Source organism: Candidatus Mycobacterium methanotrophicum (assembly GCF_023515995.1).
Classification (GTDB): Bacteria; Actinomycetota; Actinomycetes; order Mycobacteriales; family Mycobacteriaceae; genus Mycobacterium; species Mycobacterium methanotrophicum.
The window spans coordinates 1,812,394-1,927,736 of sequence record NZ_CP097320.1 but is presented as its reverse complement, the minus strand read 5'-3'; the positions used below and the strand labels follow the sequence as shown (position 1 = coordinate 1,927,736).

Below are 115,343 nucleotides of genomic sequence, written 5' to 3'. Positions count from 1 at the left end.
GGAGTAGACCGCAAAATTGGTCCCCTGGGTATCGGGCGTCGATCCCATCGGTGTCGGCCGGCCCGGCCACACATCCATCAGTCGCGGCCGCCGAACGTCACCAGTGCCAGTCGCCCATCCCCGGGGTTCATCAGACTCCGGTGGTTGCCGCCCTTGGGCTGGGCAACTGACCGTTCCGGGCGGTACGGATCTCCACCCAGCGCTTCGAGGGCGTGACATCCCGCTCCGCGGGATGTCACGCGCGCGACTCAATTCGCGGTAAGCAGCGCTCAGGAGGGCCGGCAGAGGCGGGCCCGACCGCCTGGCCGGTAATCAGAGCCGGCTCCGGAACGACTCCAGCTCCCGGTGACGCTCGGGGGTGGTTGTGGGGTGGGCCATCTTGAGGTCGGCGAGGGTGCCGAGGACGATCAGCTGCCTTTTGTAATCGTCGTGCGACTTATAGAAGGCTTTCACCGCCGTCGGCAGTGTGGCCAGGTCAACGTGCCGTCCGGCCGCTACCCGGAAATCTGACGAGTCGATTGCCACAATCGGTCCTTTCTCAGCGACTCGGCTGGCGCGACGTTCTCGCTGGAGGCAGTCCGGTTGCCAATGCCGTCGAGCAGCGCAGCGTCCACGTTCCACCGCCCGATACAGCGTTCGCCGTGGTAGTCCTCGATCACCGAGATCGAGGCGGTGAGGCTGGCGAACAGGCGCCCGTTCTCCGCGGCAAGGCCCAGCGCCCGCGCGGCCAGGATTCGGGAGAAGTGCCCGTGGGTGACGACGACGACCGGCTCGGCGCACCTCACGACGTGCGCGTCGAGAAAGGCATCGGCCCGCATACCGACGTCGTCGGTGGATTCACCGTGGGGGCATCCGTCGCGCCAAATGTCCCAGCCGGGCGCCAGCAGGCGGATCTGGTCGTCGGTCAGGCCTTCGTAGTCGCCGTACTGATACTCCGCGACAAGCGGATCCACTGTTATCGGCCGGCCGGGGAGGGCGAGGGCAGCGGTTGCGGTGGCCCGTCGGCGGGGGCTGGAAAACACGAGCGCGCTGTCGCCGGCCAGCACGCGCTCGACCAGCGGCGCCAGCAAGGCGGCCTGCCCGCGTCCGTGCGGCGTCAGCGGCAGATCGGTGATGCCGGTGTATCGGCGAGAAAGCGTCCATTCGGTGCGGCCATGGCGGACGATGACCGGCTTCATCGTGGGTCACCGTCGTCCCGGGCCGGCGGCCCGGTAGTGATCGTCATGACGAGGTTGGCCGGTCGTGTTCGGTGCACCAGTTGCATCGGCGGGGGTATGCGGCGCCGGGAAGGTCGTCGTAGCGGGTGATGCCCCGCGTGTAGGGACAATCACTGCTGTCGTGGAAGGGGTGATCCGCAGGGGCGCTGGGGGTGTGCAGAAGACGGCACGGTGTCGAGGAGTCGATCTCCTTCGGTGTCGGCCCGCGGCTGGTGCTCATGTGTGATCCAGGATGCCGGTGTGGGCATACTCGCCGCGGCGGGCGTCCCGATTGGCTTTGGCCCGTTGCGCAATGGCGTGTTGGGCACGGCCCGCATTCGTGTGCCGGCCGTCCCAGATGCTCAGGGCGGGTTGCTGGATCGCTCTGCCGTAGGAGAACGCCACCGGCCACGGCAACGGTGGCCGGCCCGCGGCGTTGATGGCATTGAGCCGGGCCGTGGCCAGGTCACCGGATTGGCCACCGGACAGGAACACGATCCCGGCGACAGCAGCGGGCACGGCGCGGCGCGGGCAGCAGATCGTGGCCTCGGCGACCGCCTCGAGGGCCGGCTGGATCGGGCAGGTCAACCCGGGTAGAACCATGTTGGTTTTGAGCAGTATGCCCTCCAACAGGACACCTTGCGCGTGCAGCTGGGAGAAGACTTCCCGCAGAACGTCTTCGGTGACCTCACCGCATCGGGTAAGCGTGTGCTCGCCGGCCATGAGGACTTCGGGTTCCACGATCGGAACCAGGTCGGCTTCCTGACACAGCGCCGCGTAGCGGGCCAGGGCGTGGGCGTTGGCCTGCACGCAGCCACGGCTGGGTAGGGTCTCGCCGATGGTGAACACGGCCCGCCATTTGGCGAACCGGGCACCCAGGCCGGCGTACTCGGCCAGCCGTTCACGCAGCCCGTCGAGGCCCTCGGTCACTTTCTCTCCGGGGTGAGCGGCCATCGGTTTGGCACCGAGGTCCGCCTTGATGCCGGCCAGGATTCCCGCGTCGGCGAGCACCGTGCGGAACGGGACGCCGGCGGCGGTGTCCTGGCGGAACGTTTCGTCGTAGAGGATGACGCCGCTGATGCTCTCCGCAAGACCGGGGGTGGCCACGATCAGTTCCCGGTAGGCGCGACGGTTGTGCTCGGTCGGGGCGATCCCGAGCCGGGCGAATCGCTTGTTGCAGGTGGGGATGGACTCATCGATGGCGAGCAGGCCCTTGTCACCGGCGACCAACGCGTTCGCCGCGGCCACCACGCCTGGCATGCCCGGCGCACCGACGGCCGTCACATGCGTCGGCGCCGCAGACGTCGTCATTGTGAGGGGTTCCAGGTCCAGTTGCGGATTTCGGAGTGGTCTTGGCCGTGGATGTTGATGTAGCGGGTGTGTTCGACGAGTTTGTCGGCCATGGTCTGCTTCAGGTAGTCGCCGGTGGCGCCGAGTTGCGGGAGGCGGTCGATGACGTCGGTGACGAGGTGGTAGCGGTCGAGTTTGTTCTGTACCCGCATGTCGAAGGTGGTGGTGATGGTGCCTTCTTCGTTGTAGCCGCGCACGTGCAGGTTGCGGTTGGTTCTGCGGTAGGTGAGTCGGTGGATCAGGGTGGGGTAGCCGTGGAAGGCGAAGATGATGTGTTTGTCGGTGGTGAACAGGGCATCGTAATCGCGGTCGCTCAGACCGTGCGGGTGCTCACTGGCCGGCTGCAACTTCATCAGGTCGACCACGTTGACCACGCGGATCTTCAGCTCAGGCAGGTGTTCCCGCAAGATCTGCGCCGTGGCGAGCACCTCCAGCGTGGGGGTGTCCCCGCAACACGCGAGCACCACGTCGGGGTCGGCGCCGGAGTCGTTGCCGGCCCATTCCCAGATCCCGATGCCTTCGGTGCAGTGCACTTCTGCTTGCTCGATGTTCAGCCATTGCGGCATCGCGTGTTTGCCGGCGACGATCACGTTGACGTAGTGGCGGCTGCGCAGGCAGTGGTCGGCGACCGAGAGCAGGCAGTTGGCGTCCGGCGGCAGGTATACCCGCACGATGTCGGCTTTCTTGTTGACGACGTGGTCGAGGAAGCCGGGGTCTTGGTGGGTGTAGCCATTGTGGTCTTGCTGCCACACGTGGGACGCGAGGAGGTAGTTCAGTGATGCGATGTTGCGGCGCCACGGCAGTTGCGCGGTGACCTTGAGCCATTTGGCGTGCTGGTTGAACATCGAGTCGATGATGTGGATGAACGCCTCGTAGCAGTTGAACAGTCCGTGCCGGCCGGTCAGCAGATAGCCCGCGAGCCACCCTTGGCACTGGTGCTCACTGAGCATCGAATCCAGCACTCGCCCCTGTGGCGCGAGGAACTCGTCGCCTGTGACGGTGCGGGCCTCCCATTGGCGATCGGTGACCTCGAAGACCGCGTCGAGCATGTTCGACACGGTTTCGTCGGGACCGAAGATCCGGAAGTTGCGCTGGTCCTGATTGAGGCTGGCCACGTCGCGCAGGAAGCTACCCAGCACGCGGGTGTCCTCTGCCTCCACCGCGCCCGGTGAGGCCACCGCCACCGCACGGGCACGAAAGTCAGGCATATGCAGGTCACGCACCACCCCGGCGTTGGTGTGCGGGTTGGCGCCCATCCGCCGCTGACCCTGGGGGGCCAGTGCGGCCAGCTCGGGCAGCAGCCGCCCGGCCTGATCGAACAGCTCGTCGGGTTTGTAACTGCGCATCCAGGCGTCGAGTAGTTCGACGTGGCCGGGATGGTGCTCGTCGACGAGCAGCGGCACCTGATGCGCCCGAAACGTGCCCTCGATCTGCAGGCCGTCCACGACCTTGGGCCCGGTCCAGCCCTTCGGGGAGCGCAGCACGATCATCGGCCACCGCGGGCGGGTGGTCTCAGCGCCGGTGCGCGCCGCACGTTGGATCCCGTGGATGTCGGCGATGACGGCGTCGAGGACGCTGGCCATCAGTTCGTGCATGGTCGCGGGGTCATCGCCCTCGACGTAGCGCGGGTCCCAGCCGCAGCCACGCAGGAACTGGTCAAGCTCCTCGTGTTCGATGCGTGCCAGCACGGTGGGGTTGCTAATCTTGTAGCCGTTCAGATGCAGGATCGGCAGCACCGCCCCGTCGCCAACCGGATTCAGGAACTTGGTGGAATGCCAGGCAGTGGCCAGCGGGCCCGTCTCGGCCTCGCCGTCACCGATCACGCAGGCCACGATCAGGTCCGGATTGTCGAACACCGCGCCGAACGCGTGACTCAGCGAGTAACCCAGTTCCCCGCCTTCGTGGATCGATCCCGGAGTCGTCGGTGCCACATGGCTGGAAATACCGCCGGGGAAAGAGAATTGGGTGAACAGCTTCTTCAGTCCGGGCTCGTCGCGGCTGACGTCGGGATAGATCTCCGAATACGAACCCTCGAGGTAGGTGTTGGCGACCAGCGCCGGACCCCCATGGCCGGGGCCGGCGACATAGAACATGTCCAGGTCGTACTTCGTGATGACCCGGTTGAGGTGCACGTAAATGAAGTTCTGCCCCGGCGTGGTGCCCCAATGCCCCACCACCAGCGGTTTCACATCCGAAAGCGCCAGCGGCCGCTTCAACAACGGATTGCCGTACAGATAAATCTGGCCCACCGACAGGTAATTCGCCGCCCGCCAATACGCGTCCATCTTGTGCAGCAGTTCCGGTTCCAACGTTGGGGTGCTCGTCATCGTTTGGGTGCTCGTGATGGGTGTCCTTTGCTCGACACGTCGGGGGTGCTCTGGCGGTTGAGTTCGTGGCTTGTCGGTGTCATGGCGCGGAGTCGGTGAGCAGCCGGACGAGCTGGCGCTCGTCCAGTGCGGTCCAGGAGCCGCGGGCGGCGGGCCACTGATCGGGTTCGTCCTCAAGGCCACGCACCGCAGCCGCGCGGGGTCCGCGCTGATCCGGCGCGGCAACCGGCGTCCTCACCCGGGGGGATCGCATGTCGCGGCAGATCAGCCAGTAACTCCACCCGATCCACGACATGACGATCAGCGCGGCGATCACGGCCGGCTTTCCGCGGCGGGGGTTCCGTTGGGCACCGCTGCCGGGACGGGAATCGGTGGCTGTGGCTCTGGTCGGACTGCTGCGCGGCTTTCCTGGGCCAGGAAGTTTCCGAGTTCGGCGATGGTCGACATCAACGGTGCCGGGAACACGACGGTGCTGTTTTTGTCGACGCCGAGCTCGACCAGGGTCTGCAGATTGCGTAACTGCAGCGCCAGCGGGTGGCCCATCATGGTGTCCGAGGCGTCGCCCAAGGCGGCAGCGGCCAGCGATTCACCTTCGGCGGCAATGATTTTCGCGCGCTTCTCCCGCTCCGCTTCGGCTTGGCGGGCCATCGCCCGCTTCATGCTGTCGGGCAGTTGGATGTCTTTGAGCTCCACCAGGGTGACCTGCACACCCCATTCGATGGTGATGCCGTCGAGGATCGCGCGGATGTCGAGGTTGATCTTGTCGGTCTCCGAGAGCGTCTCGTCCAGACTGTGCTGGCCGACCACCTTGCGCAACGTGGTTTGGGCGATCTGATCGATCGCGGCGTAGATGTTCTCGATCGCCACCACCGACTTCACCGCGTCGACGACCTTGAAGTAGGCCACCGCCGAGACGTCGACGCTGACGTTGTCGCGGGTGATGATCCCCTGGGACTGGATCGGCATCGTCACGATCCGCAGCGAAATCCGGTGCAGCACATCGATGAACGGAATGATCAGCCGCAACCCGGGTTGGCGTTCTCCGACCACCCGGCCCAGCCGGAACAGCACGCCGTTCTCGTATTGCTTGACGATCCGCACCGCCAGCACCAGCACCAGCAGTGACAGGACGATCACAACAACGACGACGACGCCCAGCGCGTTCATCGCCGTGCACCCGTCGGCGAGCCGTGCTGGGGGGTGCCCGCGGCCACGCCATAGCCAACCGTCGTTGTTCGCAGGCGCGGTAAGGGGGCGAATCGAGTGGAAAAACTCTGTGGGACAGTCATGGTGATCCTGATCTGCAGACGATCACCGGCGCGTACGGGCCTCGGAGCCAACGCTCCTCAAAGTTCTGCGGCGGACAGCCGAACCCATCCCAAACCAGCTGAGATTCCCAGCACCTCCCAGGCTACACCCTGGGACCAACCCGCCGAATCCCGTTTGGGGCGAGACCGGACGCCATGACCACTGACACGCCGCGCCACTCGGCGGGCCCACCCGAACCGGGCCGCGACGTGAAATCGGCGCCCATGCCCGAGCTGGAAGAGGAGCTGGACTACTCACCGGCCGGGTTGAGTCAGGCTGAGGCTGCGAAGCGGTTGACGCAGTACGGGCCCAACGAGATCGCGGAACACAAGACCAGCCCGCTGTTCAAGTTCCTCGGCTGTTTTTGGGGCCCGATCCCGTGGATGATCGAGGTCACCGTCATCTTGTCCGGCGGGCTCAGGCACTGGCCGGATTTCTTCATCATCCTGCTGTTGCTGGTGGCCAACGGTGTGGTCGGCTGCACCTCCGAACGACAGGCCGGCAACGCCGTTGATGCCCTCAAAGCCAAGCTGGCAATGAACGCCCGCGCCATCCGGGCCGGCGCTTCGGTCACTGCGCCGGCCCGGGAGCGGGTGCCCGGTGATGTGATCCGGCCGCGCCTGGGTGACATCGTCCCGGCCGACATCCGGCTGCTCGACGGCGACGAGATCGAGGTCGATCAGTCCGCGCTGACCGGGGAGTCGCTGCCCGCCACGTCGCGGCCGGTCCTCTCCATGATCGAGGACCTCGGGTCCGTAAACCACGGACGCAACCGGCAAGTTCACTGCGACCCTGGGACCCGGAAAAGAAGTAGTCGACGCTCCGCCAGGCAAAGACATCGATCAGCAGTTGACACTGCTAGGACAACCAGCCGGAACCGCCGCGTGTGTGACCAGTTCCCGTTTGACGGCGCCGAAGTCACCGACAAGCTCTTCGAGTCGCCCGCCTCAATTGCTGTTCGACCAGGCCGAGGATCGCCTGCACACCATCAAAGCCGTGATGACCCGGGCGTTCGGTGCGTGACCCGTGGTGTCGATGCGGATCGTGATCGCCCTGGGGGGTAACGCACTGCTGGCGCGCGGGGACAAGCCCGATGCCGCCATCCAGTTGGCGCACCTGCGGACGGCCGCCGGGGCGATTGCGCCGTTGGCGGCGCAACACGATGCGGTGATCTGTCACGGCAACGGACCGCAGGTCGGCATGCTCTCGCTGGAGAGCGAAACCGACCACGCCCTGACCCGCCCCTACCCGCTCGATGACCTCGTCGCGCAGACCCAGGGCATGATCGGCTACTGGCTGGCCCAGGCACTGCGCAACGCCGGGGTCAAAAAGCCGGTCCTCGGACTGATTACGCAGACGCTGGTCGATGCCGCTGACCCGGCGTTTGCCGCCCCGACCAAGTTCGTCGGACCCGGCTACGCACGGGACCGAGCCGAAGAGCGTGCTGGCCAACATGGCTGGACCGTCGCCGTCGACAATGGCCGGTGGCGGCGTGTGGTGGCCTCACCCGAACCGCTCCGAATCGTCGAGCAGGATTCCATCACCAGGCTGCTGGACGCCGGTTCGGTGGTGATCTGCGGCGGCGGTGGGGGCGCGGCGGTGACCGAGAACATCGCCGGCCAGCTGAGCGGTGTCGACGCGGTCGTGGACAAGGATTATGTCGCGTCGTTGCTGGGCATTGCGGTGGGAGCTCAGCGCTTGCTGGTGCTCACCGACGTGTCCGCGGTCATGGAGCACCACGGCACACCGGAGGCCACACCACTGACGACTCTGGATCCAGATGATCTGGGCGACATGGCATTTCCGGCCGGATCGATGGGACCCAAGATCGAGGCCTGCCGTCGATTCGTCACCGCGACCGGGCACCCGGCCACCATCGGCGCTCTGGCCGACGCGCAGGCACTGCTCGCGGGCACCGCGACCCATGCCCGCCACAGGACGTCTCTGCGATAGACCTTGTCCTGCAACGCATGAAACCGTCGTCCCGGATCGGCCTTGGCCGACCGGTAAAGCGTGTGCTGCAAAGCTCGAACCGGGTCCAACACGGACCCCGACGCGGCGGGACTAGCCAGATCGGCACTCACCGGGCACCTCCTTCCAGACACAACGCGTGAACGAAGCAGCGGCCCTTCCCTTACCGCAGGTTATGTTGTCCTGCGGCTCGATCGGTACTACGACCGCCTCCGACTCCCACCCGGCGCCCGATCCACTTCCCGGCTCCACACCGGTTATAGGACAAGCTATTCCACGCAATTCGCAGTGCGTTTCGGCCGGGGAGGGCCTCCCCAGTTCCCGCCGTCACCGCCTGAACATTCCGCGCCCTCTTACGCCGGGGAGTCCCTCGCGGCTGCACTTCCAGGGTCTTCACCGCTTCCATGGCCTTCACCGTGAACCGCCCGGCTCGGCTCTCCCTCAATGTCTAACGACGCGGCAGGCTTCACTCGCGTTACGGACCGCTCAGTTGCTTCCCCCAACGGGGCTTTCGACGCTGGGCTTCGACCCGACCCGTTTCCAGACCGAGCCGCCAGCCTGCTACCGGGCCTCCTAATGAGTATTAGCGGGTGCGGCCTTCGGGCAGACTTGCTATCGGTAGCGGCCGGTGGGTGAGCACTGATGCCTCCTGGATTTCGAGTCCTGATGTCAGATCGTCGCCCCCACCGGTTCGCCCGGGAGAAGGGATCGCTGATGGGATGTCGTGCCCGCCCGCGTGGCGTGAGCACTGCTTCATTAGGTCGCCGAGAGCTCTCCCGCACGCTGCCGGCTGTAACCCGGACAACTGCAGACAGGAGCGAGGAGTGGCGAAATTGCTGTACGTGGGCGACGATTGGGCGGAAGATCATCACGACGTCGAACTGATGGACTCGGCGGGACGCAGGCTGGCCAGGGCGCGGCTGCCCGAGGGCGCGGCCGGGATCGCGCGGTTGCACGCGATGATCGGCGCCGAGCTGGGCGCCGACGCCGACATGGCCGAGGTGGCGATCGGAATCGAGACCGACCGGGGCCCGTGGGTGGCCGCGCTGATCGCGGCCGGATACACCGTGTACGCGGTGAACCCGCTGTCGGTGGCCCGGTACCGGGAGCGGCACAGCGTCTCCGGCGCCAAGAGCGACCCGGCGGACGCACACACGCTGGCCGACATGGTCCGCACCGACTCGCACCAGCTGCGCCCGGTGGCCGGCGACAGCGCGGCAGCCGAGGCGGTGAAAGTTGTTGCCCGCTCGCACAAGACGATGATCTGGGACCGCACCCGCCACACCCAGCGGCTGCGGCACGCGCTGCGCGAGTACTTCCCCGCCGCGCTGGAAGCCTTCGACGATCTCGACGCGGCCGATGCGCTGGAACTGCTCGGCAGAGCCCCCGACCCCGCGTCGGCGGCGAAGCTGAACCGCAGCCAGATCCGGGCCGCGCTCAAACGCGCCGGTCGCCGCGACATCGACACCAAGACCAGCCGGATCCAGGACGCGCTGCGCGGCGAGCAGCTCGGCCGCGACCCGGTGATCACCACCGCGTACGCGGCTGCCACCCGCTCGATCGTGGCCGTGCTCACCACCCTCAACGAGCAGATCGCGATCCTGCAAGAGCAGGTGGAGGAGCATTTTCACCGGCACCCGGACGCTGAGATCATCCTGTCGCAGCCCGGCCTGGGACCGATCCTCGGCGCCCGGGTGCTCGCCGAATTCGGCGACGACCCAGCACGGTACGCCGACGCGAAGGCCCGCAAGAACTACGCCGGAACCAGCCCGATCACCCGCGCCTCCGGCAAGAAGAAGGTCGTGCTCGCGCGGTTCGTGCATCAGGACAGGCTCATCGACGCGCTGATGACGCAGGCGTTCTCCGCGCTGCGCGCCTCGCCCGGCGCACGCGCCTACTACGACAAGCAACGCGCCCGCGGCCTCGGCCACAACCCCGCGCTGCGCCAGCTCGCCAACCGGCTCGTCGGAATCCTGCACGGCTGCCTCAAGACCCGCACGCTCTACGACGAAGCCACCGCCTGGCCGTCCCACAATCAAGATCAACAAACCGCCGCTTGACATTTAAGCTCCTGGGATGTCTGACAGCTACCCGGACCGGACTCACACCGGCAGGCGGCGACGAGCTTTTTTTGATCAGCTCATGACCTAAACAATCACCTCCTGACCACTGGGTGCACCGGCTGCAGTACTAACCTCGAAGTCCACTCTGTATATGAGCGCTGGGACCGCGGCAGCAAAGCTTACGTATCACTTTATGGCGATGCTGCCAGCGTTGTCTGTGACTCTTGGTTTTGGTGGCACCAGGCCCGGCCGGGATCGGCCCACCGTCGGGGGCGGACGAGGAATCCGTGGCCGGGTTTCGGGCCGGACACCACGTCCACGGTGACACCCGCCTTGGCAGCTGCGATGGTCACGGCCTGACCGGTGTAGCCCTTATCCACCCCCACGTGGCTGATGGTCGGGGCGATCCGTTTGGCCCTCGGCGCGATCACGGCCGCCGCCGCTGCCGCCGTCTCTCCGAATCTGGACCGCTCGCGACTCGCTACGGCAGCTCTCGAGATCGCAACGGACAGACGTGACTTCGGGACACCGGCTCGGGAGCCGGTCCACACCGGACACGAACTCTGTAATACTCACTCGCCAACGCTACGATGCACTATTCTCGCCGGACGGCCCGATGCTGGCAGCAATTCGTGAAGTCGCTGCCGACCGTGGCTGGCCGACAACCTGGCTGAACAATCAGGCCGCGAGCTACGTGTCCCGGACCCCCGGGGAGGGCAGCCTCGTGTTCGATCATCCGCACCTTCAGGTCGCGGCCGCTCCCCCGCAGCATCTGCTGGCGATGAAAATTCTTGCCGCGCGCGCCGTCCGCGACGGCAAGGACGTGCAGGTCCTGCTGAGGCACCTTGGGATCACGTCGCGCGCGGAGGTGCGGGCGATCGTCGGGCGACTCTTTCCAGGCGTCGAGATAGCCTCGCGGGCACTAGAACTCGTCAGCGACCTGCTGTCACAGTAGGCGCGCTGTTAGGTCACCGTAAGAAGTAGAAGGCCCGGTGAACGTGGCAGAGATAGTCGCTTGGCAGGCTGCTCATCGGTATGCACTCGGAGCGCCGCCGCGGCGCGGTCGAGGTCGAGCGCCGAGGGTGCTCACCAACCTCTCGTTGCGGCGAATAGGCTCGCTCCCATGTCCGGAAACGCCGGCCGATGAGCACTGCGGGTGCCATGAGTTACGACGTGGCCATGCAACTGGCAGCCGAGAAGACGACCTGGTCAAGAGCGGCACCTACCCCGATCCTCCGGTTGGGGCCATCATCTTGGACCGCGGGGGCCAGGTCGCTGGTGTGGGCGTGACACAGCCGAATGGCGGGGGTGACGCGGAGCTGGTGGCGCTGCGGGGGGCGGGGCGTCTTGCGGCCGGCGGCACCGCCGTGGAGACCGGGCTGCTGCGTGAATGGCTGCACAAACAGCGCACCGGCTTGCCGCACGTGACGTGGAAGTATGCGGCCAGCGTTGGGCTCTTCTGCTGTTTCCGTGGGTGCCCGACGGAGCGCTGGTCACGGGTTCGGTTGGGTGAACGCGGATCTGGGCCGCGCCTGCTACGGACGCACCCCTCACGCGTCAAGGGCGCTGCGCGTCGCTTCGCGATGGCCTTTGGCCACCCTTGACCCGCGAGCCTCTATGCGCCCTCCCGGCAGGCGAAAGGGCAGGTCACAGACCTGCCCTGGCCACTGGCGCGGCCCAGAGAACAAGCCTGTCCGGGCCTCGAAAGCCACCCACGGAAACGTCAGTAGATCCCAGCGTTGACGGGCGCAGTGCAGCCGCAGACGGCTCGAGTCAGTGGATCAGCAGTGCTGGCGCGCGTGCCGACGTACATCGACGGCGGGCCGCGGCCGACGCACATCTGACGAGATGACGGTGTTGTGCCAGCGGTTGGCGCCGTAAACGGGAAGGGCTGGGGCGCGTGAGTTTTGGGAAGATCTCGTTTCCCGCTAGCCCGTATGCGCCCGAGATTCTGGCGCTGTCGTGGCCGTCGCAGTCGTCGACGTTGTGGGACGGCTGGACGACGGAGCTCGGGGCCGAGGTGATGCGTCTGCGCGGCCAGCTCAACACCCAGATGGACATCATCGAGGTATTGATGACGATGAGCGGGGAGTTCGTCAAATCCGGTGTGCGTTTGGGCCGTCTGCGTGAAATCGCGCTGCGTGACCGTATCGAGTTGTATGAGGCCGCGGCTCGTCAAACGCACGCCGCGAGACATCACATCTGGCAGCCCTCGCCGGGCGGCGTGGTCTCGCGCTGATCCCGCCCGGCGCGGCGGATAGAGCCCTCGTCGAGCGCCTGGCCTAGTTTTCCCGGTTTTCCCGGTTTTCCCGGTTTTCCCGCGACCCTCACACGCCGGCTCGGGGAGGAGTGAGAAAGGCGTGACCGGGCGGCAACCGTGTGCGACGCCGACGCAATACCGGGGCGGGCCCCGTACCATCGATCGAAAGACCTCGGCGAGAGGAGCGAAAGGATGCGCGTACGCACGGTCGTGGTCATCGGGCACGGCATGGTCGGACACCGATTCGTCGATGCGCTGCGGACGCGGGACACCGACGGCGCCTGGCGGATCGTGGTCCTCGCCGAGGAGGCCGACGCCGCCTACGACCGCGTCGGCTTGTCGTCGTACGTGGGTGCCTGGGACCGGTCGCTGCTCGCGCTCACCGGCAACGACTACGCTGGCGATGCTCTGGTCGACCTGCGCCTGAGTACTACGGTCACGGGTATCGACCGGGATGCCAAGCGGGTGACCGTTGCCGACGGCTCGGCCGTCGACTACGACGCCCTGGTGTTGGCCACCGGCTCGTACCCGTTCGTTCCGCCGGTGCCGGGCAGTGACTCCGACGGCTGCTATGTGTATAGGACGCTGGACGATCTGGATGCGATCCGTGCGGATGCCGAAGCCGCGGTGGCCCGCGACCCCGAGGCCGTCGGCATCGTGGTCGGCGGCGGACTGCTCGGCCTGGAGGCCGCTAACGCGCTGCGACTCTTGGGGATGCGACCGCACATCGTCGAGTTCGCGCCGCGGCTGATGCCGCTACAGGTCGACGAGGCCGGCGGCGAGCACCTCATGCGCTTGGTGCGTGGACTCGGTATCGACGTCACCATCGGCGCTGGTACGTCCGCCATCGAACAGCTTGCCGATGCCGAGGGCGATGGCCTTCGGGTAACACTCAGCAACGACGAGGTGATCGAGGCGGCGCTGCTGGTGTTCTCGGCCGGGGTCCGCCCGCGCGACGAGCTCGCTCGCGAGGCCGGCCTCGACATCGGTGAGCGGGGCGGCGTGATGTGCGACCTGACCTGCGCTACCAGCGATCCCGCCGTCTATGCCATCGGGGAGGTCGCCGCGATCCAAGGCCGCTGCTACGGCCTGGTCGGTCCCGGCTACACCAGCGCCGAAGTGGTGGCCAGCCACCTCCTCGGCGGTGATGCCGAGTTCCCGGGCGCCGACCTGTCGACCAAACTGAAGCTGCTCGGCGTCGACGTCGCCAGCTTCGGCGACGCGATGGCCACCACGCCGGGTGCGCTGGCGGTCGTAGTGTCCGATCCGATCGGTGGGACCTATTCCAAGCTGGTGCTCTCCGACGACGCCCAGACCCTGCTCGGCGGCATCATGGTCGGGGATGCATCCAGCTACGGCACACTGCGGCCGCTGGTCGGCTCGCGGCTGCCCGGCGACCCCGTCGCCCTGATCGCGCCTGCCGGTTCGGGCGACAGACCCGGGATCGGCGTGGCCGCGCTGCCCGACGACGCCCAGATCTGCTCCTGCAACGACGTTTCCAAGGGCGCGCTGCGCGCGGCCGTCGCCGACGGTTCGCGCACTGTCGCAGACCTCAAAAGCTGCACCAAAGCCGGGACGTCGTGCGGCTCCTGCCTGCCCCTGCTGTCGCAGCTCCTGGCAGCCGAAGGCGTCGAAGTCTCGAAGGCATTGTGCGAGCACTTCTGCCAGTCGCGGGCCGAGTTGTTCGAAATCGTCCACGCGAGCGGTATCCGCACCTTCTCCGGCCTGATCGAGCGGTACGGCGCCGGCGCCGGCTGCGATATCTGCAAACCGGCGGTGGCCTCCATCCTCGCGTCCACCAGCTCCGACCACATCCTCGACGGAGAACAGGCCTCGCTGCAGGACACCAACGACCACTTCCTGGCCAACCTTCAGCGCAACGGCACCTACTCGGTGGTGCCGCGCGTGCCCGGCGGCGACATCACCGCCGAGCAATTGATCCTGATCGGCGAGATCGCCCGGGATTTCGGCCTCTACACCAAAATCACCGGCGGGCAGCGCATCGATATGTTCGGCGCCACCGTCGACCAGCTGCCGCAGATCTGGGCGAGGCTCGTCGAGGGCGGCATGGAGTCCGGTCATGCCTACGGCAAGGCGCTACGAACCGTCAAGAGCTGCGTCGGCACCGACTGGTGCCGCTACGGCCAGCAGGATTCCGTGCAGATGGCCATCGACCTGGAGCTGCGCTACCGTGGCCTGCGGGCGCCGCACAAGATCAAGATGGGCGTCTCGGGCTGCGCCCGCGAGTGCGCGGAAGCCCGCGGAAAAGACGTCGGCGTGATCGCCACCGAATCCGGCTGGAATCTGTACCTGGGCGGCAACGGCGGCATGACCCCCAAGCATGCCCAGCTGCTCGCCTCCGACCTAGATGACGAAACTCTCGTGCACTACATCGACCGCTTCCTCATCTACTACATCCGCACCGCGGACCGGTTGCAACGGACCGCGCCGTGGATCGAGGGCCTGGACGGCGGCCTGGACCACTTGCGTGAGGTCATCATCGATGACTCACTGGGCCTGGCCGCGGATTTCGAGGCCGCGATGGAGCGACACGTCGCCGGCTACTCCTGCGAATGGAAGGCCGTCCTCGACGACCCCGACAAACTGGCCCGGTTCGTGTCGTTCGTCAACGCGCCCGGCGCACCCGACCCCACCGTCGAGTTCACCGAGAAGAACGGCCGCAAAGTCCCCGTCCTGATCGGAACCCCCGCCGTTCCATCCAGCAGATACGCCAATCCGGCAGGAGTTTCTCGATGACCGATGCATTCGACACACGCCGTTGGCGAGGCGACTGGACCGCCGCCTGCGCGCTGTCTAGCCTGCAGCCGTTGCGTGGCGTGGCGGTGCTGCTGCCGAACGGTGCCCAGGTCGCACTGTTTCTGTTGACGGACAACAGCGTCCGGGCCATCGGCAACATCGACCCGATCGGCCGTGCCGCGGTGCTCTCGCGCGGCATCGTCGGCGACCGCGACGGCTGCCCCGTGGTGCAGTCGCCGCTGAAGAAGCAAGCGTTCAGCCTGCTCGACGGCCGATGCCTCGACGCCCAAGGCGTGTTCGTCCCGGTATACGACACCCGCATCACGGCGGACGGCGCCGTTTACGTCGCCAACTCCCCCGGCATCCGGTTCGGTCACCGCCGCGCGCCGCTGCCCGCCTGACCGACGGGCATCGCCAGCGGCGGCTCGAATGGCCTGAAGGTCAAGCGCACAACGTGCCGATCTCAGGCGTAGGCCGGAACGGCGGCACGCCCGCATCCGACCTTCCTGCCGCCGCGCGGTCGCCAGGCCGACGCAAAAACATTGTCAACGCCGTTGTCAGGGGCCCGCGTCGCGGAGTCGGCGAGCTGCGCACGATGCTGTCGGACTTCATGTCGATGGTGCGCGCCGACAGTGTGGGGCTGCCTCGGCCGCGCGTGCGCAACCACACCCACTTGTCCGAGCCGACCGCGGGGCAGCGTGCATTCATGGCAGAGCGCGCGGTGCGCGAGCTTACGGTGCGACCGGTCAGTCTCACCCCACTGCTCGAACAGCTGCACGGTCGCGCCGGCCTCCCCGCTCGAGCAGGCCGTGCAGGGCGCCGTTTCGGCGCCGCATTCACCGCTTGGCTTTCCGCTTCTCGCGTACCCGCACGTTGATCCGGATCGGGCTGCCCTCAAAGCCGAACGTCTCACGCAGCCGTCGTTCCAGGTAGCGCCGGTAACCCGCCTCCAAAAAGCCGCTGGTGAAAAGCACGAACGTCGGTGGGCGGGCGGTGGCCTGGGTGGCGAACAGGATCCGCGGCTGCTTGCCGCCGCGTACCGGGGGCGGTGTCGCGGCGACCACCTCCTTGATCCAGTTGTTGAGCCGGCCTGTGCCGATCCGGGTATCCCACGACTCCAACGCACTTTCCAAGGCCGGTACCAGCTTCTGCACGGCCCGACCGGTTTTCGCGGAGATGTTGACCCGCTGCGCCCAACGCACCTGCACCAGTTGGCGGTCGATCTCGTTGTCCAGCTGGTAGCGCCGGTCTTCGTCGACCAGGTCCCACTTGTTGAACGCCAGCACCAGCGCCCGTCCGGCTTCGATCACCATCGACAGCACCCGCAGGTCCTGTTCGGTCAGCGGTACCGAGCCGTCGATCAGCACGACGACGACTTCGGCAGCATCGATTGCGCCGTGGGTTCGCACTGAAGCGTAGTACTCGTGCCCGCTGGCCTGTCCGACCTTGCGGCGGAGTCCAGCGGTGTCGACGAAACGCCAGACCTTGCCATCCATTTCGATCAGCGAGTCCACCGGATCGACTGTGGTTCCGGCGACTTCGTGGACCACCGAGCGCTGATCGCCGGCCAGCCGGTTCAGCAGTGAGCTCTTTCCAACGTTCGGCTTGCCGACCAACGCGACCCGCCTCGGCCCGCCCTCGGTCGACGGCGCCTCGGCCACCTCCGGCAGGGCACCGACTAGCGCGTCCAACAGATCGGCCACACCGCGACCGTGCATCGCGCTGACCGCATATGGCTCACCGAGTCCCAAAGACCACAGCGCAGCCGCGTCTGATTCGTTCTTCTCGCTGTCAACCTTGTTGGCGGCCAGAAACACTGGCTTGCCCGACCGACGCAGGATACGAGCGGCGGCCTCGTCGCCGGCGGTCGCGCCGACCACCGCGTCGACCACCAGGATCACCGCGTCGGCGGTGCGCATCGCCACGGCCGCCTGCTCGGCCACCAGCTGCTGCAGCCCCTTGGCGTCGGGTTCCCATCCCCCGGTGTCCTGCACGGTGAACCGGCGCCCGGTCCACAGGGCGTCGTAGGAGACCCGGTCGCGGGTCACACCGGGGACGTCCTGCACCACCGCCTCGCGCCGGCCGAGGATCCGGTTGACCAGCGTCGACTTGCCGACATTCGGTCGGCCCACCACCGCCACCACCGGCGGCGGCCCCGCGGGCTCGTCTTCTAAGTGCGCAGTGAACTCAACTGATTCCCAGTCACTTTCGTCGGCCCAGGTTCCGTCGTCGGTCATTTGCGCCACTCCTCGATCCAGGCCTCGCCGGCATCATCGCCGTCGGCGCGGCTCATCGGGTGGCCGCGCTTCGCAGACGGACCAACCCCAACAGATGAGCGATTACCTCGGATTCGGTCATGGCGCCGGTATCGACGACCACGGCATCCGAAGCGGCCCGCAGCGGCGACACCGGTCGCGTCGAGTCCAGGTGATCGCGGCGGCGGACATCGGCCAGCACTCCCTCGTAGTCGTCGGGCAACCCGGCGGCGACATTTTGATCGTTGCGCCGCCGCGCCCGGGTCTCGGACGAGGCCGTGAGGAAGACCTTGACGTCGGCTGCGGGCAACACCACCGTTCCGATGTCGCGGCCTTCTACCACGACGCTGCCCGGGCCCTCAGCCAGGGTGCGTTGCATTTCGACGAGTCGGGTACGTACGGCGGGAACCGACGACACCGCGGACACCGCCCGGGTGACCTCGGCGCCGCGGATCTCCGTTGAGACGTCCTCTCCGTCAAGGCAACTGCGATCTTCATTCGGGTCGAAACCCACCGACAACTTGACGGTCGCGGCAGTCGAACCGACTGCCGCGTGATCGGCCGGGTCAATCCCGGCGCGCAGCACCGCCAGCGTGACGATGCGATACATGGCACCGGTGTCCAGGTAACAGGCACGCAGTGCGCGCGCCAGTCCCCTTGATACCGATGACTTCCCGGTGCCAGCCGGTCCATCGACGGCGACTATGATGTTGGAGACTTCGCTCACAGGCCAACCGCTTTGTAGAGACCGCCGATCTCGTTGCCGCGCAAAGCCCGGATACTACCCGGACGCTGCTCACCCAGGGACACGGTGCCGATGTCGGTACGCACCAACGCGTGCACCTGGAACCCGGCGGCCGCCAGCAGCCGGCGCACAATGCGTTTACGTCCCTCGTGCAGCGTGACTCGCACCAGCGTCTTACCGGGGATGGAGTCGACCACGGCGAAATCATCGACCATCGCGGGCCCGTCGTCCAACTCGATTCCGGCCCGCAGCTTTTTACCAAGGCCTCGCGGCACCGACCCGTCGACCGTCGCCACATACGTCTTGGGCACTTCGTAGGAGGGATGCATGAGGCGATGCGCGAGCTCACCGTCGTTGGTCAGCAGGATCAGTCCCTCGGTGTCGGCGTCCAACCGTCCGACGTGAAAGAGCTTGCGATTACCGCGAACTCGGTGCTCGACCAGATCGCCGATGCACGGTCGACCGCGGTCGTCCGACATCGTCGAGTGCATGCCGCGCGGTTTGTTCAGCGCCAGATACACCAGCGAGTCGTCCAGAATGACCCGCGCCCCGTCGACGCGGATCACCGACGCATCGGGATTAACGCGCGTGCCCAGCTCGGTCACCAGTTGTCCGTCGACCTCGACGCGACCGTCGATGATCATCTTCTCGGCGACCCGTCGCGACGCAATTCCGGCCTGCGACAGAACTTTCTGCAGGCGCACCCCTTCCGAGTCGTCCGCCTCGACCATCATTCCCGGTCCACGTCGAACGACGACGGCTGATCGTCAGACACCGCGCCGCCGGAGAGCTTGACGAAACGTGGCTCAGAATCCAGGGATTGGCTCAGGTCCTCGATCATATCGACATCGGGAAGCAGCGGCGCGATGTCGGGAAGGTCGGTCAGCGACGACAACCCGAGCCGTTCCAAGAACAGCTCGGTGGTGGCGAACGTCATTGCGCCGGTGTCGGAGTCGGTGCCTGCTTCGGTGATCAGCCCGCGCGCCAGCAGTGTGCGCATGACCGCGTCGACGTTGACGCCGCGCACCGCGCTTACCCGCGCTCGGGTCACCGGCTGGCGGTAGGCCACTACGGCCAGCGTCTCCAGCGCGGCTCGGGTGAGCTTTGAGCGTGACCCGTCCAGCAGCAGCCGCTCGACGTAGGGCGCGAACCGGGCGCGGGTGTACATCCGCCATCCGCCGCCTGCCTCCCGTAGGTCGATGCCGCTGTCGCGTTCGGTCAGGGTATCCGCCATCACCCGCAGCTTGGCGGCGACCCGATAGGCCGGCTGCTCGGTAGCCGCGGCCAGCGCCTCGACCGTCACCGGGGCCTCCACCACCAGCAGCAGTGCCTCGAGCACCGCGCCCAGTTCGTCGTCGTCGTCGTCGAGCTCGCGCGCTGTCGCGACGTCGAAAAGGCGCCGCTCCTCCGCATCGCTGCGCTCTGCATCGTCGCCGGCGCGGATGCCCAAGTCCGGATCGGGCGACGGGTCGGTCATGAGTATTGGTCTCGCAATTCTTGAGCTTCGAGCGCCTCTGCCCTAACCAACGCTTCGTTGGTCGGCCGTTCTCCGGTCCACGAAACCTGGAGCACACCAAGCGGTTCTGACTGGTCGAATGCTACCGCCCGCGACCGATACAGTTCGAGCAGCGCCAGGAAGCGACCGACGATCTCGATCGGCGCCCCGCAGCCGGCGACCAAATCCGAGAACGACGCCCATTGGCCGGCCCCGCGTTTTTCCAGCAGCGACAGCAGCTGTTCGGCCTGTTCGGGGACCGACACCATCAGCTCGTGCAGATGATCGGTGGCCACGGTCGGCGCTGGCCGCGGCGTGAATGCGATCGCGGCGATCTGGGCGAACCGCTCGGCGTCGACTCCGAGCATCACCTCGGGCAACAGGTCGGAGTAACGGTCTTCCAGCGACACCGCGCGCGGATAGCTGCGCAGCGCGGCGGCCTCCAGCTCGGCAAACATCTGCGCGACGTGCTTGAACGCGCGGTATTGCAGCAGCCGCGCGAACAGCAGGTCGCGGACCTCCAGCAGCGCCACGTCCTCCTCGTCGGTGACCTGCCCGGACGGCAGCAGCCGGGCGGTCTTGAGATCGAGCAGCGTCGCCGCGACGACCAGAAACGCGGTGGTCTCCTCGAGCTCTAGCTCACGACCGATCGCGCGAGTGTAGGCGATGAATTCATCGGTGACCTGATGCAACGCCACCTCGGTGACGTCGAGCCGGTGGGCGAAAATCAGCTGCAGCAGCAGGTCGAACGGGCCCTCGAAATTGGTCAGCCGGACCTGGAAGCCGTTCTGGGGAGATGCCTCGGCGCTGACGCCGCCTCTCACGCGCCGAACCGGTCGATCACCTCGCGAGCCAACGAGCGGTAGGCGGCTGCGCCGCCCGACCTCGGCGCCCACGTGGTGATCGGTTCGCCCGCGACGCTGGTCTCCGGGAAGCGGACAGTGCGGGTGATGACCGTGTCGAACACCAAGTCGCCGAAGCGCTCCAGGACACGGGCCATGACCTCGCGGGAGTTCACGGTTCGCGGATCGTAGCGAGTGACCACGATGCCGCTGATCTCCAGCTTCGGGTTGAGCCGGTCGCGCACCTTTTCTACAGTGTCGGTGAGCAGGGCCAGACCGCGCAGCGAGAAATATTCGCACTCGGTCGGGATGATGACCCCGTCGGAGCAGGCCAGACCGTTGACGGTGAGCAGACCCAGCGACGGCTGGCAGTCGATCAGCACGTAGTCGTAGCGGTCCAGCACCGGGTGCAAGGCGCGGGCCAGCGTCTGCTCCCGGCCGACTTCGTTGACCAGCTGGATCTCGGCGGCCGACAGATCGATATTGCTGGGGACTAAGTCCATGTGTTTGACGCGGGTGTTCATCAGCACGTCGTCGATCGACAGCCGCGGCTCAATCAGCAAGTCGTGGATGGTGTGCTCCAGCTCGTAGTGCGGCACACCCAGGCCCGCGGACAGCGCGCCCTGCGGATCCAGGTCGACGAGCAGCACGCGGCGGCCACACTCTGCGAGTGCGGCGCCAAGATTGATCGTCGACGTGGTTTTGCCGACGCCGCCTTTCTGATTGCACATCGCGACGACCTTGGCCGGGCCGTGTGACGTGCGCGGCTTAGGTTCGGGGATCGCCCGTGGTGGACGTCCGGTCAGGCCGACTTCGGTGCCGCTGTCGGCGACGTCAGACACGAGCGCCACGGCCCGGCGCAGACCGACCCGGTCTGCGCGGCGTTAAGGAAATGACGGACATCGCAGGAGAGTCTAACTGGTATACGCGCCCGCGCCGGCAGACCCGCAACAACGTAACCAGCCAATTTGGACGGCGCAGGCTCCCTTGGCGCATCCTTGGCCCGCTAGCCTGGCGACTATGAGACTGAAGCAGCGCATTCCGTTTTTGCGGTGGTCGGTGTGGCGCATGGCGACCGGATCCCGCAACATCACCGTGACGGGCCAAATTGGCGATGGACGGGAAGCCGCCGCCGTCGAATACGTGCTCAAGCACGCTCGCGCGGGCGACATCGACGACGTCCTGGCGACCATCGACCGATTCGCCTACGAGAAGTCGATGCTGATCAACGTCGGCGACGAGAAGGGCGCGCTGCTCGACGCCGCGGTTCGGCGCGCCGACCCGAAACTCGCGCTCGAGCTGGGCACCTATTGCGGTTACGGCGCACTGCGCATCGCTCGGGCCGCCCCGGTCGCCAAGGTGTACTCCGTCGAGCTTGCCGAAGCCAACGCCGTCAACGCCCGCGAGATTTGGGCGCATGCCGGCGTCGCCGATCGTGTGACGTGTGTGGTCGGCACGATCGGCGACAGCGGGCACACGCTGGACGTGCTGGCCCGCGAGCATGGCTTCACCGCTGGGGCACTCGACTTCCTATTTCTCGACCACGACAAGGACGCCTATCTCGTCGACCTGCAGAGCATTCTCGACCGGGGCTGGCTGCATCCCGGGTCGATCGTGGTCGCCGACAACGTCAAGGTGCCGGGCGCGCCGAAGTACCGCGAGTACATGCGTCAGCAGCAGGGCAAGAAATGGAGCACCACCGAGCACAAGGCGCACGTGGAGTACCAGAGCTTGATCTCGGATCTGGTGCTGGAGTCGGAGTATTTAGGATAGCGGCCGCGGCGCTTGAGGCGCGAGGGTGCGCAGAATGACGGCGTTTGCGGCGTGTCGACGTACAGACGCGCACGCCCGCGCTCATGCGCTTAGTGCGCGCGCGGATGCGCTTCGGCCCAGACCTCGCGCAGTGCATGCACGGTGACCATCGTGTAGATCTGCGTCGTGGTCACCGACGCGTGTCCCAGCAGCTCCTGGACGACACGCACGTCAGCGCCGCCATCCAGCAGGTGGGTGGCAAACGAATGCCGCAGCGTGTGCGGGGACACCCCGGCGGTGATCCCGGCCCGCTCGGCGGCATCCTGGAGCACCTGCCACGCGCTTTGCCGGGACAACCGGCCGCCGCGCGCATTGAGGAAGATGGCTGGCGTCCCGCGCCCACGACGCGCCAACTCTGAACGTCCGCGCACCACATAGGCGTCGAGTGCGTGCACCGCAGGTCGTCCGATCGGGACCAGCCGCTGCTTGCCGCCTTTGCCGCGCAGCAGCACCGACCTGGCGTGCGTGTCGACGTCGTCGACGTCGAGCCCGACCGCTTCCGAAATTCGGGCGCCGGTGGAATAGAGCAGTTCGAGCAGCGCGCGGTTGCGCAACGTCAACGGACCGTCGGACGGGCTGTCGCCGCCGGCGCCGGCCAGCAGCGCGAGCACCTGGTCGAGGCTCAGGCTTTTCGGCAGCCGCCGCCCCGGTGTGGGTGGCTTGACGGCCTGCGCCACATCGAGTTCGGCCAAACCCTCGGCGACGGCGAACCGGTGCAGGCCGCGTACCGCGATCAGCGTCCGGGCCGCCGACACCGCCGATAGCGGAACAACCCCGGAATCCGGATCGCCGCGCCGCAGTGCCACCAGGAATTCGCTGACATCATCCTCGCTGACATTGGCCAGGTTGTCGATGCCCCGCAGCGTGAGGTGCTCGAAGTAGCGGCGCAGGTCGCGGCGATAGGAGATCAAGGTATTGGCCGCCACGCCTCGTTCGATCGTCAGATGATCGAGGTAGCCCTGTAGCTGGGTCTCCAGCGGCGCCGCCAGCGTGGTCACTTAGCTCGATCCTGTCGCCTGCCGCGCGGCGAACGCCGTCGACTTGTCCGCCCACGGCGTGTCCACCGGCCGCGGTTGCGCGACACCTTCCCTTACTGCGTTTGCGGCCAAAATCCCCGCTACAGCAAGGGAATTGACGATATCGCCGCTGAACACCCGGCGGACCGCCTCGGTGACGGGATACCACTGCACGGTCATGTCGGCTTCTTCGTCGTGCGCCTCGGGCCGATCTACCCGCGTCAAACCAGTTGCCAGATAAACCCGCACGGATTCGTCGCTGAAACCGGGTGTGGAGTCCAAATCGACCAGTAGCTGCCACGTCTGTGCCTGCAGGCCGGCCTCCTCGCGCAGTTCCCGGGCGGCGGTCAGATGCGGGGCTTCGCCGTAGACGTCGAGCAGTCCGGCGGGCAACTCCCATAGTCGTCGGCCGAAGGGATGGCGGTACTGGTAGACCATCGGCATGCGGCCTTCATCGTCCAGCGCGACGACAGCCACCGCTCCGTAATGCTCGACGACCTCCCGGCTGACGAGCTTCCCGCCGGGCATCCGGACAAGGTCGCGACGCAGCGCGAAAATCTTTCCAGTGTGCAGGGTTTCGGACGACGTCGTCTCGAAGATATGTTCAGCCACGGGCAACTGGTTCGGGCTCGGACAGCGCCTGGTCTGCCCCGTCGTGTTGTTCGCTTCCATTCGACGGCTGCTCGGGTATCTCCACCGGAAGGCGCTCGGCCGCCTTGTAGTCCATGGCGGCCCCAACGAAGCCGACGAACAACGGGTGCGGACGAGTCGGCCGACTCTTCAACTCGGGATGGGCTTGGGTACCAACGATGAACGAATGCATCGCTGGCGGGTATTCCACGAACTCCACCAGGTGGCCGTCGGGAGACGTCCCGGAAAACCTTAGGCCGCTTTCGGCGATCCGATCCCGGTAGGCATTGTTGACCTCGTAGCGATGCCGATGCCGCTCGGACACATGCGTTGATTGATATGCCTGGGCCACAATGGAACCCGCATCGAGCACCGCGGGATAGGATCCCAGCCGCATAGTGCCGCCAAGATCGGCCTCGCCGGCCACGATGTCCTTCTGATCGGCCATGGTGGCGATCACCGGGTCCGGGGTCGCCGGATCGAACTCCGCGGAATTGGCCTGCGTCAGGCCGACGCAACGGGCCGCCTCGATCACAATGCACTGCAGGCCAAGGCAGAGGCCCAACACGGGCAGACCCCGCGACCGTGCGTATCGAATAGCACCGATCTTGCCCTCGATGCCGCGGATGCCGAACCCGCCAGGAATCAGCACACCGTGGACGTCGTCGAGCAACGCAGCGGCACCGCTTGTCGTTTCGCAGTCGTCGGAACCGACCCAGCGGATATCCACCTTCGCCCGGTGTTTGAATCCTGCCGCCCGCAGCGCCTCGACGACCGATAGATAGGCATCTGACAGGTCAACGTACTTGCCGACTAACGCGATTCGGACGGTTTCTTGTGGATCGTGCACGCGGCGCAGCAGATCATCCCACTCCGTCCAGTCGACATCGCGGAACGGCAGGTTGAGCCGGCGCACCACATAGGCGTCAAGCGCCTCGCGGTGCAGCACCTTTGGGATGTCGTAGATCGAGGGCGCGTCCGGGGTGGAGATCACCCCGTCGATGTCGACGTCGCACATCAGCGCGATCTTGTTCTTCAGCGGTTCGGGAACATCACGGTCGCACCGCAGGATCAGCGCATCTGGAGTGATACCGATGCTGCGCAGCGCTGCCACCGAGTGCTGGGTCGGCTTGGTTTTCAGTTCGCCCGACGGCGCCAGGTACGGGATCAGCGACACGTGCAGGAAGAAGACGTTCTCCCGGCCGAGGTCATGGCGAACTTGCCGGGCCGCCTCGAGAAATGGCTGCGACTCGATATCGCCTACCGTGCCGCCGATTTCGGTGATGACGACATCGGGGCGGTTGCCGTCGGCGTCCGGCTCGGCCATCGCCAGAATGCGGCTCTTGATCTCGTCGGTGATGTGCGGGATCACCTGGACGGTGTCACCGAGGTACTCGCCGCGGCGTTCCTTGGCGATTACCGTCGAATACACTTGTCCGGTAGTCACATTCGCCGAACCGGAGAGGTCTCGGTCCAGGAAGCGCTCGTAGTGGCCGACGTCCAGGTCGGTCTCGGCGCCGTCCTCGGTGACGAACACCTCCCCGTGCTGAAAGGGGTTCATGGTGCCGGGGTCGACGTTGAGGTAAGGGTCGAGCTTTTGCATCGTCACCTGAAGCCCGCGTGCGGTCAGCAATTGCCCCAGGCTGCTGGCGGTCAGTCCCTTGCCCAGCGACGAAACGACGCCACCGCTGACAAAGAGGTGCTTGGTGGCGGTCTGCGGATGCTTGCGCAATGTAACGATAGCGACCTCCGTGAATACCGCGCAGAGCTGGGGGCCTGCCGACCCACGGGAACCTACCCTAACATCAGCGCCGCCGCCCCGTTGCTGACACGCCCGGCGCACGGCTGGCTGCATCGCCCGCTACTGCGCGACGGTGAGGCCGGTGGCGCCATGACCGGTGCCGTACTGACCGGTGCGGCCACCGTTGACCAGGTCCGCGATCCCCAGGACCGAAGTGATCCGCCCCGACTCGGCGTTCACGTCGTCGACCGTGCTGATTGTCGACGCCACCGAGGCGTCGGCGCGTGCCACGGCGACGGTCGCTGTTCCACCCGCTGAGCCGTCGCGCCCGGCCAGCAGCACGCCCGAGCCGTGCGGCGCGAGCGCAGCGGCGAACCGGGCCACGCTGACGCCCTGATTTCCGGCATCGTCACCCAGGCCACCGCCGGTGATGACCGCCGCCGCATTCGCCGCACCGATGTGCTGGTTCCCGTAGCCGATAAAGCCGGTGTCCCGCAGCGCCGCCAGCACCGTCTCGCGCTGCGCGTCGTCGACGGTCGGAACGGCCGGGTCCCGGTTGATCAGCAGCGCGATGCCCAGCAGGTCGCCCGCCTGCGACCCTTGGTCGACGAGTTTGGTGCTCAGCTGGGCACCGGCGGGCAGAATCGACGAGTTCACGACCGACCGCAGCTTCTCCGCCGAGTTGGCGTCGACAAACTCCTGGGTCAGCAACACGGTGCCGGTCACCGCGCCGCCGGCTTGTCCGATGATCCGCGACACCGCATCGACGTCATCATTGTTGGCATCCGGGGCGCGAAAAATAACCACCGACTTGCCGTTCAGCGCATCATGCACCATCCGGCCTGCCATCTGGGTATCGAAAGCGTCGGCGGCGCCGATCTTTTCATTCAACGCCTTCTTCTGGTCGTTGAGCGTGGTGATCTGGCCGCGCAGATTTTTGGATTCGTCACGCAACCCCGACACCAGGGCGTTCGACAGTAAACCCGAGCCCAGCACGACGCCGACCGCCAATGCCACGAATACGGCGGCCAGTGAAATCGCGTGCTGGCGTAGTGATATCACATCGATACCTGCCCTAGTGGACCCAGTGTTGCACCCACACGGAGAACCGGTCCCAGTACTCGACGGCCCAGTGCAGCACCAGGGTGTCGGTGCGCGACACCCACAGCGCAACGATGACCGCGATCAACATCGTCAAGATCAGCAGTGCGATCGCGCCGGCGGAAATTCGATTGTGGTACAAGGTGGCAACCGCCTTGGCGTCCACCACCTTCTCCCCCACGCGCAGCCTGGTGAGGAAGGTCGATGGGTTGCTTTGTTGACGCGACCGGTCGAAGAACGTCTCGATGTTCGCGCTGTGGCCGGCGGTTACCAGCAGGGCAGCGCCGTGGTGGTCGGCCAGTAGCAGTGCCAGGTCGGCGGGCGAACCCGCGGCGGGGAACGTCATCGCGCCGACACCGAGATCCTGGATGCGCTCAAGGCCGGGCGCATGACCGTCGGCGTCGGCGGGCAACACCACCTGAGCGCCGCACTTGAGCACTTCGGTGCTCAGCTGATTGGGATCGCCGACGATGAGCTGCGGGCGATAACCCGCCTTGCGCAACACCTCCGCACCAGTGCCGACTCCGATAAGGACAGGCTGGTACTCCTTGATGAACGGTTTGAGGCGCTTGAGGTCGTCGGCGGCGTGGTCCTCGTCGGCGACGACCACGACATGACGGTGACGTAGGTCAACGTCGACGTCGGGGATGCCGATTCCGTCGATCAGCAGCGGGCTTTCACTTCTGATGAACTCGATCGTGTTGCCCGCGAACGCCTCCAAGTGGGCGACCAGTCCGGTCTTGGCCTCTTGCATCAGTTCGGCGATTTCGGAGTCGGTGCGCTCGGTGCCCCGGATCAACCGGCGGTCGCCGGAGTACACCCCGCCGTTGAACAACCGGACTTTGGCGCCGTCCCTGATCTTCTTGAAGACCTCGGGTCCCGCCTCGTCGATGAGCGTTACGCCGTTGGCCACCAGCACTTCTGGGCCCAGGTTGGGATAACGGCCCGACACCGACGGGGATGCGTTGACCACGGCGGCGATGTGGGCGTCGACGAGCGCGTCGGCGGTGATCCGGTCGAGGTCGAGCACATCGAGCACCACAATGTCGCCGGGGCATACCCGGCGCAGCAGTCGGTCGATGTCGCGGTCGACTCGGGCAGTCCCGACGACACCTGGCCGCGAGCCACCGGTACGAGACAGAAGCGCAGTCATCCGCGTGGTCACACTCATGAACGACGATTCTGTCGGTGAAGGTGAGCCCGAGCGGGGAGGCGCGCCGTAACAACAGCCTCAGAAGTTATATCTTGTCACATCTGCCACACAACTGAATGTCCTCACTGGGCCGCAATCCGGTCACGGTCTGCAGCCTCGAGCAGCTCCCGCGCATGGGCGCGCGCCGCCTCAGACTCACCGAGTCCGGCCAGCATCCTGGCCAACTCGGCAACCCGGTCGTCGCCGTCGAGGCGCCGGACTCCGCTGGCGCCATTTCTCCCCGTGCTCTCGACCATGAGGTGAACGTCGGCGTAGGCAGCAACCTGCGGCAGATGTGTGACCACGATGACTTGGCGGTTGCGGGCCAACCGCGCCAGTCGCCGCCCGATCTGCACCGCCGCCCGGCCGCCCACGCCGGCGTCGACCTCGTCGAAAACCATCGTGGTCCCGGCCATTGACGCCGCGAGCACCACTTCCAGTGCCAACATCACCCGCGACAGTTCGCCGCCGGACGCGCTTTTCGACAGCGGCAGCACCGTGGTGTTGCGATGCGCAGTGAAGCCGAACTCGACCTGGTCCACACCGTCTCCGCCGGCGTGGGCCCGCTCACCTGAGGGCAGTATCAGCGTGGCGGGATCGTCGAGAGCGGCCGGCATGGTCGTCACGGTGATGGTGAATTCGGCATCGGACATCGCCAGCCCCGACAACTCGGCCGTGACTTGCTTGGCCAGTCGCTTCGCGGCTTGGCTGCGAGCCTTGCTGAGTTCGGTTGACGCGGAGGCCAATTGGTGTGCCAGCTCGTCGACACGACGGTGCAGGCCGGCCAGCGCCTCTTCGGAGACGTCCAAGTGGGCCAGCCGCTCGCGCGATTCGCGGGCCCACGCCAGCACGCCGTCGATATCGGCGGCGTATTTGCGGGTGAGCGTGCGCAGTTCGGCTTGCCGGGCCAACTTAGTGTCCAAAGTGCTCGCGTCGGCAGGTAATTCGTTCAGGTAGTTGCCGAGTTCGCGGGCGGCCTCGCCGACCACTGCGAGCGCGTCGCCGAGTTGGCCCGCCAGCCCACGCAGCGTGACGTCCTCGGTCGACTCCAGCGCCGCCTTCGCTCGGGCCAAGCTGTCGGCCGCCGACGCCGGCTGGCCGATCAGATCGGCAGCGGTGTCCTCCGCGGCCCCGGACAGCGCGACGCGTGCGCCGGCGGCAGCCTCGCGCAGCGCGTCGAGTTCGGAGAGCCGACGGATGTCGTCGATCAGCGCGTCGTCTTCACCGGGTGCGGCGTCGACGGCGTCGATCTCATGCAGGGCGAATTTCAGCCGGTCGGCCTCCTGAGCCAGTTCGCGGGCCCGGTTGTTTCGGTCGACGAGGTCGCGCCGCGCGGACCGCCACGCGTCGCGCAGTTTGCGATAACGCTCCAGCCGGGTGCCGACGGCCGCGAACCGGTCGAGCGCGCCGCGTTGCTCGTCGGGTCGCATCAGCCGCAGCTGGTCGTTTTGTCCGTGCAATGTGAGCAGCTCAGTGGTGAAGCCGCTCAGCGTCTTGGCGGGCACACTGCGCCCGCCAAGATAGGCGCGCGAAGGACCGTCGCGGCTGACCGAGCGCAGTGCGATGATGCTGCCGTCCTCATCACGTTCGGCTCCCGAGGCGTCCAGCATCTCCTCGATCTGCGCAGCGGCGTTCTGGTCGAGATCGGCAGTGCTGAAGCGGCCTTCGACCACGGCCCGGTCGGCTCCCGAGCGGACGCGGTTGGCGTCGGCGCGGCCCCCGCCCAGCAGGTGCAGACCGGTGACCACCATCGTCTTACCGGTGCCGGTCTCCCCCGTGAGGACCGTTAGCCCTCGGTCGAATTCGGCCGTGGCGACGGTGATGGCGCCCAGCGCCTCGATGCGAATCTCACTGAGCACCAGCCCGCACCGTTACCGTCCGCGCCAGCCGGTGACCGGCAAGCGGAACTTGCGGACCAGGCGGTCGGTGAACGGCGCACTATCCAGCCGCGCCCATTTCACCGACACCTCGCAGCGCTGCACTTCCAACCGTCCACCGGCCGGTACCAGCATCTGGCGGCGGCCATCGCAGAACACGATTGCGTCGTGCCCCTCGGGCTCGATTTCGATGGCGATCGCGGCGTCCGGAGTGGTCACCATCGGCCGGGCGAACAGTGCGTGAGCGTTGTTGGGCACTACCAGGAGCGCTTCGAGATCCGGCCACAGCACGGGGCCGCCCGCGGAGAATGCGTAAGCCGTGGATCCGGTGGGGGTTGACACCAGCACCCCGTCGCAGCCGAAGGTCGACACCGGCCGACCGTCGACCTCGAGGACCACTCCGAGCACTCCCAACCGCGGTCCCTTTTCCAAGCTGGCGTCGTTGAGCGCCCATCCGCGGCTGATCACCTCACCCTTGACCTGCACCGCGATGTCGAGCGTCAAGCGGTCGTCGACTCGGTAGCTCCGGGCCACGACATGCTCGAGCACCGTATCGATCGCGCCGGCTTCTGCTTCGGCCAGGAAACCGATCCGGCCCAGGTTGACGCCCAGCACCGGAATGCAGGCATTCCGTGCCAGCTCCGCGGCCCGCAGAAAGGTGCCGTCGCCGCCGAGCCCCACCACCAGCTCGCAGCCGTCAGCGGCGTTCGGGTCGGCATCGACGACCTCAATGTCGACGCCCAACGCGCGCATATCGTCCGGGGAAAGATGCAGCGGACCTTTGTCGACCGCCTCAGCCGACAACACTCGCAAGCCAATTCCGTTGTCGCCGAGCACCTTTTCGACGCGACGGGCGGTGTCGGTAGCTTCCTCACGTCCGGTGTGGACCACCAGCAGCACGGTGCGCTCACGCTTCATCGTGGACCGCCTTCTGATTGTCCGCCTCCTCCGCGGGCCGTACCGGCCCGCATCGTCACCGGACCGCTATCGACGGCGGCTTGGACCACGCGTGCCAATTCATCATCCGACAAGCCCCGGTCGGTCTCCGCGCGCAGCCACAGGAAGTATTCGACGTTGCCCGACGGGCCCGGTAGCGGGCTGGCGGTGACCCCGACGGTGTGCCATCCCAGCTGTTCGGCGTGGCGCCCGACGGCAAGCACCGCGCCCGCCCGCAGCCCCGGGTCGTGCACGACTCCCCCCGCGCCTACCTGACCTTTGCCCACCTCGAACTGCGGCTTCACCATGGGAAAGATATCTGCGTCGTGCGATGCGCATCCAGTCAGCGCAGGCAACACCGTGTTCAGCGAGATGAACGACAGGTCGGCGACGACGATTTCAACCGGGCCGCCGATCATCGCAGCTGTCAGCTCCCGCGCGTTGGTCCGCTCGACGACGGCCACCCGCGGATCCGACCGCAGCGACCAGGCCAGCTGGCCATATCCGACGTCGACGGCGACCACTTCGCGTGCGCCACGATCCAGTAATACTTCGGTGAACCCGCCGGTGGACGCGCCGGCATCCAGGCAGCGCCGACCCGTGACGCTGATCCCGAAGGTGTCGAGCGCACCGATGAGTTTGTGGGCGCCACGCGACACCCAGCCACGCTCGGCGTCGTCGGCGACACGAAGGGCGGCAGTCGCTGCGACGGCGGTGCCGGGCTTGACCGCCGGCATGCCGTCAATGCTGACCTTTCCGGCGTCGATCAACTCTGCGGCCTGCTGGCGAGATCGGGCCAGCCCGCGCCGAACCAGCTCGACGTCAACACGGCTACGCCGCGGCACGGCACACTCAGCCCTTCTCCGTCGACTCCAGCGCCTGTACCAGCATGTCGTGTGCAACAGACAGCCGGCGCGCTACCTCTTCGAGATCGGCTTCGGCGGGCACGTTCTCGACATCGGCAAGATCAGGCAGCTCAGCGAGCACGGCGTCGATCTGGGCGCGAATCTGATCAGGATTGGTAGTCATTGCGCCGCTCCTTCTCATCGCTACGCTCTGCATCGTCGCCGGCGCGAGTCATTTCGGTCATAACGCTATCGGATTCAGACCAGAGACCACCGTTGCAGGGCGTCGTGTGCGGAATCGTCGCCGGCTTTGATGGTGACCGCGCGCGGGTCGCCATCGAGCGCCCAGACGGCGTTGGCGACGGCACGAACGATCGACAGGTCATCGCGCGCCTCATCGCCGCGGCCGGTGCTGACCCTTACCGACATCTCCCCAGTCTGGACGCGCCATGCCGCTTGCGGCGCAACCGCGAGCTCATCGGCGGTCTGGTGCAGCGCGCGCAGGTCGTAGCCGATGTAGGTGGCGCGTTGTTCAGGCACAGCGTGGACCGCATCCCGCGCGGAATTGACGCCGCACAGAACCATCAAGCTGGGCAGCCCGGCCGCGTTGGCGGCCGCGATATCGGTGTTCAGTCGATCGCCGACCACCAGCGGCGCGCGAAAGTCGCCGCGCGCCAACGCATCTGTCATCAAAGTCGGCGACGGCTTGCCCGCCACCTGAGGCTCGGCCCCGGTCGCTGCTTTCAGCGCGGCCACCATGGCGCCGTTGCCCGGCAGCAGACCGCATTCGGTGGGCAGGGTCGCGTCGACATTGGCCGCTACCCACAGCGCCCCGGCGCGGATGGCCAGCGCCGCCTCGGCGAGGTTGATCCAGCTGGTTTCGGTCGAGTGACCTTGGACAACGGCGTGCGGTTCGTCTTGGAATACGCGTACCGGCCGCAGCCCGACAGCCGTGATCTCCTCGGCCAGCGAATCGGTGCCGACCACCAGCACCCGCGACTCGGGAGCCAGTTGCGCGGCCAGCACACGGGCGGCGCTTTGCGCGCTGGTGACCACATCCTCGGCGGTCGCCTTCAGGCCGATGTCGCGCAGATGGTCGACAACTTCGTCGGCGCTGCGCGAGGCGTTGTTGGTCACGAAGAGCTTGCGGCCCGGAGCCCTATCCAACGAGTCCGCCGCTCCCTCGGTCAGCTGATGGCCGCAGAACACCGTCCCGTCCAGGTCTAGAAGTAGGCAATCATATTGTTGCGCAAGCGTTCCCACGTCAGCCGAGCTCGCTCACTCGGTCTTCGGCATCGGTGACACCCTCGATGTCGGCGGCCGCGGCGCGCAGGAACCATTCCAGCGCCTCGTCGCGCCGGTCCAGCGCCAGCAGTGTCTCCGCGTATGCATAGAACAGCCGGGCCGCGGTCGTCCCTCTTCGTACCGGGTCCAGCTGCGGTGTGGACAAGACGGTGAGGGCTTGTTCGAGCTGCCCGAGGTCCGCGCGGGCGCCGGCCGCGACGATGCGCACCTCATCGGCTTCCTCGCCGCTGAGCAGGGCCGCCTCCGGTCCACGGGCCAGCTCAAGCGCCCGTTCTGGTCGGCCCACGCCGCGTTCGCAGTCGATGATCAGCGGAAGTAACGGGGACTTACTACCCATCCTGCGTGCCGTGCGCAGTTCGGCCAGCGCCTGCGCCCAGTCGCCACAGTGGTAGGCGGCGATCCCGACGGCTTCCCGCACGGCGGCGATCCGGCCAGAGCGGGCCCGGGCGGCCCGCGCGTGCCTCAGCGCGGCTTCGGGGTCGTCGTCGATCAGCTCGCCGGCGGCGACCAGGTGGCGGGCCACGGCATCGGCGGTGGCCCGATCCAAGGTGCTGAGTTCTCGCCGGATCTCGGGCGCCAGCTGTTTCGCTTCGATATCGGGCGGGATCGGCGGGGCCGCGGTCTCATCGCCGGCCGACGGATGCCGCGGTTGCGCTCTGCGCGCGCGTGCAGGGCCGGAAGTTGGTCCTTGGGACCGCAGCACTCGCCTCGGTCGCGGTTTACCGTTGCCACCGCGCGTATCATCAATCACTCCTAGACCACTCGTACCCTTCGTCCCGAACCACTTTTTTGATGTCGTCGTGTCAAAGGATACGGGCAATGGTGTACCGGTTGGGGTCGTGGCTAAAGGGCTTCGGCGGCGGGCTTCGTCTGGCCCGCCGGTAACGTCTGCGCCGTGCTCGACTGGGATCACAATGCCTACTACCGCCGTCTACTGCTCGCGTCTACTGCTCGGCCAATTGCCGGAGCACAGTCGTCGTGTCCTCGACGCGGCATGCGGCGCCGGAGCTTTCGCGGCGCGATTAGCCCGCCGAGTCGAACACGTCGACGCGGTCGACCGCTCAGCGGCGATGATCGAGCTGGCCAGGCAGCGCACCCTCGACAACGTGAACGGCATCTGGAGTACTCGCCGCCATCGCGTTACCCCGAGCCGGTCTGCTCCATACACTCCCCGCAGAAGTTGTTGCGGCAGCGGGACACCACCTGCTCGGTGCAGTGTTCGTGATCCGGCCAGGTCTACGGGGAGCAACGACTGGTTTGCGAAGGACCGCGCCCACGCTGCCATGCCAGTCGTCTTGGCCCAGCTGACCACCCGAGAAGTCACCCGTCAGGCCGGGAAAGTTATCCGACATTCCAGACCGTCGGGCATGGCAACGAACTTCGACGGGTTCGGCTGAAAGCCAACCTTGGCAGAACCCAAGGTTTACCTTAGAGCTGCTTAAGTACGCCCATCTCTGCCGCCTGGGAAGGGTTTGAGCCATGGCGGATCGACACTCCAGGAAGCGCAGTCCAACTTCGCGTAAGGCGATGGTGCAGCGGCGTCGACGCACCATTGGGATGACCGGGGCGGTCAGCGCGTTCGTGACGTTCGGGCTTGGGCCGTTGGCGCATGCGCCCAAGGCCCGCGCCGATGAGTTTGACGTGGTCATCGATCAGGTGCTCAATGCGATCACCGCTTCGTTGGGCGATCTGGCTGGCGTTTCCGGGGCGGTTCCGGAGCTGGGCAGTCTGGGCGCGGGTGCCGCCGATGTGGGCTCGGTGGCTGCGGCCAGCCCGGCTGATGCCTGGTTGCGTGTGCTGGGAGCGTGTCATTCCATCTGTGTAAGTCTGGGGTGGTCCATCATCGGACCGCCGTTGGGGCGGACAGAAGGAGTGTTTTGTGACCAAGGCCACGCAAGCGCCGGCTGAGGATGTGAGCGCGGCGCGGCGGCTGGCAGAGGGGTTCACTGAAGAGACGCTGGACTCGCTGGTCAAGGACGCGGTGAAGACCGGGACCCCGATCGACGGCGCAGACGGTTTGCTGAATCAGGTGACCAGAACGAAAGCTCTGTTCATCCGAACTCGCCCAGCACTTTGATCATGTGGAAGTTGTCAGCGACAAGACGCCGCACAAATACAGCGAGCTACTGCGACTGCTGGAATGCCCACCACCGCGCTTCCTCATGGTCGGAAACAGCCCCCTGCGAGCATCGTCATGCTGATGAGCGTTCACCTCGCAGCGATGTGCTCCCGGTTATTGCCATCGGCGCCCGAGCCGTTTACGTGCCCTACCACACGACCTGGCACCACGAAAACGAGGACACCCACGACTGGCAGAACAACCCAGCAGTACGCACGGTCACCGGCCTCACCGAGCTCGCAATCGCCCTCAATGACGCCGACCAGCGAGACAGGATTTGATCGACCTCGAATCTCTAGATGTCAGACAAGGGTGTCAGTCCGGCCAAGCTGACCGTCCTCCCACCGAGCCCCGGGGTCGATCCGCTTTACGGACGCTCGGCTAGTTCGCCGTAGCGTTCCTGAGCAGCCTGGCGGCTGGTGCCGAGCATGGCTGCGATCTGAGTCCACGTGTGTCCGTGCGCCCGGGCCTCGGCCACGGCATCGGCCAATTCCACCTGGCTCTTGGCAACAGCGCGTACGGCATCACCGATGCGGCGCAACCGACTGGCATCGGCATCCGGCGAAGCAATAGCCGCCGGGTCGAGCGAGTCGAGCCACCGCTCGGCGGCGTCGGCGGCTTGCTGGAGCTGTTCGCGGGTTCGGGGCATGTCCATCACCTCTACAAGTGCTCGTAAAACTTCGGACGGAGCGCCATGGCGTGGATCGCCACGGGCTGGCCGTCGTCGTCGAGAACGACGACCTCAAGGAGCCGGCCAGCGCGGTCGGCACCGATGTAGAGGTCACGGTCGGCCCCGCTGACTACGCGGATGGCATTGTGGACTGCGTGCTCGATGTCCTCGTCGGCAACACCGTGCTTACGGGCGTTGTCCGCGATCTCCACCTGCGCAAGTTACCTTGCCTGTCCCGGCTGCGCAAGTTACCTTGCCTGTCCCGGCTGCGCAAGTTACCTTGCGAGCGTCGGCTTGTGCTGCCAGCGCTCATGGGTCTTGCCTCCGCGGGCGATGGTGCCGAGTTCGCCTCGCACGGGTAGTTGGTCGGGGTCACGGTCAAAGGGCTTCGCGTCAGAAAGTCCCAGGCTTCAGCGAGGGAATTCCGGATCGTTGCAGCGAGATCCTGCCAACCCTTGGCCGCATTGGCAGTGGCATAGCGAATCTCGTACTCAATCTTCCTCGGAGGACGAGGGACAAGCTCGCCGCGCTTGGCGGCCACCGCTACGGCCGCTTTACCCGATCGCCGCACACGCCCGGTTTTCCCGACACCTGAACAACCCGTTGCGTACCCTGGCCCTTGTGCCCGACACCGGGAACGACGAAGGCCGCGACCCACCCGACCTTGGCGCCTTGCTTGAGCTGCTGCAGCGCGGCGGCGATTCATTCACGACCGTCCGAGCGACCTATCGGACCTGGCGCCACCACGAGCGTTTAGCCGCTGCGTTTCGCGCCGACATCGAAGAACAAAAGAGGAACAGCCCAGGCGCAGCCTTCTCGACGGTCTCGGCGCGGAGCAGCGTGCCGGCGCCCGCCGAGCAAGAGGAGATTATCCGGATCTGGCGCGACGGAAATCGCGTCCGCGAAGAACGCGAAGGCGGCGGCTGGCTCGACGGCGCCTACGGAGTCCGATGCGGCGAGCGATGGTGGTCCTGGAATTCCCAGATGGGAGCGTTTAGCAACCAGGATGACCCCAAGTTTGGTAGCAGCAGCGTCGGTGAGGAGCTGGCTGTCATGCTCGATCCCACTCCACTGCTGGGCGCCCTGAGGTTCGCGGCCGTTGGCCGGTCCACAATAGCCGGGCGAGCCACACTCACAGCCCGTGCCGCAGCCCGCCCGTCAGAGCGCCGCGAATTGCGATCATTGGCGCTTCACCGACTCGGCACCGGCGCGGACCACTACGTGCTTGAAATCGACCTCGAGAGAGGGATCCTGCTTGAAGCCGTCGCTTACCGTGACGGCAAGCCCTTCCGCCGGATCACGACCGTCGATGTCGTGTTCGATCACCCGATCGCCGACGAGCGTGCTGAGCAGGTGGGCCGCTGGCTCCAAAACACCCAAAATCGTTGCTACAGGCACCCCGTGGACGACGACGAATCCGGTGACCGGGAGCCGGGCGACGGCGGCGACGAGTTCGATGCGCCGCTGGTCGCTGCTGCCGTGCCAGTGGAGTTTCGCCTCGCCGATTCGCAGACCTTCTAGCGTTTTGCGGATTTCATCGACGTCGGCGTCTCACCCGCTCCTTCACTGACGTGGACACCGCCCCGCACGACGGGCACGCCGCCGCGGTCTCGCTCGCGGTCACCGCGTGCACCACCCGCGTCCCGTCGGCCCAGCGCTCGACACGCTCAACCTGTACACCTGGCAGCCCAAACAACAATGTCGTACCGTCGATCATGGCCCTTGGCTTCCTTTCTTCGCCTGAATAATTCGTAACTTCAGACTTCGGAAGGCCAATGGCCTCCTCACGCAGCGACACGCGCTATGAGAGCGACATCACAACTGCCCGTTTAAAATTGAAGAGCCAGCAGATCAGCAGAATTGCGAACACGACGCGTGTTTTGAGAACCTGATATGTAGGCGATTTTGTCAACAAGAGCCAGGTGAAAGCTGCCCCGACCAATAGCCGGGGCAGCGTTCGTTTTGGCTGGCCTGATGATGGCGTCGGCGGTCGTTGCTCACGACGGTGGTGTCAGACTGGCGCGATGCTGCCGGAGGTGCGGGCGCGCCGACTCGTTTTCTGGCGTTACCTGCTGGGCCGGCAGAAGCCCGCAGCTTGAATGGCATCATGCCGGGCAACTCCAGATATTGAATTGATTTTTGGAATGCAAAAAAGGGCGCCGTTGTGGGGCGCCCTTTTTTGTTGTGTGTGTTCGGCGGTGTCCTACTTTTCCACCCGGGTTGGGTAGTATCATCGGCGCTGGCAGGCTTAGCTTCCGGGTTCGGGATGGGTCCGGGCGTTTCCCTGTCGCTGTGGCCGCCGTAACTTTATTGAGTTTATTTTGTTGGAGGGTGTTTTGGTGGCGGGGGTGGTGTGTGTGGATGTGGTTGCGGGTTTTTGTGGGTAAGTTTTCGGCCGGTTAGTGCCAGTTCCCTGCGCCCCTTGCGGGGTGTGTAGGTCTGGTCTATTGATCCCGTGGTCTGCGGGGGGCCTTATCCCACTTGGATGGGTGAGAAGCCTGGTCTTGGAGAAGGTTTCCCGCTTAGATGCTTTCAGCGGTTATCCTGTCCGAACGTGGCTATCCAGCGGTGCCCCTGGTGGGACAACTGGTGGACTAGAGGTTCGTCCGTCCCGGTCCTCTCGTACTAGGGACAGGTTTCCTCAAGCTTCTGACGCGCGCGGCGGATAGAGACCGAACTGTCTCACGACGTTCTAAACCCAGCTCGCGTGCCGCTTTAATGGGCGAACAGCCCAACCCTTGGGACCTGCTCCAGCCCCAGGATGCGACGAGCCGACATCGAGGTGCCAAACCATCCCGTCGATATGGACTCTTGGGGAAGATCAGCCTGTTATCCCCGGGGTACCTTTTATCCGTTGAGCGACACCCCTTCCACTCGGGGGTGCCGGATCACTAGTCCCGACTTTCGTCCCTGCTTGACGTGTGGGTCTTGCAGTCAAGCTCCCTTGTGCACTTGCACTCGACACCTGATTGCCGTCCAGGTTGAGGGAACCTTTGGGCGCCTCCGTTACATTTTGGGAGGCAACCGCCCCAGTTAAACTACCCGCCAGGCACTGTTCCTGAACCGGATATACGGTTCGAGGTTAGAGGTCCAATACGATCAGAGTGGTATTTCAACAACGACTCCGCAATTACTGGCGTAATTGTTTCACAGTCTCCCACCTATCCTACACAAACCGCATCGAACATCAATACCAAGTTGTAGTGAAGGTCCCGGGGTCTTTTCGTCCTGCCGCGCGTAACGAGCATCTTTACTCGTAGTGCAATTTCGCCGAGTCTATGGTTGAGACAGTTGAGAAGTCGTTACGCCATTCGTGCAGGTCGGAACTTACCCGACAAGGAATTTCGCTACCTTAGGATGGTTATAGTTACCACCGCCGTTTACTGGGGCTTAAATTCTCCGCTTCACCCCTTGCGGGGTTGACGGGTCCTCTTAACCTTCCAGCACCGGGCAGGCGTCAGTCCGTATACCTCGTCTTGCGACTTCGCACGGACCTGTGTTTTTAGTAAACAGTCGCTTCTCACTGGTTTCTGCGACCGGATCCCGCTGCCCCCAGCATGTGGGTTGACGGCGTTCCGGCCCCCCTTCTCCCGAAGTTACGGGGGCATTTTGCCGAGTTCCTTAACCATAGTTCTCTCGTACGCCTGGGTATTCTCTACCTGACCACCTGTGTCGGTTTGGGGTACGGGCCGTGTGTGTGCTCGCTAGAGGCTTTTCTCGGCAGCTGAGGATCACCGAATTCACCTCATCCGGCTATGCGTCACCTCTTAGACATATGACACCCGGATTTGCCTAGATGTCGTCCTACGGGCTTGCCCCAGTATTACCACTGACTGGTACGGCTACCTTCCTGCGTCACCCCATCGCTTGACTACTACCAACCCGGGTCCCGCGCAGCCCCCCGCCGTCTTTTCCTAAAAGGATCCGATCAGCGGGGTTTTGGGCGGTTAGCAGGGCTGATTCATCACGGGCGCGCACACACGGGTACGGGAATATCAACCCGTTGTCCATCGACTACGCCTGTCGGCCTCGCCTTAGGTCCCGACTCACCCTGGGCGGACTGGCCTGGCCCAGGAACCCTTGGTCTTTCGGCGGGCAAGGTTCTCACTTGCCTTATCGCTACTCATGCCTGCATTCTCACTCCCACACCCTCCACCGCTAGATCACTCTGCGGCTTCACCGGATGCAGGACGCTCCCCTACCCAACGACCAAAGGCCGTTGCCGCGGCTTCGGCGGTGTGCTTGAGCCCCGCTACATTATCGGCGCACAATCACTTGACCAGTGAGCTATTACGCACTCTTTCAAGGGTGGCTGCTTCTAAGCCAACCTCCTGGTTGTCTTCGCGACTGCACATCCTTTCCCACTTAGCACACGCTTAGGGGCCTTAGCCGGCGATCTGGGCTGTTTCCCTTTCGACGCACGGAGCTTATCCCCCGCCGTCTCACTGCCGCACTGTCGGCTTGCCGGCATTCGGAGTTTGGCTGACGTCAGTAACCTAGTAGGGCCCATCGGCCATCCAGTAGCTCTACCTCCGGCAAGAACCATGCAACGCTGCACCTAAATGCATTTCGGGGAGAACCAGCTATCACGGAGTTTGATTGGCCTTTCACCCCTACCCACAACTCATCCCCTCAGTCTTCAACCTAAGTGGGTTCGGGCCTCCACACGGTCTTACCCGCGCTTCACCCTGGCCATGGGTAGATCACTCCGCTTCGGGTCCAGAACACGCCACTACACCCCCACACGGGGGATACGCCCTATTCAGACTCGCTTTCGCTGCGGCTACCCCACCCGGGTTAACCTCGCGACATGTCCCTGACTCGCAGGCTCATTCTTCAAAAGGCACGCCATCACCCCACCCCGAGGGGAAGGCTCTGACGGCTTGTAGGCACACGGTTTCAGGTACTCTTTCACTCCCCTCCCGGGGTACTTTTCACCATTCCCTCACGGTACTGATCCGCTATCGGTCATCGAGAAGTATTCAGGCTTACCGGGTGGTCCCGGCAGATTCACAGCAGATTCCACGGGCCCGCTGCTACTCGGGTATCTATGACAACAGACGACATGTTTTCACCTACCGGGCTCTCACCGTCTACGGCAGACCATCCCAGGCCACTTCGGCTAACACGCCGCTTTCTCACTGCTGCCCCTCACGGCGGTAAGGAGAACACAGACCCCACAACACCGCACACACAACCCCCGCCGGGTATCGCATGCGCGCGGTTTAGCCATCCTCCGCGTTCGCTCGCCACTACTAACGGAATCACACTTGTTTTCTTCTCCTACGGGTACTGAGATGTTTCACTTCCCCGCGTTCCCCCCCGCCGCCTATACATTCAACGGCGGGTGACACGACATCACTCGTGCCGGGTTACCCCATTCGGACATCCTCGGATCCACGCTCGGTTGACAGCTCCCCGAGGCATATCGCAGCCTCCCACGTCCTTCATCGGCTCTCGATGCCAAGGCATCCACCATGCGCCCTAACACACTTACAAACACAAAAACCACAAGATATTTTGGAAAAATCGCACAAAAGAACACGCCGCCCGCCAAACAGGCGACGCATCCCCCTGATGCTCGCAACCACTATCCAATTACCAAACACCACGCCCCGCCACCAAGACGGGGCGGCAACACCACCCGAAACAGGCCGGCGAACCGGCCCCGGGTGTTGCCTCAGGACCCAATAGCGTGTCCGGCTTCTCGCTTTGCTGTCGCGCACCCAGCCCGCGCCCACTACAGACGACCGGGCTCCTCACGGCCCACACCCCGCCTTGCTGCGGGATGTTTTTCGTGGCGCTCCTTAGAAAGGAGGTGATCCAGCCGCACCTTCCGGTACGGCTACCTTGTTACGACTTCGTCCCAATCGCCGATCCCACCTTCGACAGCTCCCCCCCGCAAGGGTTAGGCCACTGGCTTCGGGTGTTACCGACTTTCATGACGTGACGGGCGGTGTGTACAAGGCCCGGGAACGTATTCACCGCAGCGTTGCTGATCTGCGATTACTAGCGACTCCGACTTCACGGGGTCGAGTTGCAGACCCCGATCCGAACTGAGACCGGCTTTAAAGGATTCGCTTAACCTCACGGCATCGCAGCCCTTTGTACCGGCCATTGTAGCATGTGTGAAGCCCTGGACATAAGGGGCATGATGACTTGACGTCATCCCCACCTTCCTCCGAGTTGACCCCGGCAGTCTCTCACGAGTCCCCGCCATCACGCGCTGGCAACATGAGACAAGGGTTGCGCTCGTTGCGGGACTTAACCCAACATCTCACGACACGAGCTGACGACAGCCATGCACCACCTGCACACAGGCCACAAGGGAACACCCATCTCTGGATGCGTCCTGTGCATGTCAAACCCAGGTAAGGTTCTTCGCGTTGCATCGAATTAATCCACATGCTCCGCCGCTTGTGCGGGCCCCCGTCAATTCCTTTGAGTTTTAGCCTTGCGGCCGTACTCCCCAGGCGGGGTACTTAATGCGTTAGCTACGGCACGGATCCCAAGGAAGGAAACCCACACCTAGTACCCACCGTTTACGGCGTGGACTACCAGGGTATCTAATCCTGTTCGCTCCCCACGCTTTCGCTCCTCAGCGTCAGTTACTGCCCAGAGACCCGCCTTCGCCACCGGTGTTCCTCCTGATATCTGCGCATTCCACCGCTACACCAGGAATTCCAGTCTCCCCTGCAGTACTCCAGTCTGCCCGTATCGCCCGCACGCTCACAGTTAAGCCGTGAGATTTCACGAACAACGCGACAAACCACCTACGAGCTCTTTACGCCCAGTAATTCCGGACAACGCTCGCACCCTACGTATTACCGCGGCTGCTGGCACGTAGTTGGCCGGTGCTTCTTCTCCACCTACCGTCAACCCGGCAAACACCGGGCCTTCGTCGATGGTGAAAGAGGTTTACAACCCGAAGGCCGTCATCCCCCACGCGGCGTCGCTGCATCAGGCTTGCGCCCATTGTGCAATATTCCCCACTGCTGCCTCCCGTAGGAGTCTGGGCCGTATCTCAGTCCCAGTGTGGCCGGACACCCTCTCAGGCCGGCTACCCGTCGTCGCCTTGGTAGGCCATCACCCCACCAACAAGCTGATAGGCCGCGGGCCCATCCCACACCGCACAGTGCTATTACACACCGCACTTTCCACCACAGCACATGCATGCCATGGTCCTATCCGGTATTAGACCCAGTTTCCCAAGCTTATCCCGAAGTGCAGGGCAGATCACCCACGTGTTACTCACCCGTTCGCCACTCGAGCACCCCCGAAAGGGCCTTTCCGTTCGACTTGCATGTGTTAAGCACGCCGCCAGCGTTCGTCCTGAGCCAGGATCAAACTCTCCAAACAAAAACCCCCGGACCAAACCGGGCAGAATTCGAATCAGAACAATCTGACCTAACAAAAAGACACCAAAAACTGGCATCCAAAAAACCACACCCCAACACGGGAATATCAAGGCATGGCAAAAAACAACAACAAAAACAAAACCACCAAACACACTATTGAGTTCTCAAACAACACCCTCCGACCGCGCAACAAGCCCCGCGGCCATTGGCCGCTTACTCGCTATGCGGACGACGAGAGACCCACCGAAGTGGAGCTTCCCTCTAGGACATCGTCGCGCTCAACGGACCGGCCGTGTCGCGACGACTTGATCAAGTTACGCGAGAGCAAACGCCGAGTCAAACAGCCTGCTCTAGAGGGCGTGTTTCGGCCGTCGCAAGATCAACGGACGCGCTCGACGCCGGCGACATTCCGCTTGCCCCGGCGCAAGACCAACCAGCGTCCATGCAGGAAGTCGGTTGGCCCCGGCACCCAGTCCTCGTCGTCGATCTTGGTGTTGTTGACGGCGACACCGCCCTCGGCGATTGTGCGTCGGGCGGCGCCCTTGCTTTGCGACAGCCCGCTGGCGAGCAGCAGGTCGACGATCCCGTCTGGCGTACCCGGTTTCAATTGAGCCACCGAAGTCTCGCGTAGCGCGGCGGTCAGCGTCGACTCATCCAGTCGGCCGAGTTCCCCGCGGCCGAACAACGCCTGGCTTGCATGTTCAACGGCGTCGGTGGCGTGTTCGCCGTGCACGAGGGTGGTCAGTTCGCGTGCAAGTCGCCGCTGTGCTGCACGTTGCTGCGGCCGTGAGGCTGTGGCCTCCTCGAGTTCGGCCAGCTCGTCTGCCGACAGGAAGGTGAACCAGCGCAGGTATCGGATGACGTCGGCATCGGCGGTGTTGACGAAGTACTGGTACCAGGCGTATGGGGTCGTCAGCTCGGGATCCAGCCATACGTTGCCGCCGCCGGTCGATTTGCCGAACTTCGTCCCGTCGACCGTGGTCACCAGCGGAACCGTGAGGGCATGCACGGCGGCTGACAGCTTCTGGCGCACCAGCCGCACCCCGGCGATGATGTTGCCCCACTGGTCGGATCCGCCGATCTGCAACACGCAGTGGTGGCGTTGGTAGAGCTCGACGTAGTCGTTGGCCTGCAACAGCATGTAGCTGAACTCGGTGTAGGAGATTCCCGCGCCCTCCAGGCGACGCCGCACGGTGTCGCGGTCCAGCATCACGTTGACCGAGAAGTGCCTGCCCACGTCGCGGAGCAGCTCAATTGCTGACATCGCGCCGGTCCATTCCAGGTTGTTCTCGACAATGGCACCCGCAGACGATCCAGCCGAACCGTCGAAATCGACGAAGCGTTCCAGCTGTCCGCGGATCCGGTCGGTCCATCCTTCGACGGTTTCGGCGGAGTTGAGCACTCGTTCGCCGGTATCGCGGGGGTCGCCAATCAGGCCGGTTGCGCCGCCGGCGAGAACGATCGGGCGATGTCCGGCGGCCTGAAAGCGCCGCAGCGCCAGCAGCGGGACCAGGTGTCCGGCGTGCAGGCTGGGCGCGGTGGGGTCGAACCCGGCGTACAGCGTGATCGGGCCCCGGGCAGCCTCGCTGGCCAGCGAGTCGAGGTCGGTCGACTGCGCGATCAGCCCGCGCCAGTTCAGCTCGTCGAGGATGCTCATGCCCACAGTCGTAGATCTTCGCGCATCGCCGCGGCGCCGCGGCGGGCGACCGGACGGCGCGTCGGCATACGGACTTAGTCGCTGGCGCCCGGCGCCGGCGCTCGGGGGCTGCGCCGGTAGGCCGAGACTTCGGCCCGGCCCGGTAACCACAACCGCCACGGCCGGTCTGCCGCGTGGCTGATCCCAACGCGCGGGCCGCAAGCACCCTCGAGGGTGTCGTTGAGCCGCAGCCGCACCGGGCTGTCGCCGTCGAACAAGTCGACTCCGTTGTCGGCCATGGTGATTCCCAACGCCGAGCAGAGGTTTCCCGGCCCGCGGGCCAGTGCGGCGGTTCGGATAGCGGCACCGCGTCGAGACACGGCGGCGTCAAGCCCGGTCTCGATGGCAGCCGCCCGCAGCAGCACCGCGGCCGCTGTTCCGTCGGCGCCGCACACCACGTTGGCGCAGACGTGGATGCCGTGGCTGCGGTAGGTGTAGAGCCGGCCCGGGGGGCCGAACATCACCGCGTTGCGACCGGTGGGCCCGCAGTACGAATGCGCCGCAGCGTCCGGCCACGGGCCGTCGGGCACCCCGCCGTAAGCCTCTACCTCGACGATCGTGGCGGTGGCGGCGCGACCCGTGAGCGTGGCGCCGAGTAGTCGATGCGCCCCTTCCACCGGGTCGCCCGCGAGTTGGTCAGCGCCCATCGGACAGATTGTGCCTGCGGCCATTGACAGCCGGGCGGCAGGGGCGAATATTCACCATATGATGACTTCATCGCGTGATGAATTTATTTCGGGTGGCCAGGACATTGCCGTCGACATCGAGCACTTGCGGGTGATTCGCGGCAAACGCCCGGCGCTGCACGATTTCTCGGTTTGTATTTCCCGCGGCAGCATCACCGGCCTGCTCGGTCCGTCGGGCTGCGGGAAGACCACGCTGATTCGCTGCATTGTCGGTACCCAGCTCATCGCTTCGGGCACGGTGCAGGTACTTGGTCTACCGGCCGGGTCAGCGGCGCTGCGCCGCCGAGTCGGATACCTGCCGCAGGACCCGACGATCTACAACGACCTGCGGATCGTCGACAACGTCCGCTATTTTGCGTCGCTTTACGGCTTTAATGGTCGCGCCGCTGACTCCGCGATCGATCGCGTAGGGCTGACCGATCACAGCACGGCCTATTGCGGCAATCTCTCCGGTGGTCAGCGCACCCGCGCGTCGCTGGCATGCGCGCTGGTCTGCCAGCCCGAGTTGCTGGTCCTCGACGAACCGACGGCGGGGCTCGACCCGGTGCTACGGGCGGATCTATGGGAGCAGTTCAGCGACCTCGCCCGCGCCGGGACCACGCTGCTGGTTTCCAGCCACGTAATGGACGAAGCGGACCACTGCGTCGACCTGTTGCTGATGCGCGACGGCCACCTCGTCGCGCAGACCACCCCGACCCAACTACGAGAGGACACCGGATGCACGTCACTGGAGGACGCGTTTCTGTCCATCGTCAAGCGCAGCACGAAGCGCCAGGCCGGTTAGCGCTGCGGGGCTACACTGCCACGACGACGCGGATCCTGCGCCAGCTGGCTGCCGATCACCGCAGCGTCGCGATGATCTTGGGCGTGCCGGTCTTGGTTATCACGTTGATGTACTTCATGTTCGAGAATGCCCCGCACCGGCCGGGCACGCCATCGCCGTTCAACAATGCATGCCTGATTCTGCTGGGCTTGTTTCCGCTTTTCGTGATGTTCATCATCACGGCGATAACCATGCAGCGCGAGCGGGCTTCGGGAACGTTGGAGCGTATCCTGACCACTCCGCTGCGCCGATTCGACCTGCTGATCGCTTATGGCACAGCCTTTTCGGTCGCGGCGGCGATGCAGGCCATGTTGGCTTGCGTCGTGTCGTTCTGGTTCCTCGGCTTCGATACCGCCGGCAGCCCGGCCTGGGTGTTCGTGATCGCGATCGTCAACGCGGTCCTTGGCGTCGGCCTCGGTTTGTTGTGTAGCGCGTTCGCGCGAACGGAGTTTCAGGCCGTGCAGTTCATTCCGCTGGTGATGGTGCCGCAACTGTTGCTGGCCGGGATCATCGTTCCACGCGCACTGATGCCGACTTGGCTGGAGTGGATCAGCAACGTGCTGCCGGCCAGCTATGCCTTGGAGGCCCTGCAACAGATGGGCGCGCACACCGACCTGACCGGCGTCGCGGTACGTGACATTCTGGCCGTGACGGGATTTGCGCTTGCGGCGCTATGCCTGGCCGCTGCTACCCTTCGGCGACGGACACCGTAGCGTGGCGACCACCAACACGGGGCGCAAGCGACCCGGCCGCCCGGCAGGGAATTCCGGTACGCGCCAACGGATTCTGGATAATGCTCGAGTATTGTTTGCCCGCAATGGAATCAGCAATACCTCGATACGTGCGGTAGCCGCGGCGGCGGGCGTCGATTCGGCGCTGGTGCACCACTACTTCGGCACCAAGGAAAAGCTGTTCGCCGCGGCGGTCCAGATCCCGATCGACCCGATGGACATCATCGGCCCTTTGCGCGAAGTGCCAGTCGAGGAGCTCGGCCATACAATTCCGTCAATGTTGTTGCCGCTGTGGGACTCTGAACTCGGTGCCAGCGTCATCGCCACGCTGCGATCGATCCTGGCCGGATCGGAGGTCAACCTGTTTCGTTCGTTCATCCAGGACATGATCGCGGTGGAGCTAGGTTCACGTGTCGACAACCCGCCAGGCAGCGGCATCATCCGGATCCAGTTCGTGGCATCGCAATTGGTGGGCGTGCTGATGGCACGCTACATCCTGGATTTGGAGCCGTTCAAATCGCTGCCGGCCCAGCGGATCGCGGACACCATCGCTCCGAACCTGCAGCGTTACCTCACTGGGGATTTGCCCGCGCCATGAACTGCGTGTGCTCGTCCTCGCTGATCTCGATCGCCTCGTCGACCAGCAGCACAGGGATGCCGCCCTCAATGCGGTAAGCACGCCGCATCCGCGGGTTGTACAGGAACTCCTCGTCGCCTTCACCGACCAGCACCAGCGGGCCGCGATCGGCCGGACAAACCAGGATGCTCAACAGGGTTTCGTCAATCACGTCGGCCTCGCATGTCCGTGCGCATCGAAGATCTCCGCTCGGGCCGCGCCGGTCAACCGCCGGAATCGGTTGGCGTCGCCATCGAAATACCAGGCGTGCCGTCCCGGCTTGGGGATGCCGGCCGCGCGCAAGGCACTGACCGTGGGCCGATACGTGGCACTCAGGGTCAGCTCCCCCACCACATGCACGACGTCGGGGCCGAGCCCGAATGGCATGGCTGCGACCGCTTCGGAGAGATCGGCTGCCGTGATGGTTGCCCCCGGCAGCAAGGTAACAGCCGTCACTGCGACGTGATGACCGTCTATCGGCACGCCATAGGTCACCGCAAGGTCGAGCGCCGGAATCATGCCGAGCGCATCGGTGATCGGCTCGCAGAACACCATGCCGCGACCGGTGCGCACGGCCGAGCCGCGCCTGCCGACCAACCAGAAGTCGCCGTCGGCGTCGCGGCGGAACAGGTACTCGGTGGAGATCCAGGTGTCGGCGGGAGCGAAGACGCCACGTTTGACCGACGCGGTCGGATCGATCGGTCCACGCGGCTCGGCGAGCAGTATGCCGACTTCGCCTGTATCCGGAACCCGGACCAGCCCGCGGTCGGTTTCCAGGATCAGGTCATGCTCGGCGTCGTAGGCGCCCAGTTCGACGTGTCCGGCCCCGGGCAGCGGCCGGCCCTTGCTGCCGATCTTGGCGCCGGACACGTTGGCCAGCACCGCATGTCCGTCGGTGGTGGCGAAGAACTCGACGACGTGTGCGGGCGCGAACACGTCGACCACGCGCTGCCACATCCCGGTCGGCATACCGGAGCCGATGAACAACCGCACCGGGTGATTGCCATGCAGCGTGAAACCGGGGTCGTCGATGACATCGCGGAGCATGGCCCACGTGTAGGAGACCACGGTGACGCCGTACTGGCGCACTTCGGCGATGAACCGGTCCGCGCGCAAGCCGCGCGACAACGCGATACGGGTGCCGCCGACCACCGCGCCGCCGAGGCTGACCAGCAGCCCGGACTCGTGATGCAGCGGCGTCAGGCAGTACACCGTGTCGTTACGGCCCAAGGCCGCGGTCGAGGCGGTGCCGAACGCCGACAGCGCCCAGCGGTAGTTGGTGATCTGTTTAGCGACCAGCTGTCCGCCGCCGGTGGTGAACCCGATGAACGCAAGATCCCTCGCCAGCCCGGGGTTGGCTCGATACCAGGCCGGCAGCTCGACGGCGTCGGGGTCGATCTGTTCCATGTCGATGACGCCGGCGTCATCGGGCAGATGCAGATCCCGGGACTCACCGCCACCGAGAATCAAGACCTGTCCGGGCAATTGCCGCGCGGTCGGAAGGTTGGGCGGGTCGGTGATGATCTCGGTGGCTCCCCCGAGCCGGACCGCTGCAGCCAAGTCGACGTCCGGGGTCAACAGCACCGCGACGGCGCCCAGCCGTGACAGCGCCGCGATGGCCACCAGCGCGCTTGGCCGGGTTTCCATCAGGACGCCGACGTGTTCGCCTTGACGCACCCCGACCCCAATGAGGCCGCGCACGACGTTGTCGATGCGCCGATTGACCGCCTCGTAGCTGTGAACACGTCCGTCGAAGAGCAGAAATTCGCCGTTCGGCGCGTCGTGGGCCTGCTCGCCGATGATGCGGCCCAGGGAAATCCGGGTGTGGTCGTTGATCTGGCCCAGTCGGGCCAAGCGGGGCAAGGTTCGGACAGTCTCGACGGCCAACGTGCACACGGACTTGTTGGCGGCGACGAACGCATCGGCCGCACCTCGGACGATTGTCAGCGCCACCCCCGATGCCTCACCCAGGCCGTGCGCCAGCCGGGAACTGAGTGCGACGCCGCGATCTGTGTGCTCGGCCGGCTGGTCGGCCATCGGGAAGATGTCCGTCGGCTTGTCGCCGTGCCCGGAGATCCACAACACCCAATCGGCGACCGTTGGCCACGTCTGCTGTGCTGCTCTGGATCCGACCACCAGCCCGAAATGACCGGCCCGCAGCGTGTACTCGTAGACCTCGGCATTGGGCGCTGCACGCCGGATACCGCGAACGGCCGGCGGCTGCCCGATGTCGTCGACCTCACCAACGAAAGCCAATACCGGGCAGGTGATGTCGGTCAGCGTCACCAGCTGACCGTTGATGGCGAAACCGCCCGTCATCATCCGGTTGTGCGCGATGAACTGCTTGAGCAGCTCGGAGACCGCCGGCCCGGACCAGGCGATCCACCCTTCCGATTCCAGGAATTTGCGCTGAGCTTCCCGCGGCAGCAGCGCCTCACGGTCGTGCAGCTGGCGGACGAAATCGATCCGGGCCTTGGTCGTCTTGAGCGGGTCGAGCATCTGGAAACCGGTGCGCGCCAACCAGCTTGGTACATCCAACCGGTTAAAGACATGGTCGGCCATGAAGTTTGCGGTGGCAGCCGCAAGGTTGGGCGGAATACCCATCGGCAGCGCAGCCAGCGTGTCGACCGGGGAGCCGAACGTCACGATGCTGGCGATGCCTTTCGAGCGTCGGTACGCCGCCGCCTGGTAACAGAACATCCCGCCCTGCGAATAGCCCGCCAGGTGCACGTGCTGCCCGGCGACCTCTGTCATCACGTCGAGCGCCTCACTCAGCGCGACGATGTGGTCGGCCAGGTTGCGGCGCATGCCGCCCTCGACCTTGTCGGGGGAACCGAAGTCGATGACCCAGGGATCCAACCCGGCAGCGTGCAGGATGCCGACTGCGCCCTCGTCACGGGTGACGTCCCACATGTTCGCCGACATCATCATCGGGTGCACCAGAAGTACCGGCGGCCCCGCCTGCGGGTGCCCCGGCCGGCTGTCCGGTGGGAAGTACCGCCGAAGCTTGTACATCGGCACGCTCTCCACGACCTGAGACGGCGACGGGGAGTTGCCGGTTTCCAGGCCGCCGAGCCGCAGAACTTCCAGGCCGTTCTGTGCTGTCGCCACCAGACGCTCAACCGGTCGCGTAACCGCTGAAAGGTTCAGATCCATGCCGACCCTCCCTACCAACTGAGACGATCCTTCGCTGCGTGTGGGCCTGAACGCCTGCACATCATGGCACATCGCGGGGGGTGGGCCCGCGGCTTTGGTCACGGTGCCAGTGCGTTCGCCAGCGTAATCGCCCGCGCGACGGGCTAAGGTCGGGGCGGTGGCACACCTGTTGGGGGCCGAGGCCGTGCACCTGGAGTATCCGACTCAGGTTGTTTTTGAGTCGCTGACCGTCGGGGTCAGCGACGGTGACCGCATCGGCATCGTGGGACGAAACGGAGACGGCAAATCCAGTTTGCTGGGTTTGCTCACCGGTCAGGTGTCCCCGGACGCGGGACGGGTGACCCGGCGCAGTGGCCTCCGGGTTGGCGCGCTGAGCCAGGCGGACAACCTGGACTCGGGCAGCACGGTGGGATGGACACTGGTCGGTGACCAGCCCGAGCACGAGTGGGCCGGTAATCCGCGCATCCGCGATGTGGTCGGCGGGCTGGTCGGCGACCTCGGCTGGGACGCGAAAATCGGCACGCTCAGCGGTGGGCAGCGGCGACGGGTCCAGCTGGCTGCGTTGCTGGTCGGTGATTGGTGTGTCGTCGCGATGGATGAGCCGACCAACCACCTCGACATCGACGGCATCACCTGGCTGGCCGGTCACTTGCGTCAGCGCTGGGCCCGCAACGCCGGCGGACTGCTGCTGGTGACCCATGACCGGTGGTTCCTCGACGAGGTCGCGACCACGACGTGGGAAGTGCACGACAGAATCGTCGAACCGTTCGACGGCGGCTATGCCGCCTATGTGTTGCAGCGGGTCGAGCGGGACCGGCTGGTCGCCGTCGCCGAGGCCAAGCGGCAGAACCTGATGCGCAAGGAGCTGGCCTGGCTTCGCCGCGGGCCGCCAGCGCGCACGTCGAAACCGAAGTTCCGAATCGATGCGGCCAACCAGCTGATCGCCGACGTGCCACCGCTGCGCAACACCGTCGAGTTGGCGAAGCTTGCCACCGCGCGGCTCGGCAAGGACGTCGTAGACCTGCTGGACGTTTCGGTCTCGTTCGACGGCCGTCCGGTGCTGCGCGATGTCGAGTGGCGAATCGGCCCGGGTGAACGCAGCGGCATCGTCGGCGCCAACGGCGCCGGCAAGTCCACCCTGCTCGGGCTGATCACCGGCACGGTGCAGCCCGACAGCGGAAAAGTCAAGCGCGGCAAGACTGTCCAGTCGGCAATCCTCGACCAACGCGGCGATGCACTGGCGCCGCTGGCCGGCGAGCGGGTCGCCGACGTGCTGGGCCGGCTGCGCAGCGGCTATCACGTCGACGGCCGTGACGTGACGCCGGCGCAGTTGTTGGAGCGGCTCGGATTCGCCGGCGAGCAGCTTTCCGCGCGCGTTGGTGAGCTCTCCGGCGGGCAACGCCGCCGGCTGCAGCTGATGCTCACACTGCTCGCGGAGCCCAATGTGCTGCTGCTCGACGAACCCACCAACGACGTGGACACCGAGATGCTGGCCACCACCGAAGATCTGCTCGACTCGTGGCCGGGCACGTTGATCGTCGTCTCGCACGACCGCTACCTGCTGGAGCGCGTCACCGACCAGCAGTATGCAATCTTGGATGGTCGGCTGCGGCATCTGCCCGGCGGTGTCGACGAATACTTGCGGCTGGTCACGCAAGTCCGCCCGGCGCCGGCGCCCAGCACTTCTGAGCCGCAGGCGATGTCGGGGGCGATGTCGGGGGCGCAATTGCGCGCCGCACACAAGGAGATCGCTGCAATCGATCGCAGGCTGGCGCGGCTGGCCGACCAGATCGCGGCCAAGCACCAGGAACTCGCCGAACATGACCAATCCGACCATGTCGGCGTCACCCGGCTCACCCGGGAGTTGCGCGACCTTGAAGACGACGTCGCCGGGCTGGAGAGCCGTTGGCTGGAACTGTCCGAAGTCGTCGAGTGAGTTTGGGGCTTATCGAGCGTGAAACTGCTGCGGAATTTTGGCGAAATTCTCGCCGCAGACACACGTTCGGCGACGTTGGCAGCCGGATTCAGCGACGCAGCTGCAGCCCAAGTCGTTCGGCGACAACACGAACCGCGTCGAGTTGCTCGGCGACCCGGTTCGGCGCGGTGCCGCCACGCGCGTCGCGTGACGAAACCGAGCCCTCGATGCTCAGCACTTCACGGACCTCGGGAGTCAGCTTGCTGCTGATCGCGGCCAGTTCGTCGTCGGTCAGCTCCTCCAGCCCGACCCCGCGCTGCTCGGCTGCCCGCACGGCCGCTCCCGCCGATTCGTGCGCGTCGCGGAACGGCACGCCTTGGCGCACCAGCCATTCGGCGATGTCGGTGGCCAGGGTGTAGCCGGCCGGGGCCAGCGCCGCCATCCTCTCGGTGTCGAAGGTCAGGCTGCTCACCAGTCCTGCCATCGCGGGCAACAGCAGCTCCAACTGCGCCACCGAGTCGAACACCGGCTCTTTGTCCTCTTGAAGGTCCCGGTTGTAGGCCAGCGGCTGGGCCTTCAGCGTCGCCAGCAACCCGGCGACGTTTCCGATCAGCCGACCGGATTTGCCGCGAGCCAGCTCGGCGATGTCGGGATTCTTCTTCTGCGGCATGATCGAGCTGCCGGTCGACCAGGAATCATGCAGGGCGACGTAGCCGAATTCGGTTGAACTCCAGAGGATGATGTCCTCGGCGAGCCGTGACAGGTCGACGCCGATGATCGCGAAAACAAACGCCGCTTCTGCCGCGAAGTCCCTTGCTGCCGTGGCATCGACAGAGTTGTCGGCGGCAGTGGCGAAGCCGAGCTGTGCGGCGATCGCGTCGGGGTCGAGCCCCAACGACGTCCCGGCTAACGCCCCAGAGCCATAGGGCGACACCGCGGTCCGTTTGTCCAGGTCGACGATGCGATCGACGTCACGCAACAGCGGATGGGCATGGGCAAGTAGATGGTGTGCCAGCAGGATCGGCTGCGCGGACTGCAGATGCGTCTTGCCGGGCATGATGGCGCGTGGGTGAGCGGCGGCCTGGGTGGCCAGTGCGCCGACGAGGTCGAGCGCACCGGCGGCCACTCGGCGTACCGCGTCACGCAGCCACATCCGAAACAGAGTGGCCACCTGATCGTTTCGTGAACGGCCGGCCCGCAGCCGACCGCCCAGGTCGGACCCGACCCGGTCGATCAGCCCGCGTTCCAGCGCCGCATGCACGTCCTCGTCACTGGGCAGCGGAATAAACCTGCCGTCGGCAACATCCTGGGCGAGGCTATCCAGTCCGGCCAGTAGCCCATCGCGCTGCTCTTCGGTGAGCAACCCGGCGTGGAACAGCACCGCGGTATGCGCGCTTGACGCAGTGATGTCGTAAGGCGCCAGCACCCAGTCGAAGTGGGTGGATCGGCTCAACGCCCTCAAAGCATCGGACGGGCCGTCGGCGAACCGCCCACCCCACAACGATCCTTCGTTGGTGGTCACCTTTTCTCCCCGAGCAGACGCAGAATCGTACTGGGACGGGCGTTTCGATACGATTCTGCGTCTGCTCGACGCGAATAAGCCCTCACCGCGAGTCCCGGCGCGCGGCGATTTTCGACGACAGCCCGTGCACATACACGAAGCCCTTGGCGGCGGACTGGTCGAAGCCGTCGCCCTCGTCGTAGGTCGCCAGGTTGAAGTCGTAGAGGGATTCGGCGCTGCGCCGGCCGTTGACCGCAATGTGGCCGCCGTGCAACACCATACGGATTTCGCCGGATACATGCTCTTGGGTATTGGCGACGAAAGCTTCCAGCGCGGTCTTCAACGGCGAGTACCACAACCCGTCGTAAACCAGTTCCGCCCAACGTTGGTCGGTGTGACGCTTGAACCGCGCCAGCTCGCGCTCGAGCGTGACGTGCTCGAGTTCGGTGTGCGCGGTGATCAGCGCCATCGCCCCTGGCGCCTCGTAGATCTCCCGGCTCTTAATGCCGACGAGCCGGTCCTCCACCACGTCGAGGCGACCGACGCCCTGCGCGCCGCCACGGGTGTTGAGTTCCTCGATCGCCTGCAGCACCGATACGGGCCTGCCGTCGATTGACACAGGCACGCCGCGCTCGAAACCCACGATCACCTCATCGGGGGTGTTCCAGTTGACGCATGCGTCTTCGGTGTAGGCGTAGACGTCCTTGGTGGGCGCGTTCCACAAGTGTTCCAGGAAGCCGGTTTCCACTGCTCGGCCCCACACGTTCTGGTCGATGGAAAACGGTGAGCGTTTGCTGACGTTGATCGGGATGGCGTTCTCTTCGGCGAAAGCGATCGCTTTTTCCCGGGTCCACGCGTAGTCCCGGACCGGCGCGAGCACCTCCAAATCCGGTGCCAGTGAGGCGAATCCGACTTCGAATCGAACCTGGTCGTTGCCTTTACCGGTGCAGCCGTGCGCGACGATGCTTCCGCCATGCTCGCGGGCCGCCGCCACCAGATGTTTGGCGATCAGCGGCCGGCTGATCGCCGACACCAGCGGGTAGCGATCCATGTAGAGACCGTTGGACAAGATGGTGGGCAGACAGTAGCCGTCGGCGAACTCGTCGCGAGCGTCGACGACAACCGCTTCAACGGCGCCGCAGTCCAGCGCCCGCTGGCGCACCACCTCCATGTCCTCGCCGCCCTGGCCCAGATCGATCGCGACCGCGACAACCTCCCGGCCGGTCTCCTTGCCGATCCAGCTGATCGCCACGGAGGTGTCCAAACCGCCGGAATACGCCAGGATGACGCGCTCGGACATGAATTGATCTCCTTGTTTCGCAGGTTATTTGAGGTCTTGCAGTACGGTTACGAGCTCGGTGCCGGTCATCGGCTCGCGGGCCGCCACGAAAATGGTGTCGTCTCCGGCGATGGTGCCGACGACGTAGGGTAGCGCCGCCCGGTCGATGGCGCTGGCCAGGTAGTCGGCTGCCCCGGGCGGGGTGCGCAGCACCGCCAGGTTTCCGCTGGCATCGGTGGAGACCAGCAGTTCGCTCACCAGCCGCGACAGCCGGCCGGTGCCGCCGGATACCCCACGCAGCGGGCTGCCGTCCTCGGGCACTACGTATATGCCGACCCCCCCGTCGGCGCCGCGCAGCTTCACCGCGCCGAGCTCTTCTAAGTCCCGCGACAGGGTGGCCTGCGTGACCTCGATACCGTCAGCGGCCAGCAGCCCGGCCAGCTCGCTTTGGCTGCGTACCTGCGCCGACGACAGGGTCGCGACGATGCGGGCCTGCCGCGCAGCGCGCGTGACTTCCGGTGCGATCTTAGATCCGCTGTTGGGCATAGCGCCGCTCCTCCTCATCGCTGCGCTCTGCATCGTCGACAGCGCGGTGTCATAGCGCCGCTCCTCCTCATCGCTGCGCTCTGCATCGTCGACGGCGCGGTGTCATAGCGCCGCTCCTCCTCATCGCTGCGCTCTGCATCGTCGACGGCGCGGTGTCATAGCGCCGCTCCTCCTCATCGCTGCGCTCTGCATCGTCGACGGCGCGGTGTCATGTCGACCTTTCCAAAAGCCATACCAACAGGGCCTTTTGGGCATGCAACCGATTTTCGGCTTCGTCCCACACCGCGCTATGCGGCCCGTCGATCACCTCGTCGGTGATCTCGTGTCCGCGGTGCGCTGGAAGGCAATGCAGCACAACAGCTTCCGGGTTGGCTAGCGAAAGCAACCCGGCGTTGAGCTGGAATGGACGGAAGGGCCGAACCCGGTCCAGCCCGTCGTCCTCCTGGCCCATCGAGGTCCAGGTATCGGTAGCCAGCACGTCGGCGCCCGACGCGGCAGCGGCCGGGTCTGCGATGACCGTCACCGACGCGCCGGTGTCCGCGGCGCGTCGCTCGGCGGCGGCGACGATCGATGGATCGGGGCCAAAGCCGTCGGGTGCGGCAATCGTCACGTGGATGCCGGCGGTGACACCGCCGAGCATCAGCGAGTGCGCCATGTTGTTGGCCCCATCGCCGAAGTACGACATCCTCAAATCCCGCAGCGATCCGGCCCGTTCGGCGACGGTCTGCAGATCGGCGAGCAGCTGACAGGGGTGGAACTGGTCGGAGAGCGCATTGACGATCGGCACCGTCGCGGTTTCGGCCATCGCGGTCAGTCGGGCTTGCCCGTAGGTGCGCCAGACGATGGCATCAACATAGCGGGACAACACTTTTGCGGTGTCCTGCAGGGTCTCTTCCCGGCCCAGTTGGGTGCTGCGCCCGTCGACCACCACGGCGTGCCCGCCCAGCTGGGCGATACCCACCTCGAACGAAAACCGGGTACGGGTGGAGTTCTTGTCGAAGATGACGGCGACACCGCGTGGACCCTCCAGCGGGCGGTGGCCGACCGGATCATTTTTTAGTTCGGCGGCCAGCGCGAGCACTTCGGCCTGTTCGTCCGGTGACAGGTCGTCGTCGCGCAGGAAGTGTCGCGTCATCGCGCCCCTCCGGCGGTATCCAGGATGCCCGGCAGCGCGGTGACGAAGGTGTCGATCTGGTGTTCGGTGATGATCAGCGGCGGCGCCAACCGAATGACGTTGGGCGCGGCGGCGTTAACCAGGAAGCCGCCAGCGCGGCAAGCGGTCTCGATGTCTTTGGCGGCCGGGGCGCTGAGCACCACCCCGCACAGCAGGCCGCGGCCACGAACGTGGTCGATCAACGGGTGACCGAGCGATTCGATGCCCTGGCGCAACGTTTTACCGTGCACTTCGGCGCGTCGCACCAGATCTTCGCTGGACAGCACCCGCAGCACCGCCAGCGCCGCCGCCGCGCAGATTGGGTTGCCGCCGAAGGTGCTGCCGTGCAGACCTGGTGACATGAGTTGGGCGGCAGGTCCGATCGCCAGGCATGCCCCGATCGGCAGCCCGCCGCCCAGACCTTTGGCCAACGTCACCACGTCGGGAGTGATGCCGTCGTGCTGGTGGGCAAAGAACGTTCCAGTGCGGCCCATTCCGGTCTGCACCTCGTCGAGAACCAGCAGGGCGCCATGCTCGGCGGTGATGTCACGGGCCGCCGCGAGGTAGCCGTCGGGCGGGACGACGACACCGCTCTCCCCCATGATCGGCTCGAGGAACACCGCGGCGGTGTCGTCGCCGACCGCGGCGGCCAGCGCATCGGTGTCGCCGTATGGCACATGCGTGACGTCACCGGGCAGCGGCGCAAAAGGCGCCTGCTTGGTCGGTTGACCGGTCAGGGCCAGCGATCCCATCGTCCGGCCATGGAAGGCTTCTTGAGCTGCAACCAGTTTCGCCCGCCCGGTCAGGCGGGACAGTTTGAACGCCAACTCGTTGGCCTCGGTGCCGGAGTTGCAGAAGAACACCCGCGTCTCCGCGTCGCAGCCGAGCAGTCCGACCAGCGTTTCTGCCAGCGCGACACCGGGTTCGGCGGCGTACAGATTCGAGGTGTGGCCCAGCGTCGACATCTGCCGGGTGACGGCGTCGATGACGGCAGGGTGACAATGTCCGAGCACATTCACGGCGATGCCGCCGAGTAGATCCAGGTAGGATTTCCCATCCACATCGGTGACCACCGCACCGTCGCCGCTGGCCAATGCGACCGGCGGAACACCGTAGTTGTTCATCATCACCGCGGACCAGCGCTGCTGCATAACCTCCGTGTTGGTCACGCGCTCACCACCTTCGTGCCCGTCCCCTCGTCGGTGAACAATTCGACCAGCACGCAGTGCTCGACGCGACCGTCGATGACGTGCGCGCTGGGCACGCCGCCGCCGACCGCGCGCAGACATGCCTCGATCTTGGGGATCATGCCGGTCGCCAATGTGGGCAACAGCTGCGCCAACGTAGCGGTGTCGATTTCGGTGACCAGCGAATCGCGGTCGGGCCAGCGGGTGTACAGGCCGTCGATATCGGTGAGCATCAACAGCTTTTCAGCTTGCAGTGCTTCAGCCAGCGCCGCGGCCGCGGTGTCCGCATTGATGTTGTGCACAACGCCGTCGCTGTCTGGCGCCAGCGTCGAAACTACCGGGATGCGTTCCGCTGCAATAAGGTCGAGGATCGCCGCGGTGTTGACGTGTTCGACATTTCCCACCAGCCCGATGTCGGTGGGCACGCCGTCGACCATCACGCTGCGCCGTACCGCTGTGAAGAGCGCTGCGTCCTCGCCGGTGATGCCGACCGCATAGGGCCCGTGCGCGTTGATCAGGTTGACCAGCTCGCGGCCCACCTGGCCGAACAGCACCATGCGCGCCACGTCGAGGACTTCCGGTGTGGTGACCCGGAAGCCGCCCTTGAAGTCACCCGGGATTCCGAGCCGCTGCAACATGGCGCTGATTTGCGGTCCGCCGCCATGGACGACGACGGGGTGAACCCCGCAGTTACGCAGGAACGCCATGTCGGCGGCGAACGCACGCCGCAGCGCGTCGTCGGTCATCGCGTTCCCGCCGTATTTGATCACCACGATTTTGCCGTGCAATTGCTTGAGCCAGGGCAGGGCCTCGGCCAGCACCTGGGCCTTCGCTTGAACTGAGACTGCGGCGGTGGTCATGACGAGTAGGCCGAATTCTCTTCGACGTAGCCGTGCGACAAGTCGGTGGTCCGGACGGCTACCTGGCCGGCGCCGATTTTGAGATCGACGAGGACCTCGATATCGGCAGCTGACAGGTCTATCTGGCGAGCGCCCGCGACCCCGACACCGTCGACGCAGACCGGAAACCCATTGAATGACACGGTGATCCGGTCCGGGTCCAGGCTGATCGGCGCCATGCCGACTGCCGCCAGCACCCGGCCCCAGTTCGGATCGGAGCCGAACAGCGCGGTCTTGACCAAGTTGTCGCGGGCAACCACCCGAGCGGCAGCCAGCGCGTCGTCTTCGGTGGCGGCGCCCCTGACGGTCACGGTGACCCGCTTGGTGACGCCTTCGGCGTCGGCTTGCAGTTGCGCGCACAGGTCATCGCAGACACGCAGCACGGCGTCGTCGAGATTGGCTTGAGACGGCGCAATCTCGCTTGCACCGGAGGCCAGCAACAGCACGGTGTCGTTGGTCGAACAACTCCCGTCGATGTCGAGGCGGTCGAACGTCCGCGCGGTGGCCCGGCGCAGCGCGTCGTCGAGTGCGTCGGCCGTTGCGACGGCATCGGTGCTCAGCACGCACAGCATGGTCGCGAGCGACGGCGCCAGCATCCCGGCGCCCTTGGCCATTCCGCCAATCGTCCACTTGTCTGGATGGTGCAGCGCAACCTGTTTGGGCACGGTGTCGGTGGTCATGACGGCCCGTGCGGCCTCTTCCCCACCGGTCAGCCCCCCGGCCATCTCGTGCACGACGTGGCCGACTCCGGCAAGCACCTTGTCCATCGGCAGCCGGTCGCCGATCAATCCGGTGGAGCACACGGCGACTTCGATCGCGCCGGTTTCGGTACCCCAGTCCGACAAGGCGGTGGCAACCGCTTCGGCGGTGGCGTGAGTGTCGGCGAAGCCGTCCGGACCGGTGCAGGCGTTGGCGCCGCCCGAGTTCAGGATCACCGCCCGCAGCCGGCCGGTGGTCAGCACCTGCTGCGTCCACAGCACGGGTGCCGCTTTGACTTGATTGCGGGTGAATACTCCGGCGGCCGCGTAGTCCGGCCCCTCGTTGAATACCAGGGCAAGGTCGAGGGCGCCCGACGCCTTGATTCCGGCGGCGATTCCGGTGGCGCGGAAACCCGCCGGGGCGGTCACCCCCTGGGCGCGCACCAGAGGCGCGGCTTCCACGTGAGTCATATGCGCCACTCCTCCCCATCGCTTCGTCCCCCTTGCCGCTGCGCGGCTGGGAGTGCCCCCACTGCATCGTCGTCGGCGCGAGTCACGGCGCCACTCCGACGATCGAAAGGCCCTCGGTTTCCGGCCAGCGCAGCGCTAGGTTCATCGACTGCACGGCGGCGCCGCCGGTGCCCTTGACCAGATTGTCGATCGCCGCGATGGCGATGAACGTGGCGGCGTCCTCGTCGACCGCCACCGCGATGTGCGCGGCGTTGCTGCCGATCACCGCACCGGTGCGCGGCAGCTGACCTTCCGGCAGCAGGTGAACGAAAGGCTCAGCGTGGTAAGCCTTTTCGTAGGCGGCGCGCAGCTGCGACAGCGGCGAGTTGGTGCGCGCGGTGCACGTCGCCAAGATGCCGCGCGAGGTTGGGATGAGCACCGGTGTAAACGACACGGTGACGTCCCGGTCGGTGACGTGCTTGAGTCCTTGGACGATTTCGGGCGTGTGCCGGTGCGCGCCGGCGATGTTGTACGCCCGCGCCGAACCGATGACCTCCGAACCGAGCAGCTCGGTTTTCGCGGCTCGGCCGGCGCCAGAGGTGCCGCTGACCGCGACGACGGTGACGGCGGGATCGATCAGGTCGGCGGCCACCGCTGGGAATAGCGCCAACAACGCGGCGGTCGGATAGCAGCCCGGTACCGCGATGCGCCGGGCGTCGCGCAACGACTCCCGCCCGCCGGGCAACTCCGGCAGCCCGTACGGCCAGCTGCCGGCGTGCCGCGAGCCGTAAAAGCGCTCCCATGCGCTCGCATCGGTCAGTCGGAAGTCCGCACCACAGTCCACCAGCAGTGTGTCGGCGCCGAGCTGTTGCGCCAACGTGGCCGAGCGACCGTGAGGCAACGCGAGAAAAACCACGTCATGGCTGTCCAATACGTCGACTTCCGTGGGCTCGAGCACCCGCTGAGCCAGCGGTAACAGGTGCGGATGATGTTCAGCCAAGCTGCTGCCCGCGCTGGCGGCCGCAGTCACCGCACCGATCGTCAGCCGCCCGTCGTGGTAGGCCGGGTGACCGAGCAGCAGCCGCAGGATCTCACCGCCCGCGTAGCCGCTGGCGCCGGCCACCGCCGCGCGTATCCGCTGCGTCATGTCCGCAATCGTTGCATGACTATGCATAGCCGTGCAAATTCATTCTCAAGCCGCGGCCGAGCAGACAGAGAATCGCATTGCCGAGCTCCGAATCATGCGAGTCTGCGTCTGCTCGCGGTCAGGAATCAGCTGCGCAGCACCGCGCCGACCCGGTCGGCGGCGCAGCGCACCGCCGCGTCTCGGGCCGCGCTGGCCTCGTCTTCGGTGAGGGTACGATCGGCCGCCCGGAACCGCAGCGCGAAGGTCAGCGACTTGCGATGCTCACCGAGCTGCGGGCCGGCGTAGACGTCGAATAGCCAGACCCCCTCCAATAGCTCCCCGGCGCCGTCGCGGACCGCGTCTTGGACCGTTTGCGCGGCAACATCGGCATCCACCACGAGGCTGACGTCTTGGAACACGGCGGGAAACGGTGAAACCCGCGGCGCCGGCAACGCCTCGACAATGGGCATGGCGTCGAGGTTCAGTTCGACCGCACAGGCGCCCTTGGGTAGACCGGAGCGCTCGAGCACTGCGGGGTGCAGCTGCCCCGCATGGCCGACGACCGTCTCGCCGACCAGCACCTCTGCACACCGGCCCGGATGCCATGGCAGATATTGGGTAGCGCGCAGCACCACCTCAATTCCGCTGGCGCGGGCGACGATTCGGACCGCTTCGAACGCGTCGGCGGCTTCCACCCGCCGGCCGTCGCCCCAGGGGCCGCGCGGCTCTCTCAACCCGGTCAACACCGCGGCGACATGCTGGGGTTGGCGCGGCAGCGATGCGTCGAGTTGGACGATCTCCTCATCGGTGGGACGTCGGTGCACCGGGATGGGCCCGACGCTCTTGGTCTGCCCGGTGGGCTGCACTACCGGCGCGATCGCATAGAGCGCGACGTCGACAATGCCGCGCGACACGTTGCGCGCCAACGCTTCCAACAATCCCGGCAGCAGGGTCGTGGCCAGATGCGGCCGGTCGGCCTCCAGCGGGTTGAGCACCTGGAGGGTGTGACGCCGCTGGTCGTCGGCGGGCAGGTCCCAGGCGTTGAAAACGCCGGCCGGAAGAAACGGCGTCGGCAGCACCTCAACGTAGCCCGACAGCGCCAACGACTTGCCGATTGCGCGACGGCGCCGTTGGTGGGCCGACAGCCCGCGCCCGGCCGGTGCCGACGGCAGCACCGACGGGATGAGCTCCAGCCCCTCCAGCCGCAGCACCTCCTCGACCAGGTCGGCCTGCTGCAACAGGTCAGGCCGCCAGCTGGGCGGTGTGACGGTCAGGGTTTCGCCGTCACCGGTTACCGCGGCGCCGATCTGGGTGAGCCGCCTGGCCGTCGTGCCCGGCCGATAGCTCACCCCGGCCATGCGGTCCGGCAGGTCGACCGCAATCGGGATTGGCGGCCCGGCCCAATCGTCTCGCGGCGGGTCGCCGCGCCAGTCGGTCAGCGTTTCGGACACCTCGCCGCCGGCGATGTCGGCGAGCAATCCGGCGCAGCGATCCAGCGCCGCAACCGAGATCGCCGGGTCGACCTCCCGCTCGTAGCGACGGGCGGCCTCGCTGGGCAGGTGCAGCCTCCGTGCGGTGCGTGACACCGCCGCCGGATCCCACACCGCGGCCTCCAGCAGGACGTCTGTGGAGTCCTCGCGCATCTCGGTGCTGCCCGACCCCATCACGCCCCCGATCGCCGCGGTCGCGACGTCGTCGACGATCAGGACGTCGGCCGGGTTGAGCCGGCGTTCGACGTCATCGAGGGTGACCACGGTTTCGCCGGGCTCGGCGAACCGCACCGAGAAGCCGCCGTTGATCCGTTTGAGATCGTGCGCGTGCATCGGGTGGCCCAACTCCAGCATCACGTAATTCGTCGCGTCGACGGCCGGCGAGATCGCCCGGATTCCCGAGAGCAACAGCCGGCGCTGCAACCACCACGGCGACACCGCGTCGGGATCGATCCCGGTTACCGGGCGCAGCGCGAACCGGCGCACGCCGGTCCCCGGCTGAACTGCCAACGGCAAAGCGTCGACCTCGCGCGGCCGCGGAGGTACCACATCGCTGGAGGCCGGGTCTGTGAAGTCGAGGTCGTAGGCGCAGGCGATCTCGCGGGCCAAACCGCGAACCGACATGCAATAACCCCGATCCGGGGTGATGGCCAGATGGAAAACCACGTCGTCCAAGCCCAACACCTCGCTACCGCCCGCGCCGGGTTCAGCGGTTCCGGGCGGCAGCACCAGGATGCCGGAATGGTCTGCGGCCAGGCCCAATTCGGCCGCCGAGCAAATCATGCCGTCGGAGTTGCGACCATAGGTCTTGCGCTGGGCGATCGCGAAGCCCCCGGGCAGCGTCGTACCGGGCAGCGCCACCACCACAACATCGCCGACAACGAAATTAGTTGCACCACAGACAATTTCGCGAGGCTCGTCTTCGCCAACATCGACTTTGCACGCGCGGATCGGCTTTTTGAACTCGGTGAGTTCTTCAATGTCGGTTACTCGCCCAACGGTCAGCGGTCCGCTGACCGTGCCGAGCGTGATCACCTCTTCGACTTCGTGACCGATCCGCAGCAGCGCCTGTTCCAGGTCGTCGGGCGGCACATCCCAGCCCGGGGCGCCGACAGAGACGACTTCGCGCAACCAGCTGTACGGGACGCGCATCAAGCACCCACCCCGAAGGGCAACGAGAACCGAACATCGCCCTCGACCATGTCCCGCATGTCGGGGATGCCGTTGCGGAACTGCAGAGTGCGTTCCAGCCCCATCCCGAACGCAAAGCCTGAATACGCTAACGCGTCAATACCGGCGGCGCGCAACACATTCGGGTTCACCATTCCGCATCCGCCCCACTCCACCCAGCCGGCGCCGCCGCGCTTGTTCTCGAACCACACGTCGACTTCCGCGGACGGCTCGGTGAACGGGAAGAAGTGTGGGCGCATCCTGGTGCGCGCCTTGGGCCCGAACTCCGCCCGGGCGAACGCGTCGAGCGTTCCGCGCAGATGCGCCATCGACAGTCCGCGATCCACCGCGAGCCCCTCGACCTGGTGGAAGACCGGCGTATGGGTGGCGTCCAGTTCGTCGGTGCGGAACGTGCGACCGATCGAGACGATATAGACCGGCAGCTCACGCTCGAGCAGAGTGCGCACCTGCACCGGCGACGTGTGGGTGCGCAGCAATCGCCGCGAACCCTCCGGAGCGATATAGAACGTGTCCTGCTCGCTGCGCGCCGGGTGGTCGGCGGGGAAGTTCAAGGCATCGAAGTTGAACTGCTCGGTTTCCACCTCTGGCCCCTCGGCCAGTTCCCACCCCATCGCTATGAAGGTGTCGGCAATGTGTTCGGCCAGAATCGTGATCGGGTGCCGGGCGCCGGTCGGCTGGCGGGTCGACGGCAACGTCACGTCGATGCGTTCGGCGATCAACACGGCGGCGTCGCGCTGCGCGCGCAGCGCGGCCAGTCGCTCGTCGTAACTGCGTTGAACGTCGCCGCGGGAGCTGTTCACAAGCCGACCGGCATCCGCACGCTCGGCCTTGGGCAAGGAGGCCAACGCCTGGCGGGCCAGCGCCAGCGGCGAGCGATCGCCAAGGTGCTCGGTCTTGGCGCGTGCCAGCGCGTCGAGGTCGGCCGCGGCTGCGAATGCTTGCCGGGCTGCGTCGACCGCTGCGGTCAACGCCTCCGGCGACAGGGCTTCCATTGACGGGGGGTGGTCACCCACGCGGCGACACTCTCCTTGTTGTGCTTGTGGGGATTCGCGGCACGGCGTGACGCACAAGTGCCGATCATATGTGGTCGCGTCAGCGTCGATGGGAGGCCGTCAGCCAGAAACGCCTCAGCCGTTGAGTACCGGCTCCGGAGCCGCCGGGGTGGCCACCGGCGGGCGAGGGCGCATCGCGAACGAGCGGGCAATCCCGACGGCCACCAGCGCGCCGACGAGGCCCACGGCGCCGCCGACCAGCGTCGTCCACTCTCCGTGCGCCAACATCAGGAATCCAAAGCTCGCACCAACGGCCAGCAACGCGTAGCGCACCCGGTTCCACTGGGCTGGACCCACCAACCAAACGGAGAACAGCATGCCCAGCACCAAGGCCACGGAGTGCCCGGCGTCGGTGAAGTCGCCACCCAGCGCTGCGGATACGATGCCGGTAGGCAGCCACCACCCGATCCACGCCGGTCGCCACGGGCGTGCAACGGCCGCCGTCAGCGCGCCCAGCACCGCCAGGGCACCGTAGCTCACACCAACATCGCTGGCACGCGAGATCGACAGCGGCAACCAGCCGAATTCGATCGCCGCGGTCAGCCCCGCGGCGACCAGCAGCGTCGTACCGATGTGGCCGGTGACAAACACCAAGGCCAGCCGACCGCTGCGCCATGTCAGCTCGGCAAGGGCGAGCAGACAAACCAAGCATGGTAGCCAAAACCAGATTGGCCCCGCATCGGCGACGAATGCGCTACCGAACAGGGTCGCCAAATGCCCGCGCGCCAGGTTGTGCAGGTTAGTGCTGGCCAGCCCAATTACGCGCTCGCGCACCCGCGGACCGAGAACCACCAGCGCGCCGCTGACAGACATCAATGCGAAGGCGTAACCCACCGTGATCCGGACGCGCGCCACCCGCGACAATACGCCGAAAATCATCGCCATCTACTATGCCTGCGAATCGTCATCGGCGTCATCCGAACCTGACAAATCGCTGGCAGTTTCCCCCGCCGCCTTGAGCCGATAGATGGCCAAGTCGTCCGGCAGTCCGGCGGTTTTACCTGCGAAGACCGGTCGATATACCCGCCTGGCAATGACGCCCAAGGCCTTCAAATCGGCCTGCGACAGCTTGTCCAGTGTGGCGCCCGACACCCTCATCCTCCCCTGGTGGCGCGCTCCATGACCCGGGCCGCGACATTGACGTCGACGCCGAGCCAGTCTGAGCCCAGGCGCTGCGGCCGTCCGGTGTGAATGCCAACCCGCATCCGCGGCTGGTAGCCGTCAACGTCGACAGACTTCAGTGCCCGCTTGGCGGCGAGTACAGCGCCGACGGCGACCAGCGGGTCGGCGAACACCGCCATGATGCCGTCGCCCATCCGCTTGACGATGTGGCCGCCGGCGTCCAGCAGCGGTGGTTCCACCGCCCGCGCCACCCTCCGCAAAAGCGTGAGGGTCGCGTCGTCACCGGCTTGCAACGACCACGTCGAGAAACTCACCAAGTCGGTGAACACGATCGTGACCTCGTCGTTTGCCGGATGCCTGGAGACCGCCTCTGTCAACGCCTGCCATACCTGCAGTGCGCCGAGGCCGACTTCCCGAGACGCGCTGCCGTGCTCACCCAGGAGCCGCCCCGCGGCCCGGGCGGCAGCCCGCGGCCCGCCGTCGCCGGCTGTCGACAGGGGATCGCCGAATTCCGGATCGCCGGGCAACGCGCGACGAGCCCGACGGATCATCTCAATGACGCCGGGGTGCTGGTTCCTGCTGCGCAGCCACTCCGCTGCGCCCCGCAGTGACACGGGGCTCTGCTGTTGCTGCTGTCGTGAACCAGGCGAATCCGGCGTGGTTCCCGCTTGCTCGGACTCGCCGGACGCCCGGTAGGGCCCGAGTTCCACATCGACCAGGGTAGGTCGTGTCGGGACGGACGGGCAACGACGCCATAGTGGTGTATGCCACGATTGGCGGCGAACCGCCTGATCACAGGCATACGATGCCGGGCGCGAGAGTCGATAACGGCGTGCCGCCGCGCACCCCGCTCTCCAGGAAAATCGTCGAGCGTGCCGGATCGCTGGTGCACACCACGTTTTCGCTGACGGGGCGGCAGCCGGCGCGGGGTCGCGGCAAGGCCGCCTAAGGATTACGGCTTGCCCGCTGGGCCCGTGCGCTCTGGTAGAGGCAAATCGCCGCCGCCGCAGCCACATTGAGGCTTTGCGCACCTCCGAACATCGGAATGGCCACCCGGACGTCGGCTTGACGGGCCAGCTCAGGCGACAAGCCGTGCGACTCGGACCCGAACAGCCACGCCGTCGCTCCGGCGAGCTCCACATCGTCAAGAGACATCTCGCCGTCGACCATGGTCGCCAGTACCCGCAACCCGTTGGCCCGCAACTTGCTAATAGCCGCACCGACATCCGGCGCGACAACGACCGGGACGGCGAAGATGCTGCCTGCCGACGCTCTCAAGCATTTGCCGTTGTACGGGTCGACGCTGTGCCCGGCGAAGACCACCGCTGCGGCGCCCATCGCGTCGGCGATGCGAATCAACGTGCCCGCGTTGCCCGGCTCGCCGATCTCCACTCCCACTGCGACGAGGCGCGGCGCATCGGCTAGCACATCCTCCAGCCCTCGGCCGGGCGGCTCGCATACTGCTATCAAGCCGGCCGGAGTCACCGTGTCCGACAAGGCTTTTGCGGCGCGCTCAGTGACGAGGCTGACCACGGCGTCTTGTCGGTCCAGCAGAGCGGCGTAGCGCTGAGCAGCCGCCTCGGTCACGAAAACTTCGCGGACCAGACCGCGGCTAGACGCAGCCTCCACCAGGTGCGCGCCTTCCACCAGAAAGCGCTGCGCGTGCCGCCGCGCGACCTGCCGGTGAAGTTTGACCGCACCGACCACCCGGGCCGATCGTTCGGTAAGCACCGGGCGCTAAATCTTCAACCGCCGGACCGGGTTAGGCAGCCTCTCCGGAGGGCGCGTTGACGTCGTCGGGCAGGGCGGCCCGGGCGACACCGACCAGCGCGGTGAACGCCGTCGGGTCACTGACCGCGATCTCGGCGAGGTTTTTGCGGTCGACCTCGACACCGGCGGTCTTCAGGCCCTGAATGAGCCGGTTGTAGGTGATGTCATTGGCGCGGGCCGCCGCGTTGATCCGTGAGATCCATAGCTTGCGGAACTCACCCTTGCGCGCGCGACGGTCGCGGTACGCGTAATTCAGTGAATGCAGTTGCTGCTCTTTGGCTTTGCGGTAGAGGCGGGACCGCTGTCCGCGATAGCCTTTCGAAGCCTTGAGAATGGTGCGCCGCTTCTTCTGGGCGTTGACAGCCCGTTTTACGCGTGCCATGGGTGTTCCTATCGTCGTCTGGACGTAATCGGCGTTACGCCGCTGCCTTGGTTATGGGCGCTGGTCAGCCGTTAAGCAATTTGTTGACCCGCTTGGTGTCGTTGGCGGACACGGCGGTACGCCCCTCTAGTCGTCGCGTCCGGGTGCTCGGCTTGTGTTCGAGCAGGTGCCGGCGATTGGCCTTCTGACGCACGATCTTCCCGGTACCGGTGCGGCGGAATCGCTTCGACGCACCACTGTGGGTCTTGGTCTTGGGCATGTGTCCTCAGTTCTGCTGTATCAGTTCGGCGATGGTTCGGCATCGCTGTTGGATGCGGGCTGGTGCGTGGGGCCACCGGCCTGCTCGGCCGCACGGGCACGAGTCTTTGCACCGCGGTGGGGTGCCAACACCATCGTCATGTTGCGTCCGTCCTGCTTGGCCGACGTCTCGACGAATCCGTAGTCGGCGACGTCGGAGCCGAGCCGCTGCAACAGCCGGTAGCCCAGCTCGGGCCGCGACTGCTCACGTCCGCGGAACATGATGGTCACCTTGACTTTCGATCCCGCCTCCAGGAATCGGATCACGTGACCCTTTTTGGTTTCGTAGTCGTGATCGTCGATCTTGGGGCGCAGTTTCTGTTCTTTGACGACGGTCTGCTGCTGGTTCTTGCGAGACTCACGCGCCTTTTGCGCCGCCTCATACTTGAACTTGCCGTAGTCCATGATCTTGCAGACCGGCGGTCTGGCGTTGGGCGCAACCTCGACAAGGTCGAGATCGGCATCCGCGGCGACGCGGAGGGCGTCTTCGATACGCACGATGCCTACCTGCTCCCCTCCCGGACCGATTAAACGGACTTCAGGTACGCGGATGCGTTCGTTGACGCGGGTCTCAGTGCTGATGGGGCCTCCTGGGCTTCTACGGCCCGGCTCCTCCTTCAGGCCGCTCCGCGGCCTGCATCGTCACCGGGCGGGCTTCTACTGCTTTCCTTGCGCCACCGCCACCTGGCCTGTTCGCAGATTCAGCAGTGCAAAGCCACACCATCAGCAAAAAAGCCCTGCGTAAGCAGGGCCCGGTGCCGACCGGTCACGGCCAAAGCCGCCTGCGTTACGCAGAACCGACACACCTTGGTGAGCCAGTGACCGGACCGCTGAGCCTTGAGCGTGATCGCTACGATCTTGGAGATCTCGGCTAACGGTGGGAGTGGGACTCCACTTGCTGTCTCTGGACTTCTCCGGAGACGGTCGCAGTCGACAGTTTAGCAGTCATGACGGTGCGCTCCGCGATCGAGCGCCCCTGAGCAGCCGGCGCCACAAATTCCATGCCGGCCGGACATAGAAATTCCATAGCTTGACCGAATATCCTCGCGGTCTGTGACCCTCACTGCGTCTCGCCCGCGGAGCCGGTCGACTTCGCAGCTGCGATGGGTGCCCGCGGCGGCCGGGTGGACGGTCGGCGTCATCGCCACGCTGTCACTGATCGCCAGTGTGTCGCCGGTGATCCGGTTTGTCATCAAGGTGCCGCGGGAATTCATCAACGACTACCTGTTCAACTTTCCCGACACCAGTTTCGCGTGGTCGTTCGTGCTGGCCTTGCTGGCCGGCGCACTGACCGCGCGCAAGCGCATCGCCTGGTGGGTACTGGTCCTCCATCTGCTGTTGGCCGCCGGCTTGAACGTCGCCGGTCTGAGCGCCGCTGACGTCACCCCGCTGAAGCGGCTCGGCGAGACCGTTGGGCTTGGTTTCCATTTGGCTGCGCTCTTGGTGCTGATCTTCGCCTACCGGGAGTTCTGGGCCAAGGTCCGCTCCGGTGCGCTCTACAAGGCGACCGGAGTGCTGCTCACCGGCTGGGCGATCGGAATCCTGCTGTCTTGGTTGCTGGTCGAGGCGTTTCCCCACACACTGGCGCGCGACGACCGGTTCTTGTATGTGGCGAACCGGGTGGTCGGATTCGCCGTCGCCGGTCCTAGCTCGTTTACGGGCAGGCCGCACGTTTTCCTCAACGCACTGTTCGGCTTGTTCAGTGCGATGGCGCTGATCGCCGCGGCTATCGTGCTGTTCCAATCGCAGCGCGCCGAAAACGCGCTCACCGGCGAGGACGAATCCGCCATCCGCGGGCTGCTTGAGCTTTACGGCAAAAACGATTCCCTGGGCTACTTCGCCACCCGCCGAGACAAGTCAGTGATTTTCGCGCCGAGTGGCCGCGCGGCGATCACCTACCGCGTCGAGGTGGGCGTCTGCCTGGCCAGCGGGGACCCGATCGGTGACCCGCGGGCGTGGCCGCAGGTCATCGACGCCTGGTTGGTGCTGTGCCAGACTTACGGCTGGGCGCCCGGGAATGTGGGGGCCAGTTCGGCCGGGGCGAAAGCCTTTCGCGAGGCCGGCCTGAGCGCGCTGGAAGTGGGCGACGAGGCGATCCTGCGCCCGGCCGATTTCAGGCTGTCCGGCCGGGAGATGCGCGGGGTGCGCCAGGCCGTGACCCGGGCGCGCCGCGCCGGGTTAGCGGTGCGCGTCCGCCGGCATCGCGACATCGGGGCTGCCGAGATGGCGGCGGTGCTCGCGCGTGCCGACGCATGGCGGGACACCGAAATCGAGCGCGGCTTCTCGATGGCGCTGGGCCGGCTCGGCGACCCGGCCGACAGCGAGTGTCTGCTGGTTGAAGCCGTCACACCCGACGACACCGTCGTCGCGATGCTCTCGCTGGTGCCCTGGGGCCGCAACGGGGTTTCGCTTGACCTGATGCGCCGGTCGTCGGATTCCCCCAACGGAACCATCGAGCTGATGGTGAGCGAGCTTGCCCTGCACGCTGAGCAGATCGGCATCAGCCGCATTTCGCTGAACTTCGCGGCGTTCCGGTCGGCGTTCGAGCAGGGCGCCCAACTCGGCGCCGGCCCGGTGGCACGATCGTGGCGCGGGTTTCTGGTGTTCTTCTCGCGGTGGTGGCAGCTGGAGACGCTGTACCGCTCGAACATGAAGTATCAACCCGACTGGGTGCCCCGCTTCGCATGTTACGAGGAGGCCCGGCTGATTCCCCGGGTGGGTGTCGCCTCGGTGATCGCCGAGGGCTTCCTGGTGCTGCCGTTCACTCGGCGCGACGAGCAGCACACTGGCCAACACTCGGCAGTGCCGCCGACACTGCTGGCCACGGGCCTGCTGCGCCGGGACGGCTCGGCGCCCGATGTCGCCGCGCTGCGGCAATTCGACCCCGGCGGCGGCGACGATATCGACCGCCGGCTGCCCGAGCAGATGCGCGTCCGATTGGCCAAGCTGAAGAAGCTGCAGGACAGCGGAGTCGACGCCTACCCGGTGGGTAAGGCGCCCAGCCACACGGTCGCCCAGGCATTGGGTAGCGACGACCAAACGACAGTGTCGGTGTCCGGACGCGTGCTGCGCATCCGGGACTTCGGCGGTGTGCTTTTCGCCCAGCTGCGCGACTGGTCAGCGGAAACGCAACTGCTGCTGGAGAATTCAGTTCTGGCGCGCGGGTGCACCAGAGACTTCACCAAGGCCATCGATCTCGGCGATCTGGTCGAAGTGAGCGGGCAGATGGGATACAGCAAGACCGGCACCCGGTCGCTGATCGTCCGCAACTGGCGATTGATCGGCAAGTGTCTGCGGCCGCTGCCCAACAAGTGGAAGGGGTTGACCGATCCGGAAGCGCGGGTGCGCACCCGCTATGTCGACCTGGCGATCAATGCCGAATCCCGCGCGCTGATCGCGGCCCGCAGCCGCGTGCTGCGTGCCATTAGAGAGACGTTGAACGCCAAGGGTTTTCTCGAAGTCGAAACACCGATCCTGCAACAAATTCACGGCGGTGCCACCGCTCGCCCATTCAGCACCCACATCAACAGCTACAACCTCGACCTGTACCTGCGGATTGCGCCCGAGCTTTATCTGAAGCGGCTATGCGTCGGCGGAGTGGAGCGGGTGTTCGAGCTCGGCCGTGCATTTCGCAACGAGGGCGTCGATTTCAGCCACAATCCGGAGTTCACCCTGCTGGAGGCCTATCAGGCGCACGCCGACTACACCGATTGGATCGACGGCTGCCGGGAGTTGATCCAAAACGCCGCGCAGGCCGCGAACGGCGCCCAGGTGGTGATGCGGCCCCGCCCGGGTGCCACCGATGGCAGCCTCGAAGCGGTCGATATCTCCGGTGTGTGGCCGGTGAAGACCGTGCACGACGCGGTATCCGGGGCGCTCGGTGAGCACATCGACGCGGACACCAGTCTGGCCAAGCTACGCAAGCTCGCTGACGCCGCACACATTCCGTATCTGGCGCGCTGGGACGCCGGCGCCGTGGTGCTAGAGCTTTACGAGCATCTGGTCGAGGCTCGAACCGAGCAGCCGACCTTCTACATCGACTTCCCTTTGTCGGTCTCGCCGCTGACTCGACCGCATCGCAGTAAACCCGGGGTCGCCGAACGCTGGGATTTGGTGGCGTGGCGCGTCGAGCTGGGCACCGCCTACAGCGAACTGACCGACCCGGTGGAGCAACGGCGCCGCCTGCAGGAGCAATCCTTGCTGGCCGCTGGCGGCGATCCCGAGGCAATGGAGTTCGACGAGGACTTTCTGCAGGCGATGGAATACGCGATGCCGCCCACCGGAGGCCTGGGGCTGGGGGTCGACCGCGTCGTCATGCTCATCACGGGCCGCAGCATCCGCGAGACCCTGCCCTTCCCGCTGGCCAAACCGCGTTAACCCCGACGCGTCCCCCAGCCGGTGCATCAGACCACGGTAATCAGCGGATGTCAGAGCCCGGCAGCCACTAGCCAATTAGAGCCGCCACCACTGGTCGGATCCGACAGGTTCAGCCGGATCCACGCGCCCGCCCGGTTGGGGCGCCGCCACCTGGGCATGCGCGGCGCCCGCAGCGGCCAGCAGACGCTCGACCGGGTCGGCCCACGGGTGCGGCGCTGACCGGAAGGTGCACCACTGGATCGGCACCAAAAGCCCCGACCCGGGATCGGTGACGTCCAGGTGTGCGCGGACCGCCTGCTCCGGGTTCATACGGACATCCGGCAATGCCGCGGTGTAGCCGCCGACCGGCATCAGCGTCAAGTCGAACGGCCCGTGGTCGGCGCCGGCCTCGGGCACAGCCAAGGGGATCGGCGCGGCGGGCCGGGTCGCGGCCACTACCGCCACCGCGAGAGGTAAACGTGACGTCATGAGCGAGCTTCTCGGCCACGACCTACCCAGTCGGCGATTGAGAGCAAGCTAGGCGCTGGCCCGGCGCCGCCGTCGCGGCGCACTGGCCGATGCCGCGGTGCCGCTGAGCGTTTCGGCGAGGAACTTGCCGGTGTAGCTTTCCGGTATCGCCGCGATGTCCTCCGGTGTGCCCTCGGCGACGATGGTGCCGCCTTCGGCGCCACCCTCCGGCCCCATGTCGATGATCCAGTCCGACGTCTTGATCACGTCGAGGTTGTGCTCGATGACGATCACCGTATTGCCTTTGTCGACCAGACCGTTGATGACGTCCAGCAACTTGCGGATGTCGTCGAAGTGCAGTCCGGTGGTGGGCTCGTCGAGGATGTACACGGTGCGACCGGTGGAGCGCTTCTGCAGCTCCGAGGCCAGCTTCACCCGCTGGGCCTCGCCGCCGGACAGCGTGGGCGCCGGCTGACCCAACCGCACGTAGCCCAGGCCGACATCGACCAGGGTCTGCAGATAGCGGTAGATGCCCGTGATCGGCGCGAAGAACTCCGCGGCCTCCTCGATCGACATGTCCAACACCTCGGCGATCGTCTTGCCTTTGTAGTGCACCTCGAGGGTTTCCCGGTTGTAGCGGGCACCGTGACACACCTCGCATGGCACGTACACGTCGGGCAGGAAGTTCATTTCGATCTTGATGGTCCCGTCGCCCGTGCACGCCTCGCAGCGGCCACCCTTGACGTTGAACGAGAACCGGCCCGGTTGATAGCCGCGCACCTTGGCCTCGGTGGTCGCGGCGAACAGGGTGCGGATCTTGTCGAAGACCCCGGTGTAGGTGGCCGGGTTGGATCGCGGTGTGCGACCGATCGGCGACTGGTCGACGCGGACCAGCTTGTCCACATGGTCAAGCCCGGTGACGCGGACATGCCGGCCGGGAACCTGGCGGGCGCCGTTGAGCCTGTTCGCCAGCACAGCGGCCAGGATGTCGTTGACCAGCGTCGACTTGCCGGATCCGGATACGCCGGTGACCGACGTCAGCACGCCGAGCGGAAACGCCACATCGATGTTGCGCAGATTGTGCTCGTGTGCGCCGACGACCGTGAGCCGGCGTCGCTTGTCGACAGGACGTCGGATCGCCGGGGTCTCGATGCTTTGCCGGCCGGACACATAAGCGCCGGTGATCGATTCTTTGTTGCGCAGCAACTCGTCATAGGTCCCGTTGTGCACGATCCGGCCGCCGTGCTCGCCCGCCCGGGGCCCGATGTCGACGATCCAGTCGGCATGCGCGATGGTGTCCAAGTCGTGCTCGACGACGATCAGCGTATTGCCTAAATCCCTTAAGCGGGTGAGAGTTTCGATGAGGCGCCGGTTGTCCCGCTGGTGCAGGCCGATCGACGGCTCGTCGAGCACATACAGCACCCCCACCAGTCCGGAGCCGATCTGGGTCGCCAGCCGAATCCGTTGCGCCTCACCGCCGGACAGCGTGGCCGCCGCGCGGGACAGCGACAAGTACTCCAGCCCGACGTCGAGCAGAAACCCCAGCCGCGACTGTATTTCTTTGAGCACCTGCCCGGCGATCGCTTGTTCGCGGGTACCGAGGGTGAGGCGCTGAAGGAAGTCCGCGCACTCTGCGATGGACAGTTCGCAAACCTCGGCGATGGACTTTTTGCCGTGCTCGCCCGCGGCCAGGGTGACCGCCAAGATCTCCGGCCGCAGGCGCGTGCCCTCACACACCGGACACGGCACGTCGCGCATGAAGCCCTCGTAGCGGTCCTTCATCAGCTCGGATTCGGTCTGGTCGATCTTGCGCTGCAGGAACGCCAGCACGCCTTCGAAGTCGGCGTAGTAGGACCGGGTGCGGCCGTAACGGTTGCGGTAGCGGACGTGCACCTGCTCGTCGCAGCCCTCGAGGATCGCCTTGCGTGCCTTGGCTGGGAGCTTGCGCCACGGCGTGTCGACGTCGAAGCCCATCGACTCGCCGAGGCTGGCCATCATCCGGGTGAAGTACTCCGCGGTGTGGCCCATCGACCACGGCGCGACGGCGCCGTCGGCCAGCGTGCGATCCGGATCGGGTACCACCAGGTCGGGGTCGACTTCTTTGCGGATCCCCAGACCGGCACACTCGGGGCAGGCGCCATAGGGCGAGTTGAACGAGAATGACCGCGGCTCCAGGTCGTCGACGGCCAGGGAGTGGCCGTTGGGGCAGGCGAGCTTCTCGGAGAACCGCTGCTCGCGGTGATGATCGGGCTCGTGGGCGCCATGATCGGGAAATTCCAGCACCACGATGCCGTCGGCCAAATTCAGCGCGGTTTCCACCGAATCGGTGAGCCGCTGCTTGGCGGTGGGCTTTACCGTCAGGCGGTCCACCACCACCTCGATATCGTGTTTTTCCTGCTTCTTCAGCTTGGGCGGATCGGTCAGCGAATGCACCACGCCGTCGACGCGGACGCGGCTGTAACCCTGGGCGTTGAGCTTCTCGAACAGGTCGGCGAACTCGCCCTTGCGGGTGCGCACCACCGGGGCGAGCACCTGGAATCGGGTGCCTTCGGGCATCGCCAGCACCTGGTCGACGATTTGTTGCGGCGTCTGCCGGGCGATCCGCTCACCACAGACCGGGCAGTGCGGAGAGCCCGCGCGCGCATACAGCAGCCGCAGATAGTCGTACACCTCGGTGATCGTCCCGACCGTCGAGCGCGGGTTGCGGTTGGTCGACTTCTGGTCGATGGACACCGCCGGCGACAGCCCTTCGATGAAGTCGACGTCGGGCTTGTCCATCTGGCCGAGGAATTGGCGGGCATAGGCCGACAGCGATTCCACGTAACGTCGTTGGCCCTCGGCGAAAATGGTGTCGAAGGCCAGCGACGACTTGCCCGACCCGGACAGCCCGGTAAAAACAATCAGCGCGTCGCGTGGCAAGTCAAGATCGACGCTGCGCAGGTTATGCTCGCGCGCGCCCTTGATGATCAGGCGGTCAGCCACACTGCCCCTTTCAGTGAACCCTCCTGTGCCGCGAACGGCGCAGTCCATGCTATGCGCCGGCGCCGCCGAGCGATCGGCGGCCGGCGACGTCAAACGCCACCCGAGGGCGCCAATCGCTGGTCCGGTAAGGCATAGGGTGGCCTTCGTGACGGAACGAATCGATCCGATGCGAGCCCTGGCGGCAATTCTGGCCGAACACGGCCCCTTACACGAGGACGACATCGCACGTCGGCTGCAGGACGCGGGCGTGACCGATTCGGATGCCGTCCTGGACGCGCTTAGCCTGGAAATTGAATGCCCGGCAGCGCAATTGGATGACGATCGATGGGTGTGGCTGCCTGCGCTGCTGGCCGGGCGAGTGTTCAGCCATCGGCTCGGCGCGAACGAGGCAGACTACGACCTGCTCGCGGCGACCCCGGACCTGGACCCGATCACCATTCTCTGCGAGCACGAGCAGTACCGCCGGCTCGCCGACGGTACGACGATACAGATCGCGTTGGTCGGGTTCGACGACGAGCTGCTCGAACAGCGGGGCATCCCAGACGAGGCGGTCGACCCGGACGGGGCGCTGCTGCTGGAGCCGGGCACACTGGCGGCGTTGGGGGCCACCGCGGGCGACCTGGTCGGGCTGCGGCTGACCACAGACGGCCTCGCCGTCGAGCTGATCGGCACGCCCCCATCCGGCGCGGACGCCGGCGCCCGGCTGGCGGACATGCTCGACGCCGACGAGCCGAGGTTCTTCGCCGAGGCGGTCTGGACCGTGTGCGTCGAAGACCCGGCGATGTTCACCGAGCCGCTGGCACCACTGCGCGAGATCGCCGACCACCATGGTCTGGCGCATCGAGGCGAGTGGCTGGCGCCCGCCGGGTTCGACTTCGACGCGTGGGACTTCGACCGCGGGTGCGCGCTGCTGGCCAGGCGCCACGATCTGGACCCCGACGACGCATTCGCGCTGTATACGCTGATCAAACTGCACGAGCGGATGGCACTGGCGCTGCTCAGCATCGACCCGGACGAGCCGCCGCAGGACATGATGCCCGGTGCCGTCGAAGACGCGACGGAGCCCGAGAGCAACCCGTTCCTCGAGCTGGGCGGAGAGCTCGGCGCCGCGCTGGCCGACCCGCTGCTGGCGCAACTGCTGGTCGCCGAGACCGTCGACACCGACCCCGCCGGGGCGGCCGCGCTGGGCCTGTTCGCCGAGGTGTTGGAGCCCGAGGTGCCCCGCGCGGCGCGGGCGGCGTTGCGCTGGCTGCGCGCCGTCGCATACGACCGGACCGGCGACATCGACGCGGCCGAACGCGAGCTGCTGGCGGCCGAGTCGATGAACACCGACTGGCCACTGCCGTTGGTCGATTTGGCCCGCATCGCCTCGGATCGCGGCGACGCCGAGCGCGGGTTGGCGCTGCTGCGCCGCGCCGGCGTCGAGCCCGACCATCCGCTGGCGACGCTGTTGGAGCGGCACCGCGCCGAACCGCGCCGCGACCTGGGCCGCAACGAGGCATGCTGGTGCGGGTCGGGCCGCAAATACAAGAAATGCCATCTCGGCCGCGAACAGCTGCCGCTGGCCGAGCGGGTCAACTGGTTGTACGGGAAAGCCTGCCACCATGCGATGGTGAGCGGCTGGACCGGCCTGCTGGCCGAGGTGAGCTACGAACGCTGCCGGCACGTCGACCCCGACGACGTTGACGCGTTGACCGCGTCGCTGGCCGATCCGCTGGTGCTGGACGCGGTGCTGTTCGAGGGCGGTGCGTTCGCGGAGTTCCTGCAGTTGCGCGGGTCGCTGCTGCCCGACGACGAGCGGCTGCTGGCCCAGCAATGGCTGCTGCTGGAACGGTCGGTGTTCGAGGTCGAGCAGGTGCGGCCCGGCCAGGGCGTCACCGTGCGCGATGTGCGCACCGGCGACACCCACGAGGTGTGTGAGCGCGCGGCCAGCCGTCAGCTGCGGCCCGGGCAGCTGATCTGTGCACGCGCGGTGCCCACCGGCGACAGCATGGCGTTCTTCGGTGGGATCGAACCGGTCGCGCTGCACGAGCGTGACCCGCTGATCGAGCTGCTCGACGACGAGCCCGATCCGGTGACGCTGGTGGCGCAGCTGACCCGCCGGTTCGCGCCGCCGACGCTGGTCAACACCGAGGGGGATCCGCTGGCGATCTGCGAGGCCAGCGTGCGTGTCGGCGACGCGGGCGGGATCCGCGCCGCGCTCGACGAGGTCTACGACCGGGCCGACGGCGAGGAGCCGCCGCGGTGGTTCGAGCACGTCGTCACCGACGGTCTGCAACGGATCCGCGCCACGCTGGTCCTCGACGACGACACGCTGCGCATCGAGACCAACAGCGAGCAGCGGATGGATCGCGTGCTGGCCACGCTGGCGCGTCTCGACCCGGCGACGGCGGTGCTCGACGACCACCGCCGCCCGATGCGCGACACCCGCGAAGCGGCCGCGCTGGCCAAGCGGATGCCGACCGCCGGCGAGGGCGCGCTCGACCCCGACGACCCCGAAGTGGCCGCGTTTCTCGGCGAATTCATCCGCGACTACGAAACCCGCTGGCTCGATGAGCCCATCCCCGCACTCAACGGGTGTACGCCGCGGCAGGCCGCCGACGACCCCACCCGGCGCGGCGACCTGATCAAACTTCTCGACAGCTTTCCCGCCGGCGCGGCCGCCCGCGGCGGCATGGACGCTGACCGGCTGCGCACGGCGCTCGGCCTCGGGTAGCCGACCGGGCCGCGTTCACGCCCACGCCGTCGCACCGATCAGGGCGGCGAATTCGCGGAATTGGTTGTGGCCGGGCTCAGGGAGCGAGACTGCGTGGGCAGTAACGTCGCCATATGTTCGAGCCTCGTGCGGCGGTTCGGATCCAGTGGGCAAGGTGCGTACCGATTCCTTGAGTGTAGGGGCGGAGGCCGTCAGGGAATCGGCATTCGTGCTGCTCGCCAGCCGGGGTGTCGGGGGCGCGTTCTATCGTGGCGGACGATGGCACTTTTCGCGCAAGCATGTTCCCTTTGCTGGCAGGATCTGCATAGGCAACCCCAGCAGGAAAGAGCACCGTGGTGAGTGAATCGATCGACAATCCGATCCTCAACTCGCCCTACGAGCAGCCCGACCGCTATTACGAGGTGGGCACCAAAGGTCCGACGGGCCAGGTCCGCGAGGGCCGTCGGCCCAGCGAGTCGTTTATCCCCATCGCGGTAGCCAAGAAGGGCACGGACACCGGGCAAAGCGAGTTCGACTTCGACGCCACAGGTGAGCGGCGCGAACGGAACAGCCTGATCAACGACCTTCGCCGGGACGTCGCCACGTGGCGCAGAGGTGCAGACTACTCCGGCGTCACGCCGATCAGTCGCAAGCTGCTGCAGCACTGGGCCGACCCGGACCGGGAGAACAGGGTGCTGTTCTGTCAGCGTGAGGCCGCCGAGACCGCGATCTTCCTCACCGAGGTCGCAGGCCGCAAGGGCGTGACCGATTGGCGTCGGCGACTCGAACCGCAGAACGACGCCCACAACGGCGGGCTGCCGAGAGTCGCGTTGAAAATGGCGACCGGCGCGGGCAAGACCGTGGTGATGGCGATGCTGATCGCCTGGCAGACGCTGAACAAGGCGCAGACACCACGGGATGCTCGCTTCTCCAACCGCTTCCTGGTCGTCACGCCGGGCATCACCATCAGGGACCGGCTGCGGGTGCTGCTGCCGGAGGACCCCGAGAACTACTACGACCTGCGCGACTTGATCCCCGCCGACCTCAAAGGCGGCCTGGAGCAGGCCCGCATCGTGATCACAAACTTTCACGTGTTCGGACTCAAGGACGCCAAGGAGATCCGCAACGTCGCGCGCAACACGCGCCTGCTCCTCAAGGGCGATCGCGCCGACGACCCGTTCAAGGAGACCCCCAAGGCGATGGTGGGCCGGGTGCTACGCGACCTGAGCGCGACCGGCAAGGAAAAGCAGCAGATCGTGGTGTTCAACGACGAGGCTCATCACTGCTACTCCGACCGGCCGGTCACGTCGGGTGAGAAGTTGAGCGCCGAGGAGAAGAACGCCAACGAGCAGGCTCGGGTTTGGTTCAAGGGTCTGCGCGCGGTGGCGAAACACGTTGGGATCAAGCAGATCTACGATCTTTCCGCGACGCCCTACTACCTGGCGGGCTCCGGATACAACGAGGGCCACCTATTCCCATGGACGGTCAGCGACTTCTCACTGATGGATGCGATCGAGTCGGGAATCGTGAAGGTGCCACGCACACCCGTCGACGACGACGCCGACCACCCCTTGGTCACCTACCTGCGGCTCTGGGACTTCATCGGCGACAAGCTGCCCAAGCGGGCGGCCAAAGGCACGGTGGACAACTGGATCCCGCAGCCCGAGCTCGAAGGCGCGCTCCGCAGCCTGCATCGAAGCTACACAAAGGCTTTCGGGCATTGGGAGTCCGCGCTACAACGCTACGGCCAGACGCCGCCGGTGTTCATCGTGGTCTGCCCCAACACGGTGGTGAGCAAGCTGGTGTACGACTGGATCGCCGGGGAGGCGGTCGAGGTTGACGGCGAGCTGGTCGCGCACAAGCCGGGCAACCTCGACCTGCTGAGCAACGTCGTCGACGGAAAGCCCCTGGACCGTCCGCGCACCATTCTGATCGACTCCGCCCAGCTGGAGTCCGGGGAGGGGATGAAGGCCGACTTCAAGCAGGCCGCGGCCGCCGAGATCGCCGCGTTCAAGTCCGAATACCGTTTGCGCAATCCCGGCGCCGACGTCGACAAGATCACCGAGGACGAGCTGCTGCGAGAGGTGATGAACACCGTCGGCAAGGCGGGCAAGCTGGGCGAGCAAGTGCGCTGCGTGGTGAGCGTGTCGATGCTGACCGAGGGCTGGGACGCCAACACCGTGACCCACATTCTCGGGGTGCGGGCATTCCGCAGCCAGCTGCTGTGCGAGCAGGTGGTGGGCCGGGGGCTGCGGCGGCGCTCCTACGCGGTGAACCCGGACACCGGCTGCTTCGAGCCGGAGTACGCCAACGTCTACGGAATCCCGTTCCAGTTCATCTCATCGGACCGGCCGGTGGCCGACCCGCTGCCACCCAAGCCCGTCATCGAAGTCGGTGCCGTCGAAGGCCGCGAACACCTGCGGATCACCTTCCCCAAGCTGGACGGCTACCGCGTCGAGTTGCCCGACGAGCCGATCTGGCTGGACACCGACGACGCGCCCGCGTTCGAGATCGGGCCGAACACGGTGCCCCGGTGGGTGGAGATGCAAGGTGTCGTCGGCGAATCCGAACGCGACAGCGGGGATCGGCGACGCTACCGAACCCAGCAGGTCGCGTTCGCGCTGGCCAAACGCATCCTGGACACGCGGTTCAATACGGGCGAGGACCGCAAGCCGTGGCGGTTTCCCGAGCTGGTGGGGATCTGCACCCAATGGCTTACGCACTGTGTGACGGTTGCACCCGGATTCGACTTCGGCTTTCTGATGACCATCACCGAGGCCCAGGCCGTGGCGTGCGAAGCGATCTGGAGCGCCATGGTCCGCCAGATCGGCAACCGGCGTGAACGGCTTCGGCCGATGCTCAACCGGTTCGACCCGCAGGGCTCCACCGGCGACGTCAACTTCCCGACCCGCAAAGCCACTGTGCCGACCGAGAAGTCGGAGGTGTCGCACGTCACCCTCGACGGCAAGGACGGCAACACCTGGGAGCAGCTGCTCGCGGCCGAACTCGAGCTGAACGGCGACGTCGCGACCTACGTGAAGAACGACCATCTCGGCTTCACCATCCCCTACCTGCACAAGGGGCGCAGCCACTCCTACGTGCCGGATTTCCTGGTGCGACTGAACAGACGAGATCCCGAGGACGTGGACCGCACACTGATCATCGAGGTCTCCGGTAGCCAGAAGAGCCCCGGCCCCACCAAGGCGAAGGCGGACACGGCCCGCAACTCCTGGTGCGCGGCGGTGAACAACCACGGCGGTTTCGGGCGGTGGGGCTACACCGAGATGACGAATCCCCTTCATTTCAAGGCACGCCTGGCCGAGGCGATCGGGTTGCTCTACGACGATGCGCCGATCGTCGGCGACCCGGACCTATTGGACTTCGACGATCGGAGGAGTTCTCGTGGCGCGTGAGAAAACCGCGAAGGGCCCGACTCCAGTCGACGCGCTGGAGCACAGCGACAAACGGACGAACATCCCGACTGCCGACGCCCAAGACTTTGTCGGACCGGAGATCGAGCAGATCCGCCGGGTCCGGCTGGAACGCGACGAGAGCCTCGACCCGCAGCTGGTCTGGAGAGGCAAGTACGACGCCGACGGTGCCGGCGGGGATCTGATCGCGGATGCGCCGCCGATCTACATTCAGGAGAAAATCGATCCGCGGGTGCTGATCGAGAATCTGCGTCGCACCGCCGCGCGCCCCGACGACGAGCCGGAATTGACGCTTTTCGATTCCTTCGACGGCCTCGACGAGCTCGACCAGGTCGACTTCTACCAGCACCAGGCCAACTGGTCGAACAGGATGATCCTCGGCGACTCGCTGCAGGTGATGGCGTCACTGGAGGCGCGAGAGAAGCTACGCGGCAAGGTCCAGATGATCTACATCGACCCGCCCTACGGCATCAAGTTCGGATCCAACTGGCAAGTGTCCGCCCGCAAGCGCGACGTCAAGGACGGCAAGCTCGAAGACGCCGCGCGAGAAGCCGAGCAGATCAAGGCTTTTCGGGACACGTGGGAATTGGGCATCCACTCGTATCTGTCGTATCTGCGCGACCGACTGCTGGTGGCGCGGGACCTGCTCACCGAGTCCGGCTCCTGCTTCGTCCAGATCGGCGACGAAAACGTACATCTCGTCCGGAGTCTGATGGATGAGGTGTTTGGCAGCGAGAACTTCGTCAGTCTGATCGCGTTCGAGAAGACGTCGTCGTCCTCAATGGACTACCTCGACGGCGTAAGCGACTATCTCCTCTGGTATGCACGCGACTATCAGCAAACGAAATACAGACCACTCTTCACACCCAAAACTGAGAAGACACTACGTTTCATCCAGCAGTCGAACGGGGTTCGACGACCTGCCACCAAAGAGGAACGATTAGGGCTGATGCCCGCCCCTGACGGCGCGCGGTGGTACGAGGTTGGAGACATCACGAGTCAGACCGACTCGAGCCAAGCCCGTTACACGGTTCATTTCGAGGGGCAGGACTTCCCGGTTGGCAAACGCAACTGGGCAACGCCACTTTCCGGCATGAAAAGAGTGATAGCGGCTCGCAGGGTTGAGCGTCGAGCCGCCAGCATCGGTTTCGTCCGATTTGCAGATGATTTTCCAGCGATCCCACTACGCAACAATTGGAATGACACCGGAACGGGATCGTTCACAGACGACAAGATCTACCTCAATTTTTCATGGTGGGTCGGGTGCTCCCGTGAGGTCTGCTGGTGGGCGTGGTTTTCGGTCGCAGGGGAGGTGTCGGCGCCGCGTGTCGTGCGGTGGCGCCGGGTTCCTTGGTCCCGGTGGGTGTTACTCCTTCCGTGGGTTGCGGGGACGGGGGCGGGGTGGTCAGGGGATGGCCAAGACGCGGTGGAACGCGGTTTCCAGTTGGGTTGCCCAGGGCCAGGTTTGGGGTATTCGCAAGATCTGTTTGCGGGAATGTTTGATGATGCGGGCCGCGGTGTGCAGCAGCCGGTAGCGCAGGGTCTGTGGTTCGGCGGCGGCCAGGGCGCCGTCGAGGAGCAGCAGCCGGGTCCAGCACAGCAGGTCGACGGCCAGGGCGACTGCGGCCACCCACGCGCGGTTCATCGCATAGGACGATGACGGCCATTTAGCCAGCCCGGTGTCTTTGGCGCAACGGATGAATCCTTCGACGCGGGCATGGACGCGGTGGCGGGCTTCCAGACGCTGGGCTTGCCCGCCGGCGGTGTTGGTGGCCAGCGGCTGGTAGCGGTAGCCGTTGGTCTGCTCGAACAGCGACAGCTGGGCTCCGGTCTCGATGGGTTCGCGGCGCACCAGGATCCGCATCCCCGCAGGCCAGGCGGCCAGTTTGTCACCGCCGTGGCTTTCCCGCAGCAGGCCGGTGACCTCGGCGACCTGTGCGTCCTCGCGCGGCTTGCCGGTGGCATCCAGTGCTGGTTCCCACCCGGTCTCGGGCAGCAGCGCCAGCGCGGCACGCACCCGGGCATCCAGGTCGAAGCCGACCGAATACTGGACGCTGTAGCCGGCGCGGGTGTTGAGCTTGGTGATGTGCTCGATCACCTTGTGGCTGGAGCCCGCACCGTCGATGGTGATCAGCAGGTTGTGCCGCCACGTGGCGGGGATCGCGGCGATCGCGGCGTCGATGATGGCGATGTGATCGGCGGCGGTGTTGGAGCCGGCGTTACCGGCTCGCGGGATGATGGCCAGCAGCTCGCCGGTGTTGTCACACCACGCGGTCAACGGATGAAAACCCCAACCGCCCTTGAAATTTCCCGCTGCCGATTCCTTATCGGAGTACGAGGTGATCAAGGTGGCGTCGATGCGGATGCAGATCACATCATCGAGATCGCCGTAGCAGGTCCGCACCGGCGGAATCTTCCCCTGGCGGGCCGCGATGCGCTCCCATACCCGGGCGCGGACCCGACCCCGCGCCAGCGCCAGCCGCTTCAGCGCCGCGTCGTCGAGTTCGTTGAGTGCCCGCCATGCCGTGGTGGTCGAGGCGACCGGCCCGAACACCCGTTTCTGATCGCCCAGGACCGCGATGTCGCAGATGCTGGTCGCGCCGTCGGCGATCGACACGGCCAGATCCCGCATCACCGCTCCCCGGTCGTGGACCACGTCGGGCCGGTACAGCGCATCCGACAAAGCGCCGGTCAGGCCGGTCGCGTCGGCCAGCATGCGGGTGATCACGCTGCCGGTGTGTGACACCACATCGTCGCCGCGCACCTCCACGTCGAGCCGCCGGGACCATCCTGTTGTAGCCTGCATCTGAAAGGTGCACCCAATCTGTGGATTTTCCGAGCCTTAACAACCCTGATTATCCTTGAGCGAGTGCACTTTTCGCGTCTACGACACCATGAACCCGCCTACCGCCGTGAAAAATCCAGGTCTACGTCGTTCAATCCGGGACCAAAATCGTCCAGCGCTGCGTGCTCATGTGCACCGATCCCGGCGACCTGGTCCTCGATCCGACGTGCGGCAGTGGCACAACGGCTTTCGTCGCTGAGCAGTGGGGACGCCGCTGGATCACCATCGACACCTCCCGCGTCGCACTGGCCCTCGCCCGTCAACGGGTCATGGGGGCCAAGTACCCGTGCTACCTGCTCGCTGACACCGCCGAAGGCCACGCCAAAGAGCAGTCGCTCACCGCGCAAACCCTGCCGCGCCAAGAGTTCACCGGCGACCTCCGGCACGGCTTCGTCTACGAACGGGTGCAGCACATCACCTTGAAATCCATCGCGAACAACCCCGACATCAAGGAAGGGATGAGCAGCGAGGAGATCGACGCCGCCATCAAACGCCATGCCGAATTCGAGCTGCTCTATGACAAGCCCTTTGAGGACAACAAGAAGGTACGGGTTACCGGTCCGTTCACCGTCGAATCACTGAGCCCGCACCGCTCCCTCGCCTTCGCCGGCGGTGACGACGCCGCGACTCGGGAGTCACTCGGTGAGAGCGAAGCGGCGAAGGGTGCGGACGCGCCGAACTTCGAGCAGTCGATCCTCGACAATCTCGCCAAGGCCGGCATTCAGAACGGTCGCCGCAAGGAGCGAATTAGCTTCGCGGCCTTCGAAACCTATGCGGGCGAATACATCCAGGCGGTCGGCGAGCGGACGGTGGCAACGCCGGGCGATCAGTCGGAGCCCGCCGACGGTGACCCGGTTCGGGTCGCGATTGCCCTGGGCCCGCAGTACGGCACGGTCAGCGCAGCATTCGTCAAAAACGCCGCCCGCGAGGCCATCCACGCGGAGGGCGTGGATCTGCTCTGCGTACTCGGGTTCGCGTTCGACCCGCAAGTCACCGGGGTCACCGAGCAGGACGGTGTCACCGTCGACGCCTCCGATGAGGGCTTCGCAAGCGTGGAGGCATCCCGCAAGCTGGGCCGCCTGCCGGTGCTGATGGTCCGGATGAACGCCGACCTGCTGATGGGTGAGGAGCTGAAGAAAACCGGCGCGGGCAACCTGTTCACCGTGTTCGGTGCGCCCGACATCGAGGTTGACGAAACCGCGGACGGGTACGTGGTCAACCTCAAGGGCATCGATGTCTACGACCCCACCACCGGTGTTGTCCGCAGCGACGACACCGGCCAGATTGCGCTGTGGATGATCGACACCAACTACAACGAGGAATCGTTCTTCGTCCGGCACTGCTACTTCACCGGCGGCAACGACCCGTATAAGCGGCTCAAGACCGCACTGAAGGCCGACATCGACGTCGACGCCTGGGCGTCGCTCAATTCCGATGTGTCACGGCCGTTTCCCAAGCCCGAGACCGGCAAGATTGCGGTCAAAGTCATCAACGATTACGGCGATGAAGTCATGAAGGTCTTCCAGATGTGACGCTCCTATCGCTTCTTTACGCGATGCGGTCGATACTTGCCAACGTGTTCGCCAGCTGCTCACGTGCGATCTCGGCGTCGTAATGGGCCTGCATGTTAATGAAGAACATGTCGGTCAAGCCAAGCGCTCGCGATAGCCGAAGCGCGGTGTCGGCGCTAATGCCCCGCTTGCCGTGGACGATCTCATTGATACGTCGCGGCGGCACATCAATCACCTTGGCAACGCGGTATTGAGAGATCCCCATCGGCGCGAGAAATTCGGTCAAGAGAATCTCGCCGGGGTGGGTGGGTGCGAAATCTGCCATCAATCTCTCCCTTCTGGCTTCGCTAGCTTCGCTAGTGATAGTCGACCAGCTCCACGTCGCCAGCGCCGGCTGTGCTCCAGGTGAAGCACAGCCGCCACTGGTCGTTTACGCGGACGCTGTATTGGCCGGCGCGGATGCCGCTCGGCTTCTCCGGCCGGTTGCCCGGTGGCACACGAAGATCGTTGATGCTCTCCGCGGCATTGATGAGAACGAGCTTGTTGTAGGTGAGCCTGCTGAGCTCCGGGCTGAGCTCCTTGACGTAGCGGCGCTGCCAGATCGCCTCGGTGTCCTTGGCCCGGAAGGAGCGGATCACTCCCCCGATAATAACGTAATGCGTTATTAACGGCGAGCGTTACGATCAGTGCCGACGTCGGAAATTGTGCAAGGGCTGGCAGCAAAACTGGCGCGTTCGTTAACCCAACGCGCGCAGGCGCCGCTTCCAGCTCCCCGCCGCGCGCTTACCTCGCGTGCACACCGGCCAGGACACTGGCGATGGCGTCGACGTCGTCGTAGGGGCCCTCGATATAGACGGGGATCCGTTGTATCCGAACTCAATTGGGCAGGGCCCCGACCAGGTCCCGAGATGGTCGGCGGCGACCGCGAAGTCGGGATGGGGTTCGAATCCGAGCCCCCGCGCGAACTCGACAGCACCGAACACCAGATGCTGGGCCAACTCCACTGGCGCGGACATGGCGAGCTCGTCGTATCCAGCGAACACGGTGCCGCGAAGCTTGGTCAGCCTGTTGTCGGACACCGTTTCCGGGCCTATCACGTTTTTGACGCCAAGGCAGAAGGTGTCGACCAGGTACACGCACACCCGGCTGCGGGACCGCTGGTCTGGGCGCGCGACCATCACCGTAGCCAGCCCGCCCGCACCGTCCGCGGCAGCCGGGTTGACCGGCCAGTCCGGGTGCGGCGCGAAGGTCAGCCCGTCGTGCCAGCCTGGGCTGATTGGGCGGCCGTAGCGCGCAGACCCCGGTCTTTAGACCTGGGGTTAGTGCGTCAAGTTGTGCTCAAGTGGCCCGCCGTCGTGTGGCGCGCGGCGTAGCTACGCGGTGTCGGTGGCCGGTGTTAGGTTGCGGGTTGTGAAGTCTGGTAGACGCTTTCGGGTCGAGTTGACCGAGGCTCAGGCGCGGTTGGCGCAGCAGACCGCGGATGTGTGTCGGGCGGTGTGGAACACCGGGTTGGAGCAGCGGCGCGAGTACCGGCGTCGTGGGGCGTGGATGAACTACAACGAGCAGGCCCACGAATTGGTGGAAGCCAAAGATGAGCAGACCTGGCTGAAAGCGGCGCCGTCGCATTGTCTGCAGCAGACGCTGAGGGATCTTGACGAGGCGTGCCGCAAGCGCGGCACGTGGAAGGTGCGTTGGCGTTCGGCGCGGCGGTGGTCGCCGTCGTTTCGGTTTCCGGAGGGCTCTCAGATGGAGTTGCAGAAGCTCAACCGGCGCATGACACAGGTGAAGCTGCCGAAATTGGGGTGGGTGAAGTTTCGGGCGTCCCGCAGTCTGGATGGTGAAACCATCCGCTCGGCCACCTTGTCGAAAGAAGGTGAGCGGTGGTTTGTGTCGTTCCTGGTGGAGGACGGGAAAACGCCGGCGACCACCCATGCCGCTGCGGATACCGCGGTGGGGGTGGACCGTGGTGTGGTGGTGGCGGTGGCCACCAGTGCCGGCGAGCTGCTCGACCGGGCGTTCGTCACCGAGGGTGAGCGGCGCCGCGCGGTGGCGCTGCAACGCCGGTTGTCTCGCTGCGCCAAGAACTCGGCCAACCGCAACAAGACCCGGACGGCCCTGGCTGAGGTGCGGGCGCGCGAGCGGCGCCGCAGGCAGGATTTCTGCCAGAAAACTGCCCGGCAGCTGGCGCAGGCCAACGCCTTGGTGGTGTTGGAGAAGCTTCCGACCAAGAACATGACGCGGCGTGCGAAGCCGGTGGAGGATCCGAACAATCCCGGCCAGTATCTGTTGAATAGAGCCGCCGCGAAGTCGGGCCTGAATCGCGCCATCTTGTCGAAAGGCTGGTATCGCTTCGAGCAAGCGTTGAACTCTGTGTCCCGCTACACCGGGACCGTCGTGGTGAAAGTTCCGGCTGCGTTTACGTCGCAACGGTGCTCGGTTTGTGGGCATGTGGACCCGAAATCCCGTGAGAGCCAAGCGGTTTTCCGGTGCATCCACTGCACACACGGGCCCGAGCATGCGGATGTGAACGCTGCCAAAAATATATTGGCCGCAGGGCTTGCGGTCGCCGCCTGCCGAGAATCTGGAGCACCCGCGGGCGCTCCAGAGACGCCGAAGCAGGAACCAGCAGGAAACCGCGAGGAATTACTGCTCCAACCCCACCACGCTGCGAGCGCAGCATGAACGGGCTGGAATCCCCCGGATTGAAACCGTGGGGAGGACGTCAACCAGCACTCGACGGCGTCGGGCCGCTGCTGCGACTCGGCGTTCTACGCGGCGATCAACCGGACCAGCGGGACGACCTTGGCCGGCGGCACCCGCAACGCGCGGGCGATGTCTTTGGGTGAGGCGCCTTTTGCCCGGAGGCACCGAACTTCCTGCAGCAGCACGTCATCACTCACGAACCGAATCCTTCCCCAGCGGAAGAGCACCCGCCCAACGACACGCCGGGAAACGTCGACCTGCGCAGCGACGCCGCGGGACTCGAAACGTCAGGGGTAGACGACGCCGACTTCGAGCAGATGCCAGCGCGAGTCAACCCTCGCGGCGGTGACGAACACCGACCAGCCGGGGCGGGCGAGATCGCTTGCCCCGCGCGGCACGGCGATCGGCCCGACACCGTTCTCGAACCAGATCTTGCCGGGCCCCACGTCGGCGATCTGAAGGTAGTCCTCGACCCAGTCCGCGTCGCCGACATGCTCGCGATCGATGGCGGGCGCCCGACGGGTGACGTCGTGCAGCAGCCCGCCCAGGCGATCGGCCGTCGGCAGATCACGCGCGGCCTCCCGCGCCTGCTCACCGGCCTGATCGGCCGATGCTGCGTCGATGTCGCCGCGCTCACCGAGCCAGCGCATCAACTTGCCCGTGACCGTGCCGGCGGCCTTGAGTAGCTCCTCACCGGCGATCACCTTGCGCACCATGAAGTAGTCGAGGAACTCGCCGAGGTTCTCCGCGATCTTCTCCGGCCCGAACAAGCGGCAGAACGCACCGTCCTCGTTCCTGGCGAACTCCTCCTCCCAGCGCCGGTGCTCCTCGTCGTCCAGGGACTGGTAGGCGTACCCGTCCAGGCAGTCCCGCAACAACTCGACGACATCCTCATACCGGCGATACGTCCGCTCCGCGAGCCGCTCCCGTTGCGCCGCCAGGAACTGCTGGAGCACCTCGTCGATAGTCGTGTCACTTCGAGCCGTCGACATGGCAGCGAATCTAACGCATCCTCAGCACCAGACCTGGCTGGCGGCCCCGGCGGCCCCGGCTCCCTCACGTCTTGGCGTACCGCCCCGAAGTCGTGTTGACGATCCCGCGTCGAAGGGTTGGCTTCGTCGTCGTCGCCAAACGAATAGTCGACGCGCGCGGCCGCAATCGTCATCGCGGAGAGGAAGCGCTCACGCGGCGAGCGGGGTCACCGTCCTCGGAAACCAGCCCGCGTGCGCGACGCCGAATGGTAAACCCACATCTGATCTTTCGCGCGGGCACGGAACGGACAGCGTCCAGGCGGGTGCGCGCCGATTCCCGGGAGTCACGTGTTGATGGTGATTCGGCGTAAGAACCCGTAACCTCGCCGATATGTCTGCTGCTGACAACCTCCGCGACAACTACACCGGACACGTCGACCCGGGTACCGCCGCCCGCCGCACCCTGCCGGGGGCGACGATCATCAAGGCATCGGTGGGCCCGATGGACAACAACGCCTACCTGGTGACGTGTTCCGAGACCGGGGAAACGCTGCTGATCGACGCCGCCAACGACGCCGAGTTCCTCATCGACCTGGTGCGCCGCTACGCCCCGAAGGTGTCGCTGATTGTCACCAGCCACCAGCATTTCGACCACTGGCAGGCGCTGGAAGCCGTGGCGCAGGCCACCGGTGCGCCGACCGCCGCGAACGAGATCGACGCCGGCCCGCTGCCGGTTAAGCCGGACCGTTTGCTTGCCGGCGGCGACACCGTGCAGATCGGCAAGCTGACGTTCGACGTCATGCACCTGCGCGGGCACACGCCCGGATCGATCGCGCTGGCGCTAGACGGTCCCGCCACCGGCGGGGTCACCCAGCTGTTCACCGGCGACTGCTTGTTCCCCGGCGGTGTCGGCAAGACCCGGCAGCCTGGCGACTTCACCCAGCTGCTCGAGGACGTCACCACCCGAGTGTTCGACGTCTACGGCGACTCCACCGTCGTCTATCCCGGCCACGGTGACGACACCACGTTGGGCGCCGATCGCCCGAGTCTTGCCGACTGGCGGGAACGGGGTTGGTGAATTGCGTTCGCGAAAAGCGGTGCAGCGTCTCAGCTTACCGTGACGGGGCTGGGGATCGACTTCGGCATGACCCACACGGTCGCGGCAGTCGTCGACCGGGGTGACTATCCCGTCGCGTCGTTCGACGGGGTCCATGCGCGGCCATCGCCGCCGACGACGCCGGCGAGTCCCGTAACCGTACACCGGTGTCCGCATCATTTCCGACGAAATCCAGCAATAACCCGACCGGTCGGCGCGGCGAACTTGAATGTGACCCGCTTACACAGATATATTGCCTGTGACTATCGTACACAGACAACCGGGAGCACCATGTCGACCGATTTGACCGACCTGCAGCTACTGAACGAACTCGAGCCCGTGGTTGAACGTCTCCTCAACCGGCATATCGCGAAGTTCAAGCAATGGAGTCCGCACGACTACATCCCGTGGTCCGACGGCAAGAACTTCTACGCCCTGGGTGGGCAGGACTGGGAGCCCGGGCAGTCGCAGCTATCCGATGTCGCCCAGGTGGCGATGGTCCTCAACCTGCTCACCGAGGACAACCTGCCGGCGTATCACCGCGAGATCGCGATGAACTACGGCATGGACGGCCCCTGGGGTCAGTGGATCAACCGCTGGACCGCCGAGGAGAACCGACACAGCACCGCGCTGCGCGATTACCTCGTCGTGACCCGCGCCGTCGACCCCGTCGCGCTCGAACAGCTTCGCATCGAGCAGATAACCCGCGGCTTCAGCCCGGGACAAAACCATCAGGCCGAGGGCGAGCTGTTCGCAGACGGCCTGTTCGACTCGGTCATCTACGTGTCATTCCAGGAGCTGGCCACCCGCGTATCGCATCGCAACACCGGCAAGGCCTGTGACGACGCAATCGCCAACCAACTTCTGGCCCGTGTCTCCGCCGATGAGAACCTGCACATGATCTTCTACCGCGACGTCTCCGAGGCCGGCTTCCAGATCGCACCCAACAAGGCAATGCACTCGCTGCACAAAGTGCTGCGTAACTTCAAGATGCCCGGATACACCGTTCCCGGGTTTCGCCGCAAGGCCGTCATCGTCGCCGTTGGCGGGGTATTCGACCCGCGCATCTTCCTCGACGATGTGGTGATGCCGGTGCTCAGGAAGTGGCGGATCTTCGAGCGCGAGGACTTCACCGGTGAAGCTGCGCGAATGCGCGACGACCTCGGCGTGCTGGTCGACGAACTCACGGACGCGTGCGCCAAGTTCGAACAGTCCAAGCAGCGCTACATCGAACGCGAGGCCCGCAAGGCCGAAAAGATCACCGCCGACCGAGTGCTGTCCAGGCCAGGACACTGACGTTCCGCACCGCCGCAAGACGACTCGCCGTCGTGTCTGACTGATAACCCGGTTCGTGGCGGCCTCGCCAACCCGACAGGGCGGCGCTGATCATCCCGACTTTCCTGACGTGGCGGTCGGGCAGATACCGAGCAAGTGCAGTCCTTCGGGATGTTCGTCACCGACACTTTCCGAGGTGTCCGCGATCAGTGCCCACGGCCCGTACTCCGCGGCATCGAACACCGGGCGGACGGTTACGGGGTGGTGTGGACGATCAATACGTCGACCTTGGCCCGGCGCGAAACATTGGCGGGCACCGATCCCAGCAGCCGGCCCGCGATCGTGCTCAGGCCGACGTTGCCGACGACGAGCAGGTCGGCGTCGACCTCCTCCGCCAGCCCGACCAGCGCGTCGACCGGGGCGCCGACGATTGGTCGCTCCTCGACGTTCTTGGCGCCCGCGGCATGCGCCCGATCCCTGGCCTCACGCAGGATCGCGTAGATCGGGGCGTTGCCCGACACCTTGTAGCTTTCGTCCTTCAGGGCGTCGGCGGCCCGTGGGTCTTCCTGCTGCGGCAAGTACGCCGACGCGACAATCAGCTTGGCGTCCTCTCCGGCGATGGCGCCTGCCCGTTCTACCGCGCGTAGCGACGAGTCAGACCCGTCGGTTCCTACCACCACGGTCCGATAGGCGCTCATGTAACCTCCCAGTTGTCGGTTGCTACGCCAACCCAAGACAGTATCCCTTTGCCTGATCAAGGTGGCCGGATTCGCGACACGCCGACGCGCGTTGATGATCCCGCCGCCCTTGAGCTGGCGCGGACGCGCTCGGCACAGCAATCGCATCGACGGCGACATGGGCAAGCATCGAATCCCATCCAAATCAGTTGGGGCGCAACGTAGTTGACTTCGGTGCGGCGCGGTGGGTCAGCGTGCAGACTTCGGTTACCGGCAGCTGTACGGATTATGACCAGGACAGATGGGTAATAGGCTTCACCAAAGAGCCTTTACAGTGACAACCATCATGATCGCCCCGACTATTGCCCAGCCGAAGACGGCTGTGGCGGCGGACTACTCGCGCCCACCGCGTCGTGGCCGGCTGTTCGACCCGGTCGCGGTCGCGTTGCTGGCCGCCGTTGTCAGCGGCGCCGCGGCGAGCCGGCCGTCGCTGTGGTTCGACGAAGGGGCGACCATCTCGGCCTCGTCGAGCCGCTCGTTGCCGCAACTGTGGCGGCTGTTGGGCCACATCGACGCCGTGCACGGCTTGTACTACCTGGTGATGCACGGCTGGTTCGCTGTTTTTCCAGCGACCGAGTTTTGGTCGCGGATCCCCAGCGCTCTGGCAATTGGACTTGCTGCCGCGGGGGTCGTGGTCTTCACGAGGCAGTTCTCGTCGCGGACCATCGCCGTTTGCGCGGGCGTCGTTTTCGCGATCCTGCCGCGCGTGACGTGGGCCGGTGTCGAAGCGCGTTCCTATGCCTTCACGGCGTTCGCCGCAATCTGGTTGACCGTATTGCTGATCACCTCGGTACGTCGCAACCGATGGTGGCTGTGGCTGCTCTACGCCGTCGCGTTGATGTTGTCGATACTGCTCAACATCTACCTGGTGCTGTTGGTGCCGACCTACGCCGTCGTCACGCCGGTGATCGGGCGGCGCAAATCGGTAGTGGTTTGGTGGGCCGCCACCTCGGCGGTGGCGGTGGCGGCCATGACGCCGTTCATGTTGTTTGCCCATGGCCAGAAATTTCAGGTCGCCTGGCTCTCACGCCTCAGTTGGCACAACGCGATCGACGTTGCGCAACACCAGTTTTTCGACAACAGCGTCCCGTTCGCCATCCTGGCGGCGGTCATTTTGGTGGCCGCGATCGCATTCCGGTTGACTGGCCGATGGGAATGGGAACGCGATAGCCGGTTGCTGATGACCGTCTGCGGGGCGTGGATTGTCGTGCCCACCGCCGTCAGCCTGATTTATTCGGCGTTCGAACCGTTCTACTACCCGCGCTATCTGTTCTTCACCACGCCGGCGATGGCGGTTGTCCTGGCCGTGTGCATCGTCGCCGCCGCCGGCAAGCCGCGGTGGATCGCCGCCGTCCTGGTATTGCTGGCCGTAGCGGCCTTCCCGAATTACCTTTTGTCGCAACGGCAGCCGTACGCGAAAGAAGGCTGGGACTACAGCCAGGTCGCCGACGTGGTCAGCGCGCATGCCGCACCCGGGGACTGTCTGCTGGTCGACAACACGGTGGGCTGGCTACCCGGTCCGATTCGGGCGCTGCTCGCGGCCCGTCCAGCGGCCTTCCGGCCGTTGGTCGACATCGGACGTGGTCAGCGCGGACCCGAGCGCGGCGCCTTGTGGGACGGCCACGTGGCGGTGTGGCTGGTGGTAGGCCGGCTCTACCAATGCACCACGCTGTGGACGATTTCCACGCATGACACGACGTTGCCCGTTCATCAGCGCGGCGTATCGCTGCCGCCGGGAAAGGTGCTGGCCCACGCACCGGCATACACGACGCCAAAGCTGGTGGGATTCCGCATCGTTGAGCGCTGGCAACTCCATCGCACCCAGATCGCGAAGTCGGTTCGCTGACGTCGGCTGTCGGGCAGTCGGGCCGTCGCGACCGGCACGCGGGGCAGTCGCGCTTCGCCGAAATCATCACCACGGCGGGCTGACTGCACTCATCGGTCCGTTGCAAGTGAGTGATCTTTGACTGGTCACGCGACTTGCGCCCCGTCTCGGGTTTGTTGGGCAGCCTTGTGGTTGCGTCCCTTCCGCGCGTCATCGCCAAACGACCACTCACAACGCAGCTGTCTTCAGCCGCAACTGGGCTTGACCCCGTTTGGTTCACACCCGGTCAGGCGGCTTGATGACGGCCTTGTTGAGGAACTCCATTCCGTTTTCGAATGTCCAAACCGGTTCTCCCCGGCCTATTCGGCGGGCAACGGTCGCCATGGCGGACAACCCAGCTCGTCGGAGAGGTCTTCGATAGTCGAGCGCAGCTCGGTACCGGCTGTTGTCAACTCGCCCGCAGTATTCAGCCGTTGCAAGTGAGTGATCTTTAGTGCTCACGCGACTTGCACCCCGTCTCGGGGTTGTTCGGCAGCCGTGGGGCTGCCTCCCTTCCGCGCTTCACGGCCACCCGCCGGGCGAGGCCCGGTCTTACGGTCGGCTCCACGCTTGACGGCGGCCCCAACTGGGCCGACGACGCTAACGGGTTCCTCGTAGCGTGCGAGGTTGATGGCAGCGCAGTCGTCGCGCTGGTGGACGGCACCGCAACCGCCAGCGGCGGTATCACAGGTCCAGTATTCGTCCCAGCCGATGTCTTGGACATGCCGGCAGGCGTGGCAGGTTTTCGACGATGGAAACCAGCGGTCAGCGACCACTAGACTTGATCCGTACCAGCTTGTCTTGTAGGCCAGGTGCCGGCGCGGGGTGCCCAGAGCTGCGTCGGATAGTCCGCGCCGTCTTGCGCGCGCCCCGGGCAACCCTTTTTGCCGCAGCATTCCCGCCGCGTCCAGACCTTCGACCACGATGCGGCCGTGGGTTTTGGCCAATCGTGTTGTCAGGACGTGCAAATGATGCGTTCGGACATCGTTGACCCGGCGATGCAACCGGGACATCTCGGTGGTGCGCTCACGATAGCGGCGTGAGCCTTTCATACAACGCGACCGTGCGCGGCTGACGTGCCGCAACTCTTTGAGCGCTGCGACGAGCGGGCGGGGATTGGGCACGTGTTCGAGCACGGCGCCGTCGGCGTCTGCGACAGTGGCCAGCCGCCGCACACCGACATCGACACCGATCCGTGAATCAGGATGGGCCACGCGGGGCTGTTGAGGGCGTTGGACAAGCACCCGCACACTCGCATCCAGGCGGGTGCCGTTGCGGCGCACCGAGATTGCCAGCACCCGCGCACGATCTGACCGGATGAGTCGTTCGAGGCGGCGGGTGTTCTCATGGACCCGAACGGTGCCGATCACGGGCAGCGTCAGATGCCGGCGGTCGGGCTCGACGCGCATCGCACCGGTGGTGAAGCACACGCGGTCGGCGTCGCGGCCCTTTTTCTTGAACCGGGGAAAGCCCACTCTTTTGCCAGCCCGTTTCCCGGCACGAGAGGTCTGCCAGTTCCAATACGCGTCGACCGCGCCCGCGATCCCGTCGGCGTAGGCCTCTTTCGAGCATTCCGGCCACCACGGCTGCCCGGTCTCAGCGTTGACACACACCTCGTCTTTGACGCTGTTCCACCGTTTGCGCAGCACCCGCAGCGACGGCTTCGCCGACTCGGCGCCATCCGCGTGCCACGCCTCGATGTCGGCTTTCAGCACCGCGACGGTCCAGTTGAATGCCTTACGGCGCGCACCGAAATGGCGCGCCAAGTTGGCGGCTTGCGCCTTGGTCGGATCCAGCGTGAACCGGAACGCTTGCACACACCACCCGTCGGGCACCTCGAAGCGCGCCATCACGCAGCCTCGTGTTCCCCGCCGTCAGCCGCCGCGGCGACGGCGCGCTTAGCACGGTTGGCAGCAGCGCGTTTGCCGTAGAGTCGAGCACACATCGACGTCAAGATCTCGGTGATATCGCGCACCAGGTCGTCATCAACCTCGGCCGAATCCACCACAATCAGCTCACGGCCTTGGGCGGCCAGGGCCGCCTGGACATACTCGGAGCCGAACCGGCAGAACCGGTCCCGATGTTCCACCACAATCCGCGTTACGGCCGGATCACGCAGCAGCGCAAGGAACTTGCGGCGGTGCCCGTTCAGCGCCGAACCGACCTCGGTAACGACCTTGTCGACAGGGATCTGTTCAGCCGTTGCCCACGAGGTCACACGCGCTACCTGCCGATCCAGATCCGATTTCTGATCAGCCGACGACACTCGCGCATACACCGCCGTCCGCCCTCGCCGGCCCGCCTCCCCGACGGGCTCTCCGACGAGAATCAGTCGCCCAACCTTGCGTGCCGTGACCGGCAACTGCCCAGCGTGAAACCAGCGATACGCCGTCACCCGCGCCACACCGTTGCGCTCAGCCCACACCGCCAGATTCATGCTTCTGTTCCTACAGCACGCCACCGACAACTAACGACCACCCACGCCGCAACAGCTGGCAGCCCTCGGGCACCGACGGCTACGGTCGACCGCCGGGTCCCATCATGCCGCCGGGTCCCATCATGCCGCCGGGTCCCATCATGCCGCCGGGTCCCATCATGCCGCCGGAACCGCCCATCATGCCCTGCATCATCGCGGGCATTCCATCGCGCACGAACCCGGTGACCTCACGGGCGTGGGCGCGGATGGTGTCGGTGAGGACGGGATCGTCGGAGGTTTCCTCGACGATGACGCCCGTGGGCGTGAGGGTCAACTGGCGGCGGTAGCCACCGGCGTTGTGGAACAGCGTTGGCAGGCTCTGGCTCATACACATGACCTCGGGGCCTTGGTCGAGATGGGAGTACATGCTTGACACGTGGTCGTGCAAGTTTGCAGCGAGGTCGGGTGCGTTTGACTGGGTGATGGTGCGCACGCCGCCGGGAATCTCCTCGACCGTGCGGGTGATCTCGGTGTGGCGGTTGAACATGTCCATGTAGAGGCTCATGTCCGCCGGGGTGGCGCCCATCATGCCGCCGCCGTCAGTCAGGCGGATGCGCAGGACGGGTGAACCAAGGATTCCGCGAAGCGCATACCCGATACCCGTAACCGCGCTAGCGCCCAGCGCAGTAAGCGCCGCCCGCCGAGTGAATCTAGCCATGTGACGACCTTCCTGGGCACCTTCATCGCGTGTCTATTCATCGAGCAGCCGGCTGGCTCGGAGCAGCGCAGCGCATCGCCGCGGCTTTATGGTCGGGCGACGAGTTCGGTGGCGAGTGGCGGCCACTCACTTCAGACCGGCGGCGTCCATTCCGCGGAGCTCTTTCTTCAAGTCGGCGATCTCGTCGCGGAACCGGGCGGCCAGCTCGAATTGCAGGTCCCGCGCCGCGGTCATCATCTGCTCGGTGAGGTCTTTGATCAGGTCGGCCAATTCAGCCCGCGGCATGCTGGCGGTGTCACGCCCCTCGAACACGCCGGCGCTGACCACGCGGCCCGGCGCGCCCTGGGCGCGCCGGCCCCGCGACGCGTTGCGGCCGGATCCGCCGATCGGGACGGAATCGGTGGCATCCGTATCCGCGGCCTCGCGGTAGACCTGGTCGAGGATGTCGGCGATCTTCTTGCGCAGCGGTTGCGGGTCGACGCCGTTGGCCTCGTTGTAGGCGATCTGCTTGGCCCGCCGGCGGTCGGTCTCGTCGATGGCCTCTTTCATCGAATCGGTCATCCTGTCGGCGTACATGTGCACTTCGCCGGACACGTTGCGGGCTGCGCGGCCGATGGTCTGGATCAGGCTGCGCGAGGACCGCAGGAAGCCCTCCTTATCGGCGTCGAGGATCGCCACCAGCGACACCTCCGGGAGGTCGAGTCCCTCGCGCAACAGGTTGATGCCGACCAGCACGTCGTAGTCCCCCAGCCGGAGCTGGCGAAGCAGCTCGACCCGGCGCAGTGTGTCGACTTCGGAGTGCAGGTAGCGCACCCGGATGCCCATTTCCAGCAGGTAATCGGTGAGGTCTTCCGCCATCTTCTTGGTCAGCGTCGTCACCAGCACACGCTCATCGGCGTCGGTGCGTTTACGGATCTCCTCGATGAGGTCGTCGATTTGACCCTTCGTGGGCTTGACGACGACCTTCGGGTCGACCAGACCGGTGGGCCGGATCACCTGCTCGACGAATTCCCCGCTGGACTGGCTGAGCTCATAGGGGCCGGGAGTGGCGGACAGATAAACGGTCTGCCCGATTCGTTTGGCGAACTCTTCCCAGGTCAGCGGCCGGTTGTCGACCGCGGACGGCAACCGGAAACCGTATTCGACCAAGTTACGCTTGCGGGACATGTCGCCCTCGTACATGCCGCCGATCTGGGGGACCGTCACGTGCGACTCGTCGATGACGAGCAGGAAATCCTCCGGGAAGTAGTCGAGCAGCGTCGCCGGCGCCGAGCCGGCGGGGCGGCCGTCGATGTGCCGCGAGTAGTTCTCGATACCGGAGCAGAAGCCGACTTGGCGCATCATCTCGATGTCGTAGTTGGTGCGCATCCGCAGCCGTTGAGCCTCCAGCAGCTTGCCCTGGCCCTCCAGCTCGGCGAGCCGCTGCGCAAGCTCTTCCTCGATGGCGGAGGTCGCGTGGGCCATCCGCTCGGGACCGGCCACGTAGTGCGTGGCCGGGAAGATGCGCAGCGAGTCGACCTTGCGGATCACCTCACCGGTCAGCGGGTGTAGGTAGTACAGCGCCTCGATCTCATCGCCGAAGTACTCGATGCGCACGGCCAATTCCTCATAGGCCGGAATGATCTCGACGGTGTCGCCGCGCACCCGAAACGCGCCACGCGTGAACGACAGGTCGTTGCGGCTGTACTGGACGTCGACGAGCAGCCGCAGCAACCCGTCACGGGACACCTCGGCGCCCACCCGCAGCTCCACCGAGCGGTCCAGGTAGGACTGCGGCGTGCCCAGGCCGTAGATGCACGACACCGATGCGACCACCACGACATCGCGGCGCGACAGCAGCGCCGACGTCGCCGAGTGCCGCAGCCGCTCCACGTCGTCGTTGATCGAGCTGTCCTTTTCGATGTAAGTGTCGGTCTGCGCGATGTACGCCTCAGGTTGGTAATAGTCGTAGTACGAGACGAAGTACTCGACGGCGTTGTGCGGCAACATCTCTCGAAGCTCATTGGCCAACTGGGCGGCCAGCGTCTTGTTGGGCGCCATCACCAGCGTCGGGCGCTGCAGGCGCTCGATGAGCCATGCGGTAGTCGCCGACTTCCCGGTGCCGGTGGCGCCCAGCAGCACCACGTCATGCTCCCCCGCCAGAATTCGGCGCTCCAGCTCATCGATGGCCGCGGGCTGATCACCAGCCGGCAGATACGGGCTGACCACCTCGAAGTGCCCACCGACGCGCACCATGTCCTCGACAGGGCGGTATTCGGAGTGGGCGACGACCGGATGCTCGGTAGCGAAAGCCATGCTCACCAGGGTAGGCGGGCCCACCGACAGCACTACAAAGTGCGGGCGTTATCCGTGCTGACGGGTCCACACCCGCGTCGCCGGATCGCACTCGATCAGATACCCGTCGTCCGACTTCGACATCGCGAAGACCGCGACATTCGGCTCGTCACACGAAGTCCCGACGGGATGCACCCCGGTAGTGCCAGGCGCTTTGTCCCAGGTGTTGGCTTCGCAGACCACCTGCTCATTGGCGCCTGCGTCGTAAGCGAGTTTGTCGACGTCGCCGCAGACGCCTCCAGCTACCGGCAGAGCTGACGCGCCGGCCGGGACAGCCGAGGTCTGCGAGGCCTTCGCGGGGTCGGCCACGTCGACGCCCGACGGAACATCGCCAACCCGGGTGGCCAGCACGGGAATCCGCAACATCGCGCCCCGCGCGCCGCACTCGTTGCTCTCGACGGTCTGCGTCTGCGCGCCGCGCAGCGTGCCGTCGGGTTGCGGCGTCAACGACCACACCACCGTCTCGGCCTGCGTCGAAGTCTGCGTGCCGTGTGCTTGGCGGCAGTCGACCGTTACCTGCCTGGGCGCGCTTCGCCAGTGTCCGTCGACGAAATGCAGCACGCCGGTGTTGCCGGTGCCGGTGGTCTTTGCCTCTTGATGGCCGACGTTGTCCAGCTTGGTCCCGGTCGCTGCGCACCCGGTCGCCGTGCAGGCGGAATGAAAGACCCACCAACTGGTTTGCGCGCCGTTGTTCCGGATCACGCCGTTGGACGTCTGCTTTGCGCGGTCGTAGTCCAACCGATAGGAACCGTCGAGTACAGGTCTGGCGGCTGCCGAACTTGCACCGGGCAGCACCGCCGACGCTGACGACGCCGCATTGAAGCGAGGTGGTGATGCAGCCTTCGACTGGGGCTCGTCGTCCCAGGAGAAAAAGGAAACGCCCCAGGTGATCGCCAGCGCGATCACCAGCGTGAGCGCGGTCCCGGCGGCGATGCCGCTCTTGAGTGAAAATCTGCGGCCGAGCTTCACCGAAGCGGCGCCGCGTTGACGGACAGCGCCGCGGCGGCGAGCGACCTTGTCGTTGAATGCGGCGGCAAAATCGCGGCACCGATCGAATCTGTCGTCGGGATCCTTCGCGAGGGCTTTGAAGAAAACACCATCCAGGCGCGCCAGATCCGGACGCTGCTCGCTGAGCCTGGGCACAGCCGCGTGGAGATGCTGGCCGATCACGGCGACGGGGTTGGAGTGCTGATACGGCGGCAGACCGGTAAGCAGATGAAACGTGGTGGCGGCCAGCGCATACTGGTCGGCCCGTCCGTCGATGTTCGACCCGACCAACTGTTCAGGAGCGGCGTAGGCAACCGTTCCCACTGCGACGTTCGTCTCGGTGATACCGCTGATATCGGCAAGCTGACGCGCAACTCCGAAATCCGCCAACAGGATTCGTCGCTCGTCTTCCTCGGGGTGGGTGAGCAAGATGTTGGCGGGTTTCACGTCGCGATGCAGCAGGCCTCGGGCATGGGCATAGTCGAGTGCGGCTGCGACTGCCTCTACGATGGCGCCGACGTCGTGCTCTGACATGCCTTTGCGGTAACGCTCTTTCACCAATCGGGCTGCGTCGGTGCCCTCGACGTAGTCCATCGCGATCCAGAGTTGGCCGTCGAATTCACCGCGATCGTGGACCGCGACGATATGCGGGTGAAATAGCGTCGCCGCCAGATCCGCTTCCCGATTGAATCGCTCACGGAACTCGTCGTCGGCCGTCATTAGCTTTGTCAGAACTTTCAGCGCGTCGCGACGCGGCAAGCGCGGGTGCTTGGCGAGATAGACGTCGGCCATCCCGCCAGAACCCAAGGGACGCAAGATCGAATAACCGGCAAAGGCACTACGGTTCGCCACTCCGCCGGGCGGGACGCTGGCTTGGCTGGCTCGCCCACCGAGCGCATCGCCACGGTTTGGCATCGATCTGATCAGCGGCACTCGATGCAACAGCTGCGTGAGCGCCAGATGCGGAACCGATTGATATCCCCGCCTCGGCGCGTCACGCGCTCGCTGCTGAGCGCTCACCGGGCGCTGATCGACATCCCAGCGTTGGGTGTTGTTCGTCTCCTCATTCAATTGCCCGTCACCCCCTCATATCCGCACGCTGCGCGCAGCGGCGCCAACCCGGTCAACGGTAACGCGGAAAGGCTTGTACACCAGACGCTTTCAGTCTCGGCGCAATCGGACGCAGTTTGCTCACTCTCGGCATCATGCCCGTCGAGGCCGTTGCCCGGGTTGGCGCCACTTATGAAACCGCTATGAATCGGCGTCTGCTCTGCGAACGAAACATAGCGAAGTCACAGCTGGGGCGGTGGATGCCCGCCGCGTCGCAGCCGATACTGATGTAGTGAGCCGACCAGCCCCGCCCATGCTGACCATTTGGCACGACGGGTCTCAACACACGTTCGCGGCCGGCCAAGACGTGGTCGTCGGGCGCGACGTGGATGCCGACGTCCGTATCGCCGACCCGCGGATTTCCCGCGAACACCTGATTCTGCGTTTCGAGCACGGCAAATGGCTCGCGATCGACAACGGCTCCGTCAACGGAACCTTCGTCAACGGGTACCGCACGCCGGTGATCGACGTCCGCGACGGGCAAAGCATCAACGTCGGCAATGCCGGCGGACCGCAGCTGAGCTTCGAGGTCGGACAGCACCGCGGGCGCGCAGACCGACCGCCGCAGGGCGGGCCGCCGCGGAACACCGGGCCGTCCACCGTCTCATGGTCGACCGCTAACCCGCCCAGGCGCCCCCGCGCGCCCGGGTCCGCCCAATCGCCTACGCCACGACGGCATCCGGCTCCGCATGCGCGAAACGTATCGCACCCATCGACACACGACAGTCCGACCGACGTGCACGTACGGACACCACCGCCGGGTCCGCCGCCCGCCGGGACAACGGTGGTCAACGCGGGCTCGGCGCCGCCGCGGGATCTTGTGGCGCCCAACGAGCTGACCGTCGTCGGCGCGCGGCCGGGCGAGGTCTCCAATCTCGCGACGAGGTTTGTGAAGTTCCTGTCGCAGCGATCGGCGCCGCCCGCGAAACTGGCCGGGTCGGTGACAATCGGTCGGGCCAGCGACAACGACATCGTGATCCCCGACGTGCTGGCCTCCCGCCACCATGCGGCGTTGGTTCTCACGCCGCTGGGCACCGAGATTCAGGACCGCAGCATCAACGGGACATTCGTCAACGGCACCCGGGTCGGCTCCGCGATCTTGACCGAAGGTGATGTCGTCACTATCGGAAACGTCGACCTGGTCCTGCGCGGTGGCCTGCTGGTTGCGCGCAGCGAAACCGAAACCGCGACACGCACCGGCGGCTTGGAGGTCCGCGGCGTCGACTACATCGTCGACAACGGCAAACAACTGCTGGACAACATCTCGGTGACCGCGCGTCCCGGGACGCTGACCGCCGTCATCGGCGGGTCAGGTGCCGGAAAGAGCACGCTGGCCCGGTTGATCGCCGGCTACACCACACCGAGCTCCGGCTCGGTCACCTTCGAGGGCCACGACGTCCACGCCGAATACGCATCGCTGCGCAGCAGGATCGGCATGGTTCCCCAGGACGACGTCGTGCACCGCCAGCTCACGGTCAACCAGGCGCTGGGCTACGCCGCCGAGCTGCGGCTGCCGCCCGACACCACCAAGGCTGACCGCGCCAAGGTGGTCGCCCAGGTACTCGACGAACTCGACTTGACCAAACACGCCGATACCCGGGTCGACAAGCTGTCCGGCGGTCAGCGCAAACGGGCCTCGGTCGCACTCGAGCTGCTCACCGGCCCGTCCCTGTTGATCCTGGACGAGCCGACGTCGGGTCTGGACCCGGCGCTGGACCACCAGGTCATGACGATGCTGCGCCAACTGGCCGATGCCGGCCGGGTGGTGATTGTGGTGACGCACATGCTGTCCTACCTCGACACCTGCGACCAGCTGCTGTTGGTGGCCCCGGGCGGCAAGACGGCGTACTGCGGCCCGCCGGACCAGATCGGTGATGCGATGGGCACCACCAACTGGGCCAAGATTTTCGGCCAGGTGGGCGCCGACCCCGAAGAAGCCAACCGCCGGTTCCTCGAGCGAGGCCAACAGCCGCCGCCGGCGGCGGCCGACCAGCCCGCGGACCTGGGCGAACCCGTCCACACCAGCGTGCGACGCCAAATTTCCACGATCGCCCGCCGGCAGGTGCGGCTGGTCGTCGCCGACCGCGCCTACTTCGTCTTCCTGGCACTGTTGCCGTTCATCCTGGGTGCGCTGTCGCTGACCGTTCCCGGCTCGAGCGGATTCGGCATCCCCGGGCTGCGCGCTGACACCCCGGACGAATCGGCGCAGATATTGGCGCTGTTGCTGCCGGCGGCGGCCTTCATGGGCACCGCGCTGACGATCCGCGACCTGGTCGGCGAGCGGCCCGTGTTTCAACGCGAACAAGCCGTCGGTTTGTCGACGACGGCCTACCTGCTCGCCAAGACCGCGGTGTTTTGCGGGTTCGCCGTTCTGCAGTCGGCGATCGTCACCGCGATCGTGGTGACCGGTAAGGGCGCTCCGACCCGCGGGGCGGTGCTGATGGGGCATTCAGGCGTGACCGCCACCGTCGAGCTGTTCACGACCGTCGCCGCGACGTGTGTCGCCTCGGCGATCCTCGGTCTGGCCATTTCGTCGTTGGTTCGGTCCACCGAGCAAATCATGCCGCTGTTCGTGGTGGCGGTGATGGCCCAACTGGTGTTGTGCGGCGGGATGGTCCCGGTGACCGGCCGGCTGGGGCTCAACCAGCTGTCCTGGCTGATGCCGGCGCGCTGGGGCTATGCCGCGGCTTCGTCGACGGTCGACGTCCGGCATCTGGTGCCCGGTTCGCTGCTCCCGCAAGACCGGTTCTGGCAGCACGCGCCGGAAATCTGGTTGTTCGACATGGGCATGCTGGCCGTGCTGGCCGTGTTCTACGCCGGCTTCGTGCGCTGGAAGATCCGGCTCCGCCGTTGATCCCGGTCAGGTGACGTCATCCATCCGCCCAAGCACGAGACGTTTGACATCGACGCGCGCACCAATACCGATCCGAAAGGAATCGTGCGGGCGGTCGATGAGTACATCGTGCGTCCGTGGGGCCTATACGTGGCCCGCCCTACGCCGGGCCGGGCACAGTTCCACTACCTCGAGTCGTGGCTGCTGCCGTCGCTGGGCCTGCGCGCGACCACCTTTCACTTCAACCCCGGCCACGAACGCGACCATGACTACTACCTCGACGTCGGCGAATACACTCCCGGTGCGGCCGTGTGGCGTTCTGAAGACCATTACCTCGATCTCGAGGTTCGCACCAGCGCCGGGGTGGATTTGGCCGACGTCGACGAGTTGCTCCAGGCGGTGCGGCACGGCCTGTTGACTCCCGAGGTCGGCGAGCAGGCGGTGCGCCGGGCGGTTGCCGCCGTCGATGGACTGTCCAGCCACGGCTACGACCTACCGCGTTGGCTCGCCGCTGAGGGAATGGACGTCACCTGGCGTGCAGCGTCCACGCGGTGATCACACTCGCCATGCAGTTTCCCGGTCCGGTGCGTGCGGGTACTTGCCAGGGATGGGTTATCGACACAGGCGGCGGCCAGCCCGCAGTCCGGGGCCGCGTTTCATCGTCCAGCACCACGTGGCCGGCAGCGACCACTACCACTTTCGCCTTCAGATCGACGGCGCCCTGGCGTCCTGGGTGATTCCGAGCGGGCCTTCGACGAAACCGACGGACAGCCGAATGGCACGCCGCACCGAGGACCGCCCGTTGGACTACGCGGAGTTCGAGGGCGTGATTCCGGACGGCGAGTGCGGCGCCGGCAGCGTCGTTGTCTGGGACTGCGGCACTTACTCCAACCGGACCGAACACCAAATGACCACCTGTCTCGGTCGTGGTCATCTGTCATTTCGGTTGTACGGCGAAAAGCTGCACGGCGGTTATGCACTGACCCGGATCCGGGAGGGCAAAAACGAGACGTGGCTGCTGATGAAGCGCCGAGACGCCGAGGCCTCTGACGACACCGCCCGGCGGAATCCGGTCCGAACCGAGCCGGAGTCGGTGCTGACCGGCCGCACGCTCGACGAGTTGTCATGACCGACCTCGCCGGCCTGCCCGACTTCCTCCGTGCGGCGCTGCGCGACGAGCCGGTGCCAGACTGGCGAGCTCCCACCCTGGCCACCTTGACCGAAAAGCGATTCTCCGATCCCGGCTGGATCTTCGAGCGCAAGTTCGATGGGATGCGCGCTCTGGCGTTTCGCGACGGTGACCGAGTGCGGCTATTGTCGCGAAACTGCCTGTCGCTCAACGGAACTTACCCGGAACTGGTCGATGCGCTCGCCGCGCAGAGCACTTCGCGGTTCGTGCTGGACGGCGAGGTGGTGGCATTCGTTGGGCGGCGCACCAGCTTCGCCCGGCTGCAGGGCCGCCTGGGCATCACTAACCCGGCGGTGGCGCGGAAGTCACCGGTGCGCGTCTATTACTACCTGTTCGACCTGCTGCACCTGGATGGCGCGTCCACCATCGACATTTCGCTGACCTGGCGCAAACGTTTGCTGCGCAGCGCTATTCAATTCAGCGGTCCGCTCCGCAACACCCCGCACCGCGTCGAAGACGGCATAGCCGCCTATCGAGCCGCGTGCCAGCGGGGCGACGAAGGGGTGATTGCCAAACTGGCCGACTCGAAGTATGACGGCCGCCGCTCGCCGAACTGGCTGAAATTCAAGTGCGTCCGCGACCAGGAGTTCGTCGTCGGCGGTTACACCGCTCCCAAAGGCAGCCGGGTGGAGTTGGGTGCGCTGCTGCTCGGCTACTACGACGGCCGCGACCTGGTCTACGCCGGCAAGGTGGGAACGGGCTTCGACGAAGCCACGCTGCGCAGCCTGCACAACCGACTGTCGGCGGTCGAACAAGACGCGCCGCCGTTCACCCGCGGGCTGCGCCACGTTGCCGGGGCCCGGTGGGTGCACCCGGAGCTGGTCGCCCAGATCGGCTTCACCGAGTGGACCCGCGACGGCAAGCTGCGCCACCCCCGCTACCAGGGACTGCGCACCGACAAGGAGGCTGCCGAAGTAGTACGGGAGACCCGCTGACGCCCACCGTAGACGCCCGATAAAACGGGTGGCGAGATTTCGTGCCTGAGCTGCCTGACGTGGAAGGATTTCGGCGTGAGCTGGCAGGCCCGCTACCGGGCAGCCAGATTCGTCAGGCAAAGGTTGCCTGCACTGCCAACCGGATTGACGACCGCGGGCAACATGGCGTCGTCAGATAACGAAGGGCGGTAATCTTTGCGGCTATGGGCTCTGCGATGTGCAGACGGATCGCAATCGCCGCGTCGACCGGCGCTGTGATCAGCTCGCAGCTAACTCCCGCAACCGCGCGGTCCGATCTGTCCCAAGCAAGCCGGGATGCAAGTGTCGATCCCGTGGCCTGATGCGGCGAAGGTGCACTGCGAGATCGACGTGGACGGAAACGTCGCCACCCAAGTCGATCAGTTCGTCCGGCCGACGCCGGGCAGCACCGATCCGCTGAACGGCGTGCTGCCCTGCGGCGCCCCGCTCCCCAATCCCTAAGGCTAAGGTCTAGGGCGTTTCGGGCCGCCAACCTGAGCCGTCCGCCCAGTCCCACGCCCGCCCGTATGCCTCGGAGAACCATGGTTCCTTGACGGCCAGATAGCGTTCGATGTCTCCGCCCGGAGATGCCGCCTGCTCCGCACGTCGCTTGACCGCCAGGTACTCGTCGCGGACTTCGGGATTGGCTTTGAGCCAGTCGACGAACAGCAACGCGAATTGCTGGTCGGGCCAGCCATCTACCCTCAGATGCACATTTGTGGGCCGGCCGGGATCAGCTGACCCATGAATTCGCTTGTGCCACAACATTGGATCACGATTGTGGTCGTAGCGCTGGTCGGTGCTGCGGGCGCCGGGTTTGGCGACGTCGGCAGTGATGTGTTCGATGCGCGGATAACCCACAGCCAGCAGCGCCGCGGCGAGTTCGTCTGCCACCGCGAGGGATTCGACGGTGACCTGAATGTCGATGGTGTCCTTCGCGTCCAGTCGCGGAACCGCGGTGGACCCGATATGGTCGACGCGCAACGCCTTTGCCCCACACGCGGTCCTGATGCGGGCGAGGATGCGCGCAGCCTGGTCGGGCCACGCCGGGTCGGCGGGCACCAGGCGGACAGGTGAGCGAACAACTTGGCCCTCGCTGAGATTGGCGGCGAACGGCTTGATGCGGTGCTCCCACACCTCGCGAGCACGCTCGGTCAACGCCTCCGGGGTGCTCGAATTGTCCAGCCAGACATCCGCGACGGCGCGACGCTGGTCGTCGGAAGCCTGCGCGGCGATGCGGGCGCGGGCGTCGTCTTCAGCCATGCCGCGCTGTTCGACCAGGCGTGCCACCCGCAGCTCCGCGTCGGCGTACACCACGACGACCAACGGGAAAAACGGCGCCATCCCGGACTCCACCAGCAGCGGAATGTCTTCCACCGCAACCGAGCCTTCCGGTACGGCGGCGATCAGCTGGGCGCGACGCTTACCCACCAGCGGATGAACGATTCCGTTGAGGGTCGTGCGGGTCTCGTCGCTGCTGAATGCCTTGGCGGCCAACGCCGGACGATTCAGTGCACCGTCGGGCAGCAGAATGTCGTCGCCGAACGCCTCGACGAGCGCGGCCAACCCTTCGGTGCCGGGCTCTACTACCTCGCGGGCGATCACGTCACCGTCGACAATGACCCCGCCGCACTGCGAAAACGTGGCCGACACCGCCGACTTACCGGCGCCGATACCGCCGGTCAGCCCGATGCGAAGCATGCCTGGCGTTAGGCGCTGCCGGCGAGCTTCTCCCGCAGCGCGGCGAGTTGCGCGTCGCTGGCCAGCGAGCCGCCACTTTGCTGCTCCTCACCTGCCGGGCCATTGGCCTGCGGCCGCTCGGCCGCGGCAGCATCGGCTGCAGCGAACTTCTCCATCTGCGCCGTGTGCATCTTGTGCCGGCGCTCGGCCTCGGCGTAGCGGGCTTCCCATTCGGTGCGCTGCGCGTCGAAACCTTCGAGCCATTCGTTGGTTTCGGGGTCGAAACCCTCCGGGAAGATGTAGCTGCCCTGCTCGTCGTAGCTGTCGGCCATGCCGTACTTGGCCGGGTCGAACTCCTCGGTGTAGTCCTCGTTGGCCTGCTTGAGGCTCAGCGAGATGCGGCGGCGCTCCAGGTCGATGTCGATGACCTTGACCATCGCGTCGTCGCCGCCGGCGACCACCTGGTCGGGAACCTCGACGTGCCGCTCGGCCAGCTCGGAGATGTGCACCAGCCCTTCGATGCCCTCCTCGACGCGCACGAACGCGCCGAACGGAACGAGCTTGGTGACCTTGCCCGGCACGACCTGGCCGATGGCATGGGTGCGGGCGAAGTGCCGCCACGGGTCTTCCTGAGTGGCCTTGAGCGACAACGAAACCCGCTCGCGATCCATGTCGACGTCGAGCACCTCGACAGTGACCTCGTCGCCGACCTGAACCACCTCGGACGGGTGGTCGATGTGCTTCCAACTCAGCTCGGAGACATGCACCAGACCGTCGACACCGCCGAGGTCGACGAACGCGCCGAAGTTGACGATCGAGGACACCACACCCTTGCGGATGGCGCCCTTCTGCAGCTGGTTGAGGAACTCGCTGCGCACCTCCGACTGGGTCTGCTCGAGCCAGGCCCGGCGGGACAGCACCACGTTGTTGCGGTTCTTGTCCAGCTCGATGATCTTGGCTTCGATCTCCTTGCCGATGTAGGGCTGCAGATCGCGGACCCGGCGCATCTCGACCAGCGAGGCGGGCAGGAAGCCGCGCAGCCCGATGTCGAGGATCAGGCCGCCCTTGACGACCTCGATGACGGTGCCCTTGACGGCCTCGTCCTTCTCCTTCAGCTCTTCGATGGTCCCCCAGGCGCGCTCGTACTGGGCGCGCTTCTTGGACAGGATCAGCCGGCCCTCTTTATCCTCCTTGGTGAGAACCAGGGCCTCGACCTCATCACCCACGGAAACGACCTCGTTGGGATCGACGTCGTGCTTGATGGACAGTTCGCGGGAGGGGATGACCCCTTCGGTCTTGTAGCCGATGTCGAGCAGGACCTCGTCCCGGTCCACTTTGACGACTGTCCCTTCGACGATGTCGCCATCGTTGAAGTACTTGATTGTTTTATCGATCGCGGCGAGAAAATCCTCGCTCGAGCCAATGTCGTTGACGGCTACTTGCGGCGAGGTGGCGGTGGGACTCGGCATATTGTTGGGTTGCTCCGGACAGGTTGAGGTCGTAGGGACAAAACGAGTTACCCGTCGAGGCTACTCGACGGTGTACATGCTGGCCAAACCGCGCCTGGTCGCGTCGAGCGTGAAACTGTTGCGAGATTTCCGCCGGAATTTCGCAAAGGCTTCACGTTCGGCGGTACCGGGCCGCTCAGTGCGCGGCCGCATCCCAGCTGCGGCCGTAACCCACCGACACCTCCAGCGGCACGTCAAGCGGGTAGGCGCCGCCCATCTTCTCGCGTACTAATGCCTCAAGCCGCTCCCGCTCACCGGCGGCCACTTCGAACAACAGTTCGTCGTGGATCTGCAGCAGCATCCGCGACGCCAGCCCGGCCGCTTTCAGCGCCTCGTCGACCTCGATCATGGCCACCTTGATGATGTCGGCCGCGCTGCCCTGGATCGGCGCGTTGAGCGCCGCCCGCTCGGCGGCCTCGCGCACCTGCCGATTGCTGCTGTCCAGCTCGGGCAGGTAGCGCCGCCGGCCCAGCACCGTGGAGGTGTAACCGTCCTTGCGGGCCTGTTCGACGACGTCCATCAGGTAGCCGCGTACTCCGCCGAATCGGGCGAAGTAGGCGTCCATCTGGAGTTTGGCGTCCTCGGTGGAGATCTTCAGCTGCTGCGACAGCCCGTAGGCGCTCAGGCCGTAGGCCAGCCCGTAGGACATCGCCTTGACGCGGCGGCGCAGCTCGCCGGTCACCTCCTCGATCGGAACGCCGAATGCCCGGGATGCGACGAACGTGTGCAGGTCCTCCCCGGTATTAAAAGCCTCGAGTACGCCTTCATCTTTCGACAGGTGCGCCATGATCCGCATCTCGATCTGGCTGTAGTCGGCCGTCATCAATTCGGCGTAGCCGTTACCGACGACGAACCCGTCGCGGATCTGGCGGCCGGCGTCGGTGCGGATCGGAATGTTCTGCAGGTTAGGTTCGGTCGACGAAAGCCTGCCGGTCGCCGCGATCGTCTGGTTGAACGTGGTGTGGATACGACCATCGCCGGCAACCGAATTCAGCAGCCCGTCAGCGGTCACCTTCAGCCGGGTCACGTCGCGGTGGGCGAGCAGATGCTGCAGGAACGGATGCCCGGTCTTGTCGAACAACGACTGCAGCGCGTCCGCGTCGGTGGTGTACCCGGTCTTCGTCCGCTTGGTCTTGGGCATCTCCAGCTCGTCAAACAGCACTACCTGCAACTGTTTTGGCGAGCCGAGGTTGATCTGCTTGCCGATCACCGCGTATGCGGCTTCAGCCGCGTCGCGGATCTGATCGCCGAATTGGCTTTGCAGCTGGGTCAATTGGTCCACATCGACGGCGATACCCGCGGCCTCGATGCCCGCTAGCACCCGTTGCACAGGCAGTTCCATCTCGGCCAGCAGTGACGTGGAGTCGATGCGGGCCAGCTCGGCGTCCAGCGCGTCGGCCAGGTCGGTGACGGCGCGGGCGCGCAGCACCGCGGTTTGCACGGCTTGGTCATCGACCCCGTCGGTGTCATCCAACAGCGAAAGCTGCTGCTGCTGCGACGTTTCCGCTCGCAACTCGCGACGCAGGTAGCGCAGCGACAGGTCGTCGAGGGCGAAGCTGCGCTGCCCCGGGCGGACCAGGTAGGCGGCCAGCGCGGTGTCGGAGCTGACCCCGTTCAGCGTCCAGCCGCGCCCGGCGAGGTCGTGGATGGCCAACTTGGCCTCGTGCAGCGCTTTCGGCTTCTCCAGGTCGGCGAGCCACGCCGCCAGCGCGGAGTCGTCGTCGGGGGTCAAGGTCGTGGTGTCGATGTAGGCGCCGTCGCCGTCGGCCGCGGCGATCGCCAGCGCGGTCGCGTCACCGTCGTAGGGCAGATGCGTGCCCACCACGGCCAGCCCCGATCGGCGCCCGTCGGCGACGTGCTCGGCCAGCCACTGCCCGACCGTGCCGGGCTCCAGAGCTCCCCCGCGCACGTCGAACCCCTCGTCGACCTCGGGCTCGACAGCGGCCAGCGTCTCGAACAGCCGATCGCGCAGCACCCGAAACTCCAGCTGGTCGAACAACTGGTGGATCTGGTCGCGGTCCCACGGCTGCATCCGCAGCGTGTCCGGCGTCTGCGCCAGCGGCACGTCACGAACCAGATCGGTGAGCTCCCGGTTGAGCACCACGCTGGACAGATGCGCCCGCAGCGCGTCGCCCACCTTGCCGCGCACCGAGTCGGCGTTGTCGACCAATGCTTGCAGCGAGCCGTATTCGCTGATCCACTTCGACGCCGTCTTCTCCCCCACCCCCGGGATGCCGGGCAGGTTGTCGCTCGGGTCGCCGCGCAGCGCCGCGAAGTCGGGGTACTGCGTGGGGGTCAGGCCATATTTTTCGACGACGGCCTCCGGCGTAAAGCGGGTGAGCTCGCTGACGCCCTTGCGCGGATAGAGCACCGTCACGTCGTCGGTGACCAGCTGCAACGAATCGCGGTCGCCGGTGACCACCAGTACCCGGTAGCCCTCCTTCTCGGCCTGGGTGGCCAACGTCGCGATCAGGTCGTCGGCCTCGAAACCGGGCTCGGCGAGCACCGTAATGCCCAGCGCCGCAAGGACTTCCTTGGTGACGTCGATCTGGCCGTGGAACTCGTCCGGGGTGGACGACCGGTTCGCCTTGTACTCCGGGTAGCGGTCGGAGCGAAAGGTCTGCCGCGACACGTCGAACGCCGCGGCCACATGCGTGGGCGATTCGTCGCGCAACAAGTTGATCAGCATGGCGGTGAACCCGTAGACGGCGTTGGTGGTCAGCCCGCCCTGGGTCTTGAAATTCTCCGCCGGCAGCGCGTAGAACGCCCGGAACGCCAGCGAATTGCCGTCCAGCAGCATCAACGTCGGCTTGTCGTCAGCGGCCGTGCCGGGCTGCGTTTTGGCGCTCGCGGTCTTGGCTGGCCTCACGGTCTTAACTCTAGGCACTGGTCCTGACGCCACGTCCACCGCGGCAAAACTGCAACACGTTTCATTTTTGCCGGCGTTGTCGGTACGCTGGCGCAATGCCAGGAACTACCCGTCAAGAACCGCCGATCGACGGCTGGTTCGCCGCTGACGACACCGGGTTGCCACACCTGATCGGCGCGAAATGTCCGCAATGCGGCACCTACGTGTTCCCGCCCCGGGCCAACAATTGCCCCAACCCCGGCTGCGAGGGGTGACCAGCTCGACCAAGTGGCGTTGTCGCGGCGCGGAAAGCTGTGGCGCTACACCGAAAACCGGTATGCACCGCCGCCGCCCTACCCTAATCTTCTCCCGACCAATTCGAGCCGTTCGCCGTTGCCGCGGTGGAGTTGGCCGACGAGGGCCTGATCGTGCTGGGCAAGGCGCTGGACGGCACGCTGGCCGCGGACCTGAAAGTCGGCCTGGGGATGGAGCGGACCACGATGCCGCCGTTCGTCGACGACGACGGCGTGGAGCGCATCGTCTACGCGTGGAGGATCGCGTCCGCCGGCGACGGCGCCGAGCGAAGCGATGCGGAGGAGCGGCGCTAACGAGCATGAGCGAGCCGGTCTACATCCTCGGCGCCGGCATGCACCCGTGGGGCCAAATGGGGTAACGACTATCCGGGTTTCGTTGCGGGCGCCACGCACGCGCAGAAGCTGCCTTCGGTGCGCGCGGTCAGCACGGTCACCCCGCGCTATCCGCAGCATCTGCCCGAATTGCCGGATATCGCAACGGATTGCACCGCAGCCGTGGCGCGCCTTGCCCGACGACGGCGCGGTTGGCGTGCAACTACCACGCTAACGACATGATGGGCTCCATGGCCAAACCCGAAATCG

Annotated in this window: 95 protein-coding genes, 3 rRNA genes and 8 pseudogenes (2 of these 106 only partly in view); 36 read left to right on the top strand and 70 right to left on the bottom strand. The window is 65.9% G+C overall.

Translation table 11 applies throughout. The features are described 5' to 3' along the window. From M5I08_RS26710 to M5I08_RS10245, 8 genes and pseudogenes are all read right to left on the bottom strand, one after another. A pseudogene (locus tag M5I08_RS26710) lies at window positions 1-48 on the bottom strand (hypothetical protein); its annotated part reaches 156 nt to the left of the window's first position; the annotation flags it as partial. Between the two features lie 264 nt (window positions 49-312). Continuing rightward, the gene (locus M5I08_RS10275) at window positions 313-525 is read right to left on the bottom strand and encodes a hypothetical protein (RefSeq protein WP_219070088.1); all 213 of its coding nucleotides are present in this window, start codon (window positions 523-525) and stop codon (window positions 313-315) included. Further along, a complete protein-coding gene (locus tag M5I08_RS10270; RefSeq protein WP_219070090.1) occupies window positions 495-1,178 on the bottom strand; it encodes a histidine phosphatase family protein in 684 nt (227 codons plus the stop codon). The genes M5I08_RS10275 and M5I08_RS10270 overlap by 31 nt, the downstream gene beginning before the upstream one ends. Window positions 1,179-1,221: 43 nt before the next feature. After that, a complete protein-coding gene (locus M5I08_RS10265) occupies window positions 1,222-1,437 on the bottom strand; it encodes a hypothetical protein (protein ID WP_249763236.1) in 216 nt (71 codons plus the stop codon). Next, entirely contained in the window at window positions 1,434-2,507 is a 1,074-nt protein-coding gene (locus tag M5I08_RS10260; RefSeq protein ID WP_219070092.1) for a class I fructose-bisphosphate aldolase, read from the bottom strand. The genes M5I08_RS10265 and M5I08_RS10260 overlap by 4 nt, the downstream gene beginning before the upstream one ends. Beyond that, a complete protein-coding gene (locus M5I08_RS10255; RefSeq protein ID WP_219070094.1) occupies window positions 2,504-4,873 on the bottom strand; it encodes a phosphoketolase family protein in 2,370 nt (789 codons plus the stop codon). The genes M5I08_RS10260 and M5I08_RS10255 overlap by 4 nt, the downstream gene beginning before the upstream one ends. A gap of 79 nt (window positions 4,874-4,952) precedes the next feature. Then, window positions 4,953-5,189 carry a hypothetical protein gene (locus M5I08_RS10250; protein ID WP_219070096.1) on the bottom strand — a complete coding sequence of 79 codons (237 nt, stop codon included), beginning with the start codon at window positions 5,187-5,189 and terminating at the stop codon, window positions 4,953-4,955. Continuing rightward, complete coding sequence (locus M5I08_RS10245; RefSeq protein ID WP_249763235.1) at window positions 5,186-6,040, bottom strand: slipin family protein; 855 nt, start codon at window positions 6,038-6,040, stop codon at window positions 5,186-5,188. The genes M5I08_RS10250 and M5I08_RS10245 overlap by 4 nt, the downstream gene beginning before the upstream one ends. 296 nt (window positions 6,041-6,336) lie before the next feature. On the opposite strand from M5I08_RS10245, the gene M5I08_RS10240 reads away from it, so the two are divergent. The 3 genes from M5I08_RS10240 (at window position 6,337) to M5I08_RS10230 (ending at window position 10,212) form a co-directional block, all read left to right on the top strand. Continuing rightward, a complete protein-coding gene (locus M5I08_RS10240; protein ID WP_249763234.1) occupies window positions 6,337-7,245 on the top strand; it encodes a cation-transporting P-type ATPase in 909 nt (302 codons plus the stop codon). Further along, entirely contained in the window at window positions 7,217-8,134 is a 918-nt protein-coding gene (locus M5I08_RS10235) for a carbamate kinase (protein WP_249763233.1), read from the top strand. Before M5I08_RS10240 ends, M5I08_RS10235 begins: the two co-directional genes overlap by 29 nt. 851 nt (window positions 8,135-8,985) lie before the next feature. Further along, the gene (locus tag M5I08_RS10230; protein WP_249763285.1) at window positions 8,986-10,212 is read left to right on the top strand and encodes an IS110 family RNA-guided transposase; all 1,227 of its coding nucleotides are present in this window, start codon (window positions 8,986-8,988) and stop codon (window positions 10,210-10,212) included. 194 nt (window positions 10,213-10,406) lie between these two features. Here the strand turns inward: M5I08_RS10230 and M5I08_RS10225 are convergent, their stop codons facing one another. Continuing rightward, window positions 10,407-10,646 (bottom strand): hypothetical protein, encoded by a 240-nt coding sequence (locus M5I08_RS10225; protein ID WP_219070862.1) that lies wholly within the window; start codon window positions 10,644-10,646, stop codon window positions 10,407-10,409. Between the two features lie 128 nt (window positions 10,647-10,774). Between M5I08_RS10225 and M5I08_RS10220 the strand changes: the two are divergent. The 5 genes and pseudogenes from M5I08_RS10220 to nirD all read left to right on the top strand — a co-directional run. Then, window positions 10,775-11,170: pseudogene (locus M5I08_RS10220) on the top strand (hypothetical protein); the annotation flags it as partial. Between the two features lie 780 nt (window positions 11,171-11,950). After that, a pseudogene (locus tag M5I08_RS27275) lies at window positions 11,951-12,052 on the top strand (dihydrofolate reductase family protein); the annotation flags it as partial. A gap of 63 nt (window positions 12,053-12,115) precedes the next feature. Next, window positions 12,116-12,454 carry a hypothetical protein gene (locus M5I08_RS10205; protein WP_219070860.1) on the top strand — a complete coding sequence of 113 codons (339 nt, stop codon included), beginning with the start codon at window positions 12,116-12,118 and terminating at the stop codon, window positions 12,452-12,454. 213 nt (window positions 12,455-12,667) lie between these two features. Beyond that, window positions 12,668-15,232 carry a nitrite reductase large subunit NirB gene (gene nirB / locus M5I08_RS10200; RefSeq protein ID WP_249763232.1) on the top strand — a complete coding sequence of 855 codons (2,565 nt, stop codon included), beginning with the start codon at window positions 12,668-12,670 and terminating at the stop codon, window positions 15,230-15,232. Further along, the gene (nirD, locus tag M5I08_RS10195) at window positions 15,229-15,633 is read left to right on the top strand and encodes a nitrite reductase small subunit NirD (RefSeq protein WP_219069508.1); all 405 of its coding nucleotides are present in this window, start codon (window positions 15,229-15,231) and stop codon (window positions 15,631-15,633) included. Before nirB ends, nirD begins: the two co-directional genes overlap by 4 nt. A gap of 435 nt (window positions 15,634-16,068) precedes the next feature. On the opposite strand, the gene der is transcribed toward nirD, so the two are convergent. Genes der through M5I08_RS10165 form a run of 6 tightly spaced genes read right to left on the bottom strand, consistent with a single transcriptional unit; the run spans window position 16,069 to window position 21,411 of the window. After that, window positions 16,069-17,469 carry a ribosome biogenesis GTPase Der gene (gene der, locus M5I08_RS10190; protein WP_219069510.1) on the bottom strand — a complete coding sequence of 467 codons (1,401 nt, stop codon included), beginning with the start codon at window positions 17,467-17,469 and terminating at the stop codon, window positions 16,069-16,071. 52 nt (window positions 17,470-17,521) lie between these two features. Next, on the bottom strand, window positions 17,522-18,214 hold the full coding sequence (cmk, locus tag M5I08_RS10185; RefSeq protein WP_219069512.1) for a (d)CMP kinase: 693 nt from the start codon (window positions 18,212-18,214) through the stop codon (window positions 17,522-17,524). Next, on the bottom strand, window positions 18,211-18,963 hold the full coding sequence (locus M5I08_RS10180; RefSeq protein WP_370328632.1) for a pseudouridine synthase: 753 nt from the start codon (window positions 18,961-18,963) through the stop codon (window positions 18,211-18,213). Before M5I08_RS10180 ends, cmk begins: the two co-directional genes overlap by 4 nt. Further along, complete coding sequence (gene scpB / locus M5I08_RS10175; protein ID WP_219069516.1) at window positions 18,963-19,709, bottom strand: SMC-Scp complex subunit ScpB; 747 nt, start codon at window positions 19,707-19,709, stop codon at window positions 18,963-18,965. The genes M5I08_RS10180 and scpB overlap by 1 nt, the downstream gene beginning before the upstream one ends. Then, complete coding sequence (locus M5I08_RS10170; protein WP_219069518.1) at window positions 19,706-20,551, bottom strand: segregation/condensation protein A; 846 nt, start codon at window positions 20,549-20,551, stop codon at window positions 19,706-19,708. The genes scpB and M5I08_RS10170 overlap by 4 nt, the downstream gene beginning before the upstream one ends. Beyond that, window positions 20,548-21,411 (bottom strand): ParA family protein, encoded by an 864-nt coding sequence (locus tag M5I08_RS10165; RefSeq protein ID WP_219069520.1) that lies wholly within the window; start codon window positions 21,409-21,411, stop codon window positions 20,548-20,550. Before M5I08_RS10165 ends, M5I08_RS10170 begins: the two co-directional genes overlap by 4 nt. Window positions 21,412-21,589: 178 nt before the next feature. On the opposite strand from M5I08_RS10165, the gene M5I08_RS10160 reads away from it, so the two are divergent. Continuing rightward, window positions 21,590-22,342, top strand: coding sequence for an O-methyltransferase (locus M5I08_RS10160; protein WP_219069522.1), 753 nt, complete (start codon window positions 21,590-21,592; stop codon window positions 22,340-22,342). A gap of 89 nt (window positions 22,343-22,431) precedes the next feature. On the opposite strand, the gene xerD is transcribed toward M5I08_RS10160, so the two are convergent. From xerD to M5I08_RS10105, 11 genes are all read right to left on the bottom strand, one after another. Then, complete coding sequence (gene xerD / locus M5I08_RS10155) at window positions 22,432-23,379, bottom strand: site-specific tyrosine recombinase XerD (protein ID WP_219069524.1); 948 nt, start codon at window positions 23,377-23,379, stop codon at window positions 22,432-22,434. Further along, complete coding sequence (locus M5I08_RS10150; protein WP_219069526.1) at window positions 23,380-24,009, bottom strand: NUDIX domain-containing protein; 630 nt, start codon at window positions 24,007-24,009, stop codon at window positions 23,380-23,382. It abuts the gene before it with no gap. After that, window positions 24,002-25,759, bottom strand: a complete 1,758-nt coding sequence (gene pyrG / locus M5I08_RS10145) for a CTP synthase (RefSeq protein ID WP_219069528.1) — start codon at window positions 25,757-25,759, stop codon at window positions 24,002-24,004. Before pyrG ends, M5I08_RS10150 begins: the two co-directional genes overlap by 8 nt. A gap of 129 nt (window positions 25,760-25,888) precedes the next feature. Further along, window positions 25,889-26,830, bottom strand: coding sequence for a copper transporter (locus tag M5I08_RS10140; protein WP_219069530.1), 942 nt, complete (start codon window positions 26,828-26,830; stop codon window positions 25,889-25,891). Window positions 26,831-26,843: 13 nt separating this feature from the next. Next, window positions 26,844-28,040: a putative cytokinetic ring protein SteA gene (steA, locus tag M5I08_RS10135; RefSeq protein ID WP_219069532.1), complete on the bottom strand. Its 1,197-nt coding sequence runs from the start codon at window positions 28,038-28,040 to the stop codon at window positions 26,844-26,846. 104 nt (window positions 28,041-28,144) lie between these two features. Then, window positions 28,145-29,920, bottom strand: coding sequence for a DNA repair protein RecN (gene recN, locus M5I08_RS10130; protein ID WP_219069534.1), 1,776 nt, complete (start codon window positions 29,918-29,920; stop codon window positions 28,145-28,147). 12 nt (window positions 29,921-29,932) lie between these two features. Further along, window positions 29,933-30,856 carry an NAD kinase gene (locus M5I08_RS10125; RefSeq protein ID WP_219069536.1) on the bottom strand — a complete coding sequence of 308 codons (924 nt, stop codon included), beginning with the start codon at window positions 30,854-30,856 and terminating at the stop codon, window positions 29,933-29,935. Then, window positions 30,853-31,719, bottom strand: a complete 867-nt coding sequence (locus M5I08_RS10120) for a TlyA family RNA methyltransferase (protein WP_219069538.1) — start codon at window positions 31,717-31,719, stop codon at window positions 30,853-30,855. The genes M5I08_RS10125 and M5I08_RS10120 overlap by 4 nt, the downstream gene beginning before the upstream one ends. 7 nt (window positions 31,720-31,726) lie before the next feature. After that, complete coding sequence (locus tag M5I08_RS10115; protein ID WP_219069540.1) at window positions 31,727-31,903, bottom strand: hypothetical protein; 177 nt, start codon at window positions 31,901-31,903, stop codon at window positions 31,727-31,729. Between the two features lie 74 nt (window positions 31,904-31,977). Further along, the gene (locus M5I08_RS10110; RefSeq protein WP_219069542.1) at window positions 31,978-32,982 is read right to left on the bottom strand and encodes an HAD-IIA family hydrolase; all 1,005 of its coding nucleotides are present in this window, start codon (window positions 32,980-32,982) and stop codon (window positions 31,978-31,980) included. 1 nt (window position 32,983) lies between these two features. Continuing rightward, the gene (locus tag M5I08_RS10105; protein ID WP_370328631.1) at window positions 32,984-33,772 is read right to left on the bottom strand and encodes a tetratricopeptide repeat protein; all 789 of its coding nucleotides are present in this window, start codon (window positions 33,770-33,772) and stop codon (window positions 32,984-32,986) included. A 166-nt stretch (window positions 33,773-33,938) separates the two neighbouring features. Between M5I08_RS10105 and M5I08_RS26700 the strand changes: the two genes are divergently transcribed. The 4 genes from M5I08_RS26700 to M5I08_RS10090 all read left to right on the top strand — a co-directional run bounded on the left by M5I08_RS26700 (window position 33,939) and on the right by M5I08_RS10090 (window position 35,424). After that, window positions 33,939-34,421, top strand: coding sequence for a methyltransferase domain-containing protein (locus tag M5I08_RS26700; protein WP_219069546.1), 483 nt, complete (start codon window positions 33,939-33,941; stop codon window positions 34,419-34,421). A gap of 160 nt (window positions 34,422-34,581) precedes the next feature. Next, the gene (locus M5I08_RS10100) at window positions 34,582-34,932 is read left to right on the top strand and encodes a hypothetical protein (protein WP_249763231.1); all 351 of its coding nucleotides are present in this window, start codon (window positions 34,582-34,584) and stop codon (window positions 34,930-34,932) included. Next, a complete protein-coding gene (locus tag M5I08_RS10095) occupies window positions 34,904-35,101 on the top strand; it encodes a hypothetical protein (protein WP_219069550.1) in 198 nt (65 codons plus the stop codon). The genes M5I08_RS10100 and M5I08_RS10095 overlap by 29 nt, the downstream gene beginning before the upstream one ends. A 185-nt stretch (window positions 35,102-35,286) precedes the next feature. After that, window positions 35,287-35,424, top strand: coding sequence for a hypothetical protein (locus M5I08_RS10090; protein WP_219069552.1), 138 nt, complete (start codon window positions 35,287-35,289; stop codon window positions 35,422-35,424). Between the two features lie 86 nt (window positions 35,425-35,510). Here the strand turns inward: M5I08_RS10090 and M5I08_RS10085 are convergent, their stop codons facing one another. Together M5I08_RS10085 and M5I08_RS10080 are read right to left on the bottom strand one after the other, a co-directional pair. Continuing rightward, window positions 35,511-35,792 carry a hypothetical protein gene (locus M5I08_RS10085; RefSeq protein ID WP_219069558.1) on the bottom strand — a complete coding sequence of 94 codons (282 nt, stop codon included), beginning with the start codon at window positions 35,790-35,792 and terminating at the stop codon, window positions 35,511-35,513. Window positions 35,793-35,803: 11 nt separating this feature from the next. After that, entirely contained in the window at window positions 35,804-36,025 is a 222-nt protein-coding gene (locus M5I08_RS10080; RefSeq protein WP_249763230.1) for a hypothetical protein, read from the bottom strand. 409 nt (window positions 36,026-36,434) lie between these two features. Between M5I08_RS10080 and M5I08_RS10075 the strand changes: the two genes are divergently transcribed. Next, window positions 36,435-37,334 carry a hypothetical protein gene (locus tag M5I08_RS10075; RefSeq protein ID WP_219069556.1) on the top strand — a complete coding sequence of 300 codons (900 nt, stop codon included), beginning with the start codon at window positions 36,435-36,437 and terminating at the stop codon, window positions 37,332-37,334. A gap of 13 nt (window positions 37,335-37,347) precedes the next feature. Here the strand turns inward: M5I08_RS10075 and M5I08_RS10070 are convergent, their stop codons facing one another. From M5I08_RS10070 to M5I08_RS10045, 6 genes are all read right to left on the bottom strand, one after another. Then, entirely contained in the window at window positions 37,348-37,530 is a 183-nt protein-coding gene (locus M5I08_RS10070) for a hypothetical protein (RefSeq protein ID WP_249763229.1), read from the bottom strand. Between the two features lie 473 nt (window positions 37,531-38,003). Continuing rightward, window positions 38,004-38,117: ribosomal RNA gene (rrf, locus tag M5I08_RS10065) — 5S ribosomal RNA — on the bottom strand. Between the two features lie 75 nt (window positions 38,118-38,192). Then, a 23S ribosomal RNA gene (locus M5I08_RS10060) occupies window positions 38,193-41,312 on the bottom strand. A gap of 312 nt (window positions 41,313-41,624) precedes the next feature. Further along, a 16S ribosomal RNA gene (locus M5I08_RS10055) occupies window positions 41,625-43,172 on the bottom strand. Together the 16S, 23S and 5S rRNA genes form the textbook arrangement of a ribosomal RNA operon. Window positions 43,173-43,550: 378 nt before the next feature. Continuing rightward, window positions 43,551-44,828, bottom strand: a complete 1,278-nt coding sequence (gene tyrS, locus M5I08_RS10050; RefSeq protein WP_370328602.1) for a tyrosine--tRNA ligase — start codon at window positions 44,826-44,828, stop codon at window positions 43,551-43,553. A 74-nt stretch (window positions 44,829-44,902) separates the two neighbouring features. Next, window positions 44,903-45,514: a DNA-3-methyladenine glycosylase gene (locus M5I08_RS10045; RefSeq protein ID WP_219066472.1), complete on the bottom strand. Its 612-nt coding sequence runs from the start codon at window positions 45,512-45,514 to the stop codon at window positions 44,903-44,905. A gap of 58 nt (window positions 45,515-45,572) precedes the next feature. On the opposite strand from M5I08_RS10045, the gene M5I08_RS10040 reads away from it, so the two are divergent. From M5I08_RS10040 to M5I08_RS10030, 3 genes are read left to right on the top strand one after another with little or no spacing between them, the layout of a single operon-like run. Continuing rightward, on the top strand, window positions 45,573-46,337 hold the full coding sequence (locus tag M5I08_RS10040) for an ABC transporter ATP-binding protein (protein ID WP_219066471.1): 765 nt from the start codon (window positions 45,573-45,575) through the stop codon (window positions 46,335-46,337). Window positions 46,338-46,339: 2 nt separating this feature from the next. Then, on the top strand, window positions 46,340-47,089 hold the full coding sequence (locus M5I08_RS10035; protein WP_249763339.1) for an ABC transporter permease: 750 nt from the start codon (window positions 46,340-46,342) through the stop codon (window positions 47,087-47,089). Between the two features lies 1 nt (window position 47,090). Further along, window positions 47,091-47,705, top strand: a complete 615-nt coding sequence (locus M5I08_RS10030) for a TetR/AcrR family transcriptional regulator (protein WP_219066469.1) — start codon at window positions 47,091-47,093, stop codon at window positions 47,703-47,705. On the opposite strand, the gene M5I08_RS10025 is transcribed toward M5I08_RS10030, so the two are convergent. After that, complete coding sequence (locus tag M5I08_RS10025; protein WP_219066468.1) at window positions 47,680-47,895, bottom strand: Trm112 family protein; 216 nt, start codon at window positions 47,893-47,895, stop codon at window positions 47,680-47,682. The genes M5I08_RS10030 and M5I08_RS10025 overlap by 26 nt on opposite strands. Next, entirely contained in the window at window positions 47,892-50,879 is a 2,988-nt protein-coding gene (locus M5I08_RS10020) for an acyl-CoA synthetase (RefSeq protein ID WP_219066467.1), read from the bottom strand. Before M5I08_RS10020 ends, M5I08_RS10025 begins: the two co-directional genes overlap by 4 nt. Window positions 50,880-51,036: 157 nt before the next feature. Here M5I08_RS10020 and M5I08_RS10015 point away from each other — a divergent pair, with 157 nt between their 5' ends. Then, window positions 51,037-52,815, top strand: a complete 1,779-nt coding sequence (locus M5I08_RS10015; protein WP_219066466.1) for an ABC-F family ATP-binding cassette domain-containing protein — start codon at window positions 51,037-51,039, stop codon at window positions 52,813-52,815. 88 nt (window positions 52,816-52,903) lie between these two features. Here M5I08_RS10015 and argH read toward each other — a convergent pair whose 3' ends face one another. From argH to M5I08_RS09955, 12 genes and pseudogenes are all read right to left on the bottom strand, one after another. Continuing rightward, window positions 52,904-54,316 (bottom strand): argininosuccinate lyase, encoded by a 1,413-nt coding sequence (gene argH / locus M5I08_RS10010; RefSeq protein ID WP_219066465.1) that lies wholly within the window; start codon window positions 54,314-54,316, stop codon window positions 52,904-52,906. An 82-nt stretch (window positions 54,317-54,398) separates the two neighbouring features. Then, window positions 54,399-55,595: an argininosuccinate synthase gene (locus M5I08_RS10005; RefSeq protein WP_219066464.1), complete on the bottom strand. Its 1,197-nt coding sequence runs from the start codon at window positions 55,593-55,595 to the stop codon at window positions 54,399-54,401. A gap of 24 nt (window positions 55,596-55,619) precedes the next feature. Then, entirely contained in the window at window positions 55,620-56,120 is a 501-nt protein-coding gene (locus M5I08_RS10000) for an arginine repressor (protein ID WP_370328601.1), read from the bottom strand. A 208-nt stretch (window positions 56,121-56,328) separates the two neighbouring features. Further along, on the bottom strand, window positions 56,329-57,255 hold the full coding sequence (gene argF / locus M5I08_RS09995) for an ornithine carbamoyltransferase (RefSeq protein ID WP_219066462.1): 927 nt from the start codon (window positions 57,253-57,255) through the stop codon (window positions 56,329-56,331). Beyond that, the gene (locus tag M5I08_RS09990) at window positions 57,252-58,424 is read right to left on the bottom strand and encodes an acetylornithine transaminase (protein WP_219066486.1); all 1,173 of its coding nucleotides are present in this window, start codon (window positions 58,422-58,424) and stop codon (window positions 57,252-57,254) included. The genes argF and M5I08_RS09990 overlap by 4 nt, the downstream gene beginning before the upstream one ends. 14 nt (window positions 58,425-58,438) lie before the next feature. Continuing rightward, window positions 58,439-59,320, bottom strand: a complete 882-nt coding sequence (argB, locus tag M5I08_RS09985; RefSeq protein WP_219066461.1) for an acetylglutamate kinase — start codon at window positions 59,318-59,320, stop codon at window positions 58,439-58,441. Continuing rightward, window positions 59,317-60,528: a bifunctional glutamate N-acetyltransferase/amino-acid acetyltransferase ArgJ gene (argJ, locus tag M5I08_RS09980; RefSeq protein ID WP_219066460.1), complete on the bottom strand. Its 1,212-nt coding sequence runs from the start codon at window positions 60,526-60,528 to the stop codon at window positions 59,317-59,319. Before argJ ends, argB begins: the two co-directional genes overlap by 4 nt. 82 nt (window positions 60,529-60,610) lie before the next feature. Beyond that, window positions 60,611-61,654 carry an N-acetyl-gamma-glutamyl-phosphate reductase gene (gene argC / locus M5I08_RS09975; RefSeq protein WP_219066459.1) on the bottom strand — a complete coding sequence of 348 codons (1,044 nt, stop codon included), beginning with the start codon at window positions 61,652-61,654 and terminating at the stop codon, window positions 60,611-60,613. Window positions 61,655-61,779: 125 nt separating this feature from the next. Beyond that, window positions 61,780-64,275 carry a phenylalanine--tRNA ligase subunit beta gene (gene pheT, locus M5I08_RS09970; RefSeq protein WP_219066458.1) on the bottom strand — a complete coding sequence of 832 codons (2,496 nt, stop codon included), beginning with the start codon at window positions 64,273-64,275 and terminating at the stop codon, window positions 61,780-61,782. Beyond that, window positions 64,275-65,306, bottom strand: coding sequence for a phenylalanine--tRNA ligase subunit alpha (pheS, locus tag M5I08_RS09965; protein WP_249763338.1), 1,032 nt, complete (start codon window positions 65,304-65,306; stop codon window positions 64,275-64,277). The genes pheT and pheS overlap by 1 nt, the downstream gene beginning before the upstream one ends. 135 nt (window positions 65,307-65,441) lie before the next feature. Next, window positions 65,442-66,245: a rhomboid-like protein gene (locus tag M5I08_RS09960; protein ID WP_219066457.1), complete on the bottom strand. Its 804-nt coding sequence runs from the start codon at window positions 66,243-66,245 to the stop codon at window positions 65,442-65,444. A gap of 9 nt (window positions 66,246-66,254) precedes the next feature. Further along, window positions 66,255-67,039: pseudogene (locus M5I08_RS09955) on the bottom strand (adenylate/guanylate cyclase domain-containing protein). 254 nt (window positions 67,040-67,293) lie between these two features. Here M5I08_RS09955 and M5I08_RS09950 point away from each other — a divergent pair. Next, entirely contained in the window at window positions 67,294-67,437 is a 144-nt protein-coding gene (locus tag M5I08_RS09950; RefSeq protein WP_219066487.1) for a hypothetical protein, read from the top strand. On the opposite strand, the gene M5I08_RS09945 is transcribed toward M5I08_RS09950, so the two are convergent. The 4 genes from M5I08_RS09945 to infC all read right to left on the bottom strand — a co-directional run bounded on the left by M5I08_RS09945 (window position 67,434) and on the right by infC (window position 69,519). After that, window positions 67,434-68,219: a TrmH family RNA methyltransferase gene (locus tag M5I08_RS09945; protein WP_219066456.1), complete on the bottom strand. Its 786-nt coding sequence runs from the start codon at window positions 68,217-68,219 to the stop codon at window positions 67,434-67,436. The genes M5I08_RS09950 and M5I08_RS09945 overlap by 4 nt on opposite strands. A 31-nt stretch (window positions 68,220-68,250) precedes the next feature. Then, a complete protein-coding gene (gene rplT / locus M5I08_RS09940; protein ID WP_219066455.1) occupies window positions 68,251-68,640 on the bottom strand; it encodes a 50S ribosomal protein L20 in 390 nt (129 codons plus the stop codon). Between the two features lie 64 nt (window positions 68,641-68,704). Then, entirely contained in the window at window positions 68,705-68,899 is a 195-nt protein-coding gene (gene rpmI, locus M5I08_RS09935; RefSeq protein WP_219066454.1) for a 50S ribosomal protein L35, read from the bottom strand. 20 nt (window positions 68,900-68,919) lie between these two features. Then, window positions 68,920-69,519, bottom strand: a complete 600-nt coding sequence (gene infC, locus M5I08_RS09930; protein WP_219066484.1) for a translation initiation factor IF-3 — start codon at window positions 69,517-69,519, stop codon at window positions 68,920-68,922. 471 nt (window positions 69,520-69,990) lie between these two features. On the opposite strand from infC, the gene lysX reads away from it, so the two are divergent. Then, the gene (gene lysX, locus M5I08_RS09925; protein ID WP_219066453.1) at window positions 69,991-73,314 is read left to right on the top strand and encodes a bifunctional lysylphosphatidylglycerol synthetase/lysine--tRNA ligase LysX; all 3,324 of its coding nucleotides are present in this window, start codon (window positions 69,991-69,993) and stop codon (window positions 73,312-73,314) included. A 75-nt stretch (window positions 73,315-73,389) separates the two neighbouring features. Here the strand turns inward: lysX and M5I08_RS09920 are convergent. Together M5I08_RS09920 and uvrA are read right to left on the bottom strand one after the other, a co-directional pair. Next, window positions 73,390-73,704: pseudogene (locus M5I08_RS09920) on the bottom strand (MBL fold metallo-hydrolase); the annotation flags it as partial. A gap of 126 nt (window positions 73,705-73,830) precedes the next feature. Continuing rightward, on the bottom strand, window positions 73,831-76,743 hold the full coding sequence (uvrA, locus tag M5I08_RS09915; RefSeq protein WP_219066451.1) for an excinuclease ABC subunit UvrA: 2,913 nt from the start codon (window positions 76,741-76,743) through the stop codon (window positions 73,831-73,833). A gap of 166 nt (window positions 76,744-76,909) precedes the next feature. On the opposite strand from uvrA, the gene M5I08_RS09910 reads away from it, so the two are divergent. The 3 genes and pseudogenes from M5I08_RS09910 to M5I08_RS26690 form a co-directional block, all read left to right on the top strand. Then, window positions 76,910-79,459, top strand: coding sequence for an SEC-C domain-containing protein (locus M5I08_RS09910; protein ID WP_219066483.1), 2,550 nt, complete (start codon window positions 76,910-76,912; stop codon window positions 79,457-79,459). Window positions 79,460-79,794: 335 nt separating this feature from the next. Beyond that, a complete protein-coding gene (locus tag M5I08_RS09905) occupies window positions 79,795-82,851 on the top strand; it encodes a BPTD_3080 family restriction endonuclease (protein ID WP_219066450.1) in 3,057 nt (1,018 codons plus the stop codon). After that, a pseudogene (locus M5I08_RS26690) lies at window positions 82,784-83,671 on the top strand (DNA methyltransferase); the annotation flags it as partial. The gene M5I08_RS09905 and the pseudogene M5I08_RS26690, both read left to right, overlap by 68 nt. Before the next feature lie 603 nt (window positions 83,672-84,274). Here M5I08_RS26690 and M5I08_RS09895 read toward each other — a convergent pair. Next, complete coding sequence (locus M5I08_RS09895) at window positions 84,275-85,675, bottom strand: IS1380 family transposase (RefSeq protein ID WP_219066449.1); 1,401 nt, start codon at window positions 85,673-85,675, stop codon at window positions 84,275-84,277. Between the two features lie 167 nt (window positions 85,676-85,842). On the opposite strand from M5I08_RS09895, the gene M5I08_RS09890 reads away from it, so the two are divergent. Further along, the gene (locus M5I08_RS09890) at window positions 85,843-87,246 is read left to right on the top strand and encodes a DNA methyltransferase (protein WP_249763337.1); all 1,404 of its coding nucleotides are present in this window, start codon (window positions 85,843-85,845) and stop codon (window positions 87,244-87,246) included. Window positions 87,247-87,262: 16 nt separating this feature from the next. Here the strand turns inward: M5I08_RS09890 and M5I08_RS09885 are convergent, their stop codons facing one another. The 3 genes from M5I08_RS09885 to M5I08_RS09875 all read right to left on the bottom strand — a co-directional run bounded on the left by M5I08_RS09885 (window position 87,263) and on the right by M5I08_RS09875 (window position 88,406). Then, window positions 87,263-87,550, bottom strand: coding sequence for a HigA family addiction module antitoxin (locus M5I08_RS09885; protein ID WP_219066448.1), 288 nt, complete (start codon window positions 87,548-87,550; stop codon window positions 87,263-87,265). A gap of 31 nt (window positions 87,551-87,581) precedes the next feature. Continuing rightward, a complete protein-coding gene (locus M5I08_RS09880) occupies window positions 87,582-87,863 on the bottom strand; it encodes a type II toxin-antitoxin system RelE/ParE family toxin (protein WP_219066447.1) in 282 nt (93 codons plus the stop codon). Between the two features lie 99 nt (window positions 87,864-87,962). Next, window positions 87,963-88,406: a hypothetical protein gene (locus M5I08_RS09875; RefSeq protein ID WP_249763226.1), complete on the bottom strand. Its 444-nt coding sequence runs from the start codon at window positions 88,404-88,406 to the stop codon at window positions 87,963-87,965. Between the two features lie 229 nt (window positions 88,407-88,635). Here M5I08_RS09875 and M5I08_RS09870 point away from each other — a divergent pair, with 229 nt between their 5' ends. Next, window positions 88,636-89,907, top strand: a complete 1,272-nt coding sequence (locus M5I08_RS09870; RefSeq protein ID WP_219066445.1) for an RNA-guided endonuclease InsQ/TnpB family protein — start codon at window positions 88,636-88,638, stop codon at window positions 89,905-89,907. An 86-nt stretch (window positions 89,908-89,993) separates the two neighbouring features. Here M5I08_RS09870 and M5I08_RS26165 read toward each other — a convergent pair whose 3' ends face one another. Both M5I08_RS26165 and M5I08_RS09865 read right to left on the bottom strand, forming a co-directional pair. Beyond that, the gene (locus tag M5I08_RS26165; protein WP_255564668.1) at window positions 89,994-90,125 is read right to left on the bottom strand and encodes a hypothetical protein; all 132 of its coding nucleotides are present in this window, start codon (window positions 90,123-90,125) and stop codon (window positions 89,994-89,996) included. A gap of 90 nt (window positions 90,126-90,215) precedes the next feature. After that, window positions 90,216-90,920, bottom strand: a complete 705-nt coding sequence (locus M5I08_RS09865; protein WP_219066444.1) for a hypothetical protein — start codon at window positions 90,918-90,920, stop codon at window positions 90,216-90,218. A gap of 370 nt (window positions 90,921-91,290) precedes the next feature. Between M5I08_RS09865 and M5I08_RS09860 the strand changes: the two genes are divergently transcribed. Both M5I08_RS09860 and M5I08_RS09855 read left to right on the top strand, forming a co-directional pair. Next, a complete protein-coding gene (locus M5I08_RS09860; protein WP_219066443.1) occupies window positions 91,291-91,977 on the top strand; it encodes an MBL fold metallo-hydrolase in 687 nt (228 codons plus the stop codon). A 309-nt stretch (window positions 91,978-92,286) separates the two neighbouring features. Continuing rightward, a complete protein-coding gene (locus M5I08_RS09855) occupies window positions 92,287-93,291 on the top strand; it encodes an acyl-ACP desaturase (RefSeq protein WP_219066442.1) in 1,005 nt (334 codons plus the stop codon). Between the two features lie 90 nt (window positions 93,292-93,381). Here M5I08_RS09855 and M5I08_RS26160 read toward each other — a convergent pair whose 3' ends face one another. Both M5I08_RS26160 and M5I08_RS09850 read right to left on the bottom strand, forming a co-directional pair. After that, window positions 93,382-93,513, bottom strand: coding sequence for a hypothetical protein (locus tag M5I08_RS26160; protein ID WP_255564667.1), 132 nt, complete (start codon window positions 93,511-93,513; stop codon window positions 93,382-93,384). Window positions 93,514-93,524: 11 nt separating this feature from the next. Next, complete coding sequence (locus M5I08_RS09850) at window positions 93,525-93,968, bottom strand: universal stress protein (RefSeq protein ID WP_219066441.1); 444 nt, start codon at window positions 93,966-93,968, stop codon at window positions 93,525-93,527. Between the two features lie 325 nt (window positions 93,969-94,293). On the opposite strand from M5I08_RS09850, the gene M5I08_RS09845 reads away from it, so the two are divergent. Continuing rightward, entirely contained in the window at window positions 94,294-95,853 is a 1,560-nt protein-coding gene (locus tag M5I08_RS09845) for a glycosyltransferase family 39 protein (protein ID WP_219066482.1), read from the top strand. 476 nt (window positions 95,854-96,329) lie between these two features. Here the strand turns inward: M5I08_RS09845 and tnpB are convergent, their stop codons facing one another. From tnpB to M5I08_RS09820, 5 genes are all read right to left on the bottom strand, one after another. After that, on the bottom strand, window positions 96,330-97,721 hold the full coding sequence (tnpB, locus tag M5I08_RS09840; protein ID WP_219066440.1) for an IS607 family element RNA-guided endonuclease TnpB: 1,392 nt from the start codon (window positions 97,719-97,721) through the stop codon (window positions 96,330-96,332). Beyond that, window positions 97,721-98,308, bottom strand: coding sequence for an IS607 family transposase (locus M5I08_RS09835; protein WP_219066439.1), 588 nt, complete (start codon window positions 98,306-98,308; stop codon window positions 97,721-97,723). Before M5I08_RS09835 ends, tnpB begins: the two co-directional genes overlap by 1 nt. Window positions 98,309-98,387: 79 nt before the next feature. Then, on the bottom strand, window positions 98,388-99,005 hold the full coding sequence (locus M5I08_RS09830; protein ID WP_219066438.1) for a hypothetical protein: 618 nt from the start codon (window positions 99,003-99,005) through the stop codon (window positions 98,388-98,390). Between the two features lie 126 nt (window positions 99,006-99,131). After that, entirely contained in the window at window positions 99,132-101,300 is a 2,169-nt protein-coding gene (gene uvrB / locus M5I08_RS09825) for an excinuclease ABC subunit UvrB (RefSeq protein ID WP_219066437.1), read from the bottom strand. 48 nt (window positions 101,301-101,348) lie between these two features. Beyond that, entirely contained in the window at window positions 101,349-103,397 is a 2,049-nt protein-coding gene (locus M5I08_RS09820) for a serine/threonine-protein kinase (protein WP_249763225.1), read from the bottom strand. A gap of 271 nt (window positions 103,398-103,668) precedes the next feature. On the opposite strand from M5I08_RS09820, the gene M5I08_RS09815 reads away from it, so the two are divergent. The 5 genes from M5I08_RS09815 (at window position 103,669) to M5I08_RS09795 (ending at window position 108,873) form a co-directional block, all read left to right on the top strand. Next, the gene (locus M5I08_RS09815; protein WP_249763224.1) at window positions 103,669-106,290 is read left to right on the top strand and encodes an ATP-binding cassette domain-containing protein; all 2,622 of its coding nucleotides are present in this window, start codon (window positions 103,669-103,671) and stop codon (window positions 106,288-106,290) included. Window positions 106,291-106,374: 84 nt separating this feature from the next. Next, window positions 106,375-106,824: a ribonuclease FAU-1 family protein gene (locus M5I08_RS09810; protein WP_219066435.1), complete on the top strand. Its 450-nt coding sequence runs from the start codon at window positions 106,375-106,377 to the stop codon at window positions 106,822-106,824. Window positions 106,825-106,942: 118 nt separating this feature from the next. Then, window positions 106,943-107,398, top strand: a complete 456-nt coding sequence (locus M5I08_RS09805) for a DNA polymerase ligase N-terminal domain-containing protein (protein ID WP_249763223.1) — start codon at window positions 106,943-106,945, stop codon at window positions 107,396-107,398. After that, on the top strand, window positions 107,395-108,393 hold the full coding sequence (gene ligD / locus M5I08_RS09800) for a non-homologous end-joining DNA ligase (protein WP_219066433.1): 999 nt from the start codon (window positions 107,395-107,397) through the stop codon (window positions 108,391-108,393). Before M5I08_RS09805 ends, ligD begins: the two co-directional genes overlap by 4 nt. Window positions 108,394-108,708: 315 nt before the next feature. Continuing rightward, entirely contained in the window at window positions 108,709-108,873 is a 165-nt protein-coding gene (locus M5I08_RS09795) for a hypothetical protein (protein ID WP_249763222.1), read from the top strand. Between the two features lie 9 nt (window positions 108,874-108,882). Here M5I08_RS09795 and coaE read toward each other — a convergent pair whose 3' ends face one another. The 3 genes from coaE to polA all read right to left on the bottom strand — a co-directional run bounded on the left by coaE (window position 108,883) and on the right by polA (window position 114,399). Continuing rightward, complete coding sequence (gene coaE, locus M5I08_RS09790) at window positions 108,883-110,112, bottom strand: dephospho-CoA kinase (RefSeq protein ID WP_219066431.1); 1,230 nt, start codon at window positions 110,110-110,112, stop codon at window positions 108,883-108,885. An 8-nt stretch (window positions 110,113-110,120) separates the two neighbouring features. Continuing rightward, the gene (rpsA, locus tag M5I08_RS09785) at window positions 110,121-111,560 is read right to left on the bottom strand and encodes a 30S ribosomal protein S1 (protein ID WP_219066430.1); all 1,440 of its coding nucleotides are present in this window, start codon (window positions 111,558-111,560) and stop codon (window positions 110,121-110,123) included. A 175-nt stretch (window positions 111,561-111,735) separates the two neighbouring features. Next, window positions 111,736-114,399 (bottom strand): DNA polymerase I, encoded by a 2,664-nt coding sequence (gene polA / locus M5I08_RS09780; RefSeq protein WP_219066480.1) that lies wholly within the window; start codon window positions 114,397-114,399, stop codon window positions 111,736-111,738. 164 nt (window positions 114,400-114,563) lie between these two features. Between polA and M5I08_RS09775 the strand changes: the two are divergent. From M5I08_RS09775 to M5I08_RS09765, 3 genes and pseudogenes are all read left to right on the top strand, one after another. After that, window positions 114,564-115,055 (top strand): annotated as a pseudogene (locus M5I08_RS09775) (Zn-ribbon domain-containing OB-fold protein). A gap of 108 nt (window positions 115,056-115,163) precedes the next feature. After that, window positions 115,164-115,259, top strand: a pseudogene (locus M5I08_RS09770) (hypothetical protein); the annotation flags it as partial. 65 nt (window positions 115,260-115,324) lie between these two features. Next, window positions 115,325-115,343: the start of a DUF167 domain-containing protein gene (locus M5I08_RS09765; protein WP_219066479.1), read on the top strand. 218 nt of this gene lie beyond the right edge of the window; 19 of the gene's 237 nt are visible here — the first part of the coding sequence; it begins with the start codon at window positions 115,325-115,327; its stop codon lies beyond the right edge, outside the window.

Coding starts and splice junctions, on each gene's coding strand:
- argB (WP_219066461.1), bottom strand. CDS start 59,320: ATGACCACCGCCGCAGTCTCAGTTCAAGCGAAGGCCCAGGTGCTGGCC.
- M5I08_RS26700 (WP_219069546.1), top strand. CDS start 33,939: ATGCCTACTACCGCCGTCTACTGCTCGCGTCTACTGCTCGGCCAATTG.
- argF (WP_219066462.1), bottom strand. CDS start 57,255: ATGACGCGACACTTCCTGCGCGACGACGACCTGTCACCGGACGAACAG.
- argJ (WP_219066460.1), bottom strand. CDS start 60,528: ATGACTCACGTGGAAGCCGCGCCTCTGGTGCGCGCCCAGGGGGTGACC.
- M5I08_RS10160 (WP_219069522.1), top strand. CDS start 21,590: ATGAGACTGAAGCAGCGCATTCCGTTTTTGCGGTGGTCGGTGTGGCGC.
- M5I08_RS10255 (WP_219070094.1), bottom strand. CDS start 4,873: ATGACGAGCACCCCAACGTTGGAACCGGAACTGCTGCACAAGATGGAC.
- M5I08_RS10235 (WP_249763233.1), top strand. CDS start 7,217: ATGCGGATCGTGATCGCCCTGGGGGGTAACGCACTGCTGGCGCGCGGG.
- M5I08_RS09865 (WP_219066444.1), bottom strand. CDS start 90,920: ATGTCGACGGCTCGAAGTGACACGACTATCGACGAGGTGCTCCAGCAG.
- M5I08_RS10085 (WP_219069558.1), bottom strand. CDS start 35,792: ATGCCCCGAACCCGCGAACAGCTCCAGCAAGCCGCCGACGCCGCCGAG.
- nirB (WP_249763232.1), top strand. CDS start 12,668: ATGCGCGTACGCACGGTCGTGGTCATCGGGCACGGCATGGTCGGACAC.
- M5I08_RS10100 (WP_249763231.1), top strand. CDS start 34,582: ATGACCGGGGCGGTCAGCGCGTTCGTGACGTTCGGGCTTGGGCCGTTG.
- M5I08_RS09895 (WP_219066449.1), bottom strand. CDS start 85,675: ATGCAGGCTACAACAGGATGGTCCCGGCGGCTCGACGTGGAGGTGCGC.
- nirD (WP_219069508.1), top strand. CDS start 15,229: ATGACCGATGCATTCGACACACGCCGTTGGCGAGGCGACTGGACCGCC.
- der (WP_219069510.1), bottom strand. CDS start 17,469: ATGACCGACGACGGAACCTGGGCCGACGAAAGTGACTGGGAATCAGTT.
- M5I08_RS10260 (WP_219070092.1), bottom strand. CDS start 2,507: ATGACGACGTCTGCGGCGCCGACGCATGTGACGGCCGTCGGTGCGCCG.
- M5I08_RS10265 (WP_249763236.1), bottom strand. CDS start 1,437: ATGAGCACCAGCCGCGGGCCGACACCGAAGGAGATCGACTCCTCGACA.
- M5I08_RS10180 (WP_370328632.1), bottom strand. CDS start 18,963: ATGGTCGAGGCGGACGACTCGGAAGGGGTGCGCCTGCAGAAAGTTCTG.
- M5I08_RS10115 (WP_219069540.1), bottom strand. CDS start 31,903: ATGACTACCAATCCTGATCAGATTCGCGCCCAGATCGACGCCGTGCTC.
- M5I08_RS10240 (WP_249763234.1), top strand. CDS start 6,337: ATGACCACTGACACGCCGCGCCACTCGGCGGGCCCACCCGAACCGGGC.
- M5I08_RS10020 (WP_219066467.1), bottom strand. CDS start 50,879: ATGGATCTGAACCTTTCAGCGGTTACGCGACCGGTTGAGCGTCTGGTG.
- M5I08_RS10005 (WP_219066464.1), bottom strand. CDS start 55,595: ATGTCCGAGCGCGTCATCCTGGCGTATTCCGGCGGTTTGGACACCTCC.
- polA (WP_219066480.1), bottom strand. CDS start 114,399: ATGCTGCTGGACGGCAATTCGCTGGCGTTCCGGGCGTTCTACGCGCTG.
- M5I08_RS10000 (WP_370328601.1), bottom strand. CDS start 56,120: ATGCCCAACAGCGGATCTAAGATCGCACCGGAAGTCACGCGCGCTGCG.
- uvrB (WP_219066437.1), bottom strand. CDS start 101,300: ATGGCTTTCGCTACCGAGCATCCGGTCGTCGCCCACTCCGAATACCGC.
- steA (WP_219069532.1), bottom strand. CDS start 28,040: ATGAGTGTGACCACGCGGATGACTGCGCTTCTGTCTCGTACCGGTGGC.
- argC (WP_219066459.1), bottom strand. CDS start 61,654: ATGACGCAGCGGATACGCGCGGCGGTGGCCGGCGCCAGCGGCTACGCG.
- M5I08_RS09885 (WP_219066448.1), bottom strand. CDS start 87,550: ATGGCAGATTTCGCACCCACCCACCCCGGCGAGATTCTCTTGACCGAA.
- M5I08_RS09850 (WP_219066441.1), bottom strand. CDS start 93,968: ATGAGCGCCTATCGGACCGTGGTGGTAGGAACCGACGGGTCTGACTCG.
- M5I08_RS09830 (WP_219066438.1), bottom strand. CDS start 99,005: ATGGCTAGATTCACTCGGCGGGCGGCGCTTACTGCGCTGGGCGCTAGC.
- rpmI (WP_219066454.1), bottom strand. CDS start 68,899: ATGCCCAAGACCAAGACCCACAGTGGTGCGTCGAAGCGATTCCGCCGC.
- rpsA (WP_219066430.1), bottom strand. CDS start 111,560: ATGCCGAGTCCCACCGCCACCTCGCCGCAAGTAGCCGTCAACGACATT.
- M5I08_RS10125 (WP_219069536.1), bottom strand. CDS start 30,856: ATGAAGCGTGAGCGCACCGTGCTGCTGGTGGTCCACACCGGACGTGAG.
- scpB (WP_219069516.1), bottom strand. CDS start 19,709: ATGACCGACCCGTCGCCCGATCCGGACTTGGGCATCCGCGCCGGCGAC.
- M5I08_RS09990 (WP_219066486.1), bottom strand. CDS start 58,424: ATGCAGCAGCGCTGGTCCGCGGTGATGATGAACAACTACGGTGTTCCG.
- tyrS (WP_370328602.1), bottom strand. CDS start 44,828: ATGAGCATCCTCGACGAGCTGAACTGGCGCGGGCTGATCGCGCAGTCG.
- M5I08_RS09960 (WP_219066457.1), bottom strand. CDS start 66,245: ATGATTTTCGGCGTATTGTCGCGGGTGGCGCGCGTCCGGATCACGGTG.
- M5I08_RS10040 (WP_219066471.1), top strand. CDS start 45,573: ATGATGACTTCATCGCGTGATGAATTTATTTCGGGTGGCCAGGACATT.
- ligD (WP_219066433.1), top strand. CDS start 107,395: ATGACCGACCTCGCCGGCCTGCCCGACTTCCTCCGTGCGGCGCTGCGC.
- M5I08_RS09890 (WP_249763337.1), top strand. CDS start 85,843: ATGTGCACCGATCCCGGCGACCTGGTCCTCGATCCGACGTGCGGCAGT.
- pheS (WP_249763338.1), bottom strand. CDS start 65,306: ATGGAAGCCCTGTCGCCGGAGGCGTTGACCGCAGCGGTCGACGCAGCC.
- M5I08_RS10070 (WP_249763229.1), bottom strand. CDS start 37,530: ATGATCGACGGTACGACATTGTTGTTTGGGCTGCCAGGTGTACAGGTT.
- M5I08_RS09835 (WP_219066439.1), bottom strand. CDS start 98,308: ATGAATCTGGCGGTGTGGGCTGAGCGCAACGGTGTGGCGCGGGTGACG.
- M5I08_RS09910 (WP_219066483.1), top strand. CDS start 76,910: ATGCGAGCCCTGGCGGCAATTCTGGCCGAACACGGCCCCTTACACGAG.
- M5I08_RS09950 (WP_219066487.1), top strand. CDS start 67,294: ATGCCGGGCGCGAGAGTCGATAACGGCGTGCCGCCGCGCACCCCGCTC.
- pheT (WP_219066458.1), bottom strand. CDS start 64,275: ATGCGCGTCCCGTACAGCTGGTTGCGCGAAGTCGTCTCTGTCGGCGCC.
- M5I08_RS09855 (WP_219066442.1), top strand. CDS start 92,287: ATGTCGACCGATTTGACCGACCTGCAGCTACTGAACGAACTCGAGCCC.
- coaE (WP_219066431.1), bottom strand. CDS start 110,112: ATGCTTCGCATCGGGCTGACCGGCGGTATCGGCGCCGGTAAGTCGGCG.
- M5I08_RS10045 (WP_219066472.1), bottom strand. CDS start 45,514: ATGGGCGCTGACCAACTCGCGGGCGACCCGGTGGAAGGGGCGCATCGA.
- tnpB (WP_219066440.1), bottom strand. CDS start 97,721: ATGGCGCGCTTCGAGGTGCCCGACGGGTGGTGTGTGCAAGCGTTCCGG.
- M5I08_RS09860 (WP_219066443.1), top strand. CDS start 91,291: ATGTCTGCTGCTGACAACCTCCGCGACAACTACACCGGACACGTCGAC.
- M5I08_RS09845 (WP_219066482.1), top strand. CDS start 94,294: ATGATCGCCCCGACTATTGCCCAGCCGAAGACGGCTGTGGCGGCGGAC.
- M5I08_RS10245 (WP_249763235.1), bottom strand. CDS start 6,040: ATGAACGCGCTGGGCGTCGTCGTCGTTGTTGTGATCGTCCTGTCACTG.
- rplT (WP_219066455.1), bottom strand. CDS start 68,640: ATGGCACGCGTAAAACGGGCTGTCAACGCCCAGAAGAAGCGGCGCACC.
- M5I08_RS10270 (WP_219070090.1), bottom strand. CDS start 1,178: ATGAAGCCGGTCATCGTCCGCCATGGCCGCACCGAATGGACGCTTTCT.
- M5I08_RS09795 (WP_249763222.1), top strand. CDS start 108,709: ATGCAAGTGTCGATCCCGTGGCCTGATGCGGCGAAGGTGCACTGCGAG.